This is a genomic window from Chryseobacterium elymi (genome assembly GCF_003385495.1).
Lineage (GTDB): Bacteria > Bacteroidota > Bacteroidia > Flavobacteriales > Weeksellaceae > Chryseobacterium > Chryseobacterium elymi.
In genome coordinates this window covers 115,343-230,685 of sequence record NZ_QNUH01000002.1, presented here as the reverse complement: position 1 = coordinate 230,685, position 115,343 = coordinate 115,343, and the positions used below count along the sequence as shown (strand labels likewise).

At 37.2% G+C, this 115,343-nt stretch carries 110 protein-coding genes and 1 tRNA gene (1 of these 111 cut by a window edge); 84 read left to right on the top strand and 27 right to left on the bottom strand.

The features are described 5' to 3' along the window. Positions 1-189 precede the first annotated feature (189 nt). The 11 genes from DRF60_RS03475 (at position 190) to DRF60_RS03430 (ending at position 10,433) form a co-directional block, all read left to right on the top strand. Positions 190-537 carry a cupin domain-containing protein gene (locus DRF60_RS03475; protein WP_116010731.1) on the top strand — a complete coding sequence of 116 codons (348 nt, stop codon included), beginning with the start codon at positions 190-192 and terminating at the stop codon, positions 535-537. Positions 538-674: 137 nt separating this feature from the next. Next, positions 675-1,307 (top strand): cation:proton antiporter, encoded by a 633-nt coding sequence (locus tag DRF60_RS21715; RefSeq protein WP_262510856.1) that lies wholly within the window; start codon positions 675-677, stop codon positions 1,305-1,307. Then, positions 1,228-2,274, top strand: coding sequence for a cation:proton antiporter (locus DRF60_RS03470; protein WP_262510855.1), 1,047 nt, complete (start codon positions 1,228-1,230; stop codon positions 2,272-2,274). The genes DRF60_RS21715 and DRF60_RS03470 overlap by 80 nt, the downstream gene beginning before the upstream one ends. Before the next feature lie 131 nt (positions 2,275-2,405). Continuing rightward, positions 2,406-2,717 carry a hypothetical protein gene (locus tag DRF60_RS03465; RefSeq protein WP_116010730.1) on the top strand — a complete coding sequence of 104 codons (312 nt, stop codon included), beginning with the start codon at positions 2,406-2,408 and terminating at the stop codon, positions 2,715-2,717. A gap of 9 nt (positions 2,718-2,726) precedes the next feature. Further along, entirely contained in the window at positions 2,727-3,311 is a 585-nt protein-coding gene (locus tag DRF60_RS03460) for a Crp/Fnr family transcriptional regulator (protein WP_116010729.1), read from the top strand. Positions 3,312-3,749: 438 nt separating this feature from the next. Continuing rightward, positions 3,750-4,625 carry a pirin family protein gene (locus DRF60_RS03455; protein ID WP_116010728.1) on the top strand — a complete coding sequence of 292 codons (876 nt, stop codon included), beginning with the start codon at positions 3,750-3,752 and terminating at the stop codon, positions 4,623-4,625. Positions 4,626-4,992: 367 nt separating this feature from the next. After that, positions 4,993-5,682, top strand: a complete 690-nt coding sequence (locus DRF60_RS03450; protein ID WP_116010727.1) for a hydrolase — start codon at positions 4,993-4,995, stop codon at positions 5,680-5,682. Positions 5,683-5,750: 68 nt separating this feature from the next. Then, on the top strand, positions 5,751-7,523 hold the full coding sequence (locus DRF60_RS03445) for an amidohydrolase (RefSeq protein WP_116010726.1): 1,773 nt from the start codon (positions 5,751-5,753) through the stop codon (positions 7,521-7,523). A gap of 144 nt (positions 7,524-7,667) precedes the next feature. After that, the gene (locus tag DRF60_RS03440) at positions 7,668-8,093 is read left to right on the top strand and encodes a DoxX family protein (protein WP_116010725.1); all 426 of its coding nucleotides are present in this window, start codon (positions 7,668-7,670) and stop codon (positions 8,091-8,093) included. Between the two features lies 1 nt (position 8,094). Further along, on the top strand, positions 8,095-9,465 hold the full coding sequence (locus DRF60_RS03435; protein ID WP_116010724.1) for an alginate export family protein: 1,371 nt from the start codon (positions 8,095-8,097) through the stop codon (positions 9,463-9,465). 218 nt (positions 9,466-9,683) lie between these two features. After that, positions 9,684-10,433: a M17 family peptidase N-terminal domain-containing protein gene (locus tag DRF60_RS03430; RefSeq protein ID WP_116010723.1), complete on the top strand. Its 750-nt coding sequence runs from the start codon at positions 9,684-9,686 to the stop codon at positions 10,431-10,433. A 117-nt stretch (positions 10,434-10,550) separates the two neighbouring features. Here DRF60_RS03430 and DRF60_RS03425 read toward each other — a convergent pair. After that, positions 10,551-10,624, bottom strand: a tRNA-Arg gene (locus DRF60_RS03425). A gap of 59 nt (positions 10,625-10,683) precedes the next feature. Here DRF60_RS03425 and DRF60_RS03420 point away from each other — a divergent pair. Genes DRF60_RS03420 through DRF60_RS03410 form a run of 3 tightly spaced genes read left to right on the top strand, consistent with a single transcriptional unit; the run spans position 10,684 to position 14,462 of the window. Then, on the top strand, positions 10,684-11,730 hold the full coding sequence (locus tag DRF60_RS03420) for an ABC transporter substrate-binding protein (RefSeq protein ID WP_116010722.1): 1,047 nt from the start codon (positions 10,684-10,686) through the stop codon (positions 11,728-11,730). A gap of 43 nt (positions 11,731-11,773) precedes the next feature. Further along, positions 11,774-12,418 carry a monofunctional biosynthetic peptidoglycan transglycosylase gene (gene mtgA, locus DRF60_RS03415; RefSeq protein WP_116010721.1) on the top strand — a complete coding sequence of 215 codons (645 nt, stop codon included), beginning with the start codon at positions 11,774-11,776 and terminating at the stop codon, positions 12,416-12,418. A gap of 13 nt (positions 12,419-12,431) precedes the next feature. Then, positions 12,432-14,462 carry a recombinase gene (locus DRF60_RS03410; protein ID WP_116010720.1) on the top strand — a complete coding sequence of 677 codons (2,031 nt, stop codon included), beginning with the start codon at positions 12,432-12,434 and terminating at the stop codon, positions 14,460-14,462. On the opposite strand, the gene DRF60_RS21930 is transcribed toward DRF60_RS03410, so the two are convergent. Genes DRF60_RS21930 through DRF60_RS03390 form a run of 4 tightly spaced genes read right to left on the bottom strand, consistent with a single transcriptional unit; the run spans position 14,440 to position 16,895 of the window. Further along, complete coding sequence (locus DRF60_RS21930; protein ID WP_116010719.1) at positions 14,440-14,742, bottom strand: bacteriocin-like protein; 303 nt, start codon at positions 14,740-14,742, stop codon at positions 14,440-14,442. The genes DRF60_RS03410 and DRF60_RS21930 overlap by 23 nt on opposite strands. A gap of 17 nt (positions 14,743-14,759) precedes the next feature. Further along, positions 14,760-15,056, bottom strand: coding sequence for a DciA family protein (locus DRF60_RS03400; protein ID WP_116010718.1), 297 nt, complete (start codon positions 15,054-15,056; stop codon positions 14,760-14,762). A gap of 36 nt (positions 15,057-15,092) precedes the next feature. Beyond that, entirely contained in the window at positions 15,093-16,196 is a 1,104-nt protein-coding gene (gene recF, locus DRF60_RS03395; protein ID WP_116010717.1) for a DNA replication/repair protein RecF, read from the bottom strand. A gap of 3 nt (positions 16,197-16,199) precedes the next feature. Then, positions 16,200-16,895 (bottom strand): UbiA prenyltransferase family protein, encoded by a 696-nt coding sequence (locus DRF60_RS03390; protein ID WP_317125813.1) that lies wholly within the window; start codon positions 16,893-16,895, stop codon positions 16,200-16,202. Positions 16,896-16,973: 78 nt separating this feature from the next. On the opposite strand from DRF60_RS03390, the gene DRF60_RS03385 reads away from it, so the two are divergent. From DRF60_RS03385 to DRF60_RS03285, 21 genes are all read left to right on the top strand, one after another. Beyond that, on the top strand, positions 16,974-22,862 hold the full coding sequence (locus DRF60_RS03385) for an alpha-2-macroglobulin family protein (RefSeq protein ID WP_116010715.1): 5,889 nt from the start codon (positions 16,974-16,976) through the stop codon (positions 22,860-22,862). A 45-nt stretch (positions 22,863-22,907) separates the two neighbouring features. Continuing rightward, entirely contained in the window at positions 22,908-23,396 is a 489-nt protein-coding gene (eco, locus tag DRF60_RS03380; RefSeq protein WP_116010714.1) for a serine protease inhibitor ecotin, read from the top strand. Positions 23,397-23,943: 547 nt separating this feature from the next. Beyond that, positions 23,944-25,353: a TolC family protein gene (locus DRF60_RS03375; protein ID WP_116010713.1), complete on the top strand. Its 1,410-nt coding sequence runs from the start codon at positions 23,944-23,946 to the stop codon at positions 25,351-25,353. An 18-nt stretch (positions 25,354-25,371) separates the two neighbouring features. Further along, positions 25,372-26,328, top strand: coding sequence for an HlyD family secretion protein (locus DRF60_RS03370; protein ID WP_116010813.1), 957 nt, complete (start codon positions 25,372-25,374; stop codon positions 26,326-26,328). 2 nt (positions 26,329-26,330) lie between these two features. Continuing rightward, positions 26,331-27,527 carry an ABC transporter permease gene (locus DRF60_RS03365; RefSeq protein ID WP_116010712.1) on the top strand — a complete coding sequence of 399 codons (1,197 nt, stop codon included), beginning with the start codon at positions 26,331-26,333 and terminating at the stop codon, positions 27,525-27,527. 196 nt (positions 27,528-27,723) lie between these two features. Beyond that, positions 27,724-28,179, top strand: a complete 456-nt coding sequence (locus DRF60_RS03360) for a DUF1569 domain-containing protein (protein WP_116010711.1) — start codon at positions 27,724-27,726, stop codon at positions 28,177-28,179. A gap of 12 nt (positions 28,180-28,191) precedes the next feature. Beyond that, a complete protein-coding gene (locus DRF60_RS03355) occupies positions 28,192-28,662 on the top strand; it encodes a hypothetical protein (RefSeq protein ID WP_116010710.1) in 471 nt (156 codons plus the stop codon). A 2-nt stretch (positions 28,663-28,664) separates the two neighbouring features. Then, a complete protein-coding gene (locus DRF60_RS03350) occupies positions 28,665-29,072 on the top strand; it encodes a hypothetical protein (protein ID WP_116010709.1) in 408 nt (135 codons plus the stop codon). Further along, the gene (locus DRF60_RS03345; RefSeq protein ID WP_116010708.1) at positions 29,069-29,440 is read left to right on the top strand and encodes a VOC family protein; all 372 of its coding nucleotides are present in this window, start codon (positions 29,069-29,071) and stop codon (positions 29,438-29,440) included. The genes DRF60_RS03350 and DRF60_RS03345 overlap by 4 nt, the downstream gene beginning before the upstream one ends. Positions 29,441-29,449: 9 nt before the next feature. Further along, positions 29,450-29,992, top strand: a complete 543-nt coding sequence (locus DRF60_RS03340) for an SRPBCC family protein (RefSeq protein WP_116010707.1) — start codon at positions 29,450-29,452, stop codon at positions 29,990-29,992. Positions 29,993-30,031: 39 nt separating this feature from the next. Then, the gene (locus DRF60_RS03335; protein ID WP_116010706.1) at positions 30,032-30,481 is read left to right on the top strand and encodes a VOC family protein; all 450 of its coding nucleotides are present in this window, start codon (positions 30,032-30,034) and stop codon (positions 30,479-30,481) included. Between the two features lie 160 nt (positions 30,482-30,641). Further along, on the top strand, positions 30,642-31,034 hold the full coding sequence (locus DRF60_RS03330) for a DUF1398 domain-containing protein (RefSeq protein WP_116010705.1): 393 nt from the start codon (positions 30,642-30,644) through the stop codon (positions 31,032-31,034). A gap of 124 nt (positions 31,035-31,158) precedes the next feature. Continuing rightward, the gene (locus tag DRF60_RS03325; protein ID WP_116010704.1) at positions 31,159-31,836 is read left to right on the top strand and encodes a DUF2490 domain-containing protein; all 678 of its coding nucleotides are present in this window, start codon (positions 31,159-31,161) and stop codon (positions 31,834-31,836) included. Positions 31,837-31,925: 89 nt separating this feature from the next. Then, positions 31,926-32,930, top strand: a complete 1,005-nt coding sequence (locus DRF60_RS03320) for a bestrophin family protein (protein ID WP_116010703.1) — start codon at positions 31,926-31,928, stop codon at positions 32,928-32,930. Positions 32,931-33,187: 257 nt separating this feature from the next. Beyond that, entirely contained in the window at positions 33,188-34,801 is a 1,614-nt protein-coding gene (locus DRF60_RS03315; protein WP_116010702.1) for a Na+/H+ antiporter, read from the top strand. A gap of 20 nt (positions 34,802-34,821) precedes the next feature. Further along, complete coding sequence (locus DRF60_RS03310; protein ID WP_116010701.1) at positions 34,822-35,247, top strand: SRPBCC family protein; 426 nt, start codon at positions 34,822-34,824, stop codon at positions 35,245-35,247. Positions 35,248-35,251: 4 nt separating this feature from the next. Beyond that, positions 35,252-35,755, top strand: coding sequence for a GNAT family N-acetyltransferase (locus DRF60_RS03305; RefSeq protein WP_116010700.1), 504 nt, complete (start codon positions 35,252-35,254; stop codon positions 35,753-35,755). A gap of 203 nt (positions 35,756-35,958) precedes the next feature. After that, positions 35,959-36,981: a glutaminyl-peptide cyclotransferase gene (locus DRF60_RS03300; protein WP_116010699.1), complete on the top strand. Its 1,023-nt coding sequence runs from the start codon at positions 35,959-35,961 to the stop codon at positions 36,979-36,981. A gap of 174 nt (positions 36,982-37,155) precedes the next feature. Next, positions 37,156-38,121, top strand: coding sequence for a hypothetical protein (locus tag DRF60_RS03295; RefSeq protein ID WP_167443697.1), 966 nt, complete (start codon positions 37,156-37,158; stop codon positions 38,119-38,121). Positions 38,122-38,150: 29 nt separating this feature from the next. Beyond that, positions 38,151-38,765 (top strand): deoxynucleoside kinase, encoded by a 615-nt coding sequence (locus DRF60_RS03290; RefSeq protein WP_116010698.1) that lies wholly within the window; start codon positions 38,151-38,153, stop codon positions 38,763-38,765. 83 nt (positions 38,766-38,848) lie between these two features. Further along, positions 38,849-39,199 carry an ArsC/Spx/MgsR family protein gene (locus DRF60_RS03285; protein ID WP_116010697.1) on the top strand — a complete coding sequence of 117 codons (351 nt, stop codon included), beginning with the start codon at positions 38,849-38,851 and terminating at the stop codon, positions 39,197-39,199. 39 nt (positions 39,200-39,238) lie between these two features. Here the strand turns inward: DRF60_RS03285 and DRF60_RS03280 are convergent, their stop codons facing one another. After that, the gene (locus DRF60_RS03280; protein ID WP_111954775.1) at positions 39,239-39,544 is read right to left on the bottom strand and encodes a DUF493 family protein; all 306 of its coding nucleotides are present in this window, start codon (positions 39,542-39,544) and stop codon (positions 39,239-39,241) included. Between the two features lie 41 nt (positions 39,545-39,585). Continuing rightward, entirely contained in the window at positions 39,586-40,257 is a 672-nt protein-coding gene (locus tag DRF60_RS03275; protein WP_116010696.1) for a DUF4197 family protein, read from the bottom strand. 350 nt (positions 40,258-40,607) lie between these two features. Here DRF60_RS03275 and DRF60_RS03270 point away from each other — a divergent pair, with 350 nt between their 5' ends. The 16 genes from DRF60_RS03270 (at position 40,608) to DRF60_RS03195 (ending at position 61,702) form a co-directional block, all read left to right on the top strand. After that, positions 40,608-43,451: a SusC/RagA family TonB-linked outer membrane protein gene (locus tag DRF60_RS03270; RefSeq protein WP_116010695.1), complete on the top strand. Its 2,844-nt coding sequence runs from the start codon at positions 40,608-40,610 to the stop codon at positions 43,449-43,451. 12 nt (positions 43,452-43,463) lie between these two features. Then, a complete protein-coding gene (locus tag DRF60_RS03265; RefSeq protein WP_202974444.1) occupies positions 43,464-44,879 on the top strand; it encodes a RagB/SusD family nutrient uptake outer membrane protein in 1,416 nt (471 codons plus the stop codon). A gap of 73 nt (positions 44,880-44,952) precedes the next feature. Then, positions 44,953-46,344 carry a glucoamylase family protein gene (locus DRF60_RS03260; protein WP_116010694.1) on the top strand — a complete coding sequence of 464 codons (1,392 nt, stop codon included), beginning with the start codon at positions 44,953-44,955 and terminating at the stop codon, positions 46,342-46,344. A 101-nt stretch (positions 46,345-46,445) separates the two neighbouring features. Then, the gene (locus tag DRF60_RS03255) at positions 46,446-47,153 is read left to right on the top strand and encodes a carboxylesterase family protein (protein WP_116010693.1); all 708 of its coding nucleotides are present in this window, start codon (positions 46,446-46,448) and stop codon (positions 47,151-47,153) included. A 201-nt stretch (positions 47,154-47,354) separates the two neighbouring features. Continuing rightward, positions 47,355-49,682, top strand: coding sequence for a beta-glucosidase BglX (bglX, locus tag DRF60_RS03250; protein ID WP_116010692.1), 2,328 nt, complete (start codon positions 47,355-47,357; stop codon positions 49,680-49,682). Positions 49,683-49,766: 84 nt separating this feature from the next. Further along, complete coding sequence (locus DRF60_RS03245; protein ID WP_116010691.1) at positions 49,767-50,153, top strand: hypothetical protein; 387 nt, start codon at positions 49,767-49,769, stop codon at positions 50,151-50,153. Positions 50,154-50,413: 260 nt separating this feature from the next. Further along, positions 50,414-50,827, top strand: coding sequence for a hypothetical protein (locus tag DRF60_RS03240; RefSeq protein ID WP_116010690.1), 414 nt, complete (start codon positions 50,414-50,416; stop codon positions 50,825-50,827). A 219-nt stretch (positions 50,828-51,046) separates the two neighbouring features. Continuing rightward, positions 51,047-51,187 carry a bacteriocin-like protein gene (locus DRF60_RS03235; RefSeq protein ID WP_116010689.1) on the top strand — a complete coding sequence of 47 codons (141 nt, stop codon included), beginning with the start codon at positions 51,047-51,049 and terminating at the stop codon, positions 51,185-51,187. Positions 51,188-51,422: 235 nt separating this feature from the next. Beyond that, positions 51,423-52,850 (top strand): adenylosuccinate lyase, encoded by a 1,428-nt coding sequence (purB, locus tag DRF60_RS03230; protein ID WP_116010688.1) that lies wholly within the window; start codon positions 51,423-51,425, stop codon positions 52,848-52,850. Between the two features lie 83 nt (positions 52,851-52,933). Next, on the top strand, positions 52,934-53,920 hold the full coding sequence (locus DRF60_RS03225) for a hypothetical protein (protein WP_123902623.1): 987 nt from the start codon (positions 52,934-52,936) through the stop codon (positions 53,918-53,920). Between the two features lie 28 nt (positions 53,921-53,948). Next, complete coding sequence (locus tag DRF60_RS03220; protein ID WP_116010686.1) at positions 53,949-54,920, top strand: WG repeat-containing protein; 972 nt, start codon at positions 53,949-53,951, stop codon at positions 54,918-54,920. A 17-nt stretch (positions 54,921-54,937) separates the two neighbouring features. Beyond that, positions 54,938-56,365, top strand: coding sequence for a serine hydrolase (locus DRF60_RS03215; RefSeq protein WP_116010685.1), 1,428 nt, complete (start codon positions 54,938-54,940; stop codon positions 56,363-56,365). Between the two features lie 172 nt (positions 56,366-56,537). After that, positions 56,538-60,233, top strand: a complete 3,696-nt coding sequence (locus DRF60_RS03210; RefSeq protein ID WP_116010684.1) for a phosphoribosylformylglycinamidine synthase — start codon at positions 56,538-56,540, stop codon at positions 60,231-60,233. A gap of 73 nt (positions 60,234-60,306) precedes the next feature. Then, positions 60,307-60,702, top strand: coding sequence for a ribonuclease inhibitor (locus tag DRF60_RS03205; RefSeq protein ID WP_238639994.1), 396 nt, complete (start codon positions 60,307-60,309; stop codon positions 60,700-60,702). A 122-nt stretch (positions 60,703-60,824) separates the two neighbouring features. Then, on the top strand, positions 60,825-61,451 hold the full coding sequence (locus tag DRF60_RS03200) for an SGNH/GDSL hydrolase family protein (RefSeq protein WP_116010682.1): 627 nt from the start codon (positions 60,825-60,827) through the stop codon (positions 61,449-61,451). A 68-nt stretch (positions 61,452-61,519) separates the two neighbouring features. After that, the gene (locus DRF60_RS03195; RefSeq protein WP_116010681.1) at positions 61,520-61,702 is read left to right on the top strand and encodes a bacteriocin-like protein; all 183 of its coding nucleotides are present in this window, start codon (positions 61,520-61,522) and stop codon (positions 61,700-61,702) included. 33 nt (positions 61,703-61,735) lie between these two features. Here DRF60_RS03195 and DRF60_RS03190 read toward each other — a convergent pair whose 3' ends face one another. After that, on the bottom strand, positions 61,736-62,092 hold the full coding sequence (locus tag DRF60_RS03190) for a diacylglycerol kinase family protein (protein WP_116010680.1): 357 nt from the start codon (positions 62,090-62,092) through the stop codon (positions 61,736-61,738). Positions 62,093-62,347: 255 nt separating this feature from the next. On the opposite strand from DRF60_RS03190, the gene dnaN reads away from it, so the two are divergent. The 3 genes from dnaN to DRF60_RS03175 all read left to right on the top strand — a co-directional run bounded on the left by dnaN (position 62,348) and on the right by DRF60_RS03175 (position 66,985). Then, complete coding sequence (dnaN, locus tag DRF60_RS03185; RefSeq protein WP_116010679.1) at positions 62,348-63,478, top strand: DNA polymerase III subunit beta; 1,131 nt, start codon at positions 62,348-62,350, stop codon at positions 63,476-63,478. A 304-nt stretch (positions 63,479-63,782) separates the two neighbouring features. Beyond that, positions 63,783-66,185: a phenylalanine--tRNA ligase subunit beta gene (gene pheT / locus DRF60_RS03180; protein WP_116010678.1), complete on the top strand. Its 2,403-nt coding sequence runs from the start codon at positions 63,783-63,785 to the stop codon at positions 66,183-66,185. 389 nt (positions 66,186-66,574) lie between these two features. Beyond that, a complete protein-coding gene (locus DRF60_RS03175) occupies positions 66,575-66,985 on the top strand; it encodes an META domain-containing protein (protein ID WP_073335269.1) in 411 nt (136 codons plus the stop codon). Between the two features lie 51 nt (positions 66,986-67,036). Here the strand turns inward: DRF60_RS03175 and DRF60_RS03170 are convergent, their stop codons facing one another. From DRF60_RS03170 to DRF60_RS03140, 7 genes are all read right to left on the bottom strand, one after another. Continuing rightward, the gene (locus tag DRF60_RS03170; protein WP_007845674.1) at positions 67,037-67,276 is read right to left on the bottom strand and encodes a hypothetical protein; all 240 of its coding nucleotides are present in this window, start codon (positions 67,274-67,276) and stop codon (positions 67,037-67,039) included. A 36-nt stretch (positions 67,277-67,312) separates the two neighbouring features. Next, a complete protein-coding gene (locus DRF60_RS03165) occupies positions 67,313-68,629 on the bottom strand; it encodes a hypothetical protein (protein WP_116010677.1) in 1,317 nt (438 codons plus the stop codon). A 4-nt stretch (positions 68,630-68,633) separates the two neighbouring features. Continuing rightward, a complete protein-coding gene (locus DRF60_RS03160; RefSeq protein ID WP_185144568.1) occupies positions 68,634-69,524 on the bottom strand; it encodes a 3-hydroxybutyryl-CoA dehydrogenase in 891 nt (296 codons plus the stop codon). 12 nt (positions 69,525-69,536) lie between these two features. Beyond that, positions 69,537-69,947: a hypothetical protein gene (locus tag DRF60_RS03155; RefSeq protein ID WP_116010810.1), complete on the bottom strand. Its 411-nt coding sequence runs from the start codon at positions 69,945-69,947 to the stop codon at positions 69,537-69,539. A gap of 70 nt (positions 69,948-70,017) precedes the next feature. Beyond that, entirely contained in the window at positions 70,018-70,896 is an 879-nt protein-coding gene (bla-A, locus tag DRF60_RS03150) for a CGA/CIA family class A beta-lactamase (RefSeq protein ID WP_116010675.1), read from the bottom strand. Positions 70,897-70,960: 64 nt separating this feature from the next. Next, positions 70,961-72,691: a cellulase family glycosylhydrolase gene (locus DRF60_RS03145; protein WP_116010674.1), complete on the bottom strand. Its 1,731-nt coding sequence runs from the start codon at positions 72,689-72,691 to the stop codon at positions 70,961-70,963. 214 nt (positions 72,692-72,905) lie between these two features. Further along, on the bottom strand, positions 72,906-73,871 hold the full coding sequence (locus tag DRF60_RS03140; RefSeq protein ID WP_116010673.1) for a Gfo/Idh/MocA family protein: 966 nt from the start codon (positions 73,869-73,871) through the stop codon (positions 72,906-72,908). Between the two features lie 140 nt (positions 73,872-74,011). Between DRF60_RS03140 and DRF60_RS03135 the strand changes: the two genes are divergently transcribed. From DRF60_RS03135 to DRF60_RS03105, 7 genes are all read left to right on the top strand, one after another. Next, complete coding sequence (locus tag DRF60_RS03135) at positions 74,012-74,662, top strand: protein-L-isoaspartate(D-aspartate) O-methyltransferase (RefSeq protein WP_111954821.1); 651 nt, start codon at positions 74,012-74,014, stop codon at positions 74,660-74,662. A gap of 305 nt (positions 74,663-74,967) precedes the next feature. Beyond that, positions 74,968-75,231, top strand: coding sequence for a prevent-host-death protein (locus tag DRF60_RS03130; RefSeq protein ID WP_116010672.1), 264 nt, complete (start codon positions 74,968-74,970; stop codon positions 75,229-75,231). A gap of 93 nt (positions 75,232-75,324) precedes the next feature. Continuing rightward, positions 75,325-76,308 (top strand): 2-hydroxyacid dehydrogenase, encoded by a 984-nt coding sequence (locus tag DRF60_RS03125; protein WP_116010671.1) that lies wholly within the window; start codon positions 75,325-75,327, stop codon positions 76,306-76,308. A gap of 53 nt (positions 76,309-76,361) precedes the next feature. Next, complete coding sequence (locus DRF60_RS03120; protein WP_116010670.1) at positions 76,362-76,652, top strand: hypothetical protein; 291 nt, start codon at positions 76,362-76,364, stop codon at positions 76,650-76,652. A 155-nt stretch (positions 76,653-76,807) separates the two neighbouring features. Next, a complete protein-coding gene (locus DRF60_RS03115; protein ID WP_116010809.1) occupies positions 76,808-77,245 on the top strand; it encodes an endonuclease domain-containing protein in 438 nt (145 codons plus the stop codon). 283 nt (positions 77,246-77,528) lie between these two features. Beyond that, on the top strand, positions 77,529-79,514 hold the full coding sequence (locus DRF60_RS03110) for a urocanate hydratase (RefSeq protein WP_116010669.1): 1,986 nt from the start codon (positions 77,529-77,531) through the stop codon (positions 79,512-79,514). Positions 79,515-79,608: 94 nt separating this feature from the next. After that, positions 79,609-80,049 (top strand): hypothetical protein, encoded by a 441-nt coding sequence (locus DRF60_RS03105; protein ID WP_123902622.1) that lies wholly within the window; start codon positions 79,609-79,611, stop codon positions 80,047-80,049. 81 nt (positions 80,050-80,130) lie between these two features. Here DRF60_RS03105 and DRF60_RS03100 read toward each other — a convergent pair whose 3' ends face one another. Beyond that, positions 80,131-81,927, bottom strand: a complete 1,797-nt coding sequence (locus DRF60_RS03100) for an ATP-dependent nuclease (RefSeq protein ID WP_116010667.1) — start codon at positions 81,925-81,927, stop codon at positions 80,131-80,133. 397 nt (positions 81,928-82,324) lie between these two features. Here DRF60_RS03100 and DRF60_RS03095 point away from each other — a divergent pair, with 397 nt between their 5' ends. Then, the gene (locus DRF60_RS03095; RefSeq protein WP_116010666.1) at positions 82,325-83,050 is read left to right on the top strand and encodes a TonB-dependent receptor plug domain-containing protein; all 726 of its coding nucleotides are present in this window, start codon (positions 82,325-82,327) and stop codon (positions 83,048-83,050) included. Between the two features lie 56 nt (positions 83,051-83,106). Here the strand turns inward: DRF60_RS03095 and tpx (DRF60_RS03090) are convergent, their stop codons facing one another. Then, on the bottom strand, positions 83,107-83,679 hold the full coding sequence (gene tpx / locus DRF60_RS03090; protein ID WP_116010665.1) for a thiol peroxidase: 573 nt from the start codon (positions 83,677-83,679) through the stop codon (positions 83,107-83,109). A 174-nt stretch (positions 83,680-83,853) separates the two neighbouring features. On the opposite strand from tpx (DRF60_RS03090), the gene DRF60_RS03085 reads away from it, so the two are divergent. The 3 genes from DRF60_RS03085 (at position 83,854) to DRF60_RS03075 (ending at position 86,769) form a co-directional block, all read left to right on the top strand. Then, a complete protein-coding gene (locus DRF60_RS03085; RefSeq protein ID WP_116010664.1) occupies positions 83,854-85,482 on the top strand; it encodes an NADP-dependent glyceraldehyde-3-phosphate dehydrogenase in 1,629 nt (542 codons plus the stop codon). A 178-nt stretch (positions 85,483-85,660) separates the two neighbouring features. After that, positions 85,661-86,161 (top strand): RNA polymerase sigma factor, encoded by a 501-nt coding sequence (locus DRF60_RS03080; RefSeq protein ID WP_116010663.1) that lies wholly within the window; start codon positions 85,661-85,663, stop codon positions 86,159-86,161. Between the two features lie 17 nt (positions 86,162-86,178). Then, positions 86,179-86,769 carry a hypothetical protein gene (locus DRF60_RS03075; protein ID WP_116010662.1) on the top strand — a complete coding sequence of 197 codons (591 nt, stop codon included), beginning with the start codon at positions 86,179-86,181 and terminating at the stop codon, positions 86,767-86,769. A gap of 42 nt (positions 86,770-86,811) precedes the next feature. On the opposite strand, the gene DRF60_RS03070 is transcribed toward DRF60_RS03075, so the two are convergent. Then, on the bottom strand, positions 86,812-88,344 hold the full coding sequence (locus DRF60_RS03070) for a S41 family peptidase (protein WP_116010661.1): 1,533 nt from the start codon (positions 88,342-88,344) through the stop codon (positions 86,812-86,814). A 166-nt stretch (positions 88,345-88,510) separates the two neighbouring features. On the opposite strand from DRF60_RS03070, the gene DRF60_RS03065 reads away from it, so the two are divergent. Then, the gene (locus DRF60_RS03065) at positions 88,511-89,605 is read left to right on the top strand and encodes an MBL fold metallo-hydrolase (RefSeq protein WP_116010808.1); all 1,095 of its coding nucleotides are present in this window, start codon (positions 88,511-88,513) and stop codon (positions 89,603-89,605) included. Here DRF60_RS03065 and DRF60_RS03060 read toward each other — a convergent pair whose 3' ends face one another. Together DRF60_RS03060 and DRF60_RS03055 are read right to left on the bottom strand one after the other, a co-directional pair. Then, a complete protein-coding gene (locus tag DRF60_RS03060) occupies positions 89,606-89,893 on the bottom strand; it encodes a GNAT family N-acetyltransferase (protein WP_111955085.1) in 288 nt (95 codons plus the stop codon). Between the two features lie 275 nt (positions 89,894-90,168). Next, a complete protein-coding gene (locus DRF60_RS03055) occupies positions 90,169-91,455 on the bottom strand; it encodes a hemolysin family protein (protein ID WP_116010660.1) in 1,287 nt (428 codons plus the stop codon). 154 nt (positions 91,456-91,609) lie between these two features. Here DRF60_RS03055 and DRF60_RS03050 point away from each other — a divergent pair, with 154 nt between their 5' ends. From DRF60_RS03050 to DRF60_RS03035, 4 genes are all read left to right on the top strand, one after another. Continuing rightward, positions 91,610-92,029 carry a hypothetical protein gene (locus tag DRF60_RS03050; RefSeq protein ID WP_116010659.1) on the top strand — a complete coding sequence of 140 codons (420 nt, stop codon included), beginning with the start codon at positions 91,610-91,612 and terminating at the stop codon, positions 92,027-92,029. Positions 92,030-92,147: 118 nt separating this feature from the next. Continuing rightward, on the top strand, positions 92,148-93,053 hold the full coding sequence (locus DRF60_RS03045) for a helix-turn-helix domain-containing protein (RefSeq protein ID WP_116010658.1): 906 nt from the start codon (positions 92,148-92,150) through the stop codon (positions 93,051-93,053). A gap of 87 nt (positions 93,054-93,140) precedes the next feature. Next, positions 93,141-94,142, top strand: coding sequence for an aldo/keto reductase (locus tag DRF60_RS03040; protein WP_116010657.1), 1,002 nt, complete (start codon positions 93,141-93,143; stop codon positions 94,140-94,142). A gap of 65 nt (positions 94,143-94,207) precedes the next feature. Then, complete coding sequence (locus DRF60_RS03035) at positions 94,208-95,200, top strand: MBL fold metallo-hydrolase (protein ID WP_116010656.1); 993 nt, start codon at positions 94,208-94,210, stop codon at positions 95,198-95,200. 81 nt (positions 95,201-95,281) lie between these two features. Here the strand turns inward: DRF60_RS03035 and DRF60_RS03030 are convergent, their stop codons facing one another. From DRF60_RS03030 to DRF60_RS03000, 7 genes are all read right to left on the bottom strand, one after another. Continuing rightward, the gene (locus DRF60_RS03030; protein ID WP_116010655.1) at positions 95,282-97,483 is read right to left on the bottom strand and encodes a TonB-dependent receptor; all 2,202 of its coding nucleotides are present in this window, start codon (positions 97,481-97,483) and stop codon (positions 95,282-95,284) included. 72 nt (positions 97,484-97,555) lie between these two features. Then, the gene (locus DRF60_RS03025) at positions 97,556-100,369 is read right to left on the bottom strand and encodes a T9SS type A sorting domain-containing protein (protein WP_116010654.1); all 2,814 of its coding nucleotides are present in this window, start codon (positions 100,367-100,369) and stop codon (positions 97,556-97,558) included. A 75-nt stretch (positions 100,370-100,444) separates the two neighbouring features. Continuing rightward, a complete protein-coding gene (locus DRF60_RS03020) occupies positions 100,445-100,903 on the bottom strand; it encodes a hypothetical protein (protein WP_116010653.1) in 459 nt (152 codons plus the stop codon). A gap of 161 nt (positions 100,904-101,064) precedes the next feature. Then, entirely contained in the window at positions 101,065-102,357 is a 1,293-nt protein-coding gene (locus tag DRF60_RS03015) for a PQQ-binding-like beta-propeller repeat protein (protein ID WP_123902621.1), read from the bottom strand. A gap of 1 nt (position 102,358) precedes the next feature. Further along, positions 102,359-104,578: an NADP-dependent isocitrate dehydrogenase gene (locus DRF60_RS03010; RefSeq protein WP_116010651.1), complete on the bottom strand. Its 2,220-nt coding sequence runs from the start codon at positions 104,576-104,578 to the stop codon at positions 102,359-102,361. A gap of 105 nt (positions 104,579-104,683) precedes the next feature. Next, a complete protein-coding gene (locus tag DRF60_RS03005; protein WP_116010650.1) occupies positions 104,684-105,793 on the bottom strand; it encodes a cadherin repeat domain-containing protein in 1,110 nt (369 codons plus the stop codon). Positions 105,794-105,803: 10 nt separating this feature from the next. Then, on the bottom strand, positions 105,804-106,256 hold the full coding sequence (locus DRF60_RS03000; RefSeq protein WP_116010649.1) for a T9SS type A sorting domain-containing protein: 453 nt from the start codon (positions 106,254-106,256) through the stop codon (positions 105,804-105,806). Positions 106,257-106,415: 159 nt separating this feature from the next. On the opposite strand from DRF60_RS03000, the gene tpx (DRF60_RS02995) reads away from it, so the two are divergent. The 14 genes from tpx (DRF60_RS02995) to DRF60_RS02930 all read left to right on the top strand — a co-directional run. Continuing rightward, positions 106,416-106,913 carry a thiol peroxidase gene (gene tpx / locus DRF60_RS02995; RefSeq protein ID WP_116010648.1) on the top strand — a complete coding sequence of 166 codons (498 nt, stop codon included), beginning with the start codon at positions 106,416-106,418 and terminating at the stop codon, positions 106,911-106,913. A 157-nt stretch (positions 106,914-107,070) separates the two neighbouring features. Continuing rightward, positions 107,071-107,778 carry a hypothetical protein gene (locus tag DRF60_RS02990; protein WP_116010647.1) on the top strand — a complete coding sequence of 236 codons (708 nt, stop codon included), beginning with the start codon at positions 107,071-107,073 and terminating at the stop codon, positions 107,776-107,778. A gap of 36 nt (positions 107,779-107,814) precedes the next feature. Further along, a complete protein-coding gene (locus DRF60_RS02985; protein WP_116010646.1) occupies positions 107,815-108,162 on the top strand; it encodes a VOC family protein in 348 nt (115 codons plus the stop codon). 160 nt (positions 108,163-108,322) lie between these two features. After that, positions 108,323-109,534, top strand: a complete 1,212-nt coding sequence (locus DRF60_RS02980) for a DUF763 domain-containing protein (protein ID WP_116010807.1) — start codon at positions 108,323-108,325, stop codon at positions 109,532-109,534. A gap of 178 nt (positions 109,535-109,712) precedes the next feature. Then, a complete protein-coding gene (locus DRF60_RS02975; protein WP_116010645.1) occupies positions 109,713-110,303 on the top strand; it encodes a Crp/Fnr family transcriptional regulator in 591 nt (196 codons plus the stop codon). Positions 110,304-110,380: 77 nt separating this feature from the next. Further along, on the top strand, positions 110,381-110,791 hold the full coding sequence (locus DRF60_RS02970; RefSeq protein ID WP_116010644.1) for a VOC family protein: 411 nt from the start codon (positions 110,381-110,383) through the stop codon (positions 110,789-110,791). Positions 110,792-110,826: 35 nt separating this feature from the next. After that, the gene (locus tag DRF60_RS02965; RefSeq protein ID WP_116010643.1) at positions 110,827-111,288 is read left to right on the top strand and encodes a hypothetical protein; all 462 of its coding nucleotides are present in this window, start codon (positions 110,827-110,829) and stop codon (positions 111,286-111,288) included. Positions 111,289-111,363: 75 nt separating this feature from the next. Further along, the gene (locus DRF60_RS02960) at positions 111,364-111,888 is read left to right on the top strand and encodes a DinB family protein (protein ID WP_116010642.1); all 525 of its coding nucleotides are present in this window, start codon (positions 111,364-111,366) and stop codon (positions 111,886-111,888) included. A 3-nt stretch (positions 111,889-111,891) separates the two neighbouring features. Continuing rightward, on the top strand, positions 111,892-112,668 hold the full coding sequence (locus DRF60_RS02955) for an alpha/beta fold hydrolase (protein ID WP_116010641.1): 777 nt from the start codon (positions 111,892-111,894) through the stop codon (positions 112,666-112,668). Positions 112,669-112,772: 104 nt separating this feature from the next. After that, positions 112,773-113,204, top strand: coding sequence for a VOC family protein (locus tag DRF60_RS02950; RefSeq protein WP_116010640.1), 432 nt, complete (start codon positions 112,773-112,775; stop codon positions 113,202-113,204). A gap of 79 nt (positions 113,205-113,283) precedes the next feature. Further along, on the top strand, positions 113,284-113,697 hold the full coding sequence (locus tag DRF60_RS02945; RefSeq protein WP_116010639.1) for an SRPBCC family protein: 414 nt from the start codon (positions 113,284-113,286) through the stop codon (positions 113,695-113,697). Positions 113,698-113,732: 35 nt separating this feature from the next. Continuing rightward, positions 113,733-113,972, top strand: coding sequence for a helix-hairpin-helix domain-containing protein (locus DRF60_RS02940; protein ID WP_238639991.1), 240 nt, complete (start codon positions 113,733-113,735; stop codon positions 113,970-113,972). A gap of 87 nt (positions 113,973-114,059) precedes the next feature. Beyond that, positions 114,060-114,926 (top strand): VOC family protein, encoded by an 867-nt coding sequence (locus tag DRF60_RS02935; protein ID WP_116010637.1) that lies wholly within the window; start codon positions 114,060-114,062, stop codon positions 114,924-114,926. An 85-nt stretch (positions 114,927-115,011) separates the two neighbouring features. Next, positions 115,012-115,343, top strand: partial view of an SDR family oxidoreductase gene (locus DRF60_RS02930; protein WP_116010636.1) — the beginning only. The gene runs 502 nt beyond the window's last position; 332 of the gene's 834 nt are visible here — the first part of the coding sequence; its start codon is at positions 115,012-115,014; its stop codon lies beyond the right edge, outside the window.

Sequence of the window (115,343 nt, the reverse complement as noted above, 5' to 3'; positions counted from 1 at the left end):
TTAAAATTAATCCGTTAAAAAATTCCCACTGTTTGAAGCGCGACACGAATTTAGAATCGAAGAACAAATAATAAATTCGCGTAAGTTTTGGGGATTTTAGGATTAAATTTAAATTTTTAGCATTCAGTTTCCAAGTCTTGAACTTTTGTTTCTTTTGTTTCAAGACAAAAGAAATTTAAATAGAATATTATGAAAATCACAAAGATATTCAGTGACGAAAACGGCGAATCTCATTTCGATGACATTGAAGTTCCGCTAATCAATCAAGGTGAAATTGGATTTCTTTCCGAAGATATTAATGTCAAAAAACTACAGTTCAGAAAAGTTTCTGCGGATTATGATTACGATTTTCATCACGCTCCGCAAAAGCAATATATTGTACTTTTGGATGGCGGAGTAGAAATAGAAACTTCACTTGGCGAAATCCGGAAATTCCAGACCGGTGAGATTCTTTTGGTGGAAGATATTTCAGGAAAAGGCCACAAAACAAAAAACCTTGAAAAAAAGGAAAGAACTTCACTTTTTATTCATTTATAAAAGATTAAAGATTAAAGATTAAAGATTAAAGATTAAAGATTAAAGATTAAAGATTAAAGATTAAAGATTTTTTTAATAATCACCAACTGGAAAGTCTAACATCTAGCATCTGACATCTAACTTCTAAACAAAAAACTATGCACGAAGATTTACTACTCATACTCGGACTTCTATTGGTAGTGATGCTATTGGTTATGCTGGCGCAGCGCATCAAAATTGCGTATCCCATATTTTTGGTATTGGCAGGATTAGGAATCAGTTTAATTCCGGGAGTTCCTGTCTTAAAACTGGATCCGGAAATTATTTTCCTCATTTTTTTACCGCCATTATTATATGAAGCCGCCTGGTACACCTCGTGGAACGATTTCTGGAAATGGAAACGCACCATCGGATTGTTAGCTTTCGGATTGGTTTTCCTGACGTCTGTTGTCGTGGCATTTGCTTCGCAGGCTTTGATTCCGGGATTCACTTTGGCAATGGGATTTTTGTTGGGCGGAATTGTTTCTCCACCAGATGCGATCGCAGCGACTACCGTTTTGAAAGGTTTAAAAGTTCCCAAGCGAACGATTGCAATGTTGGAAGGCGAAAGTCTCATCAATGATGCATCATCACTGATTGTTTTCAGATTTGCTTTGGCAGCCGTGATGACCGGCGTATTTTCTATGCAGAAAGCCACGGGACAGTGCAGGAATGGGAGTTGTGGTCGGAATTGCAGGTGCTCATATTTTCTACGCCATCCACAGGTTTTTACCGACAACGCCAGCTATTGATGCAGCTTTGACGGTTATGACGCCGTATATTTTATTTCTTCCGGCGGAACATTTTCATTTTTCCGGAGTAATGGCAGTGGTAAGTGGCGGACTGTCTATGTCGTTCCGTTCGCACGAAATCTTTAAGACGGGAACTACAAGAATTAATATGACAGGCGTTTGGAATACACTGATTTTTGTGATGAATGTCTTGGTTTTTGTCTTAATCGGATTGGAACTTCCCGATATTGTCGATGGATTGGGCGAAACATCTGTAATGGATGGAATTAAATATGGTTTAATTATCAGCCTGATTGTGATTGTCGTTCGTATGTTGTGGATTTATCCTGTGGCGCACATTCCGAGATGGCTGAGCAAAAAAGTGCGTAATGACCCAAGTCCGGGTTGGAAAAATCCTTTGATTATCGGTTGGGCAGGAATGCGTGGCGTGGTTTCTCTGGCAACGGCTTTATCGATTCCGGTGATGATGAATGAGCAGTCAGAATTTCCGCACAGAAATTTGATTATCTTTATTACGTTTGTGGTGATTTTTGTGACTTTGGTTTTTCAGGGTTTGACGCTGCCTTTGATTATTAAATTGACCAAGATTGGTGAGATTGATAATATTTTACCTTCCCACGAACAGCAGGCGAGTATTCAAATCAGGCTGGATAATTTGGCAGTGAACCGATTGAATGAAAAATACCAGTCCAACCTGGAAACGAACAGTCTGGTGGAAAACTTTAAACAGACCATAGAAAACGATATTTTGCAACAGCAAGGTCACCTCGAATCTTTGGAAATGTGCACCAACAGACGAAATGATTTAAATGAATACCACGAAGTTATGCTGGATATTTTCGCATTGCAGAGAAAAGAACTGTTCAAAATAAAACGTGAAAACCAGTTCAGTGAGGATGAAGTGAGAAAAGCGGAATCACAGCTTGACCTTAATGAACTGAAAATTACGGGTACCAAACATTTATAATACAGACCAAATCCCTAGCCCCGATAGGAACGGCATCCTTTTTTGCGGTGGGAATTGGCGGCGGGAAAAAAAGATATAATGGATAGCGGGATTAAGCTCCTGAAAATTAACTTCAATACAACAAATATCAAATGGAAAGCTTACAATTTTTAGTCATTGGGAAAAATCAGGAAATTCTTGATACCTTAAAAAGAATTATCGAAAATAATGAAGGCTGGAAGGCAGAAATCAAGAGCGATGAGAACGTCTGCTATGATTATATCAAAGAAAATCAGGTAGATATTGTGCTTTTGAGCTCCGGTTTGGATGAGGAATTTGAAAATGAAATGAAAACTTTTTGCCAAAATCTGGACAAAGATGTGAAGGTGATTGACCATTACGGAGGCGGAAGTGGGCTTTTGAAGAACGAAGTTTACGCACTTTTTCCTAATTTGCAGCCGTAAACTTAATTTATGTTTGAAAATATCATCAAGAACGTCACGCGTTTTATCAGTCTGAGCAGCGAAGAAGAGAAAATATTCACCGATTTATTGGTTTGTGAGACAATTCCCAAGAAAACAATTTTGTTGCGGGAAGGTGAAGTTTGCCAATTTGAAGGTTTCATTCACAAAGGCTGTTTAAGGGCTTATTACCTTGATGATAATGGTTTTGAAGTCACGATTTTGTTTGCCATCGAAGATTGGTGGATTAGCGACATCGCCTCATTTCAGGACCAGAAACCGTCCAATTTGTATATTGAAACGATTGAAGATTCAGAGATTTTTATGCTGAATCCGACCACCAAAGAAAAGTTGTTGCAGGAAATTCCAAAATTTGAAAGGGTTTTCAGAATGTTGGTTCAGAGAAATCTGTTTACACTTCAAAACCGTTTGGTGAATACCATTTCAAAAAGTGCATCTGACCGATATTTGGAATTTATAAAAGTATATCCTACGATTCCACAGCGGGTTGCGCAATATTATATCGCTTCTTATCTGGGTGTTTCTAAAGAATTTGTGAGTACAATTAGGAAGCGTTTGGCGACTAAAGAAAAGTAAAAATTGCACAAAAAAATTCCCCTCCATTGGAGGGGTGGCGAAAATTTAAAAAATTTTTGACGGGGTGGTTTATACAAAACGTGTAAACTACCCCGTCTTTTTGTTTAATAAACTTAACTAAATTATCCAAAAATGAGTTGTAAAATGTAATCGACATAGGAAAATGGAGCGTTAAGAAAATTAAAATTTAAGACGTTAAAAAATTCCCACTGTTCGAAGCGCGAGACAAATATTCTAATGATAACTAATTTCGAATTCGCGCAAGTTTGGGAATTTTAGGATAAAATTTTAATTTTTAGCGGAAGTTTCCAAGTCTTGAATTTTTGTTTCTTTTGTTTCAAGACAAAAGAAAATTTAATTTATTAAACTAGTTAAATGCGCAGGAATTTCCATCACCATAAATTTGTCCTATCAATAACGAATAAACAACCAACAGATATGGACAGAAAAGATTTTTTAAAGAAAGGATTACTTGGGACAGGAATGTTTGTAGCAACCGCTTCATTGGGAAATACAATGAAAAATGAGATTGACGAAATCGAGCCGCTGGAACCGATTGGATACAATCATTTACCAAACACCGATTCAAAAATCAAAGACAATTCTGTGATTCACAAAGCGGATTCCAGAGGGAAAGCAGACCACGGCTGGTTGGTCAGCAATCATACCTTCAGCTTTGCGAATTATCACAATCCGGAGAGAATGCATTTTGGCGTTCTTAGAGTTTTGAATGACGATAAAGTGGAGGCGGGAAGAGGTTTCGGAACGCATCCGCACGACAATATGGAAATCATCAGCATTCCGTTGGAAGGTGATTTGGAGCACAAAGACAGTATGGGAAATTCTGCGATTATCAGGAGTGGAGACATTCAGGTGATGAGTGCCGGAACCGGAATTATGCACAGCGAATTCAATAAAAATAATGATAGTTTGGTGAAGTTTCTTCAAATCTGGGTGTATCCAAACAAAAGAAATGTGACGCCAAGATATGACCAGATTACTTTAGACAAAACAAAAGGTCAGAATCAATTCCAGCAGATTCTTTCTCCCAATGCAAATGATGAGGGTGTTTGGATTCATCAGGATGCCTGGTTTCACTTAGGAAATTTCGAAAATAATGTTGAAACCAACTATCAAATCAAGAAAAAAGGAAATGGTGTGTATGCTTTTATTTTAAAAGGAAGCGCAGAAATCGAAGGACAAAAAGTGGAAACGAGAGATGGTTTCGGAATTTGGGATATTGCAGATTTAAATATCAAATCAACTACAGAAGACACAGAGATTTTATTGATGGAAGTTCCGATGACGATGTAAGAAAAAAAATTAAACAGTCACTTTTGGAAGTGTGAAATATTTATACAAAAATAGGCTTGGATTTTATTATCTGAGCCTATTTTTTTGTTTTAAATTAAATTTTATTTTAAATTTTAATTGAGTTTAAATAATTGATTATTAGTGTTTTTAATTGTTGTTTTGGTTGGTTTTTATTAATTTAAAATTATCTGTATATAATAAAGAATAAAAAAGAGTAAAATATTTTTTCAGAATGTGATTTATTAAACTAGTTAAATGTGTAGGGTTTTTCATCGCCCTAAATTTGTCATATCAAAATCAAACAAATACTTCAGACAGAATTTAATTATCAATAAAAATAAACAACAACATTTAAAAATTAAACATTATGAAAAAGTTAATCTTAACATTCGCAACAGTCGTATTATCAGTAACAGCATTCGCTCAGAAACCTGGAAAAACGATGCTAAATCCAACCAACCACGCTTTGGTTTTAATTGACCACGAAGGACAAATGGCATTCGCTACAAAAAGCATCAGTATGGAAGAATTGAGAAACAATGTGGCTTTGATTGCAGGCGGTTCAAAAATATTCAACATTCCGACCGTGGTAACAACAGTTGCAGAAAAATCTTTTGCAGGACCCGTTTTCCCGGAAATCTCAGAAGCTTATCCTGAAGCGACCAGCGGATATGTAGACAGAACAACGATGAATACTTGGGAAGACTTGAACGCTCACAAAGCCATCACAGGAAAAAACAAAAAGAAACTGGTTTTAGCAGGTCTGTGGACGAGCGTTTGTATCGTAGGTCCGGCTTTATCGGCCATCGATGAAGGGTACGAAGTGTATGTGATTACGGATGCTTCGGGTGATATTTCAAAAGAAGCTCACGACCAGGCGGTTACAAGAATGGTTCAGGCAGGTGCGCATCCGATTACCTCAGTTCAGTATGTTCTTGAATTACAGAGAGATTGGTCTAGAAAAGAAACGTACAAACCGGTCAATGACTTAATGAAAAAATATGGTGGTGCTTACGGATTGGGAATTCAATACGCTCAGGATATGCTTAAACACTAATCAAATTTCAACAGAGGCAGGTTGAAAACCGACCTGCCATTTTTCTTCAAACCATTAAAAAGTACATTATGAAACCACTCCATAAAATTCTATTCTCATTCGTCTTAGGTGCCGGATTGTTCAATGCTCAGAAAGCAGATTTAATTGTAACCAACGGAAAAATCACGACGATGGATGATAAAAATCCGGAAGTTCAGGCGGTTGCCATTAAGGACAACAAAATTTTCCAGACCGGAACAAATGCCCAGATTTTAAAACTAAAAGGAAGCTCCACAAAAATCATTGATGCTAAAGGAAATCGAGTGATTCCTGGATTATTTGACAGTCATTTGCACGTCATCCGTGGCGGAAGATTTTACAATACTGAACTTCGCTGGGACGGTGTGAAAACTTTGAAGAGAGCTTTGGAAATGCTGAAAGAACAAGCTCAGAGAACGCCAAAAGGGCAATGGGTAAGAGTCATTGGTGGCTGGAATGAATATCAGTTTGAAGAAAAAAGACTGCCGACGATATCAGAAATAAACGAAGCAACAGGAGATGTTCCTGCTTTCGTGATGTATCTCTACGGAAAAGCGTGGCTGAATAAATCAGGTTTGAGACAATTAAATATCACTGGTGAAACGCCAAATCCTGCTCAAGGATTAATTGAAAAAGACAACAACGGCGACCCGACAGGTTTATTGGTTGCAGAACCAAATGCATTTATTCTGTATTCAACTTTGGCAAAATTGCCTGAGCTGACCGAAGCGGAAAAAGAAAATTCAACGCTTCAATATATGACTGAACTGAATCGTCTTGGAGTGACAGCTGTGATGGATGCAGGCGGTGGTTTTCAAAATTTCCCAGATGATTATGGAACGACGGATGCCTTGAACAAAAAAGGAAAAATTACGGTTCGATTACCTTATTATTTGTTTGCTCAAAAGAAAGGTTCCGAGTTAGCAGATTACACCAAATGGACAGGAATGGTGGACATCGATGACCACGGGCACAACGACCACAACGGAATTGATTATCACGTAGAAGGTGGCGGTGAAAATCTGGTTTCAGACGGCGCTGATTTTGAAAATTTCCTTTTTCCAAGACCCGAATTGCCAGCAACGATGGAGAAAAGTATGAAAGAAGTCGTAAGTCTTTTGGTGAAAAAAAGATGGCCGTTCAGAATCCACGCAACGTATAACGAAAGCATCACAAGATTTTTAAATGTAATCGAAGAAGTAAATAAAGAAACGCCTTTGAACGGACTGGTCTGGTTTTTCGACCACGCAGAAACGGTTTCTGAAGACAATATGAAACGCATCAAAGCTTTAAATGGCGGAATTGCAGTTCAACACAGAATGGCGTATCAGGGTGAAAGTTTCATCCACCGTTATGGAAAAAAAGCAGCTTTGGCTTCTCCTCCTGTAAAGAAAATGTTGGAAATGGGAATTCCTGTCGGACTGGGAACAGACGGAACCAGAGTTGCAAGTTATAATCCGTGGGTCGCTTTGTACTGGATTACTTCAGGGAAAACGTTGGGCGGAACCCAGGTGATGGCCAAAGAAAATGCTCTGGACAGAAAAACAGCTTTATCACTTTCCACTTTTGGAGGATATGAATTGATAAAGGATTATGAAAAAGGAAAAATCAAAAAAGGATATTTCGCAGACCTTACGATTTTAGATAAAGATTATTTCTCTGTTGATGAAGAAGAAATTAAAGACATCACTTCCAAATTAACTATTGTTGACGGAAAAGTGGTTTATGGAGATGAAACTTATAAAAATGTTTCTCCAGCTGCACTTCCTGTTCTTCCAGAATGGTCTCCTGTAAAATATTACGGTGGATACCAAACAAAATAACTAAGATTAAACAAAATAATTTCGCATAAAAATTCCCCTCCTTTGGAGGGGTGGCGAAAATTCAAAGAATTTTTGACGGGGTGGTTCAAAACTGACAATCAAAAGTAACTCAATACACTCCTGAAAAACTCAAATCTAAAAACAATGAAAAAGCTCGTTCAAATCATCACCAATACCAATCTCGAAGGCAAATTAATTCACGTTGCATTATTGGTATTCAGAATTGCACTATCATTAGAATTAATCGTCGCTCACGGACTGAAAAAACTCGGAGTAGGCGTGGCAGAAGTGGAACAGGTTCCGAATCCTTTGCACCTTCCGGAAGCATTCAATAGTCTTTTTGCAGACGCAGCCAACTTGGTGTTTCCCGTGTTTGTTATCTTCGGATTGTTCACCAGAGTGGCTGTTCTTCCGATTCTGGCGGTGACTTTGACCGGATATTTTATCCTTCACTGGAACGATGCTTTGCTGATAAAAGACACACCGTTTATGTATAGCCTGTGTTACCTGTTTTTGTTTTTTGTAGGTCCGGGAAAATATTCAATCGATAATTATTTAAGAAGAATTTAAAATGAAAAAGCTGATTAAAATATTATTGATTGTCCAAATCATCCTTCCGACGGTAGTTTCGGCACAATTTAAACTGATGAGGTTTGATGAAGATTATTCCACATACAAAGATTCTGCAGACACATTTTATAATTCCATCAAATACATTCCGCTTTCTGAAAAAAATAACAATAAATATTTATCATTAGGCGGAGAGGCGAGAGCAGAGTTTGTAGAATTTAATAATGAAGATTGGGGAAGATTGGGAATCGGAAGCAACCCGTTTTTTATCCAGAGATATACGGTTCATGCAGATTTGCATTTAGGTTCACGAGTAAGAGTTTTCGGACAGTTGAGGAGTGCTTGGGAAAATGGCAGAAAAAACGGACCAAGACCGATTGATGAAGACCATTTGAATGTTCAAAACCTTTTCATAGACATCGATGCCATTAAAAATGAAAAAGAAAAACTGACCGTTCGTGCTGGAAGACAGGAGTTGGATTATGGAAGCGGAAGATTGATTTCGGTACGTGAAGGTCCAAATTTAAGACTCTATTTTGACGGACTGAAACTGATGTACAAAAGAGGAAACTTCAAATCGGATGCATTTATGATGATGGCGAGTGAAATCGGCACCGGAGTTTTTGATAATAAACCGTCAAAATCGGTCAATCTTTGGGGAAGTTACAATACTTTAGCTCTTCCGAAAAGCGGAAATCTGGAATTCTATTATTTAGGAATTCACCGCAAGGAAACCCGTTTTGAAGATGGAACAGGCGATGAAACCAGACATACTTTGGGCGGAAGATTTTACAGATATGGTGGTGGTTTTATTTACAACTTTGAAGGCGCTTATCAGTTCGGGAATTTCAATAAAGGAACAATCAGCGCGTGGACAGCTTCTGCAGATATCGGATATCTATTCGAAAATGTGAAAGGAAAGCCAACCATCAATCTTAGAAACGATTACATTTCCGGAGATAAAAATAAAGGTGACGGAAAGTTGGGAACTTTCAATCCGCTTTATCCGAAAGGGGGGTATTTTGGATTCAATCCGCAAATTGGACCTGTGAATTTAATTGACATTCATCCTTATGCAACGGTTGATTTGAACAGCAAAATGACGGTGCAGGCCGATGTGGTTTTCAACTGGAGATATTCTACGCAGGATGGCGTTTACAGACCAAGCGGTTCTCTAAATCTTACGTCAATGAATTCAAAAAAAAGATATATCGGAACGGCTTTTTTAGGAAGCCTCAATTATAAGATCAATAAATTTTTCACATTCAATACAGGAATTCAATATTTCAAAACCGGAGAATTTGTGGACGATATTATTGAAAACGATAAAGACGGATTGTTTATCAACTCAAGAATTGTTTTCAAGTTTTAAGTCAAACACGAATGACACTAACTTTTACACAAAAATCACGAACATGTTATTAGTGAAATTAGTGAAAAATATTTGAGCAATTTGTGTTTTTAATATCCCACATCAATGCCAGAATCTATTTCTGAAACTACCTTTGAATAACATTAAACAAAAATAAACTTAACAAAATTATCATCAGCCTACAGCAAACTGCTAAAGCTAAAAAACAAAAAAATATTATGAAAAATATCGTAAAAAATACAGTAAGCAAATCATTATTAATCGCAGGATTAACATTATCAACCCTAATATTTGCACAAACCACTACAACTACAACAAATGCAACTGCAAAAACCACAGCCATCGGAACATCCAAAAACTGGGGTTCAGTGGACGGAATTTCTATGATTGGATTGGTTCAGGGACCATCTTCTGCCGACGCTCAACTGCAGGTTGCCTGTGTTTTCGAATATACAGATAACGACATCCACAGCGCACAGGCATTGCCTGCCAACTTAAACGGATTGGTACATTTGGATGATGCTTTGAAAGGTGAATTCACCAAAATCAGACAATCAGGTCAGTTCAAAGGACATTCTTTGGAAACCTTGTTGATTACGCCTCCTGCAGGTTCTATGTCAGCAAAAAAACTCTTGTTAATTGGTTTGGGCGACCGCAATAATTTTACTCCGGAACTCATGACTTCAGTAGCAGAAGTAGCTACCAGAGAAGCTTTGAGATTAGGCGTGACCAACTTCGCCTTTGCAAGCGATTTGAAAGATGCCGGAATAGATTCTCCAACAGCTTTGGTAGCCGGAAATGTAGTAAAAGGTATTGTTTTAGCCAATCGTTCAGAAATTTATTTAAGAGAGCATAATCTTTCCAAAACAAAAAAATTAGAAAAAGTATATCTGTTGGCCGGTCCGTCTTTCTTTGAAATTGCAGGTGGCGGAATTCAGGCTGCGATTGCCGAAGTTAAGAAGAGATAGTTTTATTAAATAAATTTATAGTGCTCTCTTTTTTAGAATTTTAAGCTGAACTATTCCTGGTATTGAAAATTAAAAAATGGCGCCAACTTTCTTCAGTTGGCGCCATTTGGCTGTGTGTGACCTCGACAGGATTCAAACCTGTAACCTTCTGAGCCGTAATCAGATGCGCTATTCAGTTGCGCCACGAGGCCGTTGTTACCTTGATGTTTAAGGGTTTGCAAATATAGCACTTTTTTCTTTTCTTTGAAAGATGAAACAGAGAATTTTACTTTTATTTACAGTTGTAGCGCTAATCTCCTGTAAAAGAGAACAAAAAATTTCGTCCTCTGATTGGACCCAAATTTCAAACCGTATCCAATTTAAGGAGCATGACGGTCTTTTGGAGCTGAAATCAGGGAATTTCACTTATAATTTCAAACAAAATCAGACACCGTTTAAGAAAGTAATCCTTTTAAATGCAAGCATGGCCGGATATATTGCAGAACTTGGTGCTGAAGATCTGATCGTCGGGGTTTCAAGCCCGGAATACATTTATTCGGAGAAAATTCAGAACCTTTTAAAAGAAGGAAAGATCCAGAATGTGGGAAGCGAACAGAAATATGATGTAGAAAAGATTATTTCTATGAAGCCGGATGCTGTTTTCACCAATTATATCGCAAGTTTCGACAATGCCTATCAACTCTTAAAGAACAATGGAATCCAGGTGGTTTTCCTGGATGAGTACCTGGAACAGCTTCCGTTACAGAAAACGGCTTACATCAAACTTTTCGGAGAGTTTTTTGGGAAAGAGAAAGAAGCTGAAGCAAAATATAAGGAAATTGAAAAGAATTACAGCGAGCTGAAGCAGCTGGCACTAAAGGCAAAAGATAAGCCTGTAGTGCTTGTCAATGAAATGTACGGTGACGTTTGGTATCTGCCGGGCGGAAAAACATCGGTAGCGAATTATATTAATGACGCCAACGCTTCTTACATCATGAAAGATAATAAAGAAGAAAAGTCTCTGACGATGAGCTTTGAAGAAGTATATGTCAAATCAAGGCAGGTACAGTATTGGGTGAATGCAGGAAATCACACCTCAAAAAAAGAAATGCTGGCCGGTAATCCTTTCTATGGAAAACTTGAAGTATTCAACAAAGGAAAGATCTATACCGTTGCCGGAAAAGAAAAGTTGAAAGCTAATGACTTTTTCGAAAGCGGAGCTGTACGTGCTGACCTTATTCTGAAAGATTACATCAGGATCTTCCATCCCGAGCTTCTTCCGGAATATCAGTTAACCTATATGAAAGAGCTTAAATAACTCGGGTGAATTGCTTATTTTTGCAGTTCTTTTAGACAAAATTATGTGGAAAAAAGTTAAACAGGTTATCTTTATTATTCTTGTCCTGAATGTAGTTTTTATTATTTGGGGCAGATTTTTTAATCCGCCGGTTACCATTACGCAGATTGGAGGTCTTTTCGAATTTGGAAAGCTGCACAGGGATTATATTTCGTATGATGAAATGGGGGATAATGTTAAAAAAGCGGTTATTGCTTCAGAAGACCAGAAATTTTTTAATCATAACGGGTTTGATTATACAGCCATTGAGAAGGCAATGAAGAATAATGAGAAAGGAAAAAAAATCCGCGGCGGAAGCACCATTTCCCAGCAGACTGCAAAGAATATTTTCCTTTGGCAGGGAAGAAGCTGGTTCAGAAAAGGGCTGGAAGCTATTTATACCTTCATTATCGAGAAAGTGTGGAGCAAGGACATTATTTTAGAAAGATACCTAAACTCTATCGAAATGGGACAGGGTGTATTTGGAGTAGAAGCTGCTGCTCAGTACTATTTTGGAAAATCATCCAAAGATTTAAGCACTTCGGATGCAGCATGGATTGCTGCCGTATTGCCTAATCCAAAGAAATATGATCCTAAAAATCCATCCCCTTATTTAAGAAAGAAACACAATTGGATCATGAGACAGATGAGGAATGTGAGTTTGAAATAGTATCTTTGTTCTAATGAAATTTTTTAATTCCAGCACAAGTTTTGAATCAGTTCTTAAAAAATATTTCTCTTTTAAGAATGAAACCCTTTCTTTAGAGCCTTTTGCCGAGTTTTTAGAGAGCACTAAAAGGGCAGATTTCACAGATGTTCTCAATTTCCTTAAAAGTAATTCGGATTTTGCTGAGAATTTCAAACATTACATTCATAATATTTTCAAAGGAAGACCTTTTAACCTTTCCCTTACCGAAGCCAATATTCTGTCAGAAAATGCTTTCTTTCCGGAACTTAAAAAAAGAATCCTTAATAAAATACTGCCGCCCGTAGAAAATGAAAAAACGGTGTGGTATATGATTGATAATGTCAGTCTCAGACCGAAAAAAGATCTGCAGTATTTGCACAATCTTCCTGAAAATGAAATTGATGAGTTTTTAGACCTTCTGGACGCTTCCAATTTTATTATCCAGCCCAATGTCAAAAAAGAACTGATCTTCTCGATGAGTATTCTTTCCTGGCGTGTTACAGGGATGGCTATGGAAGTGGAGGTCGTAAGAATGGCACCTCAATACAGAAACCTGGACAACCCTTTTTTGGCACTTCAGAACGAGCTGGAGGCACTTACCGAAGATCTTAAAAAAGATCCCGAACTTCAGCTGCATTCCAAAGACAGCCGTTACAAGCAGATTAAGATCTATACAGAACACTGTCATGAATTCGTGAATATTGCTTTTAAAAATTCTGCAAAATACGGGATCTCCGGAAAAATCAACCAGGCACTTCTTAAGATTCGTCAGCAGACTGAAAGGATCTATGAAATTGTACAGCTTCTGGTGATTGATAATGAAGGGGATATTACCATAAAATCAAAACAGCTGATATTTAATATACTTAACTACAAATCCCATAAGAATAATATTGCAGACCTGATTAATGACAGTACACGTCTTCTCTCGCATCTTATTACCAACCATACGGCAGAAACCGGCACCCATTATATCACATCTACCCGGAAGGAATACATGACGATGTTTTATAAGGCCAGTGGAGGAGGAATCATCGTTGGTGCGCTCTGTGTTTTGAAAATGCTTTACGGATATATTCCCGGAAGCGATTTCTCACATGCGTTTTTATATTCGATGAATTATGCCATGGGATTCATTATGATCTATTTGATGGGTTTTACGCTGGCAACAAAACAGCCCGCAATGACTGCAGCTACGATGACTAAAGTTCTGTCAGAAGAAGGAAACAGCAAGCGGAACAATACCGAATTTGCCCATCTTGTATCCAAGCTTTTCAGGAGTCAGTTCATTGCATTCGTAGGAAATGTGCTTCTTTCTTTTCCTATTGCACTGGCGATCATTTACGGGTTGGATGTATTTTTCTCCCAGAATTTAGCCGTTGAACGATCGGATAAATTATTAAAAGACCTTGATCCATTCAAGTCAAAAGCCATATTACATGCCAGTATTGCCGGATTTTACCTGTTTATTTCAGGGATCATTTCGGGGAATATAGGAAACAATTCTGTCTTTTACCAGATTCCGGAAAGGATTGCAAAAAACCTTTCTATCAGAAGCTTTTTGGGAAAAAAAATTGCAAAGAGTTTATCTAAATATTATGCTAAAAACTGGCCGGGCATTGTATCCAACTTCTGGTTTGGGGTATTTTTAGGGGCAACCGCTCCGATTGGTCTCTTCTTCGGATTAGACCTTGATATCAGACACATTACTTTTGCTGCCGGAAACTTTGCGTTAGGGCTTTATGGAAAGGATTTCTCCGTTGATTCCTATACGTTCTGGATATCTTTTGTTACGGTATTCCTTATTGGATTCTTCAACTTTCTGATAAGCTTTAGTTTATCCATGTTTCTAGCCTTCAGATCAAGGAAAATGAACTTCGGACAAGTGAGCGAAATTTATAAGGAAATCTTCAGATATTTTGTGAAAAATCCGTTTAAGTTTTTCTTCCCTTTAAGTTCTGGACTGGATAAAAAAGCGGATGATCTGATGAGCAGTACCCTAACTAATAAGAAAGAAGAACACTAACTGACATTGAATATAGCATCATCCATATATACTGAAAATGCTCCTTTTCGGGAGCATTTTTTAATTTTTTACAGACAGATTGGAAGTAATGGACATTTTGTAGGAAGTTGTGTTCACTAGCACATTCATTTTCGTTGGCACAGCTTGGAGTACAACAAAGTCGGCCTGCAGATCCCTGGATTGTTTTTAGTTGTTCTCTTGTTAGTTTTTTGATGACAGATTTCTCAGATGATTTAATAATGTTTTCAAATATGATATTAAATTCAATACTATGGATCAATTTAATGATAAATAAGCCTATAAAATACGGATATCATTGAATTTATCCTCTCCAAACTTATCCTGAAACTTTTTAAGATAAAAGTTTTTACGCATCTGAAAATCATGCTTGAGAAGAGGAGAATCAATCCTGATCATGATGCATTTATCTTCAATATTAACGCTTCTGACCTCGTTGAAAAGACTTTCATCCAGATAATCTTCCAAAAAATCTTTAATTTCAAAAGCAATCAACTTATGTTCAAAACCATGAATTCTTGCAAAAGATTTTACAAGTTCTGAAGATTGAAATTCACGTTTTTTATTTCTTTTCATAGAGCGGTTTTGGGTTTCGGGTTACGCGTTTCCTCATCAAATATCAAAAATGATACTCTCTTCATTAATCTTCTTCACTACGCTTTCAGTACGTTCCTTGTGGGTATCTGTAATGAAAATTTGTCCAAAACTTTCCTGATTAACCAGTTCGATAAGTTGTGAAACACGGATGTCATCAAGCTTATCAAAAATATCATCAAGAAGAAGGATTGGAGTTTTCTTAGTGAGCTCTTTCACAAGACTCATCTGAGCCAGTTTTAAAGAGATCAGAAAAGATTTTTGTTGCCCCTGTGAGCCTATCTTCTTGATCAATACATGATCCATCTCAAACAAAAGATCATCTTTGTGAATTCCTTTTGATGTATAGGTCAGCATCCTGTCTCTTTCAAGACTTTCCGTTAAAAGTGCTCTAAAAGCTTTGTCTGGCTGAGAGGAGTCGAAGCTGTCATTTAAATCAGATTGGTAGTGTACTGAAACCATTTCTTTACCTCCTGAAATAATCCTGTAAAAATTCTGAACAATAGGGCCGAGTTTCTCAACGAAACTTCTTCTTTTCTCAAAAATACTGCTCCCGAATTTTGAAATCGGGGCATCATAAATTTCCAGAGAATCTTTATCCCAGGTTCTGTTTTTAGCGAAATATTTTAACAATGCATTTCTTTGCTGTACCGTTTTTTGATATTGGATCAGATCAAAAAGATATTCGGAATCCGTCTGGGATATCATAGAATCCAGAAACCTTCTCCGGCTTTCCCCTGAATCTGAAATCAGATTGGAGTCATAAGGCGAAATCATCACACTCGGCAGATATCCGATATGGTCCGCAAGCCTGTCATAGCTTTTATCATTCTTTTTAATGATTTTTTTGGCTTCTTTGGGCTGGGAGATCTTGATGATATCTTCATTGTCTTCATTCAGAACTTCTGCATCAATGGTGAAAAAATCTTCCTCCCTTTTGATATTGTTAACATCAGTATTCCCTAAAAAGCTCTTTCCTACAGATAAATAATGCAGAGCATCCAGGATATTGGTCTTTCCGGCGCCGTTGTTTCCCACAAAGCAGTTGATCTGCGGAGAAAATTCAAACTTCTTCTCCGAATGGTTTTTGAAATTGTAAAGGGAAAGCTTTTTGATAATCATTCGTCAAAAATACTCCATTATTAGTAAAAATAAAAAAGGAAGTGCAGAACAGGTTTCTATTCCGAAAGAAAAATATGCGTCATCTCTTTTATTTTCAGAGAAATAGATCAAAATAAAGGTCATGATTCCCGATAGAAAAAATGCAGTCCCGTAAACCGGTCTAAGGTAAAATGTGGCAATAAGCATGCTGATAAAGACAAGCACGTAGGCAATGTATTTTGTATTCTGAACGCCTATCAGCTTTGGAAAAGTCTGTACCGTATCACTTTTCATATCCCGGATATCAAAAGGCAGAACAAGTGCCGTTATAAAAAAGAAGCTGATCAGAAAAATAGGAAGACTGAATTCCGAAAGCGTAAGCCAGCAGTTGACCAATGCCCAGACCAATCCTACATAAAATACTTTCAGCAATGGAATCTTCCGGATATAGACATCCAGAAAAAAACTGTTGTAAAGTAATCCCAAAACCACAATAATAAACCATTTCAGAAGTCTTATTTCATTATGATTATGAATGATCAGAAAAGCACAGATAATGCCCGCAGCTGCGTTCAGAGCCAGTATTTTCAAAAAGTGCCTGGTATATTGGTATTTCGTGTAAAGATAACCGCTGAAATAAGTGATGAAAATAAGCAGTATGGTAGGGAAACGGAATGTGTTTTGCTCTTTCATGAAAAATACGGCAAATAAAGTTCCCATAACTGAGACATAAATTTGGCTGTCAATAACAGTTTTTTTCAGTATTTTTAAGAAATTCATTTATCAAAAATAACATATATGAAAAGATTTTCCAAGATTTTTATGCTTTTGCTTCTAATGCTGAGCTTTTCTTCTGTTTTGGCGCAAAAATATTACGACGACCAGTGGAAAAAAGTGATTGAAAATAGTGCGAAAGGTGCTTATAAATCTAATCTTCCCATCATTTTAGATATACAAAACCATGCCATGAAAGAAAATAATACCATACAGCTCATCCGTTCTCTTAAAGCGGAATTCAGTATTGTCAACCAAACGGTAGATGATGATAAGAATGATGCTGCTTCCCAATTCTTTAAGAAACTTCAGGAAACGGATTCTAAACTTAAAGGGGAAGGAAAATTAGTATATAATGTGCTTCTGAATGGCTTCTTTATGGCTTCTTATAATCAGAATTCTTGGGAAATAGAAAGCAGGACCAATATCAATTCTCAGGATCTTTCCCAGATCGAAACCTGGACTAAGCTTGACTTTAAAAACTATCTGAAGAAAAGCTATCAGGAACTTGACCCGCAGAAACAGGAGATGAAGAAAATTTCCCTGTCAAAATATAAGGATGTTTTTACAGAAATCAAGGATGTTGCTTATTTCCCGACCGTATATGAATGGTATTCAATGAAAAAGATCAGTTTTCTTTCTGAAAATGGTCTTTTTACAAAAAATGAACTTACTGAGAACAGAACACAGATCAATACTGTTTTTGATGAATTGATTGCCCAGAACAGCGGAAATCCGAAGCTGTATTTCATGAAAGAAAAGCTGACGGAAAACTGTAATTATAATCAATGTAAAGATAAGCTTGAACAGCTTCAGAATCTTTTGAAATCTGATACTGAAGGAGATTACAAAGTGATCATCATGGAAGATATCATGAATGAGCTTCTGGCCAAAAAGAAAGAGAAAGAAGCTTTGGCTATCGCAGCTCAGGCCAGGAATCGGTATCCGAAATCTCCATTCATTGAGAATATAAAAAATAAAGAAAACCAGATCATTAATCCGTTTCTTACCATTAAATACGAACAGCAGACCCAGAATAATCTGCCTATTCATTTTGTAGCAGACCATAAGAATGTAGCGGAATTTTCGCTGAACATTTATGAAGTAAAAGAAGATTTTACAACACTGATGCAGTACGTACAGAATTCTTACAACAATACTTTTGGAAAAGTTAAGAAGAATCTTGTAAGAAAAGAAACCTTCCAGCTTGGCGATTCCAAAGATTATCAGGTTCATAAAACCTCTCTGGAAATAAAACCTCTTCCTTCCGGAATCTACGTTGTAGAATACGCTGTTGCAGGATCTGATGTAAAAGACGGTAATTCCAGACAGAATTTCTATTTCCTTGTTTCAGGAAACAGAGTAATCTATCAAACCAAAACAGACAGAAACCAGCTTTCCAATATACTGAAGCTGGTCAATAGTGAAAACGGGAAGCCGGCAGCGAATGAAAGTCTTACTTTCTATGAATTTGTTGCTAATAAAACTTTAAATAAAATTGACGGAAAAACTGATGCGAACGGTGTTTTTAAATTCCCTTCCACAGACAGCAAAGAATATTACAGAACGTTCCTTATCCGCCAGCCAAAGACCAATGATTTCCAGATTATGCAGGTGTATGGAAATAACGGAAATGCAGAAGACTACAATCCAAATAAGCAGACCCGCACCCTGGCGCAGATCTTTACAGACAGAGCGATCTACAGACCGGGACAGACTGTTTATTTCAAAGTCATCAATACTAAGATAGATAAAGAAATAGAAGCTGTAATTTCAGGCTTAAAACAGAAGATTACACTGCTGGATGCCAACAGTCAGGAAGTTTCTTCCCAGAGTTTTTCAACGAATGATTTCGGATCTTACCATGGAAGCTTTATTCTTCCGAAAGGTCAGCTGAACGGTGTTTTTTACCTGAGAACAGATGAAGGATCTCAGGGTTATAAAGACATCAGGGTTGAAGAATATAAGAGACCGAAGTTTGAAGTGACTTTTGATCCTGTAAAAGAAGAATACAAATACGGACAGACCATCGAGTTGAAAGGAAAAGCAATGATGTTTTCCGGAGTCGCTTTAAGCAATACGACCGTTAATTATGAAATCAAAAAGCATAACATCAGATGGAGATATTTCTGGTGGTATCCGCGTGGTGACGATAATGAAAATTCTATCCTTGGCGAAGCTAAAACAAATGAAAAGGGAGAATTTACAATCCGTCTTGATCTTAAAAAAGATGAAAAGCTGGAAGGAATTCAGATCGATAACTATGAGATCAATGCTTCAGCAACGGATATCAACGGAGAAACGCAGTCGGCCAACACCCAGTTGAAAGTGGCTTCAGTTTCTCATTACATTAAAGCTGACGGTATCAAGAATACGTTCAGTGATGAAAATGTAAAACTGAAAGTAGAGACCCTTAATTACAACGAACAGGATCTTAAAAAATCATATAACGTTAAACTCTCAAAACTAGCAGTACCGAACAGAATCTTTAGAGACAATTTTGCAGCAGAAGTTCAGGACCTTCCAAAATATTCCAGAGAAGAATTCATCAGTAAATTCCCACATGACCTGTTTGACAAAACCGAAGAGACCAAAAACCTTAAAGCGGAAAAGGTGATTTCTGAAAAACAGCAGCAACCGACCACGGAATTGGATTTAGGAAAGCTGGAAGCTGGCGATTATCAGCTTGAACTGTACAATATCGAAGGAAAAGACACCATAAAATCTTCTCAGAACTTCAGTATCTGGGACAAAGGCTCTTTAAAATCTTCACAGAAAACATTCCTGACCGTTATTGAGCCTAAGAATGAATTTTCAAGAGGAGAGAAGGCTAAAGTATATGTGTATTCCGCAGTTCCGGATGCGCTTGTCAACGTATTTGTTCAGGACGGTTCCGGAAAAACAGTTTCAGAAGTGCATCAGCTGAAAAAAGGAGTTTTAGAATACACTACAGATATTCCGAAAGATAAAAACGTGTCAGCATTAAATATCCAGTTCCAGATTGCAGCATTCAACGATGTGCAGACCCAATCTGTGACTTTAAAAATAAAAGACACGGAACAGCCTGTAAAAATAGAAACAGTAACCTTCAGAGATAAGCTGGAACCGAATTCAAAAGAAAAATGGACGGTGAAGGTTTCAGGAAACGAGAAAGAAAAAGTTAATGCAGAAGTACTGGCCAATATGTACGATATGTCATTGGATCAGTTTGCCATGAATACATTTAGCTGGAAGAATTTATATACTCCATTTTCTCTTGTAACTTCTTATGATATCAGACAGTATCTGCTTCAGCAGTATTATCAGAAAAGGCTGAAATATTACAATGGAAGATACGTAGAGATACCGAATTTTAACTGGTTCGATGGTGATATATATCAAATGTATACTCAAATAGAAACAACAACGGGCGTAGCTAATCAGGAAGGGGTGAAAGCTCCGGCATATGCACCACCTCCATCACCTATCGCAAGAGATGGCAGTGCCCGTGAAGTTGTATTAGCGAAAGCAAGTGCGATGAAAGTGAATGCTGCAGGAGTGCAGGATACTGAGGCTGATCAAGCCTTAGATAAAGAAGGTTCAAAAGAAAACCTGGAAAAAGTTCCCGTGCGTCAAAACCTGAACGAAACCGCATTCTTTTATCCTGATCTGAAAACAGACACAGAAGGAAATGTAAGCTTTGAATTCACTTCTCCGGAAGCATTAACCAAATGGAAACTGATGTTCCTGGCTCACACCAAAGATGCCAGGGCAGCAGTACTGGAAAAGCAGGTGGTGACACAGAAAGAATTCTCCGTAACACCAAATTATCCGAGATTCCTAAGAGAAGGCGATGAGCTGAATCTTCAGTCAAAACTTTCTAACCTTACCGATAAAAAATTAAGCGGTTCAGCAGAACTTCAGATTCTGGATGCCTTTACGAATGAAAACATCACTTCTCAATTCGGGATCAGTGCAGGAACGCAGAATTTTAATTTAAATGAAAAAGGAAACAGTGCATTAACATGGAAGCTTAAAGTTCCCAATAATGTATCTTCTATCATTTTAAAAGTAGTGGCAAAAGCAGGAGCTTATTCAGACGGAGAGCAGCAGGCAGTTGCCGTACTTCCGAACAGAATGCTCGTAACGGATGCTGTACCCTTGTTTGTGAAAGAAGGTGAAACCAAGACTTTTGTTCTGGATAACCTTACCAATACAAACTCTGCGACCATCACGAATGTTTCCAATACCCTGGAACTGACCACAAATCCGATCTGGGAAATCATGTTTGCATTACCAAGCCTGAAAAATGATCAGAACAGCTCAGCTGATGTGATCTTCAACAAATGGTTCGCAGATGTACTGGCTTCTGAGATATTCAAAGCCAATCCGAAAATGAAAACTGTTTTCGAAGAATATCAGAACAAAGGGCTGCTGAATTCAAATCTTGAAAAAAATCAGGAACTGAAACAGCTTTTACTGGAAGAAACCCCTTGGGTGCTGGAAAGTAAAAATGAAGGCGAGCAGATGCAGAAACTGGCTCTGTTGTTTGATGCCAATACCATGAGAAATTCAATCAGTCAGGACTGGAGTGATCTTAAAAAGCTACAGAACCCTGACGGAGGATTCTCTTGGTACCCAGGATATCCAAGTTCTTACGGAACATCGCTGTATATCCTTAAAAATTTAGGGAAAATCAATACATGGTTAAAAGATAGTGCGAAAGACTATCAAAGTTCAGATCAGAAAGAATTGGTAACCCAATTAGTCCAGTATGTAGACAATGAAATCGATAAATATTGGAATGTGAAGGATAATATCTGGAACAACTGGGCCATTGATTATCTTGATACCCGAAACTATTGGGAAAAGCAATATCCTTTAAAAGGAAAAGGTGCCTCATTGAAAACATTGTTAAAACAGAAAGCAAAGACAGCGAAAATTACAGATTTCACTTTCTTCGGGCTTCACCGTGCGGCTTTACTGATGAATGATTATGGCTTAAAAGACGTTTCAGATAAATTAATGAACTACCTGAAAGAAACGTCTACCGATACAAAAACTCAGGGCGTTTACTGGAAACAGAACTTAAACGACTGGGGATGGTTCGGATCCAAAGTAGTAAATCATGCAGGAGCTTTAGAAGCGTTCAATACATTAAAGCCTAATGATCAGAAAATGATCGAAGATATGAAGATCTGGCTGATCACACAGAAAGAAGTCAACTCATGGGGAAGCTCAAGAGGAACCTCAGAAGTAATCTTTACGATCTTAAATTCAGGAAAATCATGGACAAGTGCCGAAAGCGACAAAGCAACAATTGTATGGGGTGGAAAAGAATTAGCTCCACAAATCCAGGCAACAGGTTATGTGAAATCAACAGTGAAAACCGATGCAGTAAATAAGAATTTAGGAACTGTTACCGTTACCAAACCAGGTCCGGGAATTGTACAGGGAGGATTGTTCTGGCAATATTATGAGGATTTAGATAAAATCAAATCTTCTGAAAACTATATCTCTATCACCAAGGAACTTTACAAAAAAGTGAAAACAGTGAATGGAGAAGAACTTCAGAAAATTTCAGCGGACACTCCTTTAAAAGTAGGGGATAAAGTAACTGTAAGAATGATCCTGAATACAGACAGAGCCATGGAATTTATTCATATTAAAGATATGCGTGCAGCAGGATTTGAACCAACCGATGCGCTGTCCGGATACCAGTGGAAAAACAGCTTAGGCTATTACCAGTCTACCAAAGATGCTTCCACCAATTTCTATATTCAGTACATGCCGAAAGGAAAATATGTTTTTGAATATGACCTTGTTTCCAATGCCGCTGGTAAATTCTCCAATGGGATCACAACCATGCAGAATTACTATGCACCGCAGATGAATGCCCATACAAAAGGAACCCAAGTTCAGATTTTGGAATGATTTTTGGCTATAGGGAAGTAGTAAAAATTTTTAAAATAAAATAAGATGAAATTTTCAAAAACTTTAATGACGGGACTGATTATGTTTGCAGGTGTAAATGCTTTCGCACAAAAGAAGGCAGAAAAGTTTGAGAAGCTGGAGATTGAGATGTTCCCGAAAGCTAAAGAAGGATTTAAGCAGGTATATATTCAGCTGCCTGTCGCAAAAAACGAAAACGATTTAAAAGTAGAGTTTTTTGTAGGTGCTGAAAAGATGCTGGACTGTAATAAATATTTCCTGATGGGAGAAGTGAAAACACAGGACCTGCAGGGTTGGGGCTACAACTATTACGAAGTAGAGTCGAATGGTGAAGCAGGAGGTACATTAATGGCCTGCCAGGATCAGAAGAAGACCAAGAAATTTGTAACACTTAAGCCTGAGATTGTAAGATACAATAGCAAGCTGCCTTTGGTATTCTATGTACCGAAAGATCTTGAAGTTCGTTACAGAATTTTACGTCCTGATGCTAAAATGAAGTCAGCAGTTCAGAGATAATTTGAATGATCTTTACATAACAAACTCCTCACATTTTGTGGGGAGTTTTTGTTTGTATTAAACAGATATTTTGCGTAAACATTATGTTTTCTCTCGCAGATCAGAATGATTGAGCAGGTTTAATTTTATTTCTCCCAAATATTTCCCCCAAATTTTTATTTGTTACAATAAAAAATCTGCAGAATCTGTGAGAGACTCAACCAATTAAAACATCAAATTTTTAAGAATATATACGCAATCATTTGTGTTATCTGCGAAATCTGCACGAAATAAAGAAAATACCAGTCACACAAATATTCCGTTTTTGATATAGATTATAAAATTTTTTGAAGCAAAACAGCATAATAAAATCCTGACGAATAAAAGAAATTTCAACTTTTTTAATTAAAGCATTCCTCAAATTAAACTTAAACGGATCGGCTATAATCATCATAAATAGAAGGCTGGCATTAAACACTTTTTAAACTTACTTTAAATTCACCATACTGACGAATAATCTTCGTGGTTTTAACAAATTTTTGCATTATATTTGTTATAAACATAAACCATGAAAAACAAATTTTTGATTTTTACGTTTAGTTTTTTTGCTTTTCCTGCTTTTAGCTGGGCACAGTCTGCACCAGACTTCAAAGAACTTTTAGACAGTGCTATGGTCCGGGATTCCGAGCTTAAAATGCAGATGACTCAGAACAAACTCACAGAACTTGACGGGCACAAACTGAAAGACATCTTTCTTCCTACTTTAGAAGTAAGCGGACAGGTCGGATACCTGAATGCAACCGCAAGATTAACATCGCCCGAAATCAATCTGGCACCTTTTATCAATATTCCCGAAGGAAGTTTCAATAATAACCTTAATGTTTCAGGTTTTTCAGGAATTGCTAAAGCAGATGCTAAAATGCTTCTCTACTCTGGCGGAAAAGTAAAATACCTGAAAAAAGCCAATGAAGAAAAGAAAATTTCCGAAGATATTCTCCTGGAAAAAACAAAAGATGATGTGGTAGCCAATATTTCCAAGGCATACGATCAGCTGGCATTGATTCATCAGTCTAAAAAAGTACTCGATGAAAGCAAAAAAAGGCTGGATATCAACCGTAAAACAGCAGATAAAGCTCTCGGTTATGGTCTGATTACGCCATATGACCATAAAAAAATAGAACTGGCACAGGCCACTTTGAATGCTAAAATGGTGGAATATGAAGGCAAAAAAGAGCTTCTTCTTACCCAGCTGTATATCCTGACAGGCATCAATAAAGAGCGTCTCAGAATGATTGATCCTGTACTTTCTCCCGTAGAACTTTTACGGTCAGAAAAAGGAATAGAAGAAAGAGCTGAGGTCCGGGCACTGGAGCATGGAATAACAGCAGCAGATTACAAAATAAAAGCCGAAAGAACCTGGATGATCCCGAAAGTTCAGCTAATGGCATCCGCTTACTATATCGGATTATATGGAAGCCGTATTAAAACTTCAGAAAATGTAATTCCTGCAGTTCCGGCTTTGGGTTATGAAGGCGCAAAACTGGACTGGAGACCTACCAATATCAATATACTTCCATTATTGACGGCTGGAGTCGGCTTTAAATGGGAGATCTTTGACGGAAAAGAAGGAAAACACGCAGAAGAAACCGCAAAAGTGGGAAAAGAAGTCCTGCAGAATAAAAAAGAGGATGCCTTAAAAAAATTAACCCTGAATTTGGCTAACAATCAGACCAACTATGATATTGCCACTGCCCAGATTGCTTTAAAAGCCAAAGAAAAAGAATTGGCCAAAAATGCTCTGTTTCAGGCTGAAAAAGAATTCAGATACGGAATGAGCAAATCTTCACAGCTCATTGATGCTGAAAATGATCTGGAGGTTGCAGAGCTTGAATACCAAAATACCCTTTTCAACCAGAGAAGAGCCGGAATAGAGCTGATGAGATCGACTCAGGAGCTTGATATCGCTAAATTGTATTAATTCCTTACCATTAAAATGATGCATAAAAATATACTCATACTCTTTGCTGTTCTTTTTCTAGTAGGGAGCTGCAGCGAAAAAAAAGAAAATCTGAATGATTCCGAAGGAAAGACCAAAAAAGACGTGATCTCTTTTGCACCTAAAGTCACCGGAAGAATCCTCAAAATATATGTAACGGAAGGACAGACCGTGAAAAAAGGCGATACCTTGGCATTGCTTGATGTACCGGAGGTTTCTGCGAAAATTGCACAGGCTCAGGGCGCGGTGAGTGCTGCAACGGCTCAGGAGCAGATGGCGAAAAACGGAGCTACGGCAGATCAGCTGCGACAGCTTCAGGCTAAATATAAAGGCTTGAGGGAGCAGTATGAATTTGCCCAAAAATCTTTTAAAAGAGCTAATAATATGTACCGTGACAGCCTCATGTCTCCTCAGGCATACGATGAGGTATATGCAAAACTTCAGGGAGCTAAGGCCCAGTATGATGCCGTTGTCGCTGAATTGGATGATGTAAAGAGAGGAACACGAGTAGAAAAAGTGGAAATGGCGGCGGGGCAGGCCTCACAGGCCAAAGGCGCCCTTCAGGAAGCCAATGTAGCCTATTCTGAAAGATATATTATTGCCACCAATGATATGGAAATAGAAACCATCAGCCTGAATACGGGCGAGCTGGCTACGGCAGGTTTTGCTTTATTCAACGGATATATCCCCGAAAGCACCTATTTCAGGTTTACAGTTCCTGAAAGTGCTATTGCCAGATACAAGAAAGGACAGGAGGTGAATATGCAGGTGGTTTATAATAAAGAAACCCTCACCGGAACCGTTGTATACATCAAACAGCTCACAAGATATGCGGATATTACAACCGCTTATCCTGACTATCAGCTGCAGGATGCGGTTTACGAAATCAAGGTAAAGCCTGCAGATATGAATAAGGCCAAAAGTATATTGGTGAATGCTAACGTTATCCTGAAATAACCATGAAAGAATTTTTTCGGCTTTTAAAACGGGAATTCAAGCTTTTTATCGGCAATTCTACCCTAAGAACCGTGTTTTTTCTGGCTCCGGTATTCTATGCCACATTGCTGGGTTTCGTCTATAAAAGCGGAAAAGTGGAAAATACTCCGGTTCTTGTCATTGACAGAGATAATACCCCTTTATCCAGTCAATTGACAGATATGCTGGATGATAATAAAAGCATCAGCATCATTAAATATGCTCAGGAACCTTTAAGCATAAAAGATGAGGTGATCAGGCATGAAGCAGCAGCTGTGGTTATCATTCCATCCAGGTTTGAAGCAGAAATGCTTCAGAAAAAATACCCCGAACTGAATGTATACATCAATACGGGAAACGTCCTTACCGCTAATTTTGCCTCCAAAGCACTTCAGCTTACCATTGGAACATTTTCTGCCGGAGCATCAATCAAAGCTTTACAGAAAGCCGGAATGCCCGCTACAAAGGCAGCGACACAATATGAGCCATTCAAAGCCAATTATATCACTCTCTTCAATACCACCGGAAATTATCTGATCTTCATGTGGCCGGCGATGCTGGCTGTAGTTCTTCAGCAGGTTATCCTCCTTGCAATGGCTGTAAGTTTTGCTGCTGAATTTGAAAGAGGTTCCTTTGCAAAAGAATACCTGAAGATGAAAAAATGGGCTTTCCCGATTATGTTGATCAAAGTCATTCCGATCTGGGCTTTCTCCATTCTTATTGTCGGTGTCTATTACTTTATGCATATGATTTTTCGGGTTCCAATGCCTGAAGGAATACTCAATTTTATTCTTCTGACAGCAGTATTTGTTGGCTCCGCTTCATTTTTAGGCGTATTAATCAGTATTCTTATTCCGGATGCATTGAAAGCTACCCAGATTCTGATGGTTATTGCTTCACCGGCATTCATCATCAGCGGATTCACATGGCCGTTGAGCGCAATGCCTGCTTTTGTTCAGATGATTGCCAACATTATTCCCCTGACTCCTTTCCTGCAGGCTTTTAAAATTTTACTTATCCAGAAAGGCTCCGTAGAGCTTACATTTCCCTATTTAAAGCATTTAAGCATTTTACTTCTGGTTTATGCTGTTCTTGGCTGGATTGCCTTAAAGATTAAGCTTTGGTTTGTTTTTAAAGATACAGGTTCTGAAGAAGTAGAGGAGGTTGTAGAGCAGTTATGAGTTTCGGGGTATGGTTTCGCGATACAGGAAACGGGTTTTGACTGTTGAAATATAACAAACTTAAAAATAGCTAACCTCACCACCCGACAATCCGCATCCCGTAACTCACATTATAAATACGACACCGTTTTTTTCATTATCCTGTAAAATCAAAGGAAAAAACTGATATATTTGCTTTCAGATAATTAGACATATTATGGAAAATGTATTTGATGCAAAAGATGCTCAGAACTATATTGACAGGATAAATAAGCTGGTAGAGGATACCCATGGCTTATGGGGAAAAATGACGGTTGATCAGATGCTTGCCCATTGCAGTGTATCCTATGAAATGGTATATGAACCTGAAAAGCATAAGAAGCCGGGATCTATTGCGAAATTTATCTTAAAGACCTTTGTAAAGCCTAAAGTCGTTGGCGAAAAGGCTTATTCAAGAGATTCTCCTACAGCTCCCCAGTTCTTAATTACCGGAAGGAAAAATTTTGATGAAGAGAAGAAAAGACTGATCGGTTTCATCCAGAAAACACAGCAGTTGGGTGCAGAAGCTTTCGATGGAAAAGAATCATTTTCTTTTGGTAAATTAACTTCGCAGCAATGGAACAATATGTTTGCCAAGCACCTGAATCATCATCTTTCCCAATTTGGCGTTTAAATATTACACATTATGAAAAAACTTTTATGGATCCTCATTCTTGCCTGCAATTTTGCATGGGGGCAGATGCCGGATATTTCAACCGTATGGCTTAACAACAGCAAACCTTATATCGGAACAATAGGAGACCGTGGACAGGAGCTGAAACTCAAGGTCAATATTTCCGAACAGAATAAAAAAAACGACCAGGAATATTTTATTTCCGGCTATTCTCTTGTGAATGACAACTATGCGAAGTACGAAGGTAAAATAATCATTACAAAGTATAAAGATGCTAAAAGAAAAGGGGTCGTATTTGGAGATTATGAGCTTGCAGAAGAACCCAAAGGAAAACATTCCGGTATTTTTAAAGGTAAATTTATTTATACCTTCAAATGGAATAAAAAAACTGAAAAAATAGAAGGTCAGTATATAGAATTTATTGGAGATTGGAAAAGTTATGACGGAAAACTGGACTTCAAAACCCGTTTAAAAAATCAATAACCATGTTAAGAAAAATACTGGCTGTGCCGGCTGGGCTCATTGCAGGCATTATCTGTATTACCATCATAGAAAAAATAGGCCATCAGCTATATCCGCCTCCTGCCGGAGCCGCAAGCGGAGATATGTTGGCAATGAAAGAGTATGTTGCCCATGCTCCTTTTATGGCATTGTTCTTTGTGATCATTGGATATGCGCTGGCAGCTTTTGTTTCAGGATTAACAGCCTCAAAAATTTCCAATAACGGAAAGCATACCGCAGCAGTGATCTGTGGAATTGTTTTTTTGCTCATTACGATTTATATGATGGTTTCTCTGCCTACTCCAATCTGGTTTTGGATCTTAGGAATTCTTGTATGGGGACTGGTGTTTGCAGGAAGTAAATTAGCTTTAAAAAATAAAATACACCTATGAAATTAGGAGCATTCTCAATCAGTTTAAGTGTAAAAGATTTGCAGAAATCTAAAGATTTTTACGAAAAACTAGGCTTTTCCGCTATGGGTGGAAATATGGAGCAGAATTATCTCATCATGAAGAACGGAAGCACCCTGATCGGTCTTTTTCAGGCCATGTTCGATGGAAATATGCTTACCTTCAATCCGGGATGGGATGAAAATGCCCGGAACCTGGAATCTTTTGATGATGTTCGTGACATTCAGAAACATTTAAAGGAAAATGGAGTGGAGCTTGAAAAAACAGCAGATGAAACCACTTCAGGACCAGAACATATTTTCCTGAAAGATCCGGACGGAAATATGATCTTAATTGACCAACACAGATAATCAAAGTCTATGAGAATATTAAAAAGAATTATCCTTGTCCTTGCTTCTATCCTTATCTTATGGATGGTAGTGGCTGCTCTTGTTTCAGGAGACTGTGTCTATGAAAAATCAATCACGATTAATGCACCGGTTGAAAAAGTATGGCAGCAGACCAATACATTAAGAGCTATGGACCAGTGGAGTCCCTGGAATGATCTGGATCCCGGAATGAAAAAAGACTGGACCGGAACTACCGGGCAACCCGGCGAAAGAGTATGCTGGGACAGTGAAAAAGATGTTGCCGGAAAAGGATGTCAGGAAGTAAAGAAAGTGGATGCAGCAGGCAAAAGAATAGATACGGAGATTAAATTTTTAACACCGTATGAAAGTGAAGCCAATGCCTACGTGAAAATTGTTACGGAAGGCAGTGGTAGCAAAGCCACCTGGGGATTTACCTCAAAAATACCCTATCCTTTCACAATAATGAAATTGTTTATGAATATGGAAGATGCTATTGGAAAAGATTATCAGAAAGGACTTTTCAGGTTAAAAGAATTATCTGAAAAACCTTAAACATAAAATCATTAAAACTTAACTCATAAAACACAATCAATGGCATCAGTAAACGTTTATTTAACATTTAATGGAAACTGCAGAGAAGCATTTGACTTCTATAAATCAGTTTTCGGAGGAGAATATCCTTACATCGGAACTTTCGGGGAAATGCCTCCCATGGAAGGCAAAGAAACTCCCGAAGAAGATAAAAACAAAATTATGCACATTTCTCTTCCAATTTCAAAAGAAACAATTTTAATGGGAAGTGATACAGGCGGCGAATGGTCTTCCAACTTTAAAGCAGGAAATAATTTCTCTATTTCCATCAATGCAGAATCTAAAGAAGAGGCTGATAAGTTATTCGGCGGACTTTCTTCTGGTGGACAAGTAACAATGCCTATGGCAGATACTTTCTGGGGAGCATACTTCGGAATGTTTACCGATAAATTCGGGATCAACTGGATGGTTAACTATGATGATCCTGCCAAAATGCAGCAGCACCCTTAAGGTTTATATTTTGTATACGAAAGTATAGTTAAAACTAACCGGCGGAGATATCTGCCGGTTTTATTATATAATATATTTATTTCAAAAAAGCTTAATTTTGAATAAAGTGTCGGAAGATGAGACCGAAATATGAACGATTAAAACAAATAAAAAAACAAAGATGAAATTTACAATTGAACAGGTTAAAGCAGAGCACCAAAAAGTAAAAAGCGGCGCAGATTTTCCAAAGTATATCCAGGCCATAAAGAATCTTGGTGTTTCCAGGTACACCGTATATGTTACCGACGGGAGTACACAATATTTTGACACGGATAACGAAACAGTACAGGCTGGAAAGAAGTATAATGACCTTACCGTTTCAGAACATCTGAATCTTGATCAGTTTAAAACAAGGTTAAAACTTCACCAACAAGGTGGAACAGATTATCCCACATTCTGCAGCGACTGTGCAGAGAACGGAGTAAAAGGCTGGAAAATGGATCTTCATGCCATGACATGCACTTATTTTGATACAGAAGACAATGAGATTCTGATAGAGCAGGTTCCCGGCTAGCGTAATTAGCAGCATGCCTACAGCTTAATGCCTATTACTTAGAGCCTAAAGCATTTATTGTTTGTCATTATTGATTTAAATTATTAATTTTGTTTTGTACGATAGATAATAGTAATTGAATAACATGAGAAAGATCTTTACGAAGTTGATATTTACAGTATTGAGCCTTGGATCAATAGCGACATTTGCACAGAAAAATGATATAGGAGCATGGTATATGTATTTTGGAAATAATAAGATCAGCAAGAAGCTGAATTGGCACAACGAAATCCAGTACCGGAATTTTGATGCAGTAGGGGATCTTGAACAGCTGTTGATCCGTACCGGAATTGGATATGACCTTACGGAAAACAACAATAATATTTTGTTGGGTTACGGTTTTATTTTGAGCCAGCCCTATGTAAACGGAGAAAAAAAAGAGAATATTGAACACAGGATCTTCCAACAGTTTATTACAAAGCAGAAGTTCGGTCGTTTTAACCTGCAGCACAGATACCGGCTGGAAGAACGTTTTCTTCAGGATGATTTCAGGATGAGATTCCGTTATATGATCGGGCTCAATATACCAATCACCCAAAAAGAAATGCTCCCAAAATCCTTGTATGCTTCAGTATATAATGAGATCTTTTTACATGTTGACAGTCCGGTTTTCGACAGAAACAGGGTATATGGAGCTTTAGGATATGTTATCAATAAAAATATGCGGATAGAAGCCGGTTATATGAACCAGATTCAGGAAAACAGAAACCGCGGGCAGATCCAGATCGGGTTTTATAATAATATTCCTTTTAATAAAAATTAATACTACAGTCTATGCCGGATGCCTTGATGAAGAAGAAAACTGTTAGTTAGAAAAATAGAATCAACAGACCAAAAAATAAATAAACACATATGCATTCAGGGAAAAGATTTGGGGCGCTTGAGTTTGCCACCTGGACAAGACGAAGTATCTATGTTTTAACGATACTGTCAGCGATACCTACGCTATTATACTTTTTAGGCTGGAAATTTGTTTCTGTTCCCTGGCAGCCGATTGCCATTCTGGGGACCGCGGTAGCTTTTATTGTGGGCTTTAAAAACAATGCCAGCTATAGCAGACTTTGGGAAGCCAGGCAGATTTACGGTGCCATCATTAATGACAGCCGCAGTTTCGGATATATTCTGAGAGATTCTCTTTTTGTAAAAGATCCCCAAAAAGTAAAAGAGATGTTTCTCCGCCATTATGCATGGCTTACGGCACTCCGTTTTCAGCTGAGAGAGCCAAGAGCCTGGGAGAATATGGGAACTGCACAGTACGATGAATATTCTAAAAAGTATGATATCCCGGAAAGACTCAGCAAGTTGGATGATGAGCTGAAAAACTATATTTCCGAAACCGAGCTTCAATACATTTTAAGCAAAAAAAACAGGGCAACACAGCTGATGGCCGGTCAGAGCAAAGAATTGTCCGAAGCCTATGCCAGGGGAGATATCAACGATTTTCAATGGACACAGATCAATCAGCAGTTGGTAAAATTTACAGATGACCAGGGAAAAGCAGAAAGGATCAAGAATTTTCCCTATCCGAGAAACTTCTCATCTATTACAACATATCTTTTGCTTCTGTTCATTCTTTTCGTCCCTTTTGGATTACTGAAAGAACTCGATAAACTAGGAGAAGGAACTGTTTTGGAAGGCTGGACGATATGGTTCAATATTCCGTTTTCACTGATGGTAACCTGGTGTTTCCATACACTGGACAGTGTGGGTGAAGCTTCCGTAAACCCTTTTGAGGGAAGCCCGAACGACGTGCCCATCACCCAGATCAGCCGCACCATAGAGATTGATATGAGAGATATGCTGGATGAATCTGATCTTCCGCCGGCCATTATCCCAAAGAATAATATTGTACTTTAAAACAAAAGTTCGTTTAAGTATAAGCTGTTAATTAGTTTGATACTATCTCTTAAGCAGAATTCCAACTTAATAAAAAGGAAAAAGGATAAAAAGTAAAAAGCATAGCTGAAAATCTTTGATTTTATTGAGTCTTAAAAAACAATCCAATATTTAAAAACCTTAATACCTTCGATAACCAACTATAAAGTTCAGTTTATCTGAAAGTTGGCGTCTTAAGTTTAACCAAGCTAAAAAACAACTTAAAAAAACAATTCAAAATGATTCACAATTATGTTATCATATCCATTGCGGTCCTTTTGTCTGTAATGATATTGGTGATGATAGGGCAGAAGCTGAAAGTAGCTTATCCCATTTTCCTGGTTATTGCTGGTCTTTTGATCAGCCTTATCCCCGGAATGCCACATATTGAAATAGAGCCAGATCTTGTATTCCTGATCTTTCTTCCCCCGATTCTTTTTGAGGCCGCCTGGTTTACCTCGTGGCAGGATTTTCACAAATGGAGAAAACAGATCTTTTCTATGGCTTTCGGGCTTGTATTTCTAACGTCAGTAGTTGTGGCTTATCTTTCATCTTCCATTATTCCGGGACTTACTATTGCCATGGGTTTTCTGCTTGGAGGGGTGAATTCTCCGCCTGATGCGGTAGCGGCCACTTCAGTGCTGAAGCATATGAAGATCCCCAAAAAGATCACCAGTATTCTGGAAGGAGAAAGTCTCATCAATGATGCTTCCAGTCTAATTGTATTTAAATTTGCTTTAGCCGCAGTCATTTCAGGGCAGTTTATATGGAGAGATGCCATCCAGGATTTCTTTCTGATGGCCATAGGCGGAGTTGCAGTAGGAATAGCTGCAGGACTCCTGTTTGGAGCATTATTGAGGATCATTCCTTCCAATTCCAATATTGATACAGTGATTACGTTGATTGTTCCGTACATCATGTATGTAGGAGCAGAGCATTTCCATTTTTCAGGAGTACTGGCAGTGGTTGCAGGTGGTCTTTTGATGTCGTATAATTCACATTGCTACTTAAGCCATACCTCAAGAATACAGTCCGGAAATGTCTGGAGTGTACTTATATTCCTTATGAATACCATTATTTTTATTCTTATCGGTCTTGAGCTTCCGGTGGTCGTTGCCGCTATGAAAGATTACACAATTTCAGAAGGAATCTTTTACAGCCTTGTAATTGGTGGGGCTATTATTTTTACCAGAATATTGTACAGTTATGCTGTCATGTATTTTCCGAGGCTCTGTTCAAAAGAATTAAGGTTAAAAGTTCCCAAACCGGACTGGAGGGAACCCTTTATCATCAGTTTTGCAGCCATGAGGGGAGTGGTTTCGCTGGCTGCTGCACTGTCAATTCCTGCTTTTTTACCCAATGGAGAAGCTTTTCCGCATCGTAACATTATTTTATTCGTAACTTTCGTTATTATATTGATCACACTGGTAGGACAGGGACTTCTCTTGACTCCTCTCTTAAAATGGTTAAAAATAGATGATGCGGGAAGCGAGTTGCCTGAGGAAAAACAGGAAGTGATCCTTATGCGTAAGCTTAAAGAAACAGCACTGCACAAAATGGAAAATGATTTTTCCGACCTGGCAGAAAAAAATACGTTGGTTCGCCACCAGAAACACAAGCTGGAAACTGAAATGATGCTGATGGCAGATAAAGCTCAATGTATGGCGTCTACGGGAGATTATGTCAATGCGATCAATGAAAATAAAGAGGTGCTCCGCCAAATCATTCAGGCACAGAGAAACGAGCTGCACAGGATGAAAAAAGAGAAAATATTTGATGATCACGTCATGAGAACCATTGAAATGCAATTGGATTTTGATGAAGCAAAGATTACTGGTTTCTCCCACAGTTAAATTATAATACATCTGATAGTATGAATACACCAATCACTGTTCAGTATAAAATAAATGTTCCGGCAGAAAAAGTCTGGAAAGCATTGACTGATAAAAAAGAAATGAAATTCTGGTATTTCGATATCCAGGATTTTACCCTGGAAGCAGGAAAAGAGTTTAATTTCTATGAGTCCGGTGAAGAAAAAAAATATCACCACCAGTGCCGGATTCTGGAAATAATCCCTAATAAAAAATTAATACATACCTGGTCATATCCTGAACTGTCAGATGCCGTAACTACTGTAGCATGGGACCTTCAGAAAGAAGATATTGGAACTTTGGTAACGCTGACTCATGATCATGTTGAGGGCTTCGATGGTTTGGGCGAAAACTTTTCAAGGAAAAGTTTTACCGAAGGCTGGAATGGAATTATAGGAAAGAATATGAAAGAATATCTGGAAAAATAAAGATATGGTTGAACTGCAGATTTTTAAAGCAGAAGATGCCCCTGAACTGATTTCTAAAATAAAAGATAAAAGAGCACTTCTTCAGTTTGCCGGTCCGGCCTATCATTTTCCCCTGACAAAAGAACAGCTGGAAAATGATCTGGAAAACGAAAGCCGATTCATGTTCAGGGTTTTTGACAGAACAGAGCAAAATGTAATTGGGCATGCCCAGATTTTTTTGAAAGAAAATACTTTTTTGCTTGGAAGAATTCTGATCTGGGATGAAAATAACAGAGGGAAAGGCTATGGAAGGAAAATCGTACAGGAACTGCTGAAATATGGCTTCAGCCATTTTGATAGAGAAAAAGCCGAGCTTAATGTGTACGACTGGAATACCGGAGCCATTGAATGCTATAAAAAAGTAGGTTTTGAACTTGATCCGGATGTTATGAGTGAAGTCAGTATCGATAATGAGCTATGGCTTTCCGTTAATATGAAAATTAATAAAGATAATTTTGAATCTTCTTAAACAATAACAACATTTGTAGTGCTACGCCCCTGAAAGATTTAAGCAAAAGTAAATCTGCTGTGAGATCAGACTTTTAAATAGGATAGAAGGGAGCCTGCGGTGTATGGAAACAGTGATTATATATTACAATTCGTTCAGCCTGTTGATAATATTGGCAATACGGAATAAAATTTGCTATTTTTGGGGAAATATTTAGAAATTCAATGAAAAAGAATATAATAGTAGGTTTAGCAGTGGTTTTGATGTTGGCGTCTTGTAATAAGGATGAAAAAATACTGAACACGCTGAATGAGTATAATAATTCAATGGTAGAAAAAGGATATCATTTCGGTGATAAACTTGAGCTTCCGAAAGAGGTGATGGAAAATGCAGAAAGCATCAGTATCAGCTTTGGAGACAAAGAAACTTCAAGTTTAACTGTTGATCCTAAATTCTTTACTTTGGGTGACAATGCCGTTACTTTTAACATTAAAACAAAAGGCGGAAAAACCCTTAATCAGGATGCAACCATCAATGTATTTGCAAAAAATCCTGAAAAAAACATTCCTTATCAAATCATAGCTGAATACCCGCACGATCCAAAGAATTTTGTACAGGGCTTCCAGATCGAAGGAAATACAATCTATGAAAGTGATGGACAGAACGGTTCTTCACAAATCCTGAAATATACATTGGGAACTACAACTCCATTAGCTTCTACAAAACAGGCTCAGGAAGATTTCTCAGAAGGAAGCACCATTGTAGGTGATAAAGTATATCAGCTGACGTGGCAGAGCAAAAAAGGCTATATCTATGATAAAAGTTCTTTAAAGCTCCTTTCAGAATTTGCTTACCCGAATGTTTTGGGTGAAGGCTGGGGACTTACCTATGACGGAAAAAATCTGATCGCATCAGACGGAAGCAAGCTTTTATACTTCCTTGATGTTAACGACCCTTCAAAATTGATCAAATATGTTGCAGTGGCAGGAAGCTCACAGATCTATGATCAGCTGAACGAGCTGGAATACCACAATGGATTTATCTATGCAAATGTATGGCAGAAACCTGTTGTGTTAAAGATTAATCCTGCAACGGGAGAAGTAGTAGGTACGTTTGACTTTACAGACATTGCAAGACAGAATACCAAAGGAAGTGATGACGTATTGAACGGTATCGCTTTCAAAGGTGATAATATGCTTGTAACAGGCAAAAACTGGCCGAAGATTTATGAAGTTCAGATCAAGTAATCCGAATTAAGATTTATCTATAAAAACAGCGTTCCTCAGGAGCGCTTTTTTTCACTAAAGGACTGGATTAAAATGGATATGATTGCTATTAAATAAATCATTTTTTTAATTTAAATAAAAGTGTGTAAATTGCCGACGTTCCGCATAGGAAAGTTATTTTTACCAAAATAGATTTTGAGATTACTTTACACCATATTTGTCTTCTTTTTCTGTACAGTAAATGCACAGAAACCCCTTCCTCTGGATACATTGAAACTGAAGGAGGCCAAAGATATGCTGGCGGACGATTATGGCAATCTCTATATCTATAAAAACAAAGATTTCAGTTTTACCAAATATGATTCTTTAGGAAAACAGCTTGGCAAAATGATGCTTACGGTGCCATATAAAGTACAGTCTGTGCAAAACCCGCTGAGCCTGGCATTATTCTCAGAAAATGCCCAGGAAATGAAATTTGTGGATCAGAATATGAATGAAATCCAGAAAATAGATTTCAGACAGAAATTCGGGTTTATCAAAATGGCCTATGCCGAAGATCTTCAGCAGCTGTGGCTTCTGGATGACAGTACAAAACGACTGATCCAGTATAATTTCAGAAACGATACAACAATTAATTCTTTTCCTTTTGATGTCAGTTTTGATGAGCTGATGGATCTGCTGGTGTTTGAAAATAAAGTTTATATTTTAACCCGGAAACATATCAGGATATACTCACTTAAATTTAACAAACTTTTTGAAGCTCCGCTTGAAAACGGGAAAAGATTCAGAAGAGAGAATGATGTTATTTTGGTGGTCGCAGACAATTCGATCCTTAAGTATGATCCGGAAAAAGGAATGATTAAAATTTTTGAAGATAAAGACGCACAAATTGTGGATAAAAACATCCTTTCTTATTTTGAAATCAAAGCGAACAAACTCTATCTTTACAACCTTGAAAAAATAAAAGAAACTAAACTGCAGACAGACCCCGAAACCAAGCAGGTTACTCCGCCAGCCCCAGAACCACCATCTGAACAGCCAGTTGGAACAGAAGTGGAAAAAACTGATGTAGAAAAGAAGGAATCTGATGAAAAGGCTCCGGATAATACTCTACAAAAGCTGTTGGAAGAAACATTAGAGGTTCAGGCTGTAGGTGTTTAGTCAGGATTAAATAAAAAATACTAAGGAGAATGCATATTGCAGTTACAGGAAATATTGGTGCCGGTAAAACAACTTTGACCACGATGCTTGCCAAGCATTACGGATGGGATGCACAGTTTGAAGATGTAGACCATAACCCTTACCTCGAAGATTTTTATGCGGATATGAGCAAGTGGAGTTTTGCACTTCAGATCTACTTTTTGGGAAGCAGATTCCGTCAGGTAAAGGAGATCAGAGAAAGCGGTAAGAATATTATCCAGGACCGTACCATATATGAAGATGCCCATATTTTTGCTGAAAACCTGAATGATATGAAACTTCTTTCAGACAGAGATTTTAATAATTATGTGTCTGTTTTTGGGCTGATGAAGTCTTTCGTCTCTGCTCCGGACCTGTTAATTTATCTTAAATCCGACGTTCCGAATCTTGTAAAAAAGATTTATAAAAGAGGAAGGGAATACGAAGCATCAATCAGTATTGAATACCTATCAAAGCTTAATCAGAAATACGAAAAATGGATCTCCGGTTATACCGAAGGAAAACTTCTGGTAATCGAAGTGGATGATCTGGATTTTGTAGAAAAGCCCGAAGATTTTGGATTTATTCTTGAAAAAATTGAAGCAGAGCTGAACGGCTTGTTTTAACAAATTTTTATCAGAATTTAAGACACTTTCAATTCATTTATTCCTAAATTTGAAGGAATGAGTCTAGTTTTAAAGATTACATTATGATGGTTAAGGTTTTACATAACGGAAGCTGCTCCAAATCAAATGCTGTACTCGAGTATCTTGATGAAAACGGTGTGCCTTTTGAGATCATCAACATCATGGAAGATCCGTTGAGCGTCTTGGAAATCAAAACAGTGCTGAAAAAGCTCAATCAGAGCGTATTTCATATGATCCGTAAAACAGATAAGCTGTATATGGAAAATTATGCCGACAAAAATTATTCTGAAGAAGAATGGATCAAGATCCTGTCTGAGAATCCTTCCCTGATACAGAGGCCTATCCTGATCAAAGGATCTGTTGCCATGTTGGGGAGACCTATTGAGAATGTAAAATTCTTTATTGAAAAATAATAATAAGAAAAGTCAGCTTTAGCTGACTTTTCTTTTCTCTTACAATAAAATGACGCCTTCTATTTTAGCGACATCTTTATAAATATTCACCACCTGATCTGCATCCAGAACGAATGCATTGATATTACATGCGGTGTATTTTCCGTTTTTACTTTCGCGGTTTCCCAATGTAAACTTGATTCCGTCAAAAACTTTATAAATTTCAGTAAGTTTTGCCTGATCTGTGGGAATGATAAATTTGAATAAATAATCTTCAGGAAAGTCATGGTGACCTTCCAGTTTTTCCTTCAGAGAATTATAAAAATCCTCAGGGTTAGCGTGTTGGTTTCCTTGTAATATGTCCATCTGCAATTGTTAAGTTATATATAAATATAGCGAAAATTTTTCTATTTTCCAAGAGGTCCAAGCAGTGCTTTAGAGTTCTGATGCTCGTAATCTTCGATGATATTGAACAGTCCGTTCACCAGCTGTTCAGAGGCAAGTCTGCTCAGGCCACCGGTATTTACGTTATTGCTGCTTCCACCCAGAAGGCTTCCCAAGAGATTATTTCCTGAAAGAGCGGCATTGATTGTTTTTGCAATTCCATATTCATTCAGTTTTTCATCCACTTTGGGGGCGATGGCAGCCACCAGCTGCTGAGAAGTCTTCTCCTTTAAGATCTGTGTTGCCGTTGTACCTTGAATAATTCTTGTGACATCCTGTGCATTTAAGCTGTTGACAGCACCCTGTAGAATAGGCTTTGATGTGTTAACAGTATATGCTGCTGCCTGCGCAATAAAATCTCTTTCCTTAGCTACCAGAGAAGGAGCAATTTTTTCAAGAGTAGAGTTGATGTCTCTAAGCTCCTGTGGAAGGGCCTTATCTACCATGTTATTCTGAAGGAAAGCTTCCTTGTTGCTGTAAATCCCAATTCCTTTATCTATACCGTTCAGTAAAACTCTTTTAATGATGGACAGGCCTATGTCAGAAGTAGCTACTGTCGTGCAGGATTGAACACCGGTGAAAATTAATGTACCGGTTCCAATTAATAACGCTGCTGCTATAATATATTTTTTCATTGATCTTTTATCTTATTTTTCAAATATTGCGCCAAAGGTAAACACTATAACCGTATTAACAAAATATTAAATTCTTATTACCTATTTGGGGGAATTTCTTGTTAAAAGTAAATGGTTTTCAATTAGGTATTTTGTTGTAAATTGATATTTATAATGTAATTTAGTTATCTTAATATGAATTATTTAGCTTTCTGTATAAGATTTATCGGAGTTTTTTAAATTTTCACAATATGTTAACATTGTTCGATTTTTTTTCTATTTTTGAGTAATGTCTTTTTTTGAGAATTTAAATAACTCCACTAAGAAGGACATGTTTTTAAAATTAGATTGTACGAATAAAATTGAACTATATGAAACAACGTGATTTAAAGTATTCATGCCTCATTGCGGTTTTGTACTTCGGTATGAACGTCAATGCGCAGACTACACCGAAAGACACTACTGTGAAAGAGCAGAAGATCGATGAGGTAGTCTTGATAGGATATGGGTCTCAGAAAAAAGAGAATGTGACCGGAAGTATTGCTACAATTAGTGCTAAGGACATTTCAGACAGACCTAACTCAAACCCCATTAGTTCTATTCAGGGTAAAGTATCTGGTGTTCAGATTCTTAACTCCGGTGCGCCTGGGGCATCACCAAGAATAGATATTCGAGGTATTGGATCCATAACCGGGAAAACGGTATTTATTGTAGATGGAATGATTACGGATGATATTTCATTCCTGAATCCACAGGATATAGAATCAATGAGCATCCTGAAAGATCCATCCAGTTTAGCTATCTTCGGGGCTAAGGCATCTAATGGAGCAGTCATTATTAAAACAAAAACGGGTAAGGGTAAAAAGCCAACCTTTAATTTCAACTCATATCTTGGAGTTAAAAAGGTAACCAACGTTCCGAAAATGGTTAATGGTGACCAGTACGTTGAGTTATATAATGAAAAGTATATGAATGATATACGTGTAGGTGGACAGGCATTCGATCCTACAAAAATTATATCAAGATCTCAATTTCCGGCAGATACAAACTGGTTTGATGAAGTGCTATCACAAGGAATTATCAGCTCATCTGATATTTCTGCTTCAGGTAATCTAGGCAAATTGAATTATTTCTTAAGTTTAGGCTATTTAAAAGATGAGGGAACTTTAGAAGCAGGACGTGGTATAAACTCAGGAAATGATTTTGGAAGATTAAATACAAGAATTAACCTAACTTATAAGATTAATGATAATTTAACTATCGGAGATAACTTTACCTGGGCTGACATTCATAATAATAATGCAAACAATCCTTTGCTGACAGCGTACAATGCTCCACCAGTTTTCTATCCGATTGATCCTACTACCAATAATTATGATTATATTACTTTGGTAAGTGTAACGAACCCAAGAGCCATGCTCGATTTATTTCGTTCAAAAACTAAACAGCAGCGTATGCTGAATAATATTTGGGCTGAATATAAATTTCTTCAAGATTTTACATTAAGAGTAAGTTATACTTCTGATAATACGAATACCAGTAAGTATGAGTTTACTCCTACTGCGACTTATATTCCTTTACCAAACAGGTCTCTTTTAGTAACAAGAGATTCTAGAAATAGGGATTATGTGTGGGATAATACATTGTCTTGGAAGAAAAAGCTAGGACAGCATAATATTGAATTGTTGGCAGGTTTTTCACGTACCCAAAATTATTATCGTGAAAATTATCTGGAAGCCAGGGATATTGTATTTGATGGTAACGATAGTAGTCTTGATATTTCCTCAGGAAATGAAATTGTTGGAATGACCATAAGTGCACCAGACGATCCTCGTGCTGTTACTCCTTATAAAAAAAGAATTGAATCGACATTTGGAAGACTTAACTATGATTACGCCGGTAAATATCTTTTAAATGCTTCAGTTCGTAGAGATGGGGCAACAGGGTTCTCTTCTGATGACAGGTATAAAGTATTTCCAGCAGTAAGTATAGGCTGGGTGATCTCGAAAGAAGGATTTATGAGTAATCAGAATGTATTTAATTTATTGAAGTTAAGAGCAAGCTGGGGTAAACTTGGTAATCCGGAAGTTTCGAGAGATTATGATAATCTTACTAGTATTCTTACAGGCGGAGCTTATTTTGGTGGTGTTGGTAATCCTGCACAAACAGTTACTAAAATTGTAGACCCAACTATTACATGGGAAACTACTACCGGTCGGGACTTAGGGCTTGAAATGGCTTTACTTAATAACAAATTAAAAATTGAGGCCACTTATTTTGATAAAGATTCTAAAGATGTAGTGTATGGTATTAACCAACCAGCGACATCTGGGGCTAGTAATGCTAATAATTTTGTAACAAATGCCTATTCTTTTAATAATAGAGGGTTTGAAGGATCTGTAAGTTATGATGCCAGAGTAAATGACCATATTAAATTCAGTGTTTTTGGTAACATCACTACTCTGGATAATAAAATTACAAGTGTGTATGCAGATTCATACAATCAGCCTGGAGTAAGCTTATTTGGAAATCCTATCATAAGACTTGAAAAAGGGCAGGCTGTAGGCTCATACTATGGATATAATGTAATCGGAGTATTCCAAAACGATGCGCAGGTAGCCGCAGCTCCTACTTATTCGTCTGTGAAAAAAACTGTGGGAGGTTTTATGTTTGAAGACAGAGATGGAAACGGTGTGATAGATGCCAATGATAAAACTTTCTTAGGAAGCCCGATTCCAAAATTTACATATGGATTTGGATTTAACGTCAATATCTATGATTTTGATGTAGCAATGGATTTCCAGGGAGTATCCGGTAATAAAATTTACAACTACAACAGAGAACAGAGATTTGGAAATGAGAGTTGGGACTTAGATTTCTACAATAACAGATGGCATGGAGAAGGCACTTCAAATACATATGCTATGACCACCAATGACCAGGGAGTTATTGTTCCAAGTAGTTTTTATGTAGAAAATGGAAGTTTTTTCAGAATCAGAAATATTCAGATAGGATATAACCTTCCAAAAGATGTTTTAGGGACTGCAATTCAGAAGTTACGTTTTTATGCAAGTGCGCAAAACCCATGGACAAGCTTCAAGTATAATGGTTTCTCACCGGAAATTTTAAATACAGATAGAGTACAGATGGGTATAGACAATAATATTTATCCAATATCCGCAATATATACAGTTGGAGTAAATGTAACTTTTTAATTTAATTTTATCATGAAAAAAATAATATTTTCCATATTCATGCTTTCTGCGGCTTTAAGCTGTAAGAGTGATTATTTAGATATACCTGTTGAAGGAAGAACTGATGCTTCAGAATTCTTTAAAACAGAAAGTGATGCTATTCAGGCTACCAATGCAATTTATAATTTTTTAAGAAGCTGGGATAATTCAGCGTTTCCATATCAATATCTTTTTGGAGTGCCGGCTGATGATGTATTAAAAGGCTCAAACCCTGGCGATGCTTCTTTCATTAATGCATATGACCAGTTTACTTTTACTTCCAGTGATGATGGTGTTAAAGGATACTGGGGTGGGCAGTGGCAGGCAATAGCCCGTTGTAATCAGGTACTTTCAAAAGTTCCGGCAATTGAAATGAATACTGCTTTAAAAGAGAGACTTTTAGCTGAAGCTAAATTTTTACGTGCTTATTTTTATTTTAACTTAGTAAGAATATACGGAGGTGTTCCAATTTTTGATGGTCTTCAGGAGAACTATAATATTCCTAGAAATACATCAGATGAAGTTTATAATTTTATAATTTCTGATTTAACGGCGGCTTCGCAGGTTTTACCCCAGTCATATGGTGCTTCAGATCTAGGTAGAGCAACTAAGGGTGCTGCATTAGGTATGTTGTCAAAAGTATTTTTATATAAAAAAGACTGGCAGAAAGCTTATGATGCTTCTAATCAAGTGATTGCAATGGGGTATTCATTAGACCCTGATTTCAACCATTTATTTAGAGTGGCAGGAGAGTTTGGTACTGAATCAGTTTTCGAAATTGACTGTGCTTGTACAGGGCAGTACAAAGGAAGCCAGTATTCACAGGTACAGGGGGCAAAAGATCAGTTTGGCTGGGGCTTTTTTACCCCTTCCCAAGCACTTGAGAATGCTTTTGAGCCTGGTGATATTCGTAAAGAATTAACAATTTTGAGAAACGGAGAAATTACACCGGAAGGTGACCTTATTAATGCCAATCCAACCTCTGTTAATACATATAATCAAAAAGCATATGTTCCTAAAAGTCAGCAAAATACAGCTTGTGACGATGGGTCAGTTCAAAATATCAGAGTTTTGCGCTTTGCAGAAATTTTATTAATCAATGCGGAAGCCGCAAATGAATTGGGAAATACTGCAACAGCAATTACAAACCTTAATAAAGTAAGAACAAGAGCCCAGTTGCCAAATACCACAGCATCTTCTCAATCTGCTTTAAGAACTGCTATCTGGCATGAAAGAAGAGTTGAACTTGCTATGGAAGGCGACCGTTTTGTAGATCTAGTAAGAACAGGACAGGCTGCTACAGTGCTGGCTCCTTATGGATTCAAAGCCGGAAAGAATGAACTTTTCCCAATTCCTTTTATAGAAATAGGTCAGAGTAATGGGGTCTTAACTCAAAACCCTGGTTATTAAAATAAATAATAAAACTTTAGAGGAGAATGAAAGTTCTCCTCTTCTTTTAGTAAAACCAGTTAAAAAAGATTTCATGAAAAGGACCGTATTATCAATTGCCGTAACCTCTTTATTCTTCGCATACTCTTGCAAAAACTCCAAATCTCCGAAACAGGAAATTACTCAAAATGAAGTTGTAAAAAGTGACATCACAGACGAACAGCTCATGGACAGAGTTCAGAAAGATGCCCTGAAATATTTTTGGGATTACGCTGAACCAAAATCCATGCTGGGAAGAGAACGCTATCATGAAGACAATATCTATCCGGATAATGATAAGCATGTGGTAACAACTGGTGGTTCAGGATTTGGGTTGGCAACTCTTCTGGTAGGAGTGGAAAGAGGATTTATTCCAAGGCAGGAAGCTGTTAAAAGACTTACCCATATGATGGATTTTCTGGCGAAAGCAGACCGTCATAAAGGTGCATGGCCCCACTGGATCAATGGAGAAACAGGAAAAACTGTTCCTTTTGGAAAGAAAGATAATGGTGGAGACCTTGTTGAAACCGCATTTCTTACCTCAGGAATTTTAATGGTACGTGAATACTTTAAAAACGGAAATGCAGAAGAAAAAGCCCTTGCCTCAAAATGTGATGAGCTTTGGAAAGGAATACAATGGAACTGGTATACAAAAGGAGGTGAAAAAGTCCTTTACTGGCACTGGTCACCGGAATACCAATGGGAAATGAATTTTCCGCTGGAAGGGTATAATGAATGCTTGATTACGTACATTTTAGCTGCTTCATCACCGACACATCCTATCGATGCCGAAACGTATTACAAAGGCTGGACGAGAAACGGGAGCTACCTTACAGATAAAACAAAATACGGACTTCCTCTGTATGTAAAACACAATTATGCCGAAGAATACGGCGGGCCGCTTTTCTGGTCACAATATTCCTATATCGGTCTGGATCCTACCGGACTTTCTGATAAACTGGTAAAAAATTATTTCGACTTAAACAAAAATCAAGTTCTTATCGACTATAAATACTGCGTTGAAAACCCGAAGCAGTGGAAAGGCTATGGGCCAAACTACTGGGGACTGACAGCCGGATACACAAGAAATAAAGACGGAAGTACAGGATACACAGCTCATATGCCTACCAATGACAATGGCGTGATAACACCTACCGCAGCATTGAGCAGCTTTCCCTACACTCCAAAAGAATCTATGGATTTCCTTAGATTCCTTTACACAGAAAAGCCTGAATTTATTGGATCAGCAGGACCTTATGATGCAACTTCAGTGAATTATAACAACTGGTTTACACCAAGATATTTAGCAATAGATCAGGGAACAATAGCGCCTATGATTGAAAACTACAGAACCGGATTCCTCTGGAAATTATTTATGAATGCCCCTGAGATTCAGCAGGGCCTTAAAAAATTAAGTTTCCAGTCTGAGAAATACGGAATCAAATAATCTGATTTTTAAATGCTATTTTTATTCAATAGAAATGAGATATAACCCATATAAATAAAAAGTGTCATAACAAAAGGCTTAAGTCAAAATCGAATAACAATATGAAATTAAAACTAAAACATCTGCCCTTTTTACTCCTTCCATTTTCATTACAGGTGAACGCCCAGGAAATAAAAGCAGAATTAAATAAAGAAATTAAGAGAACAGAGAAAATATCCTACATTCTTGATTATCCTCAAAAAGTAAAAGAAAACGTTCCGCTGATCGTATTCCTTCACGGTTCAGGAGAAAGAGGGAATAATCTTGAAGCGGTTAAGGTCCACAGTCCGTTCACATATAAAAACCTGATCAAAGAACCGGTAGCTATTTTAGCACCACAATGTCCTGCAGATTCATGGTGGGATACCATAACGGTTTATAACCTGATCAAAGAAATTCAGAAAAAATATAAAATTGATGCCTCAAGAATTTACCTTACAGGACTTTCGATGGGAGGCTGGGGAACTTGGAAATTAGCTATGGAACATCCGGAAATGTTTGCAGCGGTAGTTCCTGTATGTGCTCCGGCAGACAGAGTAATGGGAGCCAATATTGATCGGTTTAAACAGTTGCCTGTAAAAATTTTTCACGGGGGGAATGATGATGTCGTTTCTCCAATGAATTCGATAGAAATGTATCAGGCTTTAAAAAAAGTAAACCCAACGGCTACATTAACTATTTTTCCCGATGATAACCATAATTCCTGGGATTCCACCTATTCAGACCCGAAACTATATGAATGGATGCTTTCTAAGAAAAAAGGAGAATAAATTTTTTGGTGAATAGTGCAGAACCAAAAATCGAGAATGTTTAAAGAAGGCGGAAAATGATAACATGATCAATTCTATCGCAGATAAAATTTTTCCGTCTTAAAAACATACAGCTTAAAAAACAGCACCTTCGTTATCCAAAAAAAAACCACGGTTAAACAATAAAATAAAATTAGAACTATAATTTAAGAAGATAGATTTATGAAAAAGTTAATTGTACTCGCAGCTTTAGCCCTTTCACCTGTATTTTCCGCACAGGAAATGGTAACCAGGCCGGTGCAGTCTTACCAGACAGCCCAGTATCAGGCGAAAAGAAAAGCTTTCGTAGACAATCTTTTATCTAAAATGACTTTAGATGAAAAGATTGGCCAGCTCAACCTGCCGACGTCCGGAGATTTTACCACAGGACAGGCCCAAAGTTCAGATATCGGAAAAAAAGTAGAGCAGGGACTGGTAGGAGGATTGTTCAATATAAAAGGAGCAGATAAAATCAAAGCAGTTCAGAAAGTCGCCATAGAAAAAAGCCGTCTGAAAATTCCTTTGATCTTCGGAATGGATGTCATCCATGGTTACGAAACCACTTTTCCAATTCCATTGGGCCTCGCTGCTTCCTGGGATATGAATCTGGTACAGCAGTCTGCAAGAATTGCTGCGAAAGAAGCATCTTCAGACGGTATCAACTGGACCTTCTCGCCGATGGTGGATATTTCCCGTGAACCAAGATGGGGAAGAGTTTCCGAAGGTTCCGGAGAAGATCCTTATTTAGGAAGCGAAGTTTCTAAAAATATGGTCTATGGCTATCAGGGTAAAGATCTTTCCGTTGATAATACTATTTTAGCCTGTGTAAAGCACTTCGCATTATACGGAGCAGGAGAAGCCGGCCGTGATTATAATACGGTAGATATGAGCCATGTGAGAATGTTTAACGAATATTTCCCTCCATATAAGGCCGCTGTAGATGCAGGAGTAGCTTCTGTAATGGCCTCTTTTAATGAAGTGGACGGAGTTCCGGCAACCGGAAATAGATGGCTGCAAACCGATGTGCTCAGAAAAATGTGGAACTTCAAAGGCTTCGTAGTGACCGATTATACCGGGATCAATGAAATGACGGAACACGGAATGGGAGACCTTCAGCAGGTATCAGCTTTAGCTCTGAAAGCCGGAGTAGATATGGATATGGTAGGAGAAGGATTTTTAACAACTCTTAAAAAATCTCTGGACGAAGGGAAAGTTACACAGGCCGAGATTGACATGGCAGCAAGACGAATTCTTGAAGCAAAATACGATCTTGGATTATTCGATAATCCTTACCGTTACGGTGATGCAAAACTGGCTTCAAAAGAGGTTTATAATATGGAGAACCGCAATGTGGCAAGAAGTGCAGCAGCCCAGTCCATGGTTTTATTAAAAAATGAGAATAATGTATTGCCACTAAAAAAATCCGGTACAGTAGCCGTAATCGGTCCGTTGGTAAATAACTCTCTGAATATGGCCGGAACATGGAGTGTTGCTACAAAACACGCGGCTTCAGTTTCATTAATGCAGGGTCTTCAGGCTAATTACGGGAAAGAGGTGAAATTCCTTTCCGCAAAAGGCGCCAACATTGATTATGATGCTAAATTAGAAGATATTTATGCAGCTCACGGTAAAAAAACAGACCGAGACAGTCGTTCCAAAGAACAATTATTAAAAGAAGCTGTTGATGTAGCCAACAAAGCAGACGTTATCGTTCTGGCAATTGGAGAATCTGCGGAAATGAGTGGTGAGTCTTCATCAAGAACAGAAATTACCATTCCTCAGTCGCAGGTTGATTTATTAAATGAACTGAAAAAAACCGGAAAGCCGATCGCGATGGTACTTTATACAGGACGTCCTTTAGCTTTAACCAATGTAAAAGATACACCTGATGCTATCCTGAACGCTTGGTTTGCCGGCTCAGAAGCAGGAAATGCTATTTCAGATGTTTTATTCGGAAAAGTAAATCCTTCAGGAAAACTCCCGATGACCTTCCCAAGAAGCTTAGGACAGGTTCCGATTTATTATAATGCAAAAAATACTGGACGTCCTTTAAGTCAGGATAAAGTTGATAAATGTGTATACGAAAGGTTCCGTTCCAACTATATGGACGAATGTAATACACCACTATATCCGTTCGGTTATGGTCTGAGTTATTCTCAATTCAGCTATTCTGATATGTCAGTTTCAAACCCTAACCCAAAAGGAAATCAGTCAATTCAGGCTTCTGTAACGGTTACCAATTCAGGAAACTATGACGGAGCTGAAGTGGTGCAGCTGTATATCAGAGATAGGGTAGGAAGCATTACCAGACCGGTAAAAGAACTAAAAGGATTCCAGAAAATTTTCCTGAAAAAAGGAGAATCTAAAAAAGTAACTTTTGATATTACACCGGAAAGCTTAAAATTCTACAATGGTGAATTGAAATTTGACTGGGAACCGGGAGAATTTGATATCATGATCGGAACCAATTCTGATGACGTTAAACATTCAAGAATCAACTGGACGAAATAATAACAGCTAAAGCCATTCTTTGAGTGGCTTTTCCTTTTTTGGCATGATTTTTAATAGCACAGTTATAACTTTAAGATAATAATTATGAAAAAAACGGTTTTACTTGGCGCAATGTTTTTGGGCTCTTTTATATTCGCACAGATCAAAGGTGGTGACAGAGATGCCCACGGATGTATCGGGTCTGCGGGATATACCTATTCCCAGATTAAAAAAGATTGTGTAAGGGTTTTTGAGCAGAAGATTAAATTAACAGAAGTTGCCCCTAAAGGAAGCTATACTTCAATGGCTGCTGTGATTTTCAGCAAAGATCTAAAAAAAGCCGAAGTTTTCGTTCCGGATACAGATGGAGAAAGCCTGATCCTCACAAGAGCTGGAAAAAGTAAAATCTGGAAAAAAGATGGCTATGTATTGGTTCCTTTCAAAAAGAATGGATATCAGCTTAAAAAAGATGATGTTGTGATTTATCAGTAAATCCAGATTTATAAAGTACAATTGAGGCTGTCAGTGAAGACAGTCTCTTTTTTTATTGCATAAGGAGTGTAATTTAAAAAATCAAATGAATGTTTTTTAAAGCTTTGTCTATCTTGCGTTTAATTTAATCCTTATCCCGAATTCAGGTTAAATAATATATTTTAAGGTTTTCAAATTGAGCGTTTTTTTTGTATCTTAGATTAACTGATACCTTGTTACTATTGTTATTTGTATAAAAACTTAACCATTAATATTCTAATATGAAAAAAACTATTTTATTGTGCACAATGTTCCTTGGCTTTTTAGCCTTTACTCAACAAAAATCTCCTGTTTTAGGAGGTGATAAAGATGTTCATGGCTGTAGAGGCTCCGCAGGGTATACGTATTCACAAATCAAAAATGATTGTGTGAGGGTTTTCGAACAGAAAATTAAATTAAAAGAAGTGAATTCAGATAAAAGTTACACTTCAATGACAGCTGTTATTTTTAGTAAGGATATGAAAAAAGCTGAAGTTTTTATTCCGTATGAAAATGCAAAAAGCATTATCCTTGAGAGAGGAGGGAAAAACAAAATGTGGAAAAGTGGAAGCCATATTAAAGAAGCTTATGTTTTAGTTCCTTTTAAGAAAAAAGGATATCAACTTAAAAAAGACAATGTTGTGATTTATCAGTAGATCCAATCTTAATACACAAGGCCGTTCGTAAGAGCGGCTTTTTTTATGCATGCATGTTAATTTTCAAATATTTCTAATTAAAGGATTCTTTGAAAAAATCAGTAAAAATAATTAATGAATATTGAAATTTTATTTTCGATTAAAAAATGTATATTGCTATGACCAAATCATAGCGGAATCCGAAAAGCTTGTAGAGTAGGAAAATCTAAAAAATAGTATATGAAAAATCTAAAAAAACTTACAAAGCAGGAATTGAAAACAGTTCAGGGAGGTATTCCTATGTGTTTGCCAGGTTATTTCTGGTGTTCATTCGTGAGAAAATGTATCCCGGTAGGGACGGAATGTGGACTCGCCCTGTAGCATTCGATCCTTGCTCAAACAAACAACAAAGTCGTTCGAAAGAACGGCTTTTTCTATTATAAGTGATTCAAATCTAGATATTCTGCTTGAAAAATGATCTTCAGAAATAGTCTTTGATTTGCTTAAAAATGCAGAATAAAATCATCAATTTTGACTAACATTTAAAACAACATTCACAATTTTCATCTCTCACTGAAAATCCGTATTTTTGTACATCTAAAAAGTAAAAGAAAGAATGAATTCCTACAAAAATCCATTGGAAGAGCGCTATTCCAGTGAAGAAATGTTGTTTAATTTCTCACATAATAACAAATTCCGTACCTGGAGAAAGCTTTGGATAGCTTTGGCTGAAATTGAAAAAGACTTAGGTCTAGATATTACAGACGGGCAAATTGCTGAGCTTAAAGCTAATGCTGAAAATATCGATTATGATAAAGCAGCTGAGTACGAAAAAAAATTCCGTCATGATGTAATGGCTCACGTTCACACTTATGGTGATGTGGCGCCTTCCGCAAAAGGAATTATTCATTTAGGTGCTACTTCGGCTTTTGTAGGAGATAACACAGACCTTATTCAGATCCGTGACGGGCTTTTGATTTTAAAGAAAAAGCTGGTTAACGTCATGAAAAACTTAGCAGATTTCTCAATTCAGTATAAAGATCTTCCTACCTTAGGATTTACCCATTTCCAACCTGCTCAGCTGACTACAGTAGGGAAAAGAGCTACACTTTGGCTACAAAGCCTGGTCCTTGATATTGAAGAACTGGATTTCTTTCTGGAAACACTTCGTTTCAGAGGTGTAAAAGGAACTACAGGTACTGCCGCAAGTTTCTTAGAGCTTTTCAATGGCGACTATTCTAAAGTGAAACACTTAGATAAGGAGCTTTCAAAAAGATTTGGGTTTGAAAAAGTATTCGGTGTTTCAGGTCAGACTTATGACAGAAAAATTGATGCTAAAGTAGTTGCCTTATTAGGAAATATTGCCCAGTCTGCTCATAAATTCACCAACGATTTACGTCTTCTTCAAAACCTAAAAGAAATTGAAGAGCCGTTTGAGAAAAACCAGATCGGGTCATCAGCAATGGCTTACAAACGTAATCCAATGAGAAGTGAAAGAATCGGAGCTTTGGCAAAATATGTAATGTCTCTGACGACAAGCTCTGCGATGGTAGCTTCTACACAGTGGTTTGAAAGAACTTTGGATGATTCTGCGAACAAAAGACTGACGATTCCTCAGGCATTCCTTGCTGTTGATGCCATCCTGTTAATCTGGAACAACATCATGAACGGAATTGTTGTATATCCAAACAGAATCAACAAGCATATCATGGAAGAGCTTCCTTTCATGGCAACGGAATATATTATCATGGAAGAAGTGAAAGCCGGTGGTGACCGTCAGGAAATTCACGAAGTGATCAGAGTTCATTCTATGGAAGCTTCTAAAAAAGTGAAAGAAGAAGGAAAAGAAAATGATCTTATCGAGAGAATCTTAAATGATGATTCTTTAAAACTAGATAAAACAAAATTAAAAGAAGTTTTAGATCCTAAAAACTTTATAGGTTTCGCACCGATCCAGACAGAGGAGTTCATTAGTAATGAAGTCCAGCCGATTCTGGATAAAAATAAAGACCTGATAGGATTGGAGGCTGATCTTAAAGTATAAAACATATGCAGTCCTTTTGGGCTGCATTTTTTTATTTGGTTCGTATGAAGGTTTACTTGTTTTTTATTTTGTTTTTTTTTCCTGTGATTATACTTTCTCAGGATTTAAAACCAAATAAAAAAATCAAATCCAATACCTATTTCAATCATATGGCTTCAGGGATGACTGCTCCTGTTAGTCTTGGTGACTTTTCTAGAACTGCATTGTTTACAAACTCTAAAAATGACAGTGTTTTTGCCGCAGAATATGAAAATAAAAGTAATGATGCAGTGTATAAATTTAAAATCATTCCAGCTTTTCTTGATGAGGAAAGACTTTTAAATCATTATTTTAAAGAGTTGAATGAAAGAAAGTACCGCCCTAAAGAAAGTGAAAAAGTAAATAAAACGGTAACTTTTAAAGAAGGTAAATTCAGACTTCACGGAATCAGTACTTATTTTAGCCATCTTAACAGATTAATTAATGTAAGGGTTTATGATGCCGGGTTTTGGACTTTTATTTCAGAAATAAGCCAAAAAGGGAATGATACTTTAGTTCTGGATAAAATTCATGACCAATTTTTAAAGAATTTACAGCCAGGAAAAATTGTAGAAAATAACCCTCTAACAAGATATTCGAATATCCTTTATTCACCTATTGCTGCTCGTGACACAGTATTATTAAGAATTACAATGAGTAGTGCCACAAATAAGATGAAGTGGATATACGAGAATATTGATAAATATGAAAGAGCGTCAGGAATTCCCGGAACTCTTTTAGATTTTCAAATTGCGGGAATTAACGGTTTTATAGATTATAAGACAGAAAAAAATTTCAAGCCAATTAAAGAAGGTAATTTCACAGTAGATAAATTGATTTCGTTCTTCACAAAACTTCGAAATGACGGTTTTACAGACGAATATTTAATGGAACAATATTACTATTTATTAAGTCCACCGGAAAATCATCAATTTGATTATGAAGGTTATCAGAAGTGGAAGCTAAACAATTCTATAGATTATAATGTTGCTGAAAAATATTATATTATTGTAAATTCGCGTAAGAAAACAGATTTCAGCAAAGACGAGTAAATTAAGCTTTGATATCACTTCCAATTCAATGAAAAAAATACTTTTAACCATCATACTGATACCATTCATTTCTTTTTCTCAGAATAAAGAGGATTTACATTATTTTAAATCCAAAGATTCTTTGGTTGGAGTAAAAGATAAAGCAGGGAAAATAATTGTTCCTGCACAATTCAAAGTCTTTTCATTTCTTAAAGATGGAGATCCTGTAGAAGGAGAAACCATTCTTTTTGATGGCAGTAAAGATGGGGAAAAACCAAAAAAAAATGCATGGGGATATGTGTATGACAGAAATGGGAAATTTCTGTATCAGCCTTTCCTTTACGATAATGGAACAGATTACTTCACGGAAGGACTGAGAAGATTGGTTAAGAATGGTAAAGTAGGATTTGCAGACCGTAACGGTAAGATCGTTATTGAAGCTAAGCATGATTTTGTATCACCCTTTAATTACGGATACGCCGCATTTTGTGACGGCTGCGATTGGGAAAAAACAAATGAGGAGCATAGATCTATTGTTGGTGGAAAATGGGGAGTGATGAATGTCAAAGGAGAAACCGTTCAGCCATTGGCAAAACCAACAGGACAGAATGTTGAAATAGATAGTAAGTACTACCCGAATCCGTTTCAATACAACGAAAAAGAGAAGTATATCCTTCAGTTTTTTGAAAAACAGAAGAAAAAGCTTTCAGATCTTTATTATGTAAACTTTTACAATAAACTGTCTGAAAATGAAAAGAACCTGTTTTTTGAAATTGTAGAAAGACCAAAAGAAAATTTTCCGTATTACCGGGTGAATACCTATAATTACAAGAAGAAGGATTTAGATATGCTTTATCGTTTCAAATTTCTGGTTTCAGAAGATGGTAAAACGTTTTATGCTATAGAGGATTATAATGATAAAAAAGTTCCTTTTGAAAACTGGCTGAAAGAAGAAATAAAAAATGCAGAGGATTTTCAGAAAGAACATAAGGATAACCCTAACAAATTCATAAATAAATAGCAGAATTTACTCAGCAGATGAAAAAACATATACTAGTATTGATATTGGCTTTGGGATTTGTGAAAAACTATGCACAAACAGATAAAGCAATTTACTCAGTTATAGATGCAGCTGCTCAGAAAGTTGCAGAAGAATCAAAAGCATACTCTGTTTCTGTCGGAATTATAAAAGATGGAAAAATCTATACCAGACACTTTGGGGAAATAGACAAAGGAAAAGGAAATAAAGCAGATGATAATACTTATTTTGCCATAGCTTCCATTACCAAACTTTTTACAGGCCAGTTATTGGCTCAGGCAGTTCTGGAAGGGAAAATAAGCCTTGATGATGATGTACGTAAATATCTGAGAGAACCTTATCCAAACTTAGAATACAATGGTGTTCCCATAAAAGTTAGGAATTTAATTTCTTATGAAACCGCCTTACCTAGAAATCTCCCTATTGATGATGAGCTGAGAAAGAACATGACAGATGAAACAGCTTTTCTATACGAGAAGCTTAATGATGGATATACAAAAGAAAACTTTAAAAAAGATCTGGCCACTGTCAAATTAAACATGGAGCCAGGTAAAGAATATAAATACAGCAATTTAAGTCTTGAATTAACTGGCCTTATGCTGGAAAATATTTACGGAAAGAGCTATGAAACCCTTTTGAAAGAAAATATCTTTTCAAAAACCGGGATGAACCATACCAAACTAGAACTTGATAAAAATGAAGTTCAGGCCAATGGATATCATGAAAATTATCGTCTGATGCCTGTTTCACGTAGCCTTCTGTGGGGATCTGGTGGCTCGAAAACTGAATCTACAATGGGTGATATGGTGAAGTTTTTAAAACAAGAACTCGATTCACAAAACAAAATCGTACAGGAATCTCAAAGAAATATTGAAAATAGCAAAGAAGATTGGTATGGATATTTTTGGGACAAATATTGGATTACTGAACAGGGTAAAAGAGGATTTAAGCATGGTGGATCCTATGGGATAAATAGCTTGTTTACGGTGTTTCCCGAGTTGAATGTTGGGGTCTGTATGATTGTAAACATCAATGGTCCTGAAATATTTTCCGCACTTTATAATGGTACTACAAGTTTAGTCACCGATCTTGTTTCAACTTCAGATAAAAAACAGGTGTATGGATATTCCGTAAAGAAAGATAAAATCGTTTTTTCTTACACACATCCGAAAAATCTAAATGGAAACCTTATCAATACTATCGCTGTAGCGGGAAGTTTCAATGATTGGAATGCTGAAAATAAAGAATATCAGATGATAAAAAAGGATAAAAACCTTTATGAATTGGAAGTTCCTGTCTCCAGATTTGAAAAAGGAAAACCCTATTCTTTTAAATTTGTATTGAATAAAGAAGAATGGATTGGAGCTTCTAAAAACACATCCAATAATGACGGTACCAAAGATAATAATCTGACCTTGGTATTATAAGAAAAAGATAGAAGAAAAAGAAAGTAAAAGAGTAAATTTGCACTCAATAATATAAGGTGGATCATAACACTCAAACAGAGGATCAGTACAGAAAGTAACAATCTGACAGGGATGCTCTGAACTCAGAAAAAGTAAAAGAAAAATAAATCTAATATTTAAAATCTGACATCTAATGTCTAATAACAAAAGAATTTTCGTAGAAAAGAGGGGAATTTTCGATGTAGAAAGTCCAAAAATTTTTGATGAAGTAAAAGCGGTTGTGCCGTCAATCAAAAGTGTGAAAGTATATAATGTGTACGATATTTTCAATTTGAATGACGGTGAATTCGAAAAGGTTGTCAACAGCACTTTCGTAGATCCGGTTACTGATATTTTACATGAAGAAAATCCTGCCGAAGGAATCCATTTTGCCATGGAATTTCTTCCCGGCCAGTATGACCAGCGTGCAGATTCTGCGCAGCAGTGTATTGCTTTGCTTACGGAGAATGAAAAATCTAAAGTAAGAAGCGGAAAACTGATCCGGTTTGAAGGAGTTTCTGAAGCAGACCTTGTCAAGATCAAAGATCTTCTGATCAATAAAGTGGAATCTCAGGAAAAAGATCTTTCCATCTTAAATATTCCTGCAGATGAAGTTCCGACAAAAGTTTTGATTCACGAAAATTTCATCAGTTTCGATGATGCTGAGCTTGAAAATTTTTACAATAACCACGGCTTTGCTTTAGGATTGGACGACCTGAAATTTATTCAGGAATACTTTAAAACAGAAAAAAGAAACCCTACCGAAACAGAACTGAAAGTTTTAGACACGTATTGGAGTGACCACTGCCGTCATACCACCTTTGAAACAGAATTGTCAGACATCCAGTTTGAGGGAGATTTCAAACATACACTGGAAACCATTTTCAATGATTATATCGAAAAAAGAAAATTCTTAAGCCGTGAGCTGAAGCCAATCTCTTTAATGGATCTGGCAACAGTATGCGGTAAATATTTCCATAAAACAGGTAACCTGGAGAATCTTGTTGTTTCAGACGAGATCAATGCATGCACCATCCAGATCGAAGCAGAATACGACGGTAAAAAAGAACCGTGGTATTTATTATTCAAAAATGAAACCCACAACCACCCTACGGAAATTGAACCCTTCGGAGGTGCTTCAACCTGTTTGGGAGGTGCAATCAGAGATCCTTTGTCCGGAAGATCATTCGTATTTCAGGCGATGAGATTGACTGGTGCTGCCGATGTTTTAGAACCTGTTGATAAAACCTTACCGGGAAAACTTCCTCAGAAAACCATTACAAAACAGGCTGCCAACGGATATTCCTCTTACGGAAACCAGATCGGTCTTGCCACAACAATGGTTTCGGAAATCTATGATGAAGGCTACAAAGCCAAAAGAATGGAAGTTGGTTTTGTTACCGGAGCAGTTCCTGTAGATTGGGTAAGACGTGAGAAGCCTGCAAATGGTGATTCCATCATTATTTTAGGTGGTGCAACAGGCCGTGACGGTGTTGGTGGAGCAAGCGGAAGCTCAAAAGAGCAGGACGAAACCTCCATTCATACGATGAGTTCTGAGGTTCAGAAAGGAAATGCCGTTGAAGAGCGTAAAATCCAGAGACTGTTCAGGAACCCTGCAGTAACAAAACTCATCAAAAAATCTAATGATTTCGGGGCAGGAGGAGTTTCTGTAGCCATCGGCGAAATTGCAGATTCCTTAGAAGTGAATCTTGATGTTTTACCTTTAAAATATGAAGGATTAAACGGAACTGAGCTTGCTATTTCCGAATCTCAGGAAAGAATGGCAGTTGTAGTTGATCCGAAAGATAAAGAACAGTTTATCAAATTCTGTGAAGATGAAAACATTGTAGCCGTTGAAGTAGCAAAAGTAACAGACTCAGGAAGAATGCAGATGTTCTGGAAAGGCGATAAAATTGTTGACCTTTCAAGAGAATTCTTAGATACCAACGGATGTTCAAAATCACAGGATGTAAAAATTACCCATCTTGAAGAAGTAAAAGAAGAAGAAGCATCTTTTACAAAAGAGAACTTCCTTAAAATATTAAGCGATAAAAATGTAGCGTCCCAGAAAGGATTGCTGGAAATGTTTGATTCATCGATCGGTGCAACTACTGTTGCGATGCCTTTAGGTGGAAAATACCAGCAGACGTTGATGGAAGGGAGTGCTCAGACACTGCCAATCTTAGGAGCAAAAGATATTGAAACTGTTTCCTTCGCAAGCTGGGGATTCGATACCGGAATTTCAAAACAAAATTCACTGCTGGGAGCCTCTTATGCCGTAGTAGAAAGTGTTGCTAAAATCGCTGCCATGGGTGGTGATTACAAAAATATCAGGTTAAGCTTCCAGGAATATTTCGAAAAACTGGGCCAAAACCCTGAGAAATGGGGCAAACCTTTAGCTTCTCTTTTAGGAGCTTATGATGCCCAGATCAATTTAGGTCTTGCGGCAATCGGAGGAAAAGATTCTATGAGCGGTACATATCAGGATCTGAATGTTCCGCCGACTTTAATTTCATTTGCCTGTGCCAACGGTGAAAAGAAAAATGTAATTTCACCGGAATTCAAACAGGCTGGAAACAAAATATATTTCTTTAACCATATTCCCCAGGAAAACGGACTTCCAAACTATGAAAGCTTAAAAGGAATTTTCGAATTTATTTTTGAAAATATCAAAGCCGGAAAAATTGTTTCCGTAAAAACTGTTAAAGAAGGAGGTGCTGCGGTAGCTTTAGCCAAAATGAGCTTTGGAAACAGGCTTGGAGCAGAGATCAGTATTGACGAAAGTACTCTATTGTCCAAAAATATTGGTAGCTTAATCATCGAATCAAAAGAAGAGCTGAGTAATGCTTCTCTTCAGCAGATCGGTGAAGTAAAAGACTCAGGTGTCTTAACGATAAATGGTATGGAATCTCCGATCCTGGATCTTCTGGCAGCGTATACCGGAACATTCGAAAGTCTTTTCCCAACCAAGGAAAAAGAAAAACTGACGGTTGAAATTGATGAAAACTCAAACTCAATCCATCCAAGAAATATTATTATTAAAAAACACGGAATTGCCAAGCCGAAAGTATTTGCTCCTGTATTTCCGGGAACAAACTGCGAGTACGATACCCTGAATGCATTCCAGAAAGAAGGCGCTGTGATCAGCAGTCTGCCTTTGAAAAATATCAGTCACCAATTGTTGGACGAAAGCATTGATGCATGGGTAGAAGAGATCAGGACTTCTCAGATCCTTGCCTTCTCAGGTGGTTTCTCAGCAGGTGATGAGCCGGATGGTTCTGCAAAGTTCATCGTAAACGTTCTGAAAAACGAGAAGATGAAAAACGCTGTTCACGAATTACTGGACAGAGACGGAATGATCATCGGTATCTGTAACGGTTTCCAGGCATTGGTTAAATCCGGTCTGTTACCTTACGGTAGAATCAAAGATCTGGACGAAAATTCTCCGACATTGGCTCACAATGCCATTAGAAGACATATTTCCCAGATGGTGAATGTAAAAGTGGTCAACGATGAAAGCCCTTGGTTAAAAGGAATGAAAGATCAGGTATTCACCATTCCAATCTCTCACGGAGAAGGACGTTTCATGGCTTCCGAAGAAGAAATCAAAAAGCTTTACGAAAACGGACAAATTGCTACCCAATATATTGATCTTGACGGAAACATTGCCCACGGAATGCCTTTCAACCCCAATAACTCATTATTCGGAATTGAAGGAGTTATCAGCCCATGCGGAAAGATTTACGGAAGAATGGGACATCCTGAGCGTTTTGCAGAAGGCCTCATGAAAAACATACCGACCGCGAATTACCACAATATATTCAAAAACGGAGTAGAATACTTCAAATAAAATAGAGATGACCGCCACTGAATGGCGGTCATTTTTTATATTTACAAAGACTTAAACTTCTAAAAAGACAATATTGAATTCCTATAAAATAATCACTATAAATGGTAGTCATTTTTCAGACCTGCCCGGATTCTACGATGAGATCTCTTCAGTGTTGATGAAAGATACAGACTGGAAAATAGGAACTTTGGATGGCTTTGACGATATCCTGTACGGAGGCTTTGGAGTATTTGAAAGTGGAGGAAAAATTGAAATCAGATGGAAAGAGTCCCAAAAATCAAAAGAAGATCTAGGACTTGAATCAACCCGGAATTTTTACCAGAACAAGATCAGACAGGGGAAACCATTTAACATACAATTAATGCAGCAAAAACTGGAGAATTTGCTGTCAGGAAAAGGCCAGACCCTGTTTGAAATTTTAATTGAAATTATAGAATCGCACAAAAATATTACACTAATTTTGGAGTAATATTAAATAAATAATAAATGATGTTCTTTAATAATGAAAGGCTTCTGTTTATACTGGACAGTATTATTACTTTTACTCCCCAAAGTACTAATTTCTAACCTCTAACATCTAATATCTTTAATATGAAGAAAATGGTTTATGGGCTGTTCTTCGGAGACAGCATTACGTATGGAGAATATGACGGAGTATTCGGAGGTTGGGTTGATATCCTTAAAAGATATGCCCTGCAGCGGTTTCATGAAGGAAGCAACGAGTTAATCCTTTTTAATCTTGGAATAGGAGGCGAAACCACAGAAGGCCTGTTAAAACGAATGCCTTATGAACTTGCAGCAAGAAACTCAGTCGAAGGAAATATTGTTTTTATTGGGTATGGAGCCAATGATCTGGCAATGAAGGATGGAGTACCTATGGTAAATCCTGTCCAGTTCAGAAATAATATGAATGAGGCCATTCAGCATGCAAAACAGTATACTAATGATATTTATCTGGTAAGCATTCTTCCTGTTTCCCGGAAAATAGATGGAGTGCAGACTGCAACTGGAAAATTAAGGACAAGTGAGGATATTCTGGTTTATAATCAGATTCTTAAAGATATTGCGGTTGAAAATACTTTGCATTATATTGATTTTTATACTGCATTTTTAAAAGATAAGGAAATTTTACTTTCCGGAGACGGCGTTCATCCCAATGAAAAAGGCTACGGCGTAATGGCTGAAACAGCCATACCAATTATAGAAAAATATTTATAAGATTAATTTGTCTTAACGCGGTGAAATATTAATTTTATTTGTAGTTTTAGGATTACAAATAAAAAAGTATGAAAAATTTGAAAAAACTTAAAAGACAGGAACTGAAAAATGTAAATGGAAAAGGAGTAAACCCACCTTTGATTACTGTCCCTCCAGATGAAAACGGAAATTGTAATTATCCTTATGGCTGGTATTGTCCAAAATTTAACGGCTGTATGACCTCCGAATCATGGGACTTTTACTGTTCTTAAAAACTACCAAGCATTCCTCTTCGGGATGCTTTTTTATTGAAATACATATTTCCAGTAAACAATAATTCCTACTATAATAGCCCCAAAGGTCATCAAAAGAACTGCTCCGGCTGAAATATCTTTAATAAAACCGATTCTTTTATCAAAATCAGGCTGAACCATATCACATATCTTTTCTATAGCTGTATTGAAAATTTCAGCACTTAAAACACCTATTGAAATCATAAGAATTAGAATTGTATCAACAGATGAAAGTCTGAAATAGAAGATCAGAATCAGATTTATCAAGAAAGCAGCAAGTTCAATCCGGAAATTTCTTTCTGTTTTTATCATCAGGAAAATACCCCGGAAAGCATTTAAAAAACTTCTGTGAACAGGCGGTTTTTGCATAGCTTATTTTTAACAAAGATAGGATTTGTAATTTGATACAAGTGAAATATTCAGGCCCCATTTTCATACTTATATTCACTCATCAACGAGAAAATAGAGATCAGATTTTGATCAGAATTAATGATGAGAAGTAAATACGGACATTAAAATCATGTCTTAAAAACAGCTTAATGATATTTGTTCAAAACTCCTTAAGATTATTTTTTTCATTATAGTTTCTATTTATTATATTTGTAGAAACTTATTTTTAAATCTATGAAATTTATTATTTCAAGTGGTGAACTGCAGAAAGCATTGCAAACTGTAAGTGGCGTAATATCAAGCTCTCAATCGAGACCGATTTTAGAAAACTATCTTTTTGAACTAGACGGAAATAACGTTACCATTACAGCATCTGATGGCGAGACTACTCTTGTTACCTCTCTGGACGTAAAGTCTGATGATTCGGGTAAATTTGCCGTTCCTGCTAAAATTTTTCAAGATTTTATCAAGACGTATGGAGAACAGCCTTTAACGTTCGTTGTAAAGGATAATGCAGAAGGAACCGGAAGCCAGCTTGAGATTTTAGATGAAAAAGACAATTTCGCTGTAGCACTGGATAACGCCGATGATTATCCGGAACTTCCCGAATTTGATGCGGCTCAAACTGTGGCCATGCCGGCAGGTGTTTTATCTGAAGCATTGACAAACACTCTTTTTGCAACAAGCAATGACTCTCTTCGTCCCGTAATGACTGGGGTGTTATTCCAGTTTGGAGAAAATGAAACCAACTTTGTTTCTACAGATTCCCACAGACTGGTAGTGTATAAAAGAACAGACCTGATGAATGCCGAACCAATGGAATTCATCATGCCTAAGAAACCTTTGAACATATTCAAAAATATTCTGGCCAGCTCCAATGAAGACGTTACGATCGACTTCAATGAGAATATGGCTAAATTTACTTTTGGAAAACATATCTGGATCTGTAGACTGATAGATGGTAAATACCCTAATTATACAGCGGTAATTCCGAAAGAAAATCCAAATGTACTGACGATCAACAGAAATCTTCTTCTGGGAGCGATCAAAAGAGCATCAATCATGTCCAATAAATCTACCAACCAGGTAAGATTTAAGCTGTCTGCCAACATTCTTCACCTTCATGCAGAAGATACAGAATATGCAAACAAAGCGGATATGCAGATTCCTTGCGATTATAACGGGGAAGACATCAATATTGGTTTCAGTTCCAAATTTTTAACGGAAATGCTTACCATTTTGGGTTCTGACGATATCACTATGAAAATGTCTCAACCTAACAGACCAGGAATCATTGAGCCTCTTGATGGTCTTGAAGAAAGTGAAAATATCCTGATGTTATCAATGCCGGTAATCGGATTGTAATATTTTAAATAAATAAAAATATAAGAGATTGAATTTTTTTCAGTCTCTTTTTTATTTTAAATGAGCTCTGGTTTTTTTAAGGTTAATTTTAGCGAATAATTGTAAATTCTAAAGATATATCAACACATTTATCTTTTTATACAGAAAAATTTACTCATTCTACAAGACGGGGTTAATAAAAACTATTTGTTTTAAAATGATGCCCAAATTTCTCTATTTCTTAAAAAAACACGACATTTGTACGGGAAAAATCGTACAATACATAGTGTGCGAAAATTCAATAATTTTTTTCAAAATATAGCAAATGAAAATATCAAACAACTGGCTGAAAGACTTTATCAAAACGGAACTGAAAACGGAAAGGATTGGAGAATTCCTTACAGATATAGGTCTTGAAGTGGAGGGGATAGAAAAATTTGAGAGTGTAAGAGGCAGTCTGGAAGGTATTGTAGTAGGAAAAGTATTGACCTGCGAAAAGCACCCGAATGCAGATAAACTAAAGAAAACAACAGTTGATGTAGGGAATGGGAAAATATTAAATATCGTTTGTGGCGCTCCTAATGTTGAAGCAGGACAGACAGTTCCTGTAGCCGTTGTCGGAACTAAGATCTATGACAAAACAGGAAACTTTTTTGAGATCAAAGAAGCTAAGATCAGAAGCGAGGTTTCTCAGGGAATGATCTGTGCGGAAGATGAACTTGGCCTTAGCGATGATCACGGCGGAATTATGGTTTTGGATGAAACCAAATATGAAGTAGGAAAGAACTTTGCTGACTATTTTGAATTGACCACTGATGAGGTGATCGAAATTGGTTTAACGCCTAACAGAACAGATGCGATGTCCCATTATGGTGTGGCGAGAGATCTTCATGCTTTTCTTTCAACCAATCAGCAGAAATCAACGTTTGATAGAGTGAATTCTGAGGTTTTGAATAGTGAAGGTTCACATAATTTTACATTAGAAGTAGAAAACGCAGATCTGTGTCCAAGATATATCGGAGCTGTTATTGAAGATGTGAAAATAGCCGAATCTCCGGCCTGGCTAAAAAACAGGCTGAAAGCAATCGGGTTAAGCCCGATCAACAATATTGTAGATATTACGAACTATATTCTTCACGGTTACGGGCAGCCTCTTCATGCATTTGATGCAGACAAGATTACCGGCAGCAAAGTGAAAGTAGGAACTGTAAAAGAAGGGACAAAATTCACCACTCTGGATGGTGTTGAAAGAACTTTGAATGGTTCTGAAGTGATGATCAAAGACGGGAAGGATAACCCAATGTGTATTGCAGGGGTTTTCGGTGGCGCCAATTCGGGGGTTTCTGATGAAACAAAAACCATCTTCCTGGAAAGTGCTTATTTTAACCCGGTAGCGGTAAGAAAAGGGGCTAAATTTCATGGCCTAAATACAGATGCTTCTTTCAGATTTGAAAGAGGAGTAGATCCTAATATTACCAGAACAGCAATGACCCACGCCATCAAAATGATCCAGGAGATTGCCGGAGGAAAATTGGTTGGCGATCTGTTAGAAGAGTATCCAAAGAAAATCGAAGATAATTATGTGATCATCAGGTTCTCAAAGATCGAACAGATTTTAGGAACAAAGATCCACAGAGAGAAAGTAAAGGAAATTTTAAAGTCTCTTGAGATCCAGGTTTTAAATGAGATCCAGAACGGACTTGAAATCTCTGTACCGGCTTACAGAGCTGATGTGACGAGAGAAATTGATGTAATTGAAGAAATCCTGAGAATTTACGGATACAATAAGATCGATGCTCCCCAAAAAATATCGTTTACACCAGTAAAGTTGAGTGCTAACGATCAGGACGAGCTTGAAAATAACTGGGCAAGAACATTGCAGGGGCTTGGCTTTAACGAAGCTATGAACAACTCACTGACTTCTGTAAAAGATGAAACTGATGCCGTAAAATTGCTGAACCCATTGAGTGGAGACCTTGCTTTCATGAGAAAATCTTTATTGGAAGGGCTTCTTCAGAACGCAGTGTACAACATCAACAGAAAGAATCAGGATATCAAATTCTTCGAATTCGGAAAAATTTACCATAAAAAAGATAAATATGAAGAAAGAAAACAGCTGGCCCTTCTTGTTACAGGAAGAGATGTTGCTGAAAACTGGCTTCAGCCTAAATCTGCAGTAAGCTTCTACAATCTTAAAGCCTATGTAAAAGTATTATTAGAAAAACTGGGTGTTGAATATAAAGAAATTGCTTTAACAGACGACAGATTTTCCGATTCATTAGCTTATGAAGCCGGAGGAAAAACTTTAGTAAGAATTGGAAAAGTATCTCCCGTTTTACTGAAAGATTTTGATATTGATCAGGAATGTTTCTATGCAGAAATAGAACTTGAATTAGCTCAGGAGTTGCGTTCTAAAAACGTTCTTAAGTTTAAAGATATTCCTAAGTTCAATAAGATCAGAAGAGACCTTGCCTTATTGATCGATAAGAATATCAGCTATGAGGATCTTTATCAGACAGCGAAAAAGAACAAATCTCCTTTCATTAAAGGGATTAATTTATTCGATGTGTATGAAGGAAAGAATCTTCCGGAAGGAAAAAAATCTTATGCTATGAGTTTTGAACTTCTTAATGAGGAAAAAACATTGGAAGAGAAGGAAATTTCTGAAGTAATGGATTCTCTGATCAAAGCATTCCAAAAAGAATACAACGCAGAATTAAGATCTTAATTCAGATAAAAATATATCATTAAAACGGGCTTTAGTTTAGCCCGTTTTTTTGTTTTGTAATCATTGCAAATTAAATTCTACATAATCTTACAGTATATGTTTTAAAGTATAGAAATCTGCTCAATCAGCCAAATCTGCGAGAAAAAATTAATCTCTCTTTTATCCGGATAACCATTCAATAGAAAAGGGCTTTAGCCCGTTTTAAAATTGCCCAAGATAAACAGGCCTTAGCCCAAAATAAAAACATTATCTAAAAAGTAGATAAAGATTTAATCCCATTGATTTTTAGAAGTTAATCCTAAAATAGAGCTTTCGAAAGTAATAAAATTCTTTGCCATCCGTTTAAATAATATAATTTCCTTAAATTTGACTAAATCAAAAAGAAAAAAATGAAAAATCTTTTTTTAAGTATAGGTGCGGCTGCTATTCTGGCATCGTGCGGTACAATGTCCAGTGCTTCTGCATCTAAAGTAGGAAAAGCACAGCCTTCACTGGCCAATACAAAGTGGACATTGGCCGATAACGTAAAAGGTAAGGTTCCGACCCTTAATATCGAAGGCGAAAAGATCAATGGGAATGGGGGATGCAACAACTATTTCGGAACAGCTAAGATAGATCCTTCTACAGGTGATTTTTCTGCCGGACAAATGGGATCTACAAAAATGATGTGCAACAATATGAGCGTTGAGCAGAATTTTATGGATATGGTAGGGAAAGCTAATAAATATGTGATTTCCGGGACTACCTTAGAGCTTTACAAAGACAATTTACTGCTGTTGAAATTCAATAAAGCGGAATAAAATAAAAAAGGAACTCAATTTGAGTTCCTTTTTTTATGCTTAGGTCGTTTATTACTCTTCCTCTTCTTCGTCGTACTTAGCCAACTCCTCATCACACCATTTAAATGCAGCCTCTACAACTTTTGTAGCTTCGTCTGCCATAGTTTCTTCATCGTCACCTTCCAAATCATCTAGCCACTCAACTTCCTCTTCCTCAACGTTTAAGATAAATCTTGGGTATTCTGTGTGAACTACGAATAAATCTTCAGGAAATTCCGAATTGTCTGCTAATAAAAACTTTGGTAATTTCATTTTTTTATATTTTAACTTTAATCAAAGATAATAAAATTATTGATATTTGTTCCTGTTGATTTTAATTTTTTGCAAAACTTTATACCTTGTAAGAGTCGTTCTCCGAAGTGTATCCTCAGGTTTGAAAGTAAGGGTAATATCAGGGTTTACTGTACTTAAAAGTTCAGCAACCTGTATTCTTTCCAGACTTTCTTCATTTAAAATAAAAAACTGTATGGGAACTTTATCCAGCTTCTCACTCTTTAAAAAATCTGAGGCCGCTTTTCTGTTTTCAAGATAATTTCCTTTAGACAGCCATGTGAAAGCCAGTCCGGAAACTAAGCTCATTGCAGTAATTGCATAGGCTTTAGTATTGAAAATCCTGAAAAGTCTGTTAAAATAAATAAGCCATACAGGAATTATAAAAGGTCCTATAATCCTGTAATCGAGAGGGATGACTGAATAAAAATACTGAACAAAATAAGAGCATGCAATGCCGGAAATACTGATACTGATAAAGAAATATTCCGTTTCGGACAGCTTATTTTTTACAAAAAGATAAATCATCAACAAAATATTCAAGGCACCAATACCATAAATACCATAATTGATGAAGCTTCCCCGGGGATCTGCAATATGGATGAAAGGATTGAATGAAGTTGTCAATCCCTGTATCAGTTCTTTCAATAGCTTGGAAGTGGGGTGAATTCCTATGACCAGAACCTGCTTGATATAATTTTCATTAAAATAATCAATAAATAAAAATTTATAAGCTCCCACAAACAGGATTCCAATAATACTGGAAATAATAAATACCATTGAATACTTTTTTCTTAAAAATATTAAGCCGTAAAGGCCGGTTCCTCCAATGAAGAATAAAGCACTGTATCTGATATTATAAAGAGCAATTAATGAAAGAGAAAGATAAAAAATAGCTTTTCCTTTTTCAAGTTTTCCTGTTATGATCTGCGAGGCAGTATATAAAAATAAAAATACAAAAGGAATAATAAGGGCTTCGCTCATCGTATAAGCAAACAATGAAACAAAGCTGAACAATCCGCATACTGCAATGGCTTCACGTTTATAGAACTTTTTTTTCCAGCAGAAATAAATAATAAAAAGATAAGCAGCAATCCCAAGAACCTTACTTCCCCAGAACTCATCGAAGCCTAGAAATGTAAACAACCTTATGCCAACAGGATAGCCTACCGGAGTTGTCGTATTGTCAATAGTCGGAAGAACATGCGCAAATCTCATGAAACGGATAGAATCGGGATTCACTCTTCCTTTTTCATTTAATATAAAACGAAGAATGGTCATCATTACAGTGATGATGACCATTGCTATCTGGATATTTCTTTCCTTTAATTTCATTCAGTTATTTCGAAAACATTTTTGAAACTTTTTCAGCTTTTTTGCTTTCCGAATAATCATAGAAACCTTCTCCTGACTTTACGCCCAGTTTTCCGGCCATTACCATGTTTACAAGAAGCGGATTCGGTGCATATTTAGGGTTTTTGAAACCGTCGTACATTACATTAAGAATAGCAAGGCAAATATCAAGACCGATAAAATCTGCCAGCTGAAGAGGTCCCATCGGATGTGCCATACCAAGCTTCATTACCGTATCAATTTCTTCTACACCAGCCACACCGTTGTAAAGCGTTTCAATAGATTCATTGATCATTGGCATCAGAATTCTGTTGGCTACAAAACCCGGATAATCATTCACCTCCACAGGGACTTTACCCAACGTTTTGCTCATTTCATAAATCGCATCAAAAGTTTCCTTAGAAGTAGAATATCCTTTGATAATTTCTACCAGCTTCATGATAGGAACCGGGTTCATGAAATGCATTCCGATTACTTTATCAGCTCTTTTGGTAGCCGCAGCGATTTTCGTGATGGAAATAGAAGAAGTATTGGTAGCCAGGATGCAGTTCGCAGGTGCAAATTCATCCATCTGTCCGAAAATTTTCAGTTTCAGGTCCTGGTTTTCAGTGGCTGCCTCTACGATAAGATCTGCGCTGCCTGCAGCTTCTTTAAGTTCAGTAAAAGTACTGATGTTTCCTAATGTTTCAGCTTTTTGTTCTTCCGTAAGGTTTCCCTTTGCGATTATTCTGTCAAGGTTAGTTGTAATTGTTTTCAGTCCTCTGTCCAGAGCATCCTGAGATACATCTACCAGATTTACTTTGAATCCGCTTTGTGCAAAAGTATGCGCAATTCCATTTCCCATGGTTCCAGCTCCAATAACTACAATGTTTTTGATCATTTTTTTCTTTTATTTTTTATAAATAGTTAAATTTTCAATATCTGCTAAATCAGATTTATAAACAGTCACTGCCGGATCGAAATCCACTGTACCATCGCTGTCCTGTTTTCTGACTTTATTTTGTGAAATAATAACAGATTGAAGGCCTTTTATGAAAGCTGCTTTCTGTTTTTTATTCAGTTTGTCTGTTCCTATGTATAAATTAAATTCACCTTCTCTTCCCAATCCGCCTTGTTCTAAGATTTCAAAAGCTCTCAGCTTATTGCTTTTCTCAAACTTTTTCAGATAATTCGTCACAGGTTTTGTAGAGGGGGTTCCACAGCAGATACTGCCATAGCTTATACGTACGTAGTTCATACTCTTTTGCGAAAAAAAGAATGGAGAACAGAAAAGAAATGCTGTTAATACTATTTTTTTCATATTCATAGTTTTCCGGATTAGAGAACAAAAATTTCACCGTTTTTTCAGCTTTAAAAATAAGCTTAATATTTTACTTATTAAAATCGTCCCATACTGCCTTAGAAATATCAGAAACGATTTTACAGTTCACCAATTCAGTTTCCGTGGAATTGCTTACAAATATGGCAATTGCATAACGTTTTCCGTTAGGAAGAGTGATGATTCCCATATCATTTTCAGCAACGGTAAGGCCGTTGTCATTTTTCCCGGAAGAACCGGTTTTGTGAGCCACAGGCGTTCCTTTTGGTAATTGTTCAATAATTTTATTGGTTCCCGTTTTAGTTCCCAACATTATCTGCATTAAATAATCTGTCGACTTTTTGGATAGTAATGTTCCATCATAGAACTTTTTCAGAACCTGGACAGCAGAATTGGTAGTACTGTAATTTTCATACATTGTTTTCCAGTTTTTGTGCATATCATCTTCATTACGTTTGATCTGAAAACCTTTTACACCCTTAGAATCCATAAATTTCTGAACAGTCTGCGTACCTCCGATAAGTTTCAGCAAAAGGTCACAGCCGTTATTGTCACTTAATGCAACCGTATAATCCAATACCTCTCCTAAAGTGAGTGAAATATTGGCATCAGGATATTTTTCACGGATAGGCGACCAGGTGTTTTCCAGCATATCTTCTTTTTTGAAGAAAAGTTTCTGATCCAAAGAGAGTTTTCCTTTATCCACAAGATCTAACACTGCGCAGGCAATGTGAAACTTGAAAACACTTAAAGTAGGAAGTGGCTTATCCCCGTTTTTGTTGTATTTGAAATTATTTTCAAAGCCAATAACCGAAACTCCAACGGTTGCTTTTTTATCTTTAATAATAGAGTTTATTTTCTGCTCTAAAACAGATTTTTGAGCTATAGCCAGCGACGATACAAGAAGAAAGAACAGTCCTATTTTTTTCATAATATAATGATTAAAAGAAAATCCCTTTCAGATACTAAAAGGGATTTGCAATTTAAGATAATTATCACTGGATTTCAAAATAATTCAGGTTGGAACCGTCGCTTTCAAAGTAAAGTCTGATTTTATTTGTTCCTTTCTTCAGAGAGACGTTCTTAACTGAAACTGTTTTCCAGTTTTCATCTCCTCCTGTGGAAGGCAGTGAAACCTTGGCCAGCAGTTTTCCCGAAGCATCTTCCAGTCTGATACCAGCATTATTCTTACCAGCATACCTGATGCTGAAGGTGTGGTTTTTCTCGGATTTTACATCAATGGTATATTGAAGCCATTCTCCCGCCTCCGTTTTTCCCACATAATAAGTATTGGTAATGCCGTCATGACATCGGTAAATATCCACACCGTCATTTCTCATCTGCTGTCCGGAATTCCATTCCGATCTTTTCTTCGGATCACTTACCCAAAGGTTGATAAAATCCTTATCCAGGTAAGCCGAACCCATTCTTCCCAAATCATAATCCGAAGCAAATATTCTTCCCGGAGCCTGATGGTTTTTAAACGGTTTTGCAGAACCATCGTTAACTTGTCTGAACATGGCATCTATAACGTCATTTTTGATTTCGACATTATTAAATTTATAATTCTCGGCGATCTGCATCAACGCTTTTGTTGCATAGTCTTTAGAAGGTTTTTCGCCGCCGTTTTTCCAGTAATTCAGGAGTTTTTCATATTCAGGAGTGATTTTTACATTCGTAATTCCTGCAATATTATCGATCTTTTTCATCGGCCAGAATGCATATCCTATGTTGTGTCTGTCCAGAAGCTGGATCAGCTCTGTAAACCATACATTAGAGTTTTCTCCGGTTTCCCCAAGCCAGATAGGAAGGTTATGCTTTTTTCTCAGATCAAGAATAGACTGGATGGTTTCATCATTATTATAATTCCAGTATTTATGAAAGCTGAATGCCATATTACTGTCCCAGATCGGAATCAGTCCGTTGTAATTATTTCCCCAACCGTTTCCTTCAATGAATATAATATGCTTTTTATCGGTTTCACGAATAGCAGTGGTAATGTCTTTCTGCAACTTCCAGAGCGGAGCATTCGACATTTCGTCGGTACCGTTCGGATTTTTTCCGGTGAAATTGATATTCGGCTCATTGATCAGGTCATAACCACCGATCCACGGTTCATCCTTATACCGTTCAGCAAGCTTTTTCCATAAAGCAATCGTTTTCTTTTGGTTTTCAATGCTTTCCCAGAGAGAGGGTTTTGTTTTATCATTGTCTGAAATATTAACGTCATTTCCCTGCCCGCCTGGTGCAGCATGAAGATCAAGGATCAGGTATATTTTATTGGCAGCACACCATTTCAGAAGATCATCTGTCATTTTAAAGCCTTCTTCCAGCCATGTATTCTGTCCTTTTGCCGGTTCTTTTTCAATGGGAAGCGTGTATAGATCATAATGCATAGGAAGCCTTACAGAATTGAATCCCGCTTGAGCAAGAAAATCGATATCCTGTCTGGTGATACCGTTTTTAAGGTAAGCTTTATAAAAATCCTTCATTCCGTCTTCACCAATTAATTCGGCGATCTTCTCTTTGATCTTATACTGAGGCCCTGCAAAATCGGCTGTTTTCAGCATATATCCTTCCTGAAGCATCCACCCACCAAGGCCCAAGCCTCGCAGCTGGATGTTTTCTCCTTTGTCATTAATTATTTTCTGTCCATCGGTTTCTAATAATTGTGATGTCCCAAATTGAGACAATAATAAAGCGGATAATAGGATGATTCTTTTCATATTAGATTTATTTATTTTAAATTATAGGAGAGAATTTTAGAATAATAGTTTTAAGAAAGACAAATATATTTAAAAAATCCAGAATAAAAATTAAAATTGTGTCATGAAAAAAATATTTCAGAAAAAAGGAAATAGGAAGGTTTGTTGATGACTTTTTAAATACAGCAGGCTGTCATTTTAATGACAGCCTGCTGTAGATATTATGAGATAAAACTTATTTTGAAATCAGTTTTACAATTTCAAGGGCAACCTTTAAAGCTTCCGTTCCGTCTTCCAGGGAAACTTCCACATTTTTACCGTCAGTGATGGCATCTGCAAAAGAATTTAATTCATCAAGAATTGCATTATTAGGCTGGATGTCCGGATATTCAAATAAGATCTGATTCTTTTCTCCATCAGCATTTTCAATGATCATGTCAAAAGGAGTAGGGTTTTCAGGAGCATCTTTCATTCGGATCACCTCTGCTTTCTTTTCCAGGAAGTCTACAGAAATATACGCGTCTTTCTGGAAAAAACGGCTTTTTCTCATCGCTTTCATAGAGATTCTGGAAGTCGTAAGGTTCGCTACGCAGCCATTCTCAAATTCTATTCTGGCGTTTGCAATATCCGGCGTCTTGCTTACCACACAAACACCGCTTGCATGAATATTTTTAACCTTAGATTTAGCCATGCTCAGTAAAATATCCAGATCATGGATCATAAGGTCCAGTACTACAGAAACATCCGTCCCTCTGGGATTGAATTCTGCCAGCCTGTGGATCTCAATAAACATTGGATTTTTAATGTATTCTTTAGTGGCAATAAAAGCGGGATTGTATCTTTCAACATGTCCCACCTGTGCCTTAATACCATTTTCCTGACACTTATAAAGAATTTCTTCTGCCTGCTCAAGCGTTTGGGTTACCGGTTTTTCAATGAAAAAATGAAGACCTTTTTCAATTGCTTTTAGGGCATAATCATAATGATAGACTGTGGGAGTCACAATATCCAGCATATCGATCTGTTCAAGAAGTTCATCAAAATTTTCAAAATATTTATACCCGAATTCAGCTTCTATTTTTTTTCCGTTTTCAGTATCTTTATCATGGAAACCTACCAGCTCGTACTTATCTGACTGGTTAAGAAGTCGTAAATGGATCTTCCCCAGATGTCCGGCACCTACCAAACCTGCTTTTAACATAGATTTTTTTAATTTTTGTAAAGATAAGAATTTTAGGTATTAAGAAATACCCTGTCGCATTTAGGTTGATAAGTATGGATAGTTTTTTTACTTTTGCAGGAACTACTACCTGTAACCTAATAACTATTATCTTATTAATGATGCATGATTCGTTTGTACATAAAGGAAAAAGAAAGATTCTGGTCGAATATTTAAGACATAAGATAGGAATTTCGGATGAAAATGTACTTTCGGCTATGAGTAACGTTCCAAGACATCTTTTTATCGAAAGTATTTTTGAGGACTTTGCTTATGAAGACCGCGCTTTTCCGATTTTATCACACCAAACCATTTCTCATCCCTCAACCGTAGCGGAACAATCCGAGCTGCTGCAGGTAAAACCGGGCGAAAAAGTTCTGGAAATTGGAACCGGTTGCGGGTATCAGACTGCTGTTCTGATCGCTATGAAAGCCCTGGTCTATACCGTGGAAAGGCAGAAAGATCTTTTTGATTTCTCAAAAAAGAAGTTCCGTGAGCTCCATCTGAATCCAAAATTTCAGAGTTTTGGGGATGGCTTTGCAGGGCTTCCTACTTTTGCACCTTTCGATAAGATTATTGTTACCTGTGGAGCTTCGGTTTTGCCCACAGAATTATTAAAACAGCTGAATGTAGGCGGAAAAATGGTTATTCCGTTAGGCCCTACCGATGAACAGATCCTGTACAGATTTACAAAAACGGCTCCTACACAATTCGAAAAAGAAGAATTCGGAGCTTATAAATTTGTTCCGATGTTGGGAGATACGAATCATTAACGGAATTTTTATAACTACAAAAGACACAAAGGTTTTAATTTCAATTAAACACTTTAGAGCACTTTAGTTTTAAAAGTTTACCATCTTGATTAGTAAGACTATATCATTAGAAAATCAAAGGTTTTCATAAAACTTAAGTGTGCTTCATAGGCGCAAAGTATTTAACTTTAAAATAACTAAAGTGTTTAAAAGACTTTGTGACTTTTGCGGTTAAAAAAAACTTCGGTTTTTTAATAAACTTTAAGACTGCTTCGGAACAGTAATTGGATTCAATTGGTAACCTAATCATTTAAATTTTTATTATTATGGATACGAATAGATTTAAATCCTCACACGATTTCAGTAATATTCAGAAAAACCTGCATAATAATCCAGGATATCACGCAGAAAGCTATACCCAGCAGGTGAAAGATTATATGAATGAAATGAAAACTAAGAATCAGGAGGCAACCAAACAGGGATTTATGACTCAGGCACAAAAATCTGCAAAGGATGTTTGGGAAGAAATTCAGGAAATGGCTTCTCAAGCCTGGGACAAAAAACAGAACCAACCAGATGAAGATCAATAATTTTTAATATTAAAGTTAAGAACCTCACTTTTTAACAGAAGTGAGGTTTTTTATTTTAAAATTCTAAAGCACAAATAAATACCAAAATAAAAAATGAAAGTATTTGTAAACAAAAGAATTCCTGAAGCTGGAATCAATATGCTGAAAGAAGCAGGCCTGGAAGTTTTTATTCCTGAGCATGAAAACCTGTCTCACGAAGAATGGCTGATCTTTTGTCAGAATAACGACGCCATTTTAAGCATAGGAGCAGAATTTAAGTACGACAAAGATTTTTTTGATCAGTGTCCCAACATAAAAACGATTGCTTTATACTCCGTAGGTTTTGATCATGTGGATATTAAAGAAGCAAACCGCAGGAATATTCCTGTAGGAAATACACCGGATGTCCTCAGTAAAGCCACGTCTGATATCGCTTTTCTGCTGATGCAGTCTGTGGCAAGACGAGCGAGCTATAATTTTCAGAAAGTGAAAGATGGCAACTGGGGAGATTTTGATCCGTTGCATGCTTTGGGGCAGGAATTATACGGGAAAACTTTAGGAATTATGGGGTTGGGAAGAATAGGTTTTGAAATGGCCGAAAAGTCGCATAAAGCTTTTGATATGAAGATCATTTACCACAACCGGAACCGGAATGAAGAAGCAGAAAAAAAACTGAATGCCACTTATGTTTCTTTTGAAGAACTTATTGAACAGTCGGATGTACTGAGTGTTCACGCCAATTTTACTCCTGAACAGAAGGATCTCTTTAACATGCCTGTATTTGAAAAAATGAAATCCAATGCCATTTTCATCAATACGGCAAGAGGTGGTTTCCAAAACGAAAAGGATCTGTATGAAGCATTGATTTCAAAACAAATCTGGGGAGCAGGTCTGGATGTGACCAATCCTGAACCTATGTCCAAGGAAAGTCCGCTTTTGGAACTTTCCAATGTCTGTGTACTGCCGCATATAGGTTCAGCAACCCTAGAAGCAAGAACCGGAATGGCAAAGATGGCCGCTGAAAATATCGTAGCCTTTTCCAAGGGTGAAAAAATTCCTTATTGTGCTAATCCTGAAGTATATTCTAAGAATTCCTGACAGCTTGGACTTATTTTTGATTTGTATATATAAATCCTAAAATACCAAATATTATGATACCAGAAAACAATACCAATGAACAGAACAGAAAGTTAGAGGAAATGGATTATAATCCGAATGAAGATATATTTAATCAGGAACCGCATATCCCGCTTGACGGTGACGGAAATCCAATCCTGAATGAAGAAGATGATGATAAAATAGACAAAGGACTTGATATCCCCGGAACTGAAGATGATGACGATATGGAAGAAATAGGATCTGAGGATGAAGAAAACAACTACTGGAGCCGCAGCGATAACGCAGACGACCATGAAGAAGAAAATGATGATGTTTTAACTTAAATCCTGAACGGATATAATAGAATAACCTTACTGATTTCCAGTGAGGTTTTGTTATTTTTGGAAGCCACTTGTTTTCTGCGGAATATCATTCCCCTCCCTTGGAGGGGTGGATTCGACTGAAAGGAGAAGACGGGGTGGTTAAAAAACACAAAATAATGAAAGAAATACTAACCCACATCAACGGGGTTCCCATCCATAGGAACTTCGTAGAAAACTTACCTTATAACCCTCATTTAAAAACCTTATTGAAAGAAAAACGTAGAGCAGGCATTCTCGGTGAAGTTCTTTTCTGGAAAAAGGTACGGGCCGGAATCTTCCATAATATAGATTTTGACCGGCAGAGAATTATCGGAAGCTATATTGTAGATTTTTATGTAAAAACTTTGGGATTGATTATTGAAATTGACGGCTCAAGCCATGATGAAAAGCAGGTGTATGATGGAATCCGGCAGGAATATCTGGAATCTTTAGGACTTCTTATTTTTAGAATTTCTGATTTTGATATGAGGAATAATATTGGTTTGGTAATGAAGGATCTGGAGTATTTTATTATTCAGCATTTTGGGACCACCCCGTCTTCCAAAATTCCATGAATTTTGAAATCCACCCCTCCGGAGGAGGGGAATTTTCAGTCGATATCTTCATTTGTAGCGAGGAAATACAAAATATTTCCTGAGTATTACTTATCAATAATTGAAACGGCTTTGTTTACCCTAAAAATCAACTGAATGATTTATAAACCTTTGTTTACCATTGCGTTTATTTTAATTTTCCATGCGGAATTACCTTTTCACCTTTTATTTGCCTATATTTTCTAATTTGAATATCTTTAAAACTTCAAACATTGATTCTAAACATTGAACTTTAAATAGCAATATGACATTTCAAGAACAGATACAGCAAGGAATTCCTGATCAGCTGCCACAGCCTAAACCATACGAGACCAATATCAACCATGCACCGAAGCGTAAAGAGATTTTAGGGGAAGAAGAGAAAAAGCTTGCTCTGAAAAATGCCCTGCGTTATTTCGAGCCTAAATTTCATGCAGAATTACTGCCTGAATTCAAAGAAGAACTGGAAAAATACGGCAGGATTTATATGTACCGTTTCCGTCCTGATTATGAAATGAAGGCAAGGGCAATTGAAGAATATCCCGGAAAGTCCGAGCAGGCAAAAGCCATTATGCTGATGATCCAGAATAATCTTGATTATGCCGTGGCACAGCATCCTCATGAGCTTATTACTTACGGAGGAAACGGAGCTGTATTTTCCAACTGGGCCCAGTATCTTTTAACGATGAAATATCTGTCGGAAATGACGGATGAGCAGACGTTGACGATGTACTCAGGGCATCCGATGGGGCTTTTCCCTTCGCATAAAGATGCACCGAGGGTAGTGGTAACTAACGGAATGATGATCCCTAATTATTCAAAGCCGGATGACTGGGAGAAATTCAATGCTTTAGGGGTTACCCAATATGGACAGATGACGGCGGGAAGCTATATGTATATTGGCCCTCAGGGAATTGTTCACGGAACAACCATCACCGTTCTGAATGCTTTCAGAAAGATAAAAAAAGAACCGAAAGGAGGACTTTTTGTAACCTCAGGATTGGGTGGAATGAGTGGAGCACAGCCGAAAGCAGGAAATATTGCCGGTTGTATCACAGTATGCGCCGAAGTGAATCCGAAAATCACCAGGATCCGCCACGATCAGAAATGGGTAAACGAAATCCATGAAAATCTGGATGCTTTGGTAGAAAGGGTACAGAAAGCTCAGGAAGATAAAGAAACAGTTTCCCTGGCCTACCTTGGAAATATTGTTGAGGTTTGGGAGAAATTTGATGAGAAAAATTTGAAAATCGACATAGGATCAGACCAGACATCGCTTCATAATCCTTGGGCAGGCGGATATTATCCGGCGGGACAGAGTTTCGAGGAATCAAACAGGATGATGGCTGAAGAACCTGAACTGTTCAAAGAAAAAGTTCAGGAGACTTTAAGAAGACATGCCACAGCTATCAATAAGCATACACAGAAAGGAACCTATTTCTTTGATTATGGAAATGCCTTTTTACTGGAAGCTTCAAGAGCGGGAGCCGATGTAATGGCAGAAAATCCTAGCCTTGGAAGAGAGTTCAAATATCCGAGCTATGTTCAGGATATTATGGGGCCTATGTGTTTCGATTACGGTTTCGGGCCGTTCCGTTGGGTATGTACAAGCGGAAAACCGGAAGATCTGCAGAAAACGGATGATATTGCATGCGCCGTTTTAGAAGAAATGATGAAAAATTCTCCTGAAGAGATTCAACAGCAGATGAAAGACAATATCCAGTGGATCAAAGGGGCTCAGGAAAACAAGCTGGTAGTCGGTTCCCAGGCGAGAATCCTATATGCCGATGCAGAAGGAAGAATGAAGATTGCGGAGGCCTTCAACAATGCTATAAAGAACGGAGAGATCGGGCCTGTGGTTCTGGGAAGAGATCATCATGATGTTTCCGGTACGGATTCGCCTTACAGAGAGACTTCCAATATCTATGACGGTTCAAGGTTTACCGCAGATATGGCGATCCACAACGTGATTGGTGACAGTTTCCGTGGCGCTACATGGGTGTCTATCCATAACGGTGGCGGAGTAGGCTGGGGCGAAGTCATTAACGGTGGTTTCGGAATGCTCCTGGACGGAAGTGCAGATGCCGACAGAAAACTGAAATCTATGCTTTTCTGGGACGTCAACAACGGAATTTCCAGAAGAAGCTGGGCCAGAAATGAAGGCGCTGTTTTCGCTATTAAAAGAGCGATGGAAGCAGAACCGAACCTGAAAGTAACGCTTCCGAATTTTGTGGATGAGAGTTTGTTTTAATTTAAACAAAAAATTTATATCATAAAAAAGAACTTTGCTGTATTTGTATAGTAAAGTTCTTTTTATTTTTACCAAAATTTAAACCTTGAAATATTTGAAAAAATATAAAGCTTTAACTATTAAAAAGCAGTTTGTTTTAGCATCAGAAGACCAAAAAGAGATTGGAAGAATTGTAGAGACGAATAAGTTTTTTTCTTCGGGATATTATATTATTTTGAATTCCAGAAGTTACGATATAAAGAACGTCGGATTTCTAAAGAACGATGCTGAACTTTACCATTCTAAAGGTGTTGTTTATTTTACAGATTTGCAAAAGGAGAGAATTATCAAATCCGGAGATGTTAGAATTTATCATTTCAAATTGGATAAAACCAACCAGTTATTTGAAAAAGGAGAGCTACTAATAGAAATTAAGAAAGAAAAGAACAATCTTTTTCATATTCAGGCTGATGATTCTGTGGATGATTTACTGATATTGTTTTTCCTACATTATTCGACACAAGAGTTTAATTATATTGGAGGTGACGGAGATTAGTATTTTGTAGATGAGATTTTGTTTTAAAAACCTTTTAGAAAAACCTGCCGGAAGGCAGATTTTTTCTATATCCTAAGACAATTATATATATTCATCAAAAATTTCGACCATTTTATTTCTCCATTTTTCTGGCAGGGAATCCCAGCTATCCCCCCACTCCAAGGTCTTAGAATAAGCCTTATATGGTTTTTCATAAGTTGCAACATATTCTAATTCTTCTTCAACACTATTAATCATATATACAACTCTACCATTCCCATCTAATGCATCCAATATAGGTTGATTAAACTTTTTAGCATTTGGAGTATCATCATCTTTATCATGAACGACTATTGGTTTTATACCCATTGAAGTTAAATATTTAGCTAATCCAACAATTGCTGCCTTTCCTCTAGCTTTGATTATTTCGAAATCTGATAAAATCTTAAAATAGTTTGATTTTTCTAAACGCCTTAATGTTTCTTTAATTAATATATCCTCTGTATCCCCTTCTACAATAACAACATTTTTTGTGAAAAACATTCTTGAAATATGATTATCAATTTTCAAGATCATTTTTACATAACTTCTATCGTTGCCTTGTAGTTCTTTGAACTTTTCAGTAACATTAAATGTATCACAATCAACATGATTACCACAGTTATAAAGTCTATTTAATACTTGTTTAGGTTTTCGAGATAAATCAATAAGATAAGGAGAGTGTGTTGATGAAATTATTTGAGTTGTATTTGAACTTAATTCATAAATAGCTTCTCTCATTTGATTTGCAGCACTAGGGTGCAAATAATTCTCAGGTTCTTCAAAACAAACTATCAAAGATCTAGCGTGTTCATCTTCTTTTTTTGATAACCACAATTGTCTGTATCGTAACATCCCAAAGACAGCAGCCCTAATCATTCCTGTACCTTGATTATCAACAGATGTTTTGATATTGCTTGACATTTCAACATTGAAAGACGGTTTTAAGCTTGAGGAATCACTTAAACTTGTTGTTGCGTGTAACTTAGAATCAGGAAAAACGGTTGATAAAACGGAATTTAAATCAATCATCATTTTACCAAATTCAGACTCTCCATCCTGTGGATCTAATTCTTTTGCAAGATTATCAAGATGGATTTGTGCATTTTTAAAATTTTCTGAACCTTCTCTAACAGTTTGAAATAATTCTCCTAAAGTAGTACTAAGAACCCCGCTTCCAGAGCCTTGAATCTCATGTAATCCAACATCAACAGGAATTAATAAAAATCTAGGCAACATTTTCAAAACATTTCCAGGAATTCCTCCAGGGTTTTGAAACCATATCTCTTCGTCCGAGATATCCCAAATTTCATCAATTTCTTCTAACTTTTCCTTTTGTTTTGCAGTTAAATTTTTATCAAGTTCAGGAAAATATTCAATAATTAATTCAGTATTTATACCATTGTCTATAAACTCTTGAGGCTTTTTTAAATCCTTAAATTCATTTTTAATAGTACGAATCTTTGATTTAAATTCAATAATAACGTCTTTACCTAATTCATAAGTTTTACGATAAATGACAGACAATCCTGTATCTTCAGAATCTTCATTTACTTTATAACTAAAAATTCTGCCTTTAAAACCTCGCCATGTTTTAGCTTCCTCTGGCAGATTTCTAAATTCGGCTTCAAGTATAATGGTATTTGTATCAACTTTTACTTCATTAGTCTCTCCATCAATTATTGAATGAAAATCAGAACTTGCTAGTTGTTTTTTAGCAGATAATAATGTTTCAATAGCTTTAATTGCAGAACTTTTACCACAATTATTTTGACCAATTAGAAAAGTTGCATCTCCAAAAAGGATACTTACTTCTTTTAGTCTTTTGTATCCCGAAATTTTAAGTGAATAAAGTTTCATAATTTATTAGTTTTATTATTTTTCAAATATAAAAATGTAAGATGATATTTATTTATGGTTTCCCATAATCTCAAAAATTCTATCTTCCAAACATCCTGTTTACAGCCTCCCCAACCCCTCCGAAACTCTAGAACACTAGCAAAACAAACCTCCCGACTTCTCCGGTGGTTCCAAATACTATTGTTTGCCACTTCCGGAGATCTCCGGAAGTCTCCTGCAAGTTGGGGGAACTTATGCGGAGCTTCGGAGATTTATTTCGAGGGTGTTTGTAAGTAAACAACTTTTTATATATCTAAACAACTTTATTTAATTTCTTCATTAAATTATTATTTCAAAAATATTTGAAAACCTTTACAACCTTTCGCCATTATCCGGCATCTTTATATAAAAAGAGACTATGAAAATTACCATACCCAAACCATGTCATGAAAACTGGGACACTATGACTCCTGAAGAAAAAGGAAGATTTTGTTCCGTTTGTTCCAAGACCGTCAGAGATTTTACTGTTGCTTCTGATGAGGAAATTATAAATGTTTTTTCCCGTTCCTCAGAAGATATCTGCGGAAACTTTTATGAATCCCAGCTGAACAGGAATCTGCAGTATTCTTCCCTCAATTCGGTTTTTGTGAAATTTGCGGTAGGTTTTATTCTTACTACCGGAGGTTTGGTTTCTGTGCATGCCCAGCAAAACATTACGAATGATACTTTAAAAACAGAACAATTAGAAGTCGTGCTGTACGGAATGAAACCAAAGCAAAAACAGCAGCAGATGGTGGCTGGAGCCCCTATTGTGGTCCAACAAAACCTTCTGGTGAATACCAAAGAAAACAAACCGGAAGAAATGGTGTCAAAAATTCAGGGAGTAGTTAGTAGCCCAATGCCGGTAGATAATCAGCCGATAAGAATAGGAGGGGCACACTCCGGTGTGAGGAAAGATCAGGAACCTTTGGTAGTCATGAACGGGAAAATAGTCAGTTTAAAAGATTTGCAGGGAACAGATCCCAATGCAATAAAAACCATGAGGATTCTGAAAGATGCAGCTGCCACTTCAGTTTATGGTTCAAAAGCTCAGAACGGAGTAATCATAGTGACCACGAAAAAGAAGTGGAGAATGAAGAAATAAAAAAGGTTTCGGGCGATCTTCGATCGCCCGAAACCTTTTTTAACAAAAGCATAACCTTATTTTTTCACAGCTGCAATGGCTGCCTCATAATTGGGTTCATGCGAAATATCAGCAACCTGTTCTTCATAAATAATTTTTCCCGACGGATCAATCACCACCACAGCTCTGCTCAGAAGTCCTTTCATCACAGAATCTGTAATCTCCACGCCATACGTTTTTCCAAAATCAGAACGGAAATCCGAAAGCATCACCACATTCTTGATCCCTTCTGCGCCACAAAACCTTTTCTGGGCAAAAGGAAGATCTTTGGAAATACAAAGAACCACCGTATTCGGAATATTCCCTGCATCTTCATTGAAATGATGTACAGAAGCCGAGCAAACCCCTGTATCTACACTTGGGAAGATATTAAGGATAACATATTTTCCTTTATACGAATCCAGAGTCTGATCTTTCATCGTTATATCCGTAAGCGTAAACCTGGGTGCTGCTTTATTCACTGCGGGCAGCTTAGCATACGTGTGTACGGGTTTTCCTCCCATTAAAACAGTATGGGCTGTTTTCGTATTCTGGGCAAAAATAAATGCCGAAAAGAATAATAAGGTGCTGAAAGCTAATTTTGAAAACATGTATTTTATTTTAAACAAAATTATTCTTTTTTTAGAAGCGGTTTATTAATTTTAATTCAAATACCTGTCAAATAGAGCAAATCTATCAGCCGGCTATTTTTTTTACTAACCGTAACCTCTACCTTTATTCTGTAAAAGGCAATTTTTACATTCAAATTATCAAACAATAAATTTATGGATTCAGTAAACAAGCTGTCATTGCAGGATATCTTTAAAAGTGAAAATGAAATTCCCGAAGAATATAAAATTCCCGAAATTCATCAGAAGGTTTACCTTCTGAACGGAGAACTGGTAGAGTGGAAGGGTGAAGTTCAGAATATCTATTCACCAGTCTGTATTCCTACGGAAAATGGACTCGAGAGAAAACTTCTGGGGAGTATTCCTAATATTGGGCCTAAAGAGGCAATGGATGTTCTTGAAGCTTCCGTTAAAGCCTACGATAATGGTCTGGGAGAATGGCCGAATATGTCCGTTGAAGGAAGAATTAAATGTATGCAGAAATTTGTCTACCTGATGATAGAACAACGGGATCTGGTGATTAAATTGCTGATGTGGGAGATCGGGAAAACTTTAGCAGATTCAACCAAAGAATTTGACCGTACTGTAGATTATATCAACCAAACCATTGATGCGCTGAAAGATCTGGACAGGGAATCTTCCCGTTTTCAGGAAGCAGAAGGAACCATAGCACAGATAAGAAGAGCTCCGCTAGGGGTAGTTTTAAGTATGGGACCTTTCAATTATCCTTTAAATGAAATCTTCACCACGCTGATCCCTGCTCTTATCATGGGAAATACCATTCTCTTTAAGCTTCCCAAACATGGGGTCTTGGCTCATTATCCTTTATTAAATGCATTTAAAGAAGCCTTCCCGAAAGGAACGGTCAATACCCTTTACGGCAAAGGTTCAGAGATCATCACCCCGATCATGGAAAGCGGAAAAGTGAATGTCCTGGCCTTTATCGGGTCCAGCAAAGTGGCCAACGGACTGAAGAAGCTGCATCCCAAAGTGAACCGCCTACGTGCCATCCTTAGTCTTGATGCTAAAAATGCGGCCATCGTTACTAAAAATGCCGATCTGGATGTTGCGGTAAGCGAATGTATCCTGGGAGCACTGTCGTTCAACGGACAACGATGCACAGCATTGAAGCTTATATTTGTTCAAAAAGAAGTCGCTGAAGAGTTTACTCAGAAACTAAGTGCTGCCGTTTCCACACTGAAGCCGGGGCTTCCGTGGGAAAAAGATGTAAAAGTGACCCCGCTGCCGGAAGTGAATAAGCCACTTTATCTTAAAGAGTGTATAGAAGATGCATTAGCAAAAGGCGCGAAAGTTTTAAATGAAAACGGAGGCTTTACTGAGGAATCTTTTGTTTTTCCTGCGGTAGTTTACCCAGTGAACAGTGATATGAAGCTGTATCATGAAGAACAGTTCGGACCGGTGATTCCTGTGGTTCCGTTTGAAGATATAGAAGAGCCTATAGATTATCAGGTAAATGCGTCCCATGGAATGCAGGTGAGTATTTTCAGTGAAGATCCGCAGGAAGTTTCCAGGCTGATTGATCCTTTTGTAAATCTGGTTAGCCGTGTCAACATCAATTGTCAGGCTCAGCGCGGTCCCGATGTTTTCCCGTTCACAGGAAGAAAAGACAGCGCAGAGGGAACACTTTCTGTTTTTGATGCCCTCCGGTCATTTTCAATCAGGTCTCTGGTAGCTGCAAAACTGACAGATTCCAACAAAAAATTATTAAATACCATTGTAAGAGAACATGAATCTAATTTTTTAAGTACAGACTATATTTTCTAGGCAGTTTTTTAATTCAATTTAACATAAAATAATAATCCTCAAGAAATTTCTTTATTTTTTGAGGATTTTATATTAGTAGTAAAGCTGATTTAGTAAAACTTTTAGTCAGAAATATAATTGTATTAAAAATCTGTAACATTTTTTTACATTTCAAACTAACTCTACAGAGCCCGGAATCATGAACTCATTAGAGCAGGAATTTTTAAATAAAATTGAAAAACATAAAGGAATCATTTTTAAGATTTCCAAAATGTATATGTCTGAAAAAGATGACCGCGATGATCTTTTCCAGGAAATAACCTACCAGATATGGAAAGCATATCCGCATTTCAGGGGTCAAAGCGAATTTTCTACCTGGATATACAGAATTGCACTCAATACAGCGATTATTTTTCTGAAAACAGAGAAAAAAAGAAGTTTTATTTCTAATGAAGACTTCTCCGGATATAAAATCATTCAGGATGATTATGATGATGAAAAGGAAGAGAGATTAATGCAGATGTATGAAGCAATCCGAAAACTGAACTCCATCGATAAGGCATTCATTTTTTATTATCTGGAAGATTTTTCAGGAAAAGAAATTGCAGAGCAGATGGGAATTTCTGAAGGCAATGCAAGGGTAAGAATGAACCGCGCTAAAAATAAACTGAAGGATGTTTTAAACTCAAATAAATCATAATTTTTAAATCAATACCAATGAATATAGATGAATTAAAAAATGTATGGAACGGAGATATTTCGGAAGAAGCCCCCGAAATAAGTATTGAACAGAGAAATAAGATCAATCTGCCACTGGAAAAAGTGCGTAAAAACATGCGTATGGAATTTTGGTTCATGATTGGAATCTTTATTTTTTCATTTATAGTATGCGCCTTCTGCAGACCATTTAAACTCCAGTTTTACATTACGGTTCTTATAGCCTCAATGCTTCTTGTCACCATTTTCTTTTTCAGTAAATTTTTCAGGCTTTACAAGGAAATCAGCAATCCTATGCTCAAAACTTATGATTCTTTAAAAGACCTCGTTATGCAGTTTAATCTTAATAAGCAGTATTATCTGTCCTATTATTTGAGCTTTGTTCCTTTTATAGTCTGCGAAATGATTATCGTTATAGAATTTATACCTTGGCCTGAGCCAATGAGTGAGATGAAAATCGCTGTGATCCTGCTAAGCTCTGTAACGGTGGGGCTTTTCGTACTCTTTATAAGTGGAAAATTCTGGTTTTACCGTTATTACGGAAGGTACATTGTACATATAGAAGATCTTTTAAAAGAATTAAAGAAATGAAAAGAGTTTCGGCGGGCTGAAAGCCCGCCGAAACCTTATAAATTATTTATTCTCAATCTCTTCTGCAATCTTATTTTTCACCCAGTCCAGTTGTGGGTCTTTTTTATCGATGATGTCCTGCATATTTTCTGTGATGGTAATATCCGGAGAAACTCCTCTTTTTGTATTCAGAAAATCGATGTTTGGCTGTACCAGTAGCAGTCCGATAGGAAGGTTGATTTTAGAATTCGGAAGCTTCTGGTAAGAATAAAATCCGGCTACCGTTCCGTCATTGGCACCGCCTGTTTCTTCGCCAACCAAAATTGCCCGCTTATCATATTTCAGTTTTGCCGTAATAATAGAAGATGCGGAAAAACTTCCGCCATTGATCAGGACAAATACTTTTCCCTGGAAGGCATTTTTATTAGGCTTTGTAGGTTTTGCTGCCTTCATTTTGTAATACACCTTTCCATCCTTTTTATAAGTGCTGAAGGTCTGTGCAAAGACATAAGTAGGATAGGCGAGGCTCTTAAAAGCATATTGAAAAGGAGTACTTTTCCTGAAATAGTTGGTTCTTAACGGAGTGATCCTTGAGGCAAGCTGTGACGGCTTTATCAGGACATATGGACCAGATGCGAGATATGAATACAGGTTGTTGATTTCGTGCAGAGATCCACCATAATTATTGCGGACATCTATGATTAAATATTTAGAGTCCGCATTTTTTATTTTTGCAAACGATTCTCTGTAAAACTTATCCGAATAATCGCTTGAAAAACTCTTTATCTTTATATAAGCTGTTGTACTGTCTTTATCCAGAAATTTAAAATTCCGGTTATAAGAATTGCTGAATGCTACATAATCATTCAATTTTTTTTCCCGGGTCCGCTTTTCCTGTTCCTTATCTTTTTCAAGGTCTTTTTTAGATTTAGATTCCCGGCGCAGGGTGTGACTCTGTTTTGTACCATTGTATAACGTTTCTATAAATACAGTATCCGTAAATCCGTTTTCTGCAGTATAAAAATTAAAAAAAACATCCTTTAAAAAATAAGATTGAAAAGTGGTATTATAACCGTCACTGCTGATCAGCTTACGGTATTTCTTTACATATTCAGATACGGGAATGTTATTAATCGCCACTATTTCAGTTCCCGGTTTTATGTTTTCTATCGAATCTTTATTTTCAATAATAAACAAATGGTCATCTTGTATGTGATATTCAAAACGGCTGAACATTCCCTTTTTGTGTTCAAGAGCTTTAATCCGGCTTTTAGTAAATTTTTCTCTTGGAATCCTCAGTGCCAAATGTCCTTCTCGGATATCGGCAACAACAGGCTGTAACTTAAAATAAAACTGAAGCGGAGTTAGAGGTTGGCGGATCGTTTGTTTAAGACTGTCAAATTTATAGTCAAGATCTTTTTTGGAAATATACCAGTAAAGCTGGGGATGCATCTTTTGGAGCTTTAAGTATGCATAATCTATATCCTTCTTAAGCTCTTCAGGGGCTATGCATGCTGCTCTCTGTGCATTGTGTCTTCTGATAGATGTACATGACGAGAGTGCTGCTGCCAGCAGTATTATCGAATAATTTTTCAACGTATTTTGAATTTTTTCTTCAATCGGCTAAGTTAAAAAGTTTACGATTATTTTAATTTAAATGAATAATAAATTATTCAGAAAGCTTTATAAATTAAGTTAAAAAAATATTGGACTTTCCATGTCAGACTAAAAGTCAATACCTTTGCCGTCAATTTTAATGAAGATGATATATTTGATTTTACTGGCTGGTTTTTTCGTGGCAACTTACCTGAGGATAATGAATATGCCTGCTTTCGGAAGAGAACCTGAAGGCAGAAGATTGGAACGTATAAGAAACTCTCAACTTTACAAAAACAGAAAATTCCAGAACATCAACTATACTCCGCCTATTGCAGAAGGTTACAGTACAATAAAAGTTACTTACTATTTTATTTTAGGTAAAAAGCATCCATTGCTGAAACCTTTGAAAGACATTCCGTCCATCCATACGGATTTGAAAAGTATCCGGAAAGATCAGGATATTTTTATCTGGTTGGGACATTCATCCTATTATCTGCAGACGGATGGCGTTTCTTTTCTCATAGATCCTGTTCTGAGTTTATATGGCTCTCCGTTTAAATATTTCAATAAAGCTTTTAAAGGCTCAGATATATTCAAACCGGAAGATATTCCCGATCTGGATTACCTGGTGATTACGCACGACCATTTTGATCACCTGGATTATCCAACAGTAAAATCAATCAGAGACAGAACACAAACGGCTATTATCCCTTTGGGGGTTGGAGCCCATTTGGAAAGATGGGGCTATCATGAAGAAAATCTGATTGAAGAAGAGTGGGGAACAGCAGTTCTTTTAAAAAATAGTCTGAAAATCACTTATGCACCAGCAAGACATTTTTCAGGAAGAAAAATAAAGCAGAATAATACGCTGTGGACTTCTTATGTTTTGGAAACTCCCACAAAAAAAATATTCCTGGGTGGTGACAGTGGTTACGATTCTCATTTTCAAGAAATTGGTGAACAGTTTGGGCCTTTTGATTACGCCATTCTTGAAAACGGGCAGTATGGAGAAGCCTGGCGGTACATTCATACACTACCGGAAGACGTCATTCAGGCGGCTATTGATCTTAAAGCCGAAAATATTATTCCCGTTCACTCTTCAAAATTTGCGCTGGCTCTTCATCCGTGGGATGAACCACTTCAGAAAATAACCGATTTAGGAAAAGAAAAAGCACTCAACATACTTACCCCGATGATCGGAGAAGTAGTGGATATGAACCGTTCTGAGCATAAGTTCGGAGAGTGGTGGAAAGAATGATCAGGCATGCCAGATATCCTTATATCTGGCAGGGTGATTTTCAAATTGCTGGCGTACGAAATCACATTCTGGATCTACCAGAAGGTCCTTTTCCTCGGAATAGCGGACCAGTTCGTCAAGAAGCATTTTGGCATATCCATGGCCTTCACGTTCCTCAATAATTTTAGTGTAATACACAATCAACAACCTTCCGTCAATTTTTATAGACATATATCCTGCTTTTTCTCCATCAATTAACAGCTGCAGTTCATCCTGATATGGTGATATCTCAAACTTTATATTTTCCATAATAATTAAGATTTGGTGAGTTAAATTAATGACTTGATTTATTCAATCCATAAAACATTTAATAATCTGGCGACATCAAAATCCTTCCGGATTATACTTATCATTCTTAAAATTACAAATTAAAATAATACAAAACATGAGTTTTCGGGAAACTTAACGAAATTTGGGGAATGAGATTGTGTTAGGATTTTAAAAATATAAGTGTTTGAATATTGACTTGTTTGTAGAGCTGGTTTATCTATCAGTACATTTCTTATCATTTATGAAACCAGAACTTATAATTTTTCATCACTGTTTCTGGTCACCATAATCTTATCAATTCTGTTCCCATCTTTGTCTACAATTTCCAAGGTCAGGTTTTCAATTTTTATTTGATCTCCGGTTTTGGGAATGATATCTTTGCCATAAATAAAAAGTCCTGAAACACTAATGAATTTTTTTTCAATCGCCTCGTTAAGATCGATCTGAAAATATTTTTTAAAATGATAAAGAGAGCATTTCCCATCGACTAGCCAGGAGTTTTCATTCCGTCTGATAATATCTTTTTCCTCACCGCTGCCGTCAGGAATATTCCCTATGAGATCATCCAGAATGTCATTGAGGGTAATAACACCTTTAGTGGTACCGTATTCATCAATAGCTATAGCGAGGTGTGATCTGTTTGCCCGAAAGCTTTCCATCATAGGATAAATGAAAGAGTTTTCACTCACAAAAACAGCTTTCCTGAGATGCGCCCTGAGATTAAAATTTTGATGGTCGAGATCAAAAAGGTCCCTCATTTTTACGATTCCGATGATATGATCCAAATTATTCCTGTCTGTGACTGGATATGTAGAAAATGAGTTATTTTTTATTTTCTCTTTTACAGTTTCATAGCTGTCATCTGCGTCTAAAGCAATAATTTTAGAACGATGCGTAGCCAGGGAGCTTACTCTGCGGTCTCCGAGCTCGAAAACGTTTCTTAAAACATCATGTTCCTTTTCCTCAATAACTCCTCCTTCTTTTCCTTCTCTTATAATAGATTTAATCTCCTCTTCCGTGATCATTTCTTTTTCATCATCCCTGATTCCGAAGAGTTTCAGAATACCTTCATTGGTAATGGTCAGCAGCCATACAAACGGGGAAGCAAGAATAGCCAGCCAATACATGGGTTTTGCAATTATCACTGCTGTTTTCTCCGGGAACTTCAGTCCAAGCTTTTTAGGAATCAGTTCTCCAAAAACAATAGACAGAAAAGTGATGACGGCCACAATAATAAAAGCTGCAATTCCCCGGGCATATTCAGCAAAAATCTCAAATTTTGAAATGTATTGCGTAAGATCAGATGTCAGCCTGTCACCTGAGAAAATACCGAGAAGAATTCCTATCAAAGTAATGCCTATCTGAACCGTAGATAGAAACCTGCTGGGATTCTCAGCGAGTTTAATAGCCACTTTTGCACCAGAATTGCCTTTTTTCTTCTCGCTGTTAAGCCTGAAGATTTTGGAAGATACCAAAGCCATTTCCGACATTGAAAATATTCCGTTCAGCAAAATGAGTACTATGATAATAATAATCTCCATTCGGGAATCTAAATAATACAGAATAAATATAGAGAATATTCCAAAGACTGTGAGAAGTTATTTGTTTTTTTAACAAAGATTGGGAAGGTGTTTTATCAACTTGGCATTTTAATTGACTTATACTAAAACAGTTTAACTTTGAAATAAGATAAAGATGAAAAAAACATTAATCGCATTAATGCTTGCAGGCACATTTGGCCTTACTTATGCACAATCAGATTATTACAACGATTACAGAAGAAGTATAACAGACATTAACTGGCAAAGAGTAGCTGCGGACCTTGTGCTTTCTACAGTACAGACCAACCAGCTGAATGCTCTGAATAACAGATATCGGGATTATGATTCCTGGAACAGGGTATATGTAAGCAATCCTGACCGATGGAGAGAAGACAGATATTACGAAATAGAAAGAATACTTGGAAGAGAAAAGTATACGAAGTTTAAAACCAAATATTATAAAGGTCAGAACCCTGTAGCGGTTTATAACCGTAATAAAAATAACTACAAGAAGGCTAAAGCCCAAAAATCCAAAGTGTATAAAGTAAATAAGAAAAACAAACAAAATCGCTAAACGAGCTTAACAGCTATATGCAATTTTCTAAGTGACCGGTTATTGCCGGTCACTTTTTTATTGTATCCGTAATGATCATCAGGACGTTTTGTTTGTTTGAATTTTATAACTTAGCAGCATGGAATCTAAAGAAACAATAAGCGGATTTTATCTGCGGAATGTATCTATGGAAAGAGTAGATACTGTCACAGCTCCCGGTATGGGACATTTTAATGTTTTTTCACGCGAAAGCTGTGCACTGATATCACCTTACAGCAGAAGAGACTATTATAAAATTTCACTTATTATAGGGAAAGGAAAGCTTCATTATGCAGACAAATGGATCTCTGTAGATCGTCCTGCACTGTTATTTTCCAATCCTGTGGTTCCTTATTCATGGGAAACAGATGATGAAGATCAGAAAGGCTGGTTCTGCCTCTTTACAGACCAGTTTCTGCAGAATGGAATACGCCTGGGAAATCTTCAGGATTCACAGCTTTTTAAAATTGGCGGAACTCCTGTTTTCTTTGTGAATGAAGAGCAGCAAAAAACCATTTCGGACCTTTTTATCAAGATGATGGCCGAGATCAAAACGGAATATATGCATAAATACGATATGCTTCGGGCATGCCTTCATCTTCTGATCCATGAAACGATGAAAATGCAGCCTGCAGAGAGTTTTGAACCTTATCAGAATGCTTCACAGAGAGTAGCCTCACTGTTTATGGAACTCCTGGAAAGGCAGTTTCCCATCGACAGTCCCGAAGTATTTCTGAAATTAAAAACACCTAATGACTATGCACAGAGTCTTTCTATCCACGTGAATTCTTTAAACCGTGCGGTAAAAGAAATAACCGGAAAAACGACAAGCCAGCAGATTGCTTCAAGGATCATTCAGGAAGCCAATGCTTTGCTGAGGCATACGGACTGGAATATTTCCGAAATTGCTTATGGATTGGGGTTTGAAGAACCTGCTTATTTTACCAATTTCTTTAAGAAGCAAACCGGTTTGGCTCCTAATGCAGTCAGGACAGAAATTGTTTGAATTTTATAATTCTTGGTTTGAATTCTATATTCCACCCATTCCATTCTTGTACTAATTTTGTTCTATCAATTAAAAATCACAGCAATTATGAAATTCAGACAATTAGGAAACACAGGAGAGCAGTTATCTGCAATAGGGTTAGGATGTATGGGAATGAGCTTTGCATACGGTCCGGCCGATGAACAGGAAAGCATCAATACTTTGCACAGAGCATTGGACCTAGGAGTCAATTTCTGGGATACCGCAGATATGTATGCTGCCGGAGAAAATGAAAAGCTGATCTCAAAAGTTCTGGTTCCGAACAGGGACAAGATCTTTATTGCCACCAAATTCGGCTTCAGGTTTAAAGATGGAAAGCCCAGCCACAGCGGAGCCCCCGGAACTTATTTTGACGGCTCACCGGAATGGATCAGACAGGCTGTAGATCTGAGTCTTCAGAGACTTAAGATCGATACAATTGATCTTTATTACGCCCACAGGGTAGACCCGAATATTCCGGTAGAGGAAACGGTAGGCGCAATGGCAGAATTGGTGAAAGAAGGAAAAGTAAAATACCTTGGGCTATCAGAAGCTTCCGCCGAATCCATCAGAAAAGCAAATAAAATTCACCCTATTACAGCACTGCAGTCAGAATATTCTATCTTAACCAAAGATGTAGAGAAGGAAATACTTCCAACGATCAGAGAGCTGGGGATCACTTTGGTACCTTATTCTCCGCTGGCAAGAGGTCTTTTTGCCAATATCAATGAAGTAGAGAATTTTGGTGACGAAGATTTTAGAAAAACATTGCCGCGTTATCAGGCAGAATATTTGGAAAATAACAGGAATCTGGCAAGAGAAATCAATGAATTTGCACAGTCTAAAGGCGTAAAAGGAACACAGCTAGCCTTAGCCTGGGTCATGAACCAGGGAGAAGATATTGTTCCGATTCCCGGGACGAAACGCATCAAATACCTTGAAGAGAATATTGAAGCCGTAAATATCGATCTGTCACCATCTGATATGGAAGCAATTGATGCGCTACTGAAAAAATATCCCAACGTGGGAGAAAGATACACAGAAGGTGCCATGAAATTAGTCAATAACTAAAATCAACTATATTTCCGTGTTCCTGTCTGATATTCTGGAACACGGAAATTTAAAACACATTGATTATGAACAGAAGGGAACTTTTGAAAAACGGGCTCATGGCCGGAGCAATCAGCCTTGTTCCGTTTTCTGATGTTTTTGGCAGTACCAGAATACTCTCATCTCATTCCGGAGAAGACCTTTCAGCATTTAAAAAGATCAAGCTTGGAGAATTGGAGCTGTTTATTCTCACGGACGGATATATTCACGAAAAAAGCATCGATACATTTGCTCCGAGAGCAGATATTTCTCAATTAAAAGCCATTCTCAGAGACAATTTCCGTCCGGATGATTATGTTGATATGGCAATGAACCTGATGCTTGTTAAGACCAAAAATAGGCTTGTTTTACTGGATGCCGGAATGGGAATCTTTGCAGATGAAAGAACAGGTTTTATTCTGAAAAGCCTGCATAAAGCAGGATTTTCTCCAAATGATGTGACAGATGTTTTTATTTCTCACGCTCATCCCGATCATATCGGTGGAGTGGTAGACAAGCAGAATAATCTTGTTTTTCTCAATGCAGATCTTTATATTTCAAAAATTGAGCATGACTTTTGGCTACAGGCTTCAATCAAAGATTTTAAAAACAGTTTTCTGAAGAGCCAGCCGGAATTCCTTAACCAGATCATTCCGCCCATTCAGAATATTCTGAAAACGATCCGTCCGAAGCTGAAGTTTTATGATTTTGAGAACCCTCTGTTTGATCATTTCAGTTTTCAGCTGGCTCCGGGACATACGCCGGGCCTTACGATCATTACTGTTACTTCGGGCATCGAGAAACTTATGTATATTGCAGATCTGATCCATTCTGATGTTATTCTTTTCCCACATCCCGAATGGGGATTTTCAGGAGATACAGACCTGGATATTGCTACAGAATCCCGCAAAAAATTACTTGGGCAGCTGGCAAAAACTAAAACGAAGGCTTTTGCTTATCATCTTCCATGGCCGGGACTTGGCTTTACAAAGAAGAAAGATGTCGCTTATGAATGGATTCCGGAGAGCTTTATGAATTAAATTACACTTAAATTTTCTACGACATAATTCTTCAATAATAAATCCCTTCAACTTTGAGGGGATTTATTATGGCTAAAAGTTTTAAAAATTATACTTCACATTAAATCCTGTAAAGAAGTAAGCTTTGCTGGGTCCAGGATTAACATCAGTATAAACATCAGAGTTGTTATACTGGTTATCCATGTCTGTATCATTAATACTGTTTCCGTAAAATAGAAAAGTATAATTGACCTGGCTGGTTAAATTATTTCCTATTACAAATATATCTACATCAAATTTATTGAAAGTATGCTTGTAGCCGATTTTAGAGTTGAGCAGTCCAAAACTTTTCACCTTATTTGAATTGGCAAAATCAGTGTAGACACTTCCCATAAAATTGTATGTATTCTGCCAGTAGAGCCCGATTTCGGTGTCAAAGTCTAATCCTATAGAAAGTTTTGTTTTTGGAACCCCAGCTACATTTTTATCATCATAAACGTTTACTGCGGCAGGAAGGGCGTGTTCTTTCAGATAGGTGCTGAATTTTGAATATTTAAAATTATTGTAGGTGTAGCTTACAAAAGGCTGGATTTTAGCAATGAAAGAATTTTTAGGCTTATAGGAATATCCTGCGCTCATTTCCAAACCTTTATTTCTCTGATCTCCTGTATTGGCCCAGTAAGAATATGGAGTCCGTTCCGGATTATCCATTGTACCCCGCAATTGGGTCAGTTTATCTTTAATGTTAATATTAAATAACGAGAACTGATAATCTATAGAGGTATTTCCGATCAGTCCCTGAATGCTGAAATCCCACATTTTCGCCTTTTCTGCAATAAGATCATCATTGGTAACATTAAGACCGGCTGTAAAGGAGGTAGCAGAAGTCGGCGCATTGTACCCTTCACTATAGCTGAGGTTAAAGATCTGATCTTTCCATGTTTTTTGCAGGGCAAAATGAGGCATGGTCACCGCTTTAAATTTTTTATCAAAAGACAGATCCTTATTGTAAAAATCAGTGCCATTTACTAAGAACAGACCGGGAAGGGCAAACAAATCTTTTCTGTTGTAGCTGATTTGATTGATGCTGATCCCTGCCAGGAACATTAAACCCCAGGGTTTATAAGTAATTTTTTCAACAGCAAAATAATTGGATTGATCATTGGTGTATTTAAAATAAGAACCATCATATAAAGGTCTTAATATGGGAGGGTCCGTCATTTTTACACTTTTGAAACGGTAATTGGAAATGGTAGAATTAGACTGCTGGATTTCAATCCCAAATTCTGTCTGGCTCTTGAAATGGTCCCAGTCTTTGTTGAATACAAATACTGACCTGAGACCGTAATTGGATGCAGAGGAAGTTTCGTAAGCCCCGGCTGCGATCCTGTCACCCGCAGTACCGGTATAAAATAGAGTAGTATTGTTACTGAAATTTTTGCTGATTTTCCAGATATGTCCTACTCCTGCTCTGGAAGTAACAAATTTAGTTTTTGCTCCTCTTCTGATGTAGGCGAAATTCCCATTATCTATGCCGTTGTAGTAGTCATCATAGGAAATCTGTCCTGATACCTGTTCCAGAGAATTCCCATGAGAAGCCAATAAGGTGATGGTCTGCTTCTGGTTCAGTTTAAATTCACCGTTAATATTGTAGAAATTCTTAATGCTTTTTCCGTGAGGGCGGTAACCATCAATCCCTATATGGGTGAAATTAGCTGTTAAAGAGTGATTTTCTCCAACGCTGGAAGCTGAAGTAGAGCTCTGAAAAAGCCCAAAAGATCCGGTATTGAATTGTTCAGAAACAGAGGTTCCTTTTTGGTTTTCAGGTTTTATATAGAGTCTTACAGTGCCGCCGGAACCGCCGCCGTACAGTGTTGCAGCAGGGCCTTTTATCACATCTATATGGTTGATTAGACCGAAATTGATATCATCCAGAATGGTAACTCCGTCTGCACCGGTAAGAGGAATATTGTTCAGGTACATCTTGATTCCCCAGTTGTTAAATTTCTGGTCGTTTCCGTAGCCTCTCAGTATAATTCTCTGGCCGCCCAGCTGTGTTCTTTTTTCTACCTGAACCCCTGCCATGGTAGTGAGGCTTTGTTCTATAAATGCAGGATTATTCCGGTTGATTTCATATTCGGAAATGATTTCTGTAGACTGTGCATGTTTTTTAAACTCTTCCCGTTCTTTTATTACTTTTGTCCTTGCATGAATTTCTATTTCATCAATATTTTTTTCACTTTCCTGCGCATGAACAAATCCAATTATTCCTAATGACAGTGAGAATATGTAGCTTTTTCTCATCAATTATAAATATTAAAAAACAACAAGGTAAGATTGCCTTACCTTGCTGGTTTTATTTTAAAATTTTATTTCTTATTTTCTTATGATCACGGAAGTGTGGATCATGGTTCCATTTTGGAGAACCTTTAATATATAATCGCCTTTTCCTAGGTTTTCAATATTAAATTCTTCATCAGACCTTACATTCTTTTTTGTCAGGACAAGTTTTCCGGAAGCATCATAAATCTCTATATCTGCAGCTTTTCCGTTTTCAAGCTTTACATGAAGAGGACCTCTGGTAGGATTAGGATATACCTGATTTTTCAGAAGATTGTACTGGGCGTTGCTTGTAGATAAAGATATTTCATTAACCTTAGTGGTGAAAGCACCTCTTCCGTAAGTTACCGCTAAAATGGTCTTATCAGATGGACGGTAATCAAAATGATTAACTTTAAACTTACCTAAGCCATCAGAATATAGAGCCCATGTAGGTGAAGCAGCCTGGAAATCAGAGGTCCCCCATACTCCGTAATAAGTTCCCAGAATAACCTCATTATTGTCCTGAGGGTTCATGAAAATAGCTTTTACAGGAATATCAGGAAGATTTCCTTCTTTGGAAACCCATGTTGTTCCTCCGTCTGTAGTGTAAAATACACTTGTTTTGTTAAAATTAGAAACCGTTACCATGATCTCATTCTCAGAAGCTCCCAATTTAATATCAGAAATATATCCTCCGAAATTATAATTGATGGTTGAAGTACTGTGTGTTGTATTGGCATTGGTAACTTTATACAGTTTTCCTGAAGATAAGCCAATGAAAAGGGTAGAGCTTGTCGTAGTATATGGTGAAACAAAGATATCGGTAACAAATTCACCTGCCGCTACTGTGGCAATAGTCAGCTGGGTCCTTACAAGGCTTAATGGTACACTTGCCAGTCCGCTTATTCTATTTAATACAATAGAAGTTGAGTTTGTTCCATTGGCATTGGTATAGGCAATATCCAGATTTCTGTCCACTGCCAGAGGATTTATAAATTGTCCGGCTTCTCTTTGAGCTGCAGCCAGAAGGTAATATCCTCCCTGTGCATTAAAAATAAAATGGTAGTTATTTGTATAGGATGCGATAAGATATTTATTCTGATCATCAAAAGCTGTATAGCCCCCGTCACCGCCATATACTTCTGAGGTATTATAGAAATTATTGGCTAAAGCAGCACCTGAAAGCCTTTTCGTACCATTGTCCTGAGCCCCCAGAATCATATCCTCAGTTGCAGATGTCGCAGAAGGATTTAAAGTACCGTGATAGAATTGAGTCACATTAAACCGTTTATTTCTCATTCCTATCGCTGTTGCACTGGCAAGATTGTTTTTATTTGAGGCAAAGAAAATACCTCCGTCATTGCCCATTACAAACTGGCTGGGATTCTTAGGGTTAAAAACCAATGCATGCTGGTCTGCATGTACCATAGAAATATTAGCCGTATTAAGTACGTTATTATTGGACCATTTTGTATACTGGGTCCATGTTGCACCACCATCTGTACTTTTATAAGAATCTATTCCTCCTACGTAAACATGATCATCATTGGCAGGGTCGGTTTCAATAACTAAATCATAAAATGCCTGGCCTCTTGTAAAATCATTGTCGGGTTGGCCTGTATCTATAGGATTAGGCAGAGTAATCCCTGATCCCGCAGTGTCAGTGGAAATCCATGTTGTACCGCCGTCTGTTGTTTTCGCAATTCTAACCGGTTCCGCAGTTGTTGCTCCCTGCATCAATGCATAGGCTTTTAAAGGATTGGTATTGGAAACTTCTACCATGACCCTTGCGTTATTGTTTCCGACATCATATACATTGGTAAATGTAGTACCGTGATCTGTAGATTTAAAAATCTTTCCGCCAGAGGTAGAACCGCTGAAAAAGCTCCGTCTTGTGGCTACCCATATAGAGTTATCTGCACCTACTTCTATATCCTGAATGTCATATCCTCTGGTAGCGGTAGAGAGCAGGCTGTTTAATAAGGTGAAGTTTGTCCCGTCAGTAGATTTATATAATCCGGCTTCATATAATCCGGCAAAAGTTAGCGCATCACCAAAATAAGTTCCAGCAACTCCGGCATATACTTCAGAGACTCCGTTATTATTTACCACTTTAATAGAGGGTATGTTATACATCCCTTTCTTTACTCCATTGGAGGCATATCCGCTTTCGAGATTAAATACCTGCTGCCATGTAGCACCACCATTAGTTGTTTTCCAGATTCCTAAACCGCTGAAATCGCCGGTTTCTACTTCCCCGGTCCCTACGTAAAAAATTTGAGGATTATTTGGATCTGAAGTAATACAGGATACAGTGGTATTGGACCAGAATGCATCTACCAGTGTCCATTCAGAATTGGGGTCGGAGATATCATTATTATACCATAATCCACCTGAAACACCGCCTGCCCATACCTTTTTGCCTGTAGTATCATTAGGATCAAACATGATGCCTCTTACTCTTCCTCCTGTTTCATAAGGACCTCTTTCTATCCATAAATTGCTAATGCTTTTACTGGCCTGTCCTTCAGTAGGACCGTTGAATAGTTTTAAATTTTTTTCAGGCTGAAATTTGCCGCTTGCTACTTTTTGTTCAAGATCCACATAATTTTTGTTGTGTATGGTTCCGGTTTCAGGGTCCATAGTAGCAATGAAGTCCTGTAAATAATATTCATCAGGTGGTTTTTGCTTATGATCCCTGGCGTCCTGAACCCTTTTTTGATAAGAATTTGTGATATCCTGAATGTGTTTCAGATACTTTTTATTAACCTTTGAGGCATTATCCGCTGTGTTTTTCTGCACTTCCTGCGCATTCAGATAAAGTGAAGCCACGGCAAGGCCTACTCCGAAAATTGATTTTAACTTCATTTCTTTTTTTTTAAACTCTATAAAAATAGGATTTTTTTATTATCAAAAAGAATATTTATTTCAATGAAATTAAATTTATTGTTGGGGATCTTCTATATCTGGTAGTATTTTATCACGGTTTTCGTTGTTTTTGTGTGAAAAATCTATTTTCTGTTTGATCTGTTTTTTGTTTTTTTTATTTTCAGATACCAGGTACATCGTGTTAATATCAAATATATGATCCTGTTCGGGCTTTTTTATTGTACCATTCACATCTATCGTTATTTGATCCGGGGATTCAGGAAAGTAGATTCCCTGCAGATGTAATACTCCGTTTCTGTTTTCTTTTTTTAAAGGTATTTTTACATTTCCCGCCAATAGATATTGGGGTTCCAATTTTGAAATATCCTTTACCTTGATATTGAAATTTTCCGATCTGGAACCTTTTACGCCTCCGGGATTTGTTGTGTGAACTGCCTCAATCAGTTTATAATGCTGGGCAGAACAGCCGCTGCTAAAAATTAATATGATTAAAATATAACTAATGGTTTTCATATTGATGATTTATAATTATTTCAATGCAGGAAATATACAAAAAAAGAAGCTGAACGTTCAGCATTTAAACTGTCTCCAGATATTTAAAATCAATTTCTAAAAAAAAAGCCCCAAAAAAGTGTCTAACTTTTTTGGGGCAGTCTAAAGTGAGGGGATTTATATTATTTATTGAATATTTCAACTATGGCATTTACAGGCGGATCTGCATAACTCCAATTTATTGCAACCTCATTTGTTGAACTTAAAGAAATAACTTTGTTTCCATAGTTAAATACTTTAAATGGATATCTTTGGGTACTTATTGAATTCACTTTGGCATAGCTATTTAGGTTATAAAATTCAATACTTTTTTTATCTGTTCCGGCAATAATGTTATTGGTATCAAAATCGAAGCTTGATAATCCTGAATTTCCACGGGGTAACTGACCGATGAATACCAGATTAGTATTGTAGATAGCTCCTTCCATAGCTGTAAGAAACCCGTTTCCTGTAGGTAAGGCCTCAAATATTCTATGATTTAAAGGGTGATCACCATGATAGCTGTCTTCAAATTTATTTACAAATGCACCACTTGCATTATAATTAAAACGTATAAGATTAACAGGACTTACATTAGTGGTAATAAAAAAGAAACTCGAAGAAGTATTAGGGATCTTTTTTATTCTTCCAAATTGGTAACTTCCATTTGTTGAAATGACTTGCTTAGTAGCTCTGTCTATACATTTTAATGAAACGTTGGAAATATCTCCTGTTGTTCCGTATAGTTTATTATCTGCCAATACAACGCTTGTCACACTGCTGCCAAAATTGATTTGATCGGTCAGAGTTAAATCATTAGGATTGTAGACATATACCCAGCCATCATTTCTAGGAACATACAGTTCTTTCTGCCCTCCATAAGTACCTAGAAAGGAGTAGCCTAATGTAGCGCCAGTATTAATTTCTTTAGTCACAGAACCTGATGCAGCATCATATTTCATGATATTACCGTTAGAACCAAATATAAACATGCTTCCAGTATCGGAATCAAATAAGGCATCCGTTGGCCTGATATTAAGAAGTTTAATATTAGGTCTTTTATAAGAAACTATATTACTTTTAATACTTTGTCCGTTATTGGAATATCCTGTTACCTGATAATCCAGATAGGGGGTATATGGAATATTGCTGTCAACTTTTACAAATGTGCTTCCATTTTCCTGATTTAAAGATTCAGAAGTTCCATTTTCTGAGGTTTTTCTTGAAAACTGAAAACTCTGATATGTATTTTTACCAGTTAAAGTCCACTCTAATTTTAATGTATTTTCATCAATAACTGTTATCTCCTTCAGAATAATTTTCTCTTCTTCCGGAACAACTGGTGTTGTGACTATTGTATCATCAGAATCACTTGAACATGAAAAAATGAAATTTAATAATAGTATCGAAAACCAAAAGTTTTTTGTCTTTATCATTTTAAATTCCGTCAATAATTTCATTTAATACTGTGCTTGGTCTCATCGCTGCATACGTTTTGTATGTATCAGTTTTGTAGTAGCCGTCGATATTTTGAGGTTTACCCTGAGCACTGATTAATTCTTCGTTAATAACAGCTTCGCTTTCCTGTAATGCTGCTGCAACCGGAGCGAAATGAGCTGCCAATTCAGCGTCTGCGGTTTGGTTAGCCAAAGCCTCAGCCCAATACATGGCTAAATAGAAGTGAGAGCCTCTGTTGTCAATCTGACCTACTTTTCTTGCAGGAGATTTATCAGTAGCTAAGAATTTAGCGTTGGCTTCATCCAATGCATCAGCCAGAACCTGAGATTTTGTATTCCCTTGTGTCTGAGCCAGATGCTCTAAAGAAGCCTGAAGTGCCAAGAATTCACCTAGGGAATCCCATCTAAGATATCCTTCTTCCAGGAACTGCTCAATGTGTTTTGGAGCAGAACCTCCGGCACCGGTTTCAAATAAACCTCCTCCGTTCATTAATGGAACAATAGAAAGCATTTTGGCAGAAGTACCCAGTTCAAGAATAGGAAAAAGGTCAGTTAAATAATCTCTCAATACATTTCCTGAAACAGAGATCGTATCTTTTCCTTCTCTTGCTCTTTTTAGCGTTTCAGTCATCGCATCTTTTACATCAAGAATTCTGATGTCAAGACCTGCCGTATCATGATCCTTAAGATATTTTTCTACTTTTTTGATGATCTCTCTGTCGTGTGCTCTGCCTTTATCTAGCCAGAAAATAGCAGGTGTATCAGAAAGTCTTGATCTGTTTACTGCCAGTTTTACCCAGTCCTGGATTGGTGCATCTTTAGTCTGACACATTCTGAAAATATCTCCTTTTTCCACTTTTTGAGAAAGAAGAATGTTTCCGGCTTCGTCCTGAACTTCAATAGTTCCGTCAGCTGATGCCTGGAAAGTCTTGTCGTGAGAACCATATTCTTCAGCTTTTTGAGCCATTAAACCTACGTTCGGAACAGATCCCATAGTTGTAGGATCCAGTTTTCCGTGAGCTTTCATATCATCAATAACGGACTGATAGAAACCTGCATAAGAACGGTCCGGGATGATACATACGGTATCTTCTTCGTTTCCGTCTTTGTTCCACATTTTACCGCCTCCTCTTACCAGTGCAGCCATAGATGCATCCACAATGATATCAGAAGGAACGTGGAAGTTGGTAATACCTTTATCGGAATTTACCATAGCCACTCTTGGTCCGTTAGCTAAAGCCGCTTCAATATCAGCTTTGATTTCAGCTTCCTGAGCATTGCCTTTAATTTTTTCGAAAAGATCCGCAAGACCGTTATTTGGGTTAACATCTAAAGACTTGAACGTTTCGGCATATTTAGTGAAAACATCTTTGAAATAAGTTTCTACGATAGCCCCGAAAATAATCGGATCAGAGATCTTCATCATCGTAGCTTTAAGGTGCGCAGAAAGAAGTACGTTTTTGTTTTTAGCCTCATCAATCGCTTTTTGAACAAATGCTTTTAATGAGTTTAAATTCATTACAGAAGAATCAATTACTTCTCCGGCCTGAAGACCTGCGAAATCTTTTAATAAAGTTTCAGCACCATCATTTCCTTTGAATACGATTTTGTATTTCGTAGCGTTTTCTAACGTTGTTGAAGTTTCAGTTCCGTAGAAATCTCCGTTGTCCATGTGAGCAACGTTTGTTTTGCTGTCAGAAGCCCAGTCACCCATTTTGTGAGGGTTTGCTTTTGCATAGTTTTTAACAGCTTTTGGAGCACGTCTGTCAGAATTTCCTTCCCTTAATACAGGGTTTACAGCGCTTCCTAAAACTTTGGCATATTTAGCTTTAATGGCTTTTTCTTCGTCATTCTTAGGCTCTGCAGGATAATTTGGAACTGCGAAACCTTTAGACTGTAATTCAGCAATAGCCTCATCAAGCTGAGGAGCTGAAGCTGAAATATTGGGTAATTTGATAATGTTTGCATCCGGTTGAGTTGCCAATTGACCCAATTCAGCCAATGCATCACCTATTTTCTGGTCATCTTTCAAAAACTCAGGGAAGTTGGCCAAAATTCTTCCAGATAAAGAAATATCCGGAACTGCAATTTCAATGTTTGCTGATTTTGTAAAAGCTTTTACAATAGGTAAAAACGAGTGTGTTGCCAACATTGGAGCCTCATCCGTAAGAGTGTAATAGATTTTTGATTTGTCTGACATTATACTGTGTATTTATTATTTGATTTTTAAGAATCACAAATTTACTAAATATGATTGTTTTATAGAGCTATTTTACATAAAAAAAGAGGCATTGGCCTCTTAAGTTTATATTTGTGTAATTGTATAAGTTCCGGTAGCATCAAAATTGATATTGAATTCAACTTTATAGTTTTTAGGAGTGGAGGTGAGATTGGGAATCAACATAGGCGTACCGTTGATATCAAGATTTCCATCATTCAGATTATCTCCCAGAATTTCAGTACCTGTAGCTCCTCCTGGAGAAAGAATGATAGTGAATCCCGTAAAATTTGAGGAAGTTACACCGGTGACATTAAAAGAAAATTTGCTTGTTGCTGGATTATAGCTTAACGGAGAAACTACCGGAGAACCGGAACCAGTAGTGTTTAAACTGATGCCCGGACTGAAGTTAAATGTTCTTACAGGATTCCCTATAAAGTTCGTAATTTCTATCTTATAAAATCCGTTGGAGGAAATGTTGTAAGCACTTCCGTTTGGAACCAAATTAGTTTGACTGTCAGAACCATAGTTTTGTGCACTTGCATTCTGCGCAGCAATGAACTTGATTTGTGAATTTGCCGGTAAATATTTATATCCTATCTTACTTCCGTCATTTCGCATTAAATCTGCTGAAGTTGCCGTGAAATTATTATAACTTCCGTACATATACAAGTTAGCAGGTAGTTGCGAGCTGGATCCGGAACTTACCGGTAAATTCAATGTTCCGGAATCACTTACATTCAATGTATAATTGGTTCCATTCGGGGAAACAAGCGTAATGCCTTGTCCCGCACCTGTAACAACCGTTTTACTCACCTGTGCATAAGGAACACTCATCAATTGATTGACTCCTACATTGGTATAATTGGAACCACCCTGAGGGTCCATTTCAACCTTTACAAATTTTGTATTTGTTCCCCAGTTGATTCCTCCGAAAGTTCCTGTTGTAGCAGTTCCCTGACCGATATTTAAATTAACTAAACCTTTTGCGTTGGTTGTTTTGTTATGAGTTTCAGTATATAAAACAGGTCCTGTAGCAGTGTTTTCCAAAATACTTACTTTTAAAGAAACGTTCCCGTTAGCAATGGGTGCCCCTGAAGCATTAAAAGCAATAGTCTGATAACTGAAAGCCTGTGGAACCTGTGCAGTGAGAAGTGTAGCGATAAATAATCCTATTGTAGTGTAAAATTTTTTCATGTTTATGTTTTTAAGGTTTTTTAATGATTTTAACAGGTTTGATGTCCGGATTTTTGAATGAGATCATATAAATTCCCGAATCCAGGCTTCGAAGATCAATTTTTCCCTGATCCAGCCTTACTTTTAAAACGAGTCTTCCGGCAGTGTCATACACTTCAGCCTCCTCGATTTTTGAGTTTGAATTGAGAGTGATATGAACAAAATCAGCGGTAGGATTGGGATAGATCTTGATATTTTCTTTTTCCAGTTCTTTGACGCCTAAAACCTTTAAAACAGATTGGTAATACATCCCCATAGTACCAGAATTGGCCTGATCAGGATCAGCGGGGATAACATAGATTTCTCCTACAGAATGCGTGAAATTGGTGTCAGAAACGGCCCCGGAATTCATATTTCCGATCACAGACTGAGCCAAACCAAAAACCGGCACCCCAAAGAGAAGTAACGTAATTTTTTTTCTCATCGAGTTTTATTTTTGAATTGCGAATATAATTAAAATTTTGTCTCAAAAAATAATTCAGGAGATAGGGATTTTATTTTCACTTTAAGAATTATTTAACCTTTATTTGACTCAGAAGACTTTCTATTTTAAGTAAATTTGAAAAACTAAAAAAATAAAATTATGTCAACGATTACCCTTAAAGGAAACGAAGTAAATACAATAGGAACCCTTCCGTCAATAGGAACAACCGTAAGAGATTTTGCGTTAGTAGACTCTGGTCTGAACGTAAAACTTCTTTCAGATTTTGATGGAAAAAAGAAAGTATTCAATATCTTCCCGAGTATTGATACAGGGATTTGTGCCGCTTCAGCAAGAAAATTCAATGAAGAAGCCTCAAAACTTGATAATACGGTAGTGATCAATGTTTCTAAAGATCTTCCTTTTGCATTGGGGAGATTCTGTGCAGCAGAGGGCTTAAACAATGTAGAAACACTTTCAGATTTCAGAAGCAGCTTTGGAGATGATTATGAAGTGACTATTACGAATTCACCTATGAAAGGACTGCTGAGCCGTGCCGTAATTGTTACAGACGAAAATAACAAAGTAGTCTATACAGAGCAGGTTCCGGAAATTACTACTGAGCCTAATTACAGCGCAGCAATTGACGCATTGAAGTAATATAATAGTAAGATTGTATAAAGCCTTGTGGAAAACCCATTCACAAGGCTTTTTTTTGACTCTGGAGAATGAATAAACAAGTTACAGCAACTCTAACCCATGGTTGAATAATTGAGCTTCGAGTTATCTTAATTAACTGCATTAAAAATTTAATACCATGAAAATAATTAAATTTAACAGGAGAGTTTGCTACTTACACTTTTCAACACTTCTGCTTTTACTTTTCTTTATTTCCTGCAGTGGGCAGGAGAAAAAGAAGACAGAATTTCGTTCAGAAACCAATACACCCAAAAAATTTCAAAACAAGAAATATGAAAATTATGATCTGATTGGTAATGTTAAAACGACCCAATGGGAAATTTTCAACTATGATACTTCAGGAAATACGAATACATATTATTATAAGGGATATACTGACCAGATTGATTTAAATTTCAATAAAGAAGGAGAACCCTTTTTGGTGAAGCTTGTAAGTAAATCTATAAAAGCCTATCAGCAGCCCCGTGATAATAAAATAGAAAATATAGTATATGAGAAAGAACCTGTAATCCTTTTAACATCTTCATCTATAGAGGATATAAGTATTGACTATCTGACTTATTCATCAAAGGTAGATCCAGTGACCAATAAGCTTATTGCTGAAAATAAATATATTAAATATTACTATAATAAATATGGTGACTTGCAGGACTATATCATTACTACCGGAAAAGATGAAGCCCCGAGATATTTTAAATTTGCTTATAAATATGATGAAAAAGGCAACTGGGTAGAGCGTATCTTATCTGAAGAGTTTTATGATTCAGAAACTCCGGATGATAAAGAAATTATACAGAAAATTGTAAGAACAATCACTTATTATTAACAGTAACCTATATTGTAAAATCTTAATTTGTATAAAATGGTAAAGCGAATTGTAGCCAACATACAAACAGACCATTTAGCTGACGCAGATTGCTTTTATAAAGATATTTTGGGTCTCGAAATCCTGATGGACCATGGCTGGATCAAGACTTTTGGAAACCATGAAGAAGCGCAGGTTCAGGTAAGTTTTGCCACTCAGGGCGGAAATGATACAGAGGTTCCCCTGCTTTCAATAGAAGCAGATAATCTGGATGAGCTCTACGGAAAAATGAAGCAGGCCGGTTTTGAAATCACTTACGGAATCACCGATGAAGAATGGGGAGTACGAAGGTTTTTTGTAAAAGATCCGTTTGGAAATTTAATCAATATACTTTCACATCAGTAACTTTTCCTCTCAATGACTCATTCAGTAAAAATGTATTTTAGTCTGTTTTAATGGAAAAAAAACTTTAAAAAGGCTTTATCCTAAACTTATTCTCTCAGAACTGATGATTCAAATCATCAAAAATAAACCGTACAATAGCTATCTTTACATTTTAAATACAATGAAACGTTCAGGAACAGCAGATCTGCCTTTACACTACGGAAAAGTACCGCCGTGGCTGTATGAACGCATGTCTGTGCTTGGGCTTTCCATGATTGAAGTGATCTTAATGGATTACGGAAAAGATGAGGTTCTCCGCAGGCTTGCGGATCCGTTTTGGTTCCAGAGTTTTGGCGCAGTAATGGGTATGGACTGGCATTCCTCAGGCATCACAACTTCTGTAATGGGTGCTTTGAAACGGTCCATCAATCCCAATTCAAAGTCGCTAGGACTCTACATTTGTGGCGGAAAAGGCAGATTCTCAAGAGAAACTCCGTCAGAGCTCCTTCAGATTGCCGATAAAACAGGCTTGAATGGTCATGAGCTCGTAAGAGCCAGCAAACTCTCTGCAAAAGTGGATAACACGACCATTCAGGATGGTTACCAGCTCTATCTGCATAATTTTATTCTGGCAGACAACGGCAACTGGAGCGTAGTACAGCAGGGAATGCATGAAACCGACGGTACTGCAAGGCGGTATCACTGGCATTCAGGAAATATTAAATCATTTATAGAAGAGCCACACACAGGGATCAATGGTATTTCAAGAGGTAAAATCCTCAATCTCACGGATGCTGATGCCTCAGAAAACCGCCAGGGAATTCTGGATATTTCCCATACCGATTCTATTGATGTAATGAAAGATTTTTCAAGGTTAATTCTTCCCACACATCACGATGTGCAGGCTTCAGATGTTGATTTAAAACGTCTCGGAGCTCTTTTGTATGTAACCCGTGAGCAGCAGCCTCAGAATTTTGAAGACCTTTTAATGCTGGAAGGAGTAGGACCCAGAACCATGCAGTCTTTAGCATTAGTGAGTGAAGTTATTCACGGTGCACCTTCAAGATTTGCCGATCCGGCGAGGTTTTCCTTTGCTCATGGCGGGAAAGACGGACATCCTTTCCCGGTTCCTACCAAAACCTATGATGAAAGCATCAGCATTCTCAGAAAAGGAATTGAAAAATCAAAACTTGGAAATTCCGACAAGCTGAATACTTTAAATAAGCTCCACCAGATTGTGGCTGCCACTGAAAAAGATTTTACTCCCGATTTTGATATTCAGCAGGTGATAGAGGAAGAAAGACAGAATTCATGGCGCTTTGGAGGGAAAACAGTATTCGGGGACGCACAACCACCTAAAAATCCAAAACCGATCCAGCTTTCTTTGTTCTGATATTTTGGGCTGACAGGAATCACTAAAAACTGTTTAATTATTTAGAAAGAATAAAAACAATTGATGGAATACAGTAAAATGGGTTTCTTTTTATGTATTCCATCAATTTGTTTAATTTTTTATATCTCAGATTCAATTAAAAATTATATTTTTAAAGCTTTAAAAAAACACCAACTCAATGACCAGCAAAGCCTTAGAAATCTGTTACGATTTCCCATTTTTTCTTCAGGAAGAGCTTGACGAAATATTTCAGGCTCACGAAAAAGTTTCATTCCAGAAAGGAGACATTATTCTTGAAGAAGGAAAGACTGCCAATGAATATTATATCCTGGAAAAAGGCCTTGCCCGTTCATACGTGAATGACTTCAGCGGAAATGAGGTAACCACGCATTTCTTTGCCGATAACGAGATCATTATTGAGGTGTTGTCAATTTTTCAGAGAATTCCAACCCAGGAAAATATCATCTGTATCACAGACTGTGAATGCTGGAAATTTGATTATGAGACATTTCAGGAGCTTTTCCATAAAATCCCCAATCTCAGAGAATGGGGAAGAGCATGGATGTCAAAAGAGCTTTTTGTCTATAAACAGCGCTCTGTAGAAATGTTTACTCTTTCCGCTACCAGGCGTTATCTTAATCTTTTGGAGCAGAAACCCCAGGTGGTACAGTTTGCTCCTCTCAAACAAATTGCATCCTATCTGGGCGTAACAGACACTTCCTTAAGCCGTATCCGCAAAGAAATTGTATCCCATTCGAAGAAAAATTAAATCTTGTCTTATGGCAAGTTGATTTTCATCAAGGCTTGGTAATTTTGGTTAAAAGATTAACACAAAAAATTACTATTATGAAAGCCAATCAAATTTATGTCAACCTTCCGGTAAAAGATGTACAGAAAACAAAAGAATTCTGGACCAGGCTCGGATTTGCAATTAATGAACAGTTTTCAGATGACAAAGCAGTCTGCGTAGTGATGAAGGAAGATAACATTTACGTCATGTTCCTGACAGAGGAATACTTCCAGACTTTTTCCGAAAGACCGGTTCCGAAAGGCGATACAACACAGGTTCTTGTTGCCATTGCTCTGGACAGCCGTGAAGAAGTTGATCAGGTAGTGAATACAGCCCTGGAAAATGGAGCTTCGCAGCACGAAGAACCCCAGGATTACGGATGGATGTATCAAAACTCTTTTTGGGACTTAAATGGTCATGGCTGGAATATAACGTTTGCCGATGTTTCCCAGATGCCAGCTGAATAAAGATCAAAGATTATTCACAATAAAATCTTGCCGCTATGAAAACAAAATCAAACGACATTGAAATAGTGAAAGTTCAGGTATTCAGCAATTACAAAGTCATTTCAATGAATACCGAAGGCATTACCCACAAAGAAGCTATGATCTTCCCGAATGGTGAAGCCAACTGCCTGAACTGGGTTCTGGGACATTTAATTTACATAAGGAATGCATTTCTGAATACGCTTGGAGAAGAATCAGTCTGGGACAACGATAAATTTTCCTGCTACAACAGAGGAGAGATGCCGCTCGAAAAAAAAGATGAGCTGATAGATTTTGAAGAATTAAAATCCTATCTGAAAAAGTCCCAGGACAAGCTTGAAGCAAAACTCATCAGTATTGAGAAGTTTAATCCTGAAACAATTAATGATATTGCTATCTTTTGTCTTCACGAAATTTACCATAGCGGACAGTTGGGGTACCTCAGAAGAATTTTAGGAAAACCCGGTGCCGTAAAATAGCCACGCTTAGAATTTAAAAAAAACTGTAGAAGAACTCTACTCCTACAAAAAACACCAATCACTAAAAATTAAAGAATGGACACACCAAAATCAAAAAAAATGGAGCTCGTTATTCCGGCTTACAGAATGCACTCTCAAAACTTTCTCAATGTTTTGGAAGGCATTTCGGAAGAAGATGCTTTGAAAAGAATTGAAGGAAAAACCAACCATATCGTCTGGATGGCAGGAAACTTTGTCAATATGCGCTATGGTCTGGGTTGGGTTTTAGGACTCAGGGACGAAGATCCTCACAGCGATCTTTTCTTTCAGGGAAAGGCTCTGGATGAAAATTACAGCTATCCGGGCTTGGATGAACTGGAGAAAAATTTTCACGATATTTCACCAAAAGTATACCAGAAGCTTTGGGAAGTTACGGATGAAGAGCTGGATGAAATCTTTGAGATCGGGATGAATATTCCTTTTGTCCGTGAAACCAAACTCAATTTCGTAGGAATGTGTATAGGCCGCGAAGACTATTTATGTGGGCAGATAGGTCTTATGAGAAGAATCCTGGATTATCCGGGCATGAAATACGAGGTAGATGAAAACTTAAAGTATTAATCAATGCAACCTAAAGAAAAAGGCTATAAACAGGTCAACGGAATCCATATGTACTACGAGATTTACGGTTCCGGAAAGCCTTTGGTACTCATTCATGGCGGAGGATCTTCCATTCTGTTTGATTTTAAGGAAATAATTTCCAGGCTTGAAACCCAGTTTCAGCTCATAGGTGTTGATCTGCAGAATCACGGAATGACCGATCATCGTGATATTCCCGAAACCTTTGAACAAGATGCCTATGATGTGGCGGCTCTTTTGAAAGAACTTCAGATTGAAAAAGCTTCATTCTGGGGATTCAGTAACGGAGGAAACACCGTGATGCAGATTGCGAATCTCTATCCCGGAATAACCGAAAAGATCATTATTGCATCTGCATTCTACAAAAGAAGCGGTATGACGGACGGTTTTTTTGAAAGCATGGCAGAAGCCACTCTCGAATCTATGCCGGAACCTCTTAAGATCAATTTCCTTAGCCTGAATCCTGATTTTTCAAAACTTGAAAATCTGTTTGAGAAAGACAGCAAAAGGATGCAGACTTTTGAGGACTGGGATGAGAAAGTCCTGACATCCATAAAAGCTCCTGCCTTATTCATAAGTGGAGACAAAGATGTCATGAAACCTGAACATGTAGTGGAAATGTGGCGCCTGGTTCCCAAATCCCAACTGATGATCCTTCCGGCAGGCCATGGTTCCTACATGATGGCAGACTTTGAAGGAAACATAGACTCCGGCCTCATAAACTTTACAGTAAGCGAGGTGACAAAATTTTTAAATCATTAATACTATATAAAGATAGTTCTTAATATTCTTAAAAGCTTAATCAAGCTTAATGGTTTAACTTAAAAATTAAATTTAATTAACAATAACATTAAAAATCAGAAATCATGGCTAAATTAAATCCGTACTTAAATTTTGACGGGAAAGCAGAAGAAGCTTTCAACTTTTACAAATCTGTTTTCGGGGGAGAATTCCGTGGAGAGGTTTTCAAGATGGGTAATGCTCCGGGAACCGAAAACTTATCAGACGAAGAGAAAAACAGAGTAATGCATATTGCTTTGCCAATCGGAGAAGACCTTCTTATGGCTTCGGATATTGTTCCAAGCTTCGGGCAGAGCCTTAACGTAGGAAATAATAATTATGTATCCATTTTCCCTGAATCCAAAGAAGAAGCGGACAGACTGTTCAAAGGTCTTTCTGAAGGTGGGAATATAGAAATGCCGATTGAAGACCAGTTTTGGGGAGATTATTTCGGAAGCTTCCAGGATAAATATGGAGTTCATTGGATGGTGAACTATAATGAAGAATCTGCAAAATAATCTTATATTTAACTAAATTTATTGAGGGCAGTTCAAACCCGGACTGCCTTCTTATTTCAACATTAAAAAAAATAGAACGATGGACCCAATTAAGATAGATATCACAATTTTAGCCCCGGTAGAAAAAGTCTGGAATTATTTTAATGAGCCTCAGCATATCACGAAATGGAATTTTGCCGATGAATCATGGCAGTGTCCCAGTTCCGAAAATGATTTAAGAGTGGGAGGGAAATTTAAAACCAGAATGGAAGCAAAAGACAAGAGTTTCGGTTTTGATTTCGAAGGAATTTACGATGAAGTGGTTACGAATTCCACTATTAAATACCATCTGGGAGACGGCAGAAAAGTGGAGGTCATTTTCGATAAGATAGACGAAAACACTACAAAAGTTACTGAAATTTTTGATCCTGAAAAACAGAATTCTGTGGAAATGCAGAGGGATGGCTGGTATGCTATTCTCAATAATTTTCACAAATACGTTGAAAACCACTAAAACACTTAACTTCAGTCATGATAAATCTGGTCATAATGGCAAAATGTTTAAGCTCCATTTGTGCTGTTAATCATGTTGTTAGAGATGATGATTTCCTGTCTGGCATTATTGCGGTACCGGCAAGAAGGGCTTTAGAGAGAGAGAAAATTGATTCTCTTGAAAAACTTTCAGGCTATTCAGAAGAAGAGATCATGAATCTTCATGGTTTCGGAAAAAACGCTATGGAAAGATTGAAAAATCATATGGAAGAGCGCCAGGTTTCTTTCAAAAACTAATTATTATAAAACCGGATACCTTTATCATTGCACATGTTTTTTGTCAGCAATTAATAAAACCATATTTTCAACCCTAAATTTAATAGTATGAATAACGATATTTTTCCATGTCTCTGGTTTGACGGAGAATCAAAAGTGGCTGCAGAATTTTATTGTGAGGTCTTTGGCGGAAAGATTACCGCAGATACTCCCGTAGTTATGAACATTGATCTGTTCGGACAAAAATTGATGCTGTTGGATGGCGGACCTCATTTTAAAAAGAATCCTTCAGTTTCTTTTATGGTCATCTGTAAAACAGAAGATGAAGTACAGCAGTATTGGGACAAACTTGTGGAAGGAGGAATCGCTCTTATGGCTCTGGATTCCTATTCATGGAGCCAGAAATACGGTTGGGTACAGGATAAATACGGTGTTACCTGGCAGCTGTTTTTAGGCGATAAGCCCGAAGATCAGAAAATTATTCCTACTCTGATGTTTATTCACCAAAATAATGGAAAAGCAATGGAAGCAATGGAATTTTATACCAGAACATTTCCCAATTCAAGCATTGGAAATATCCTGAAATATGGCGATGGAGGAGAAGGACATTCTATACCCGAACCGGCAGAAAACATACAGCATGCCCATTTTACCATTAACGGCTATAGCTTTTTCTGTATGGATAATTCTTATGACCATCAGTTTGATTTTAATGAAGGGATCTCTATCGTGATCATGACGGATGATCAGGAACAGACCGATCATCTTTGGAATACCCTTATTTTTGATGGAGGAAGAGAAAGCATGTGCGGATGGCTGAAAGACAGATACGGATTCAGCTGGCAGATTGTTCCGAAAAGGCTAATTCAGCTGATGAACGATTCAGACCAGTCAAAATCACAAAAAGTAGTACAGGCTATGATGAAAATGCAGAAGATTGTTATAAAAGACCTGGAAGAGGCTTATAATTCGTAAAAAGAATGACGAATTTGCCTGTTTTGCCCTTGTGAGTTTCAGCTTTCGGCTTGTTGTTTGATGTGATTTATAAAAAGATTTGCTTATGAAAACACAGAACAGATCACAATCTAAATCAAAAGTTCCCCAAGAAGGACTCTTTCCGGAGATCATCCGGAATGATTACCAGGGAAGCAGAAAACTTACAGGAAAAAAAGCCGTTATTTCAGGAGGAGATAGTGGAATAGGGCAGGCCGTAGCCATTCATTTTGCGAGAGAAGGTGCAGATGTCGCAATTATTTATAAAGAAAGTGATGATGATGCCAAAGAAACAAAAAAGCTTGTTGAAAAAGAAGGGCAGCAGTGCATCCTCATCAAAGGAGATCTTACAAAAAAAGCCTTCAGAACAAAATGTACGGAAAAGATAAAAAAGACATG

Coding starts and splice junctions, on each gene's coding strand:
- DRF60_RS03390 (WP_317125813.1), bottom strand. CDS start 16,895: ATGGGAACTTTATTTGCCGTATTTTTCATGAAAGAGCAAAACACATTC.
- mtgA (WP_116010721.1), top strand. CDS start 11,774: ATGTGGAAAAAAGTTAAACAGGTTATCTTTATTATTCTTGTCCTGAAT.
- DRF60_RS03325 (WP_116010704.1), top strand. CDS start 31,159: ATGAGAAAGATCTTTACGAAGTTGATATTTACAGTATTGAGCCTTGGA.
- DRF60_RS03110 (WP_116010669.1), top strand. CDS start 77,529: ATGACATTTCAAGAACAGATACAGCAAGGAATTCCTGATCAGCTGCCA.
- DRF60_RS03330 (WP_116010705.1), top strand. CDS start 30,642: ATGAAATTTACAATTGAACAGGTTAAAGCAGAGCACCAAAAAGTAAAA.
- DRF60_RS03305 (WP_116010700.1), top strand. CDS start 35,252: ATGGTTGAACTGCAGATTTTTAAAGCAGAAGATGCCCCTGAACTGATT.
- DRF60_RS03270 (WP_116010695.1), top strand. CDS start 40,608: ATGAAACAACGTGATTTAAAGTATTCATGCCTCATTGCGGTTTTGTAC.
- purB (WP_116010688.1), top strand. CDS start 51,423: ATGAATTCCTACAAAAATCCATTGGAAGAGCGCTATTCCAGTGAAGAA.
- DRF60_RS03435 (WP_116010724.1), top strand. CDS start 8,095: ATGAAAAAGCTGATTAAAATATTATTGATTGTCCAAATCATCCTTCCG.
- DRF60_RS03370 (WP_116010813.1), top strand. CDS start 25,372: ATGCATAAAAATATACTCATACTCTTTGCTGTTCTTTTTCTAGTAGGG.
- DRF60_RS03195 (WP_116010681.1), top strand. CDS start 61,520: ATGAAAAATTTGAAAAAACTTAAAAGACAGGAACTGAAAAATGTAAAT.
- DRF60_RS03025 (WP_116010654.1), bottom strand. CDS start 100,369: ATGAAGTTAAAATCAATTTTCGGAGTAGGCCTTGCCGTGGCTTCACTT.
- DRF60_RS03445 (WP_116010726.1), top strand. CDS start 5,751: ATGAAACCACTCCATAAAATTCTATTCTCATTCGTCTTAGGTGCCGGA.
- DRF60_RS03350 (WP_116010709.1), top strand. CDS start 28,665: ATGTTAAGAAAAATACTGGCTGTGCCGGCTGGGCTCATTGCAGGCATT.
- DRF60_RS02970 (WP_116010644.1), top strand. CDS start 110,381: ATGAAAGCCAATCAAATTTATGTCAACCTTCCGGTAAAAGATGTACAG.
- DRF60_RS03470 (WP_262510855.1), top strand. CDS start 1,228: ATGGGAGTTGTGGTCGGAATTGCAGGTGCTCATATTTTCTACGCCATC.
- DRF60_RS02985 (WP_116010646.1), top strand. CDS start 107,815: ATGGTAAAGCGAATTGTAGCCAACATACAAACAGACCATTTAGCTGAC.
- DRF60_RS21715 (WP_262510856.1), top strand. CDS start 675: ATGCACGAAGATTTACTACTCATACTCGGACTTCTATTGGTAGTGATG.
- DRF60_RS03465 (WP_116010730.1), top strand. CDS start 2,406: ATGGAAAGCTTACAATTTTTAGTCATTGGGAAAAATCAGGAAATTCTT.
- DRF60_RS03280 (WP_111954775.1), bottom strand. CDS start 39,544: ATGGACATATTACAAGGAAACCAACACGCTAACCCTGAGGATTTTTAT.
- DRF60_RS03235 (WP_116010689.1), top strand. CDS start 51,047: ATGAAAAATCTAAAAAAACTTACAAAGCAGGAATTGAAAACAGTTCAG.
- DRF60_RS03055 (WP_116010660.1), bottom strand. CDS start 91,455: ATGGAGATTATTATTATCATAGTACTCATTTTGCTGAACGGAATATTT.
- DRF60_RS03290 (WP_116010698.1), top strand. CDS start 38,151: ATGCATATTGCAGTTACAGGAAATATTGGTGCCGGTAAAACAACTTTG.
- DRF60_RS03175 (WP_073335269.1), top strand. CDS start 66,575: ATGAAAAATCTTTTTTTAAGTATAGGTGCGGCTGCTATTCTGGCATCG.
- DRF60_RS02955 (WP_116010641.1), top strand. CDS start 111,892: ATGCAACCTAAAGAAAAAGGCTATAAACAGGTCAACGGAATCCATATG.
- DRF60_RS03165 (WP_116010677.1), bottom strand. CDS start 68,629: ATGAAATTAAAGGAAAGAAATATCCAGATAGCAATGGTCATCATCACT.
- tpx (WP_116010648.1), top strand. CDS start 106,416: ATGTCAACGATTACCCTTAAAGGAAACGAAGTAAATACAATAGGAACC.
- DRF60_RS03275 (WP_116010696.1), bottom strand. CDS start 40,257: ATGAAAAAATATATTATAGCAGCAGCGTTATTAATTGGAACCGGTACA.
- DRF60_RS02990 (WP_116010647.1), top strand. CDS start 107,071: ATGAAAATAATTAAATTTAACAGGAGAGTTTGCTACTTACACTTTTCA.
- DRF60_RS03095 (WP_116010666.1), top strand. CDS start 82,325: ATGAAAATTACCATACCCAAACCATGTCATGAAAACTGGGACACTATG.
- DRF60_RS03100 (WP_116010667.1), bottom strand. CDS start 81,927: ATGAAACTTTATTCACTTAAAATTTCGGGATACAAAAGACTAAAAGAA.
- DRF60_RS02940 (WP_238639991.1), top strand. CDS start 113,733: ATGGCAAAATGTTTAAGCTCCATTTGTGCTGTTAATCATGTTGTTAGA.
- DRF60_RS03200 (WP_116010682.1), top strand. CDS start 60,825: ATGAAGAAAATGGTTTATGGGCTGTTCTTCGGAGACAGCATTACGTAT.
- DRF60_RS03215 (WP_116010685.1), top strand. CDS start 54,938: ATGAAAAAACATATACTAGTATTGATATTGGCTTTGGGATTTGTGAAA.
- DRF60_RS03085 (WP_116010664.1), top strand. CDS start 83,854: ATGGATTCAGTAAACAAGCTGTCATTGCAGGATATCTTTAAAAGTGAA.
- DRF60_RS03245 (WP_116010691.1), top strand. CDS start 49,767: ATGAAAAAAACGGTTTTACTTGGCGCAATGTTTTTGGGCTCTTTTATA.
- DRF60_RS02960 (WP_116010642.1), top strand. CDS start 111,364: ATGGACACACCAAAATCAAAAAAAATGGAGCTCGTTATTCCGGCTTAC.
- DRF60_RS03065 (WP_116010808.1), top strand. CDS start 88,511: ATGATATATTTGATTTTACTGGCTGGTTTTTTCGTGGCAACTTACCTG.
- DRF60_RS03440 (WP_116010725.1), top strand. CDS start 7,668: ATGAAAAAGCTCGTTCAAATCATCACCAATACCAATCTCGAAGGCAAA.
- DRF60_RS03220 (WP_116010686.1), top strand. CDS start 53,949: ATGAAAAAAATACTTTTAACCATCATACTGATACCATTCATTTCTTTT.
- DRF60_RS03045 (WP_116010658.1), top strand. CDS start 92,148: ATGGAATCTAAAGAAACAATAAGCGGATTTTATCTGCGGAATGTATCT.
- DRF60_RS03320 (WP_116010703.1), top strand. CDS start 31,926: ATGCATTCAGGGAAAAGATTTGGGGCGCTTGAGTTTGCCACCTGGACA.
- DRF60_RS03385 (WP_116010715.1), top strand. CDS start 16,974: ATGAAAAGATTTTCCAAGATTTTTATGCTTTTGCTTCTAATGCTGAGC.
- DRF60_RS03015 (WP_123902621.1), bottom strand. CDS start 102,357: ATGATAAAGACAAAAAACTTTTGGTTTTCGATACTATTATTAAATTTC.
- DRF60_RS03125 (WP_116010671.1), top strand. CDS start 75,325: ATGAAAGTATTTGTAAACAAAAGAATTCCTGAAGCTGGAATCAATATG.
- DRF60_RS03450 (WP_116010727.1), top strand. CDS start 4,993: ATGAAAAAGTTAATCTTAACATTCGCAACAGTCGTATTATCAGTAACA.
- DRF60_RS03260 (WP_116010694.1), top strand. CDS start 44,953: ATGAAAAGGACCGTATTATCAATTGCCGTAACCTCTTTATTCTTCGCA.
- DRF60_RS03140 (WP_116010673.1), bottom strand. CDS start 73,871: ATGTTAAAAGCAGGTTTGGTAGGTGCCGGACATCTGGGGAAGATCCAT.
- DRF60_RS03365 (WP_116010712.1), top strand. CDS start 26,331: ATGAAAGAATTTTTTCGGCTTTTAAAACGGGAATTCAAGCTTTTTATC.
- DRF60_RS03240 (WP_116010690.1), top strand. CDS start 50,414: ATGAAAAAAACTATTTTATTGTGCACAATGTTCCTTGGCTTTTTAGCC.
- DRF60_RS03060 (WP_111955085.1), bottom strand. CDS start 89,893: ATGGAAAATATAAAGTTTGAGATATCACCATATCAGGATGAACTGCAG.
- DRF60_RS03000 (WP_116010649.1), bottom strand. CDS start 106,256: ATGAGAAAAAAAATTACGTTACTTCTCTTTGGGGTGCCGGTTTTTGGT.
- DRF60_RS03255 (WP_116010693.1), top strand. CDS start 46,446: ATGAAATTAAAACTAAAACATCTGCCCTTTTTACTCCTTCCATTTTCA.
- DRF60_RS03075 (WP_116010662.1), top strand. CDS start 86,179: ATGAATATAGATGAATTAAAAAATGTATGGAACGGAGATATTTCGGAA.
- DRF60_RS03035 (WP_116010656.1), top strand. CDS start 94,208: ATGAACAGAAGGGAACTTTTGAAAAACGGGCTCATGGCCGGAGCAATC.
- recF (WP_116010717.1), bottom strand. CDS start 16,196: ATGATTATCAAAAAGCTTTCCCTTTACAATTTCAAAAACCATTCGGAG.
- DRF60_RS02935 (WP_116010637.1), top strand. CDS start 114,060: ATGAATAACGATATTTTTCCATGTCTCTGGTTTGACGGAGAATCAAAA.
- DRF60_RS03375 (WP_116010713.1), top strand. CDS start 23,944: ATGAAAAACAAATTTTTGATTTTTACGTTTAGTTTTTTTGCTTTTCCT.
- DRF60_RS03050 (WP_116010659.1), top strand. CDS start 91,610: ATGAAAAAAACATTAATCGCATTAATGCTTGCAGGCACATTTGGCCTT.
- DRF60_RS02945 (WP_116010639.1), top strand. CDS start 113,284: ATGGACCCAATTAAGATAGATATCACAATTTTAGCCCCGGTAGAAAAA.
- DRF60_RS03345 (WP_116010708.1), top strand. CDS start 29,069: ATGAAATTAGGAGCATTCTCAATCAGTTTAAGTGTAAAAGATTTGCAG.
- DRF60_RS03210 (WP_116010684.1), top strand. CDS start 56,538: ATGTCTAATAACAAAAGAATTTTCGTAGAAAAGAGGGGAATTTTCGAT.
- DRF60_RS03285 (WP_116010697.1), top strand. CDS start 38,849: ATGATGGTTAAGGTTTTACATAACGGAAGCTGCTCCAAATCAAATGCT.
- DRF60_RS03170 (WP_007845674.1), bottom strand. CDS start 67,276: ATGAAATTACCAAAGTTTTTATTAGCAGACAATTCGGAATTTCCTGAA.
- bglX (WP_116010692.1), top strand. CDS start 47,355: ATGAAAAAGTTAATTGTACTCGCAGCTTTAGCCCTTTCACCTGTATTT.
- DRF60_RS03410 (WP_116010720.1), top strand. CDS start 12,432: ATGAAATTTTTTAATTCCAGCACAAGTTTTGAATCAGTTCTTAAAAAA.
- DRF60_RS03460 (WP_116010729.1), top strand. CDS start 2,727: ATGTTTGAAAATATCATCAAGAACGTCACGCGTTTTATCAGTCTGAGC.
- DRF60_RS03310 (WP_116010701.1), top strand. CDS start 34,822: ATGAATACACCAATCACTGTTCAGTATAAAATAAATGTTCCGGCAGAA.
- DRF60_RS03475 (WP_116010731.1), top strand. CDS start 190: ATGAAAATCACAAAGATATTCAGTGACGAAAACGGCGAATCTCATTTC.
- DRF60_RS03400 (WP_116010718.1), bottom strand. CDS start 15,056: ATGAAAAGAAATAAAAAACGTGAATTTCAATCTTCAGAACTTGTAAAA.
- DRF60_RS02980 (WP_116010807.1), top strand. CDS start 108,323: ATGAAACGTTCAGGAACAGCAGATCTGCCTTTACACTACGGAAAAGTA.
- DRF60_RS03020 (WP_116010653.1), bottom strand. CDS start 100,903: ATGAAAACCATTAGTTATATTTTAATCATATTAATTTTTAGCAGCGGC.
- DRF60_RS03335 (WP_116010706.1), top strand. CDS start 30,032: ATGGCATCAGTAAACGTTTATTTAACATTTAATGGAAACTGCAGAGAA.
- DRF60_RS03355 (WP_116010710.1), top strand. CDS start 28,192: ATGAAAAAACTTTTATGGATCCTCATTCTTGCCTGCAATTTTGCATGG.
- DRF60_RS02965 (WP_116010643.1), top strand. CDS start 110,827: ATGAAAACAAAATCAAACGACATTGAAATAGTGAAAGTTCAGGTATTC.
- DRF60_RS03420 (WP_116010722.1), top strand. CDS start 10,684: ATGAAACAGAGAATTTTACTTTTATTTACAGTTGTAGCGCTAATCTCC.
- dnaN (WP_116010679.1), top strand. CDS start 62,348: ATGAAATTTATTATTTCAAGTGGTGAACTGCAGAAAGCATTGCAAACT.
- DRF60_RS03265 (WP_202974444.1), top strand. CDS start 43,464: ATGAAAAAAATAATATTTTCCATATTCATGCTTTCTGCGGCTTTAAGC.
- DRF60_RS03430 (WP_116010723.1), top strand. CDS start 9,684: ATGAAAAATATCGTAAAAAATACAGTAAGCAAATCATTATTAATCGCA.
- DRF60_RS03005 (WP_116010650.1), bottom strand. CDS start 105,793: ATGAAAAAATTTTACACTACAATAGGATTATTTATCGCTACACTTCTC.
- DRF60_RS02975 (WP_116010645.1), top strand. CDS start 109,713: ATGACCAGCAAAGCCTTAGAAATCTGTTACGATTTCCCATTTTTTCTT.
- DRF60_RS03455 (WP_116010728.1), top strand. CDS start 3,750: ATGGACAGAAAAGATTTTTTAAAGAAAGGATTACTTGGGACAGGAATG.
- eco (WP_116010714.1), top strand. CDS start 22,908: ATGAAATTTTCAAAAACTTTAATGACGGGACTGATTATGTTTGCAGGT.
- DRF60_RS03145 (WP_116010674.1), bottom strand. CDS start 72,691: ATGAAAAGAATCATCCTATTATCCGCTTTATTATTGTCTCAATTTGGG.
- DRF60_RS03340 (WP_116010707.1), top strand. CDS start 29,450: ATGAGAATATTAAAAAGAATTATCCTTGTCCTTGCTTCTATCCTTATC.
- DRF60_RS02950 (WP_116010640.1), top strand. CDS start 112,773: ATGGCTAAATTAAATCCGTACTTAAATTTTGACGGGAAAGCAGAAGAA.
- DRF60_RS03300 (WP_116010699.1), top strand. CDS start 35,959: ATGAAAAAGAATATAATAGTAGGTTTAGCAGTGGTTTTGATGTTGGCG.
- DRF60_RS03130 (WP_116010672.1), top strand. CDS start 74,968: ATGGATACGAATAGATTTAAATCCTCACACGATTTCAGTAATATTCAG.
- DRF60_RS03040 (WP_116010657.1), top strand. CDS start 93,141: ATGAAATTCAGACAATTAGGAAACACAGGAGAGCAGTTATCTGCAATA.
- DRF60_RS03030 (WP_116010655.1), bottom strand. CDS start 97,483: ATGAGAAAAAGCTACATATTCTCACTGTCATTAGGAATAATTGGATTT.
- DRF60_RS03010 (WP_116010651.1), bottom strand. CDS start 104,578: ATGTCAGACAAATCAAAAATCTATTACACTCTTACGGATGAGGCTCCA.
- pheT (WP_116010678.1), top strand. CDS start 63,783: ATGAAAATATCAAACAACTGGCTGAAAGACTTTATCAAAACGGAACTG.
- DRF60_RS03315 (WP_116010702.1), top strand. CDS start 33,188: ATGATTCACAATTATGTTATCATATCCATTGCGGTCCTTTTGTCTGTA.
- DRF60_RS03080 (WP_116010663.1), top strand. CDS start 85,661: ATGAACTCATTAGAGCAGGAATTTTTAAATAAAATTGAAAAACATAAA.
- bla-A (WP_116010675.1), bottom strand. CDS start 70,896: ATGAAAAAAATAGGACTGTTCTTTCTTCTTGTATCGTCGCTGGCTATA.
- DRF60_RS03115 (WP_116010809.1), top strand. CDS start 76,808: ATGAAAGAAATACTAACCCACATCAACGGGGTTCCCATCCATAGGAAC.
- DRF60_RS03360 (WP_116010711.1), top strand. CDS start 27,724: ATGGAAAATGTATTTGATGCAAAAGATGCTCAGAACTATATTGACAGG.
- tpx (WP_116010665.1), bottom strand. CDS start 83,679: ATGTTTTCAAAATTAGCTTTCAGCACCTTATTATTCTTTTCGGCATTT.
- DRF60_RS03135 (WP_111954821.1), top strand. CDS start 74,012: ATGCATGATTCGTTTGTACATAAAGGAAAAAGAAAGATTCTGGTCGAA.
- DRF60_RS03120 (WP_116010670.1), top strand. CDS start 76,362: ATGATACCAGAAAACAATACCAATGAACAGAACAGAAAGTTAGAGGAA.
- DRF60_RS03155 (WP_116010810.1), bottom strand. CDS start 69,947: ATGAAAAAAATAGTATTAACAGCATTTCTTTTCTGTTCTCCATTCTTT.
- DRF60_RS03190 (WP_116010680.1), bottom strand. CDS start 62,092: ATGCAAAAACCGCCTGTTCACAGAAGTTTTTTAAATGCTTTCCGGGGT.